Annotated in this window: 84 protein-coding genes and 1 tRNA gene; 71 read left to right on the top strand and 14 right to left on the bottom strand. The window is 28.4% G+C overall.

Annotated features, from left to right (window positions below; all coding sequences use genetic code 11):
* The first annotated feature begins 251 nt into the window (after window positions 1-251).
* The 12 genes from cls to AAT22_RS14540 all read left to right on the top strand — a co-directional run bounded on the left by cls (window position 252) and on the right by AAT22_RS14540 (window position 12,655).
* Window positions 252-1,679, top strand: coding sequence for a cardiolipin synthase (gene cls, locus AAT22_RS14595; RefSeq protein WP_047001760.1), 1,428 nt, complete (start codon window positions 252-254; stop codon window positions 1,677-1,679).
* Window positions 1,680-2,036: 357 nt separating this feature from the next.
* Complete coding sequence (aroF, locus tag AAT22_RS14590; protein WP_016205999.1) at window positions 2,037-3,050, top strand: 3-deoxy-7-phosphoheptulonate synthase; 1,014 nt, start codon at window positions 2,037-2,039, stop codon at window positions 3,048-3,050.
* Window positions 3,051-3,216: 166 nt separating this feature from the next.
* Window positions 3,217-4,266 carry a 3-dehydroquinate synthase gene (gene aroB, locus AAT22_RS14585; RefSeq protein ID WP_047001759.1) on the top strand — a complete coding sequence of 350 codons (1,050 nt, stop codon included), beginning with the start codon at window positions 3,217-3,219 and terminating at the stop codon, window positions 4,264-4,266.
* A 49-nt stretch (window positions 4,267-4,315) separates the two neighbouring features.
* Window positions 4,316-5,611 carry a 3-phosphoshikimate 1-carboxyvinyltransferase gene (aroA, locus tag AAT22_RS14580; RefSeq protein ID WP_047001758.1) on the top strand — a complete coding sequence of 432 codons (1,296 nt, stop codon included), beginning with the start codon at window positions 4,316-4,318 and terminating at the stop codon, window positions 5,609-5,611.
* On the top strand, window positions 5,589-6,671 hold the full coding sequence (gene aroC, locus AAT22_RS14575) for a chorismate synthase (RefSeq protein WP_047001757.1): 1,083 nt from the start codon (window positions 5,589-5,591) through the stop codon (window positions 6,669-6,671). Before aroA ends, aroC begins: the two co-directional genes overlap by 23 nt.
* Window positions 6,672-7,799 carry a prephenate dehydratase gene (gene pheA, locus AAT22_RS14570; protein ID WP_047001756.1) on the top strand — a complete coding sequence of 376 codons (1,128 nt, stop codon included), beginning with the start codon at window positions 6,672-6,674 and terminating at the stop codon, window positions 7,797-7,799. It begins immediately after the preceding gene.
* Between the two features lie 242 nt (window positions 7,800-8,041).
* A complete protein-coding gene (locus AAT22_RS14565; protein WP_016205995.1) occupies window positions 8,042-8,458 on the top strand; it encodes a GNAT family N-acetyltransferase in 417 nt (138 codons plus the stop codon).
* A 121-nt stretch (window positions 8,459-8,579) separates the two neighbouring features.
* A complete protein-coding gene (aroE, locus tag AAT22_RS14560) occupies window positions 8,580-9,389 on the top strand; it encodes a shikimate dehydrogenase (protein ID WP_016205994.1) in 810 nt (269 codons plus the stop codon).
* Window positions 9,390-9,407: 18 nt separating this feature from the next.
* Window positions 9,408-9,899, top strand: coding sequence for a shikimate kinase (locus tag AAT22_RS14555; protein WP_016205993.1), 492 nt, complete (start codon window positions 9,408-9,410; stop codon window positions 9,897-9,899).
* 198 nt (window positions 9,900-10,097) lie between these two features.
* Complete coding sequence (aroQ, locus tag AAT22_RS14550; RefSeq protein WP_016205992.1) at window positions 10,098-10,553, top strand: type II 3-dehydroquinate dehydratase; 456 nt, start codon at window positions 10,098-10,100, stop codon at window positions 10,551-10,553.
* Window positions 10,554-10,696: 143 nt separating this feature from the next.
* Window positions 10,697-11,713 carry a 3-deoxy-7-phosphoheptulonate synthase gene (gene aroF, locus AAT22_RS14545; protein WP_016205991.1) on the top strand — a complete coding sequence of 339 codons (1,017 nt, stop codon included), beginning with the start codon at window positions 10,697-10,699 and terminating at the stop codon, window positions 11,711-11,713.
* A gap of 108 nt (window positions 11,714-11,821) precedes the next feature.
* The gene (locus AAT22_RS14540) at window positions 11,822-12,655 is read left to right on the top strand and encodes a prephenate dehydrogenase (RefSeq protein WP_047001755.1); all 834 of its coding nucleotides are present in this window, start codon (window positions 11,822-11,824) and stop codon (window positions 12,653-12,655) included.
* A 304-nt stretch (window positions 12,656-12,959) separates the two neighbouring features.
* Here the strand turns inward: AAT22_RS14540 and AAT22_RS14535 are convergent, their stop codons facing one another.
* Window positions 12,960-14,006 (bottom strand): HD-GYP domain-containing protein, encoded by a 1,047-nt coding sequence (locus AAT22_RS14535; RefSeq protein WP_047001754.1) that lies wholly within the window; start codon window positions 14,004-14,006, stop codon window positions 12,960-12,962.
* A gap of 244 nt (window positions 14,007-14,250) precedes the next feature.
* On the opposite strand from AAT22_RS14535, the gene AAT22_RS14530 reads away from it, so the two are divergent.
* Window positions 14,251-14,811 (top strand): CYTH domain-containing protein, encoded by a 561-nt coding sequence (locus AAT22_RS14530; RefSeq protein WP_016205987.1) that lies wholly within the window; start codon window positions 14,251-14,253, stop codon window positions 14,809-14,811.
* A gap of 131 nt (window positions 14,812-14,942) precedes the next feature.
* Entirely contained in the window at window positions 14,943-15,758 is an 816-nt protein-coding gene (locus AAT22_RS14525; RefSeq protein ID WP_016205986.1) for a ZIP family metal transporter, read from the top strand.
* 128 nt (window positions 15,759-15,886) lie between these two features.
* On the opposite strand, the gene fba is transcribed toward AAT22_RS14525, so the two are convergent.
* The gene (gene fba / locus AAT22_RS14520) at window positions 15,887-16,750 is read right to left on the bottom strand and encodes a class II fructose-1,6-bisphosphate aldolase (protein ID WP_016205985.1); all 864 of its coding nucleotides are present in this window, start codon (window positions 16,748-16,750) and stop codon (window positions 15,887-15,889) included.
* A gap of 477 nt (window positions 16,751-17,227) precedes the next feature.
* Here fba and AAT22_RS14515 point away from each other — a divergent pair, with 477 nt between their 5' ends.
* The 24 genes from AAT22_RS14515 to AAT22_RS14395 all read left to right on the top strand — a co-directional run bounded on the left by AAT22_RS14515 (window position 17,228) and on the right by AAT22_RS14395 (window position 47,706).
* Window positions 17,228-18,082, top strand: coding sequence for a MurR/RpiR family transcriptional regulator (locus tag AAT22_RS14515; RefSeq protein ID WP_016205984.1), 855 nt, complete (start codon window positions 17,228-17,230; stop codon window positions 18,080-18,082).
* A gap of 36 nt (window positions 18,083-18,118) precedes the next feature.
* Window positions 18,119-19,015, top strand: a complete 897-nt coding sequence (gene murQ, locus AAT22_RS14510; RefSeq protein WP_016205983.1) for an N-acetylmuramic acid 6-phosphate etherase — start codon at window positions 18,119-18,121, stop codon at window positions 19,013-19,015.
* 22 nt (window positions 19,016-19,037) lie between these two features.
* Entirely contained in the window at window positions 19,038-20,462 is a 1,425-nt protein-coding gene (locus tag AAT22_RS14505) for a PTS transporter subunit EIIC (protein WP_016205982.1), read from the top strand.
* A 165-nt stretch (window positions 20,463-20,627) separates the two neighbouring features.
* Window positions 20,628-25,844, top strand: a complete 5,217-nt coding sequence (gene pbp4b, locus AAT22_RS18625) for a penicillin binding protein PBP4B (protein ID WP_156174340.1) — start codon at window positions 20,628-20,630, stop codon at window positions 25,842-25,844.
* Window positions 25,845-26,051: 207 nt separating this feature from the next.
* Window positions 26,052-26,717 (top strand): HAD family phosphatase, encoded by a 666-nt coding sequence (locus AAT22_RS14490; protein ID WP_016205978.1) that lies wholly within the window; start codon window positions 26,052-26,054, stop codon window positions 26,715-26,717.
* Between the two features lie 232 nt (window positions 26,718-26,949).
* A complete protein-coding gene (locus AAT22_RS14485; RefSeq protein WP_047001753.1) occupies window positions 26,950-27,990 on the top strand; it encodes a nucleoid-associated protein in 1,041 nt (346 codons plus the stop codon).
* Window positions 27,991-28,288: 298 nt separating this feature from the next.
* Window positions 28,289-29,179: an alpha/beta hydrolase gene (locus AAT22_RS14480; protein WP_047001752.1), complete on the top strand. Its 891-nt coding sequence runs from the start codon at window positions 28,289-28,291 to the stop codon at window positions 29,177-29,179.
* Between the two features lie 322 nt (window positions 29,180-29,501).
* Complete coding sequence (locus tag AAT22_RS14475) at window positions 29,502-30,338, top strand: PRD domain-containing protein (protein WP_016205975.1); 837 nt, start codon at window positions 29,502-29,504, stop codon at window positions 30,336-30,338.
* A gap of 310 nt (window positions 30,339-30,648) precedes the next feature.
* Complete coding sequence (locus tag AAT22_RS14470) at window positions 30,649-32,538, top strand: beta-glucoside-specific PTS transporter subunit IIABC (protein ID WP_016205974.1); 1,890 nt, start codon at window positions 30,649-30,651, stop codon at window positions 32,536-32,538.
* 84 nt (window positions 32,539-32,622) lie between these two features.
* On the top strand, window positions 32,623-34,062 hold the full coding sequence (ascB, locus tag AAT22_RS14465) for a 6-phospho-beta-glucosidase (protein WP_047001751.1): 1,440 nt from the start codon (window positions 32,623-32,625) through the stop codon (window positions 34,060-34,062).
* A 284-nt stretch (window positions 34,063-34,346) separates the two neighbouring features.
* On the top strand, window positions 34,347-35,366 hold the full coding sequence (locus AAT22_RS14460) for a 3-oxoacyl-ACP synthase (protein WP_047001750.1): 1,020 nt from the start codon (window positions 34,347-34,349) through the stop codon (window positions 35,364-35,366).
* A gap of 3 nt (window positions 35,367-35,369) precedes the next feature.
* A complete protein-coding gene (locus AAT22_RS14455) occupies window positions 35,370-36,245 on the top strand; it encodes a branched-chain amino acid ABC transporter permease (RefSeq protein WP_047001749.1) in 876 nt (291 codons plus the stop codon).
* A gap of 13 nt (window positions 36,246-36,258) precedes the next feature.
* On the top strand, window positions 36,259-37,269 hold the full coding sequence (locus tag AAT22_RS14450) for a branched-chain amino acid ABC transporter permease (RefSeq protein WP_047001748.1): 1,011 nt from the start codon (window positions 36,259-36,261) through the stop codon (window positions 37,267-37,269).
* Complete coding sequence (locus tag AAT22_RS14445; RefSeq protein ID WP_016205967.1) at window positions 37,247-38,035, top strand: ABC transporter ATP-binding protein; 789 nt, start codon at window positions 37,247-37,249, stop codon at window positions 38,033-38,035. The genes AAT22_RS14450 and AAT22_RS14445 overlap by 23 nt, the downstream gene beginning before the upstream one ends.
* Before the next feature lies 1 nt (window position 38,036).
* A complete protein-coding gene (locus AAT22_RS14440) occupies window positions 38,037-38,756 on the top strand; it encodes an ABC transporter ATP-binding protein (RefSeq protein WP_040436440.1) in 720 nt (239 codons plus the stop codon).
* A 62-nt stretch (window positions 38,757-38,818) separates the two neighbouring features.
* Complete coding sequence (locus AAT22_RS14435; protein WP_016205965.1) at window positions 38,819-40,033, top strand: ABC transporter substrate-binding protein; 1,215 nt, start codon at window positions 38,819-38,821, stop codon at window positions 40,031-40,033.
* An 84-nt stretch (window positions 40,034-40,117) separates the two neighbouring features.
* Complete coding sequence (locus tag AAT22_RS14430) at window positions 40,118-41,449, top strand: acetyl-CoA hydrolase/transferase C-terminal domain-containing protein (RefSeq protein WP_047001747.1); 1,332 nt, start codon at window positions 40,118-40,120, stop codon at window positions 41,447-41,449.
* Window positions 41,450-41,473: 24 nt separating this feature from the next.
* Window positions 41,474-42,289 carry an alpha/beta hydrolase gene (locus AAT22_RS14425; protein ID WP_047001746.1) on the top strand — a complete coding sequence of 272 codons (816 nt, stop codon included), beginning with the start codon at window positions 41,474-41,476 and terminating at the stop codon, window positions 42,287-42,289.
* Window positions 42,290-42,356: 67 nt separating this feature from the next.
* On the top strand, window positions 42,357-42,932 hold the full coding sequence (locus AAT22_RS14420) for a TetR/AcrR family transcriptional regulator (protein ID WP_047001745.1): 576 nt from the start codon (window positions 42,357-42,359) through the stop codon (window positions 42,930-42,932).
* Between the two features lie 140 nt (window positions 42,933-43,072).
* Window positions 43,073-43,795, top strand: a complete 723-nt coding sequence (locus AAT22_RS14415; protein ID WP_047001744.1) for a beta-ketoacyl-ACP reductase — start codon at window positions 43,073-43,075, stop codon at window positions 43,793-43,795.
* 10 nt (window positions 43,796-43,805) lie between these two features.
* Window positions 43,806-44,987 (top strand): acetyl-CoA C-acetyltransferase, encoded by a 1,182-nt coding sequence (locus AAT22_RS14410; protein WP_047001743.1) that lies wholly within the window; start codon window positions 43,806-43,808, stop codon window positions 44,985-44,987.
* An 18-nt stretch (window positions 44,988-45,005) separates the two neighbouring features.
* The gene (locus AAT22_RS14405) at window positions 45,006-45,422 is read left to right on the top strand and encodes a MaoC family dehydratase (protein ID WP_047001742.1); all 417 of its coding nucleotides are present in this window, start codon (window positions 45,006-45,008) and stop codon (window positions 45,420-45,422) included.
* Between the two features lie 58 nt (window positions 45,423-45,480).
* Window positions 45,481-46,488, top strand: a complete 1,008-nt coding sequence (gene pta, locus AAT22_RS14400) for a phosphate acetyltransferase (RefSeq protein ID WP_047001741.1) — start codon at window positions 45,481-45,483, stop codon at window positions 46,486-46,488.
* An 18-nt stretch (window positions 46,489-46,506) separates the two neighbouring features.
* The gene (locus tag AAT22_RS14395) at window positions 46,507-47,706 is read left to right on the top strand and encodes an acetate kinase (protein WP_016205957.1); all 1,200 of its coding nucleotides are present in this window, start codon (window positions 46,507-46,509) and stop codon (window positions 47,704-47,706) included.
* Window positions 47,707-47,863: 157 nt separating this feature from the next.
* Here AAT22_RS14395 and AAT22_RS19575 read toward each other — a convergent pair whose 3' ends face one another.
* The 10 genes from AAT22_RS19575 to AAT22_RS14345 all read right to left on the bottom strand — a co-directional run bounded on the left by AAT22_RS19575 (window position 47,864) and on the right by AAT22_RS14345 (window position 59,045).
* Window positions 47,864-49,045, bottom strand: a complete 1,182-nt coding sequence (locus AAT22_RS19575; protein WP_278245067.1) for a 3D domain-containing protein — start codon at window positions 49,043-49,045, stop codon at window positions 47,864-47,866.
* 222 nt (window positions 49,046-49,267) lie between these two features.
* Window positions 49,268-50,188: an ornithine carbamoyltransferase gene (gene argF, locus AAT22_RS14385; protein WP_047001740.1), complete on the bottom strand. Its 921-nt coding sequence runs from the start codon at window positions 50,186-50,188 to the stop codon at window positions 49,268-49,270.
* 454 nt (window positions 50,189-50,642) lie between these two features.
* Complete coding sequence (locus tag AAT22_RS14380; RefSeq protein WP_047001739.1) at window positions 50,643-51,800, bottom strand: aspartate aminotransferase family protein; 1,158 nt, start codon at window positions 51,798-51,800, stop codon at window positions 50,643-50,645.
* An 11-nt stretch (window positions 51,801-51,811) separates the two neighbouring features.
* A complete protein-coding gene (argB, locus tag AAT22_RS14375) occupies window positions 51,812-52,669 on the bottom strand; it encodes an acetylglutamate kinase (RefSeq protein ID WP_172655027.1) in 858 nt (285 codons plus the stop codon).
* 14 nt (window positions 52,670-52,683) lie between these two features.
* Window positions 52,684-53,904, bottom strand: a complete 1,221-nt coding sequence (gene argJ, locus AAT22_RS14370; RefSeq protein ID WP_047001738.1) for a bifunctional glutamate N-acetyltransferase/amino-acid acetyltransferase ArgJ — start codon at window positions 53,902-53,904, stop codon at window positions 52,684-52,686.
* Window positions 53,905-54,015: 111 nt separating this feature from the next.
* On the bottom strand, window positions 54,016-55,050 hold the full coding sequence (argC, locus tag AAT22_RS14365) for an N-acetyl-gamma-glutamyl-phosphate reductase (RefSeq protein ID WP_047001737.1): 1,035 nt from the start codon (window positions 55,048-55,050) through the stop codon (window positions 54,016-54,018).
* The gene (gene argH, locus AAT22_RS14360; protein WP_016205950.1) at window positions 55,038-56,438 is read right to left on the bottom strand and encodes an argininosuccinate lyase; all 1,401 of its coding nucleotides are present in this window, start codon (window positions 56,436-56,438) and stop codon (window positions 55,038-55,040) included. The genes argC and argH overlap by 13 nt, the downstream gene beginning before the upstream one ends.
* A gap of 1 nt (window position 56,439) precedes the next feature.
* Entirely contained in the window at window positions 56,440-57,663 is a 1,224-nt protein-coding gene (locus AAT22_RS14355) for an argininosuccinate synthase (RefSeq protein WP_047001736.1), read from the bottom strand.
* 306 nt (window positions 57,664-57,969) lie between these two features.
* Complete coding sequence (locus AAT22_RS14350) at window positions 57,970-58,350, bottom strand: DUF4363 family protein (protein ID WP_047001735.1); 381 nt, start codon at window positions 58,348-58,350, stop codon at window positions 57,970-57,972.
* Window positions 58,350-59,045 (bottom strand): DUF421 domain-containing protein, encoded by a 696-nt coding sequence (locus AAT22_RS14345; protein ID WP_047001734.1) that lies wholly within the window; start codon window positions 59,043-59,045, stop codon window positions 58,350-58,352. Before AAT22_RS14345 ends, AAT22_RS14350 begins: the two co-directional genes overlap by 1 nt.
* Window positions 59,046-59,216: 171 nt before the next feature.
* Here AAT22_RS14345 and AAT22_RS14340 point away from each other — a divergent pair, with 171 nt between their 5' ends.
* From AAT22_RS14340 to yedF, 16 genes are all read left to right on the top strand, one after another.
* Window positions 59,217-60,872, top strand: a complete 1,656-nt coding sequence (locus AAT22_RS14340; protein WP_047001733.1) for a nucleoside kinase — start codon at window positions 59,217-59,219, stop codon at window positions 60,870-60,872.
* Between the two features lie 115 nt (window positions 60,873-60,987).
* Complete coding sequence (locus tag AAT22_RS14335) at window positions 60,988-61,623, top strand: hypothetical protein (protein WP_047001732.1); 636 nt, start codon at window positions 60,988-60,990, stop codon at window positions 61,621-61,623.
* A 303-nt stretch (window positions 61,624-61,926) separates the two neighbouring features.
* Window positions 61,927-62,607: an L-serine ammonia-lyase, iron-sulfur-dependent subunit beta gene (sdaAB, locus tag AAT22_RS14330; protein WP_047001731.1), complete on the top strand. Its 681-nt coding sequence runs from the start codon at window positions 61,927-61,929 to the stop codon at window positions 62,605-62,607.
* Window position 62,608: 1 nt separating this feature from the next.
* Window positions 62,609-63,487 carry an L-serine ammonia-lyase, iron-sulfur-dependent, subunit alpha gene (gene sdaAA, locus AAT22_RS14325; protein WP_047001730.1) on the top strand — a complete coding sequence of 293 codons (879 nt, stop codon included), beginning with the start codon at window positions 62,609-62,611 and terminating at the stop codon, window positions 63,485-63,487.
* A 649-nt stretch (window positions 63,488-64,136) separates the two neighbouring features.
* A complete protein-coding gene (locus AAT22_RS14320) occupies window positions 64,137-71,828 on the top strand; it encodes a DNRLRE domain-containing protein (RefSeq protein ID WP_052953972.1) in 7,692 nt (2,563 codons plus the stop codon).
* A gap of 30 nt (window positions 71,829-71,858) precedes the next feature.
* Window positions 71,859-72,530 (top strand): DUF2625 domain-containing protein, encoded by a 672-nt coding sequence (locus tag AAT22_RS14315; protein ID WP_047001729.1) that lies wholly within the window; start codon window positions 71,859-71,861, stop codon window positions 72,528-72,530.
* 89 nt (window positions 72,531-72,619) lie between these two features.
* Window positions 72,620-72,742 (top strand): hypothetical protein, encoded by a 123-nt coding sequence (locus AAT22_RS19570; protein ID WP_278279876.1) that lies wholly within the window; start codon window positions 72,620-72,622, stop codon window positions 72,740-72,742.
* 401 nt (window positions 72,743-73,143) lie between these two features.
* Window positions 73,144-74,112 (top strand): RHS repeat-associated core domain-containing protein, encoded by a 969-nt coding sequence (locus AAT22_RS18620; protein ID WP_052953971.1) that lies wholly within the window; start codon window positions 73,144-73,146, stop codon window positions 74,110-74,112.
* Between the two features lies 1 nt (window position 74,113).
* Window positions 74,114-74,521 (top strand): hypothetical protein, encoded by a 408-nt coding sequence (locus tag AAT22_RS14305; protein ID WP_047001728.1) that lies wholly within the window; start codon window positions 74,114-74,116, stop codon window positions 74,519-74,521.
* 655 nt (window positions 74,522-75,176) lie between these two features.
* Window positions 75,177-75,782: an NAD(P)H-dependent oxidoreductase gene (locus tag AAT22_RS14300; RefSeq protein WP_047001727.1), complete on the top strand. Its 606-nt coding sequence runs from the start codon at window positions 75,177-75,179 to the stop codon at window positions 75,780-75,782.
* Window positions 75,783-75,910: 128 nt separating this feature from the next.
* Window positions 75,911-76,069: a DUF1540 domain-containing protein gene (locus AAT22_RS18870; RefSeq protein WP_084820779.1), complete on the top strand. Its 159-nt coding sequence runs from the start codon at window positions 75,911-75,913 to the stop codon at window positions 76,067-76,069.
* A gap of 223 nt (window positions 76,070-76,292) precedes the next feature.
* Window positions 76,293-77,432 carry a mechanosensitive ion channel family protein gene (locus AAT22_RS14295; RefSeq protein WP_047001726.1) on the top strand — a complete coding sequence of 380 codons (1,140 nt, stop codon included), beginning with the start codon at window positions 76,293-76,295 and terminating at the stop codon, window positions 77,430-77,432.
* Window positions 77,433-77,595: 163 nt separating this feature from the next.
* Complete coding sequence (gene selD / locus AAT22_RS14290; protein ID WP_084820778.1) at window positions 77,596-78,654, top strand: selenide, water dikinase SelD; 1,059 nt, start codon at window positions 77,596-77,598, stop codon at window positions 78,652-78,654.
* Between the two features lie 213 nt (window positions 78,655-78,867).
* A complete protein-coding gene (gene yqeC, locus AAT22_RS14285; RefSeq protein WP_016209005.1) occupies window positions 78,868-79,596 on the top strand; it encodes a selenium cofactor biosynthesis protein YqeC in 729 nt (242 codons plus the stop codon).
* 22 nt (window positions 79,597-79,618) lie between these two features.
* Window positions 79,619-80,428: a selenium-dependent molybdenum cofactor biosynthesis protein YqeB gene (gene yqeB / locus AAT22_RS14280; RefSeq protein WP_047001725.1), complete on the top strand. Its 810-nt coding sequence runs from the start codon at window positions 79,619-79,621 to the stop codon at window positions 80,426-80,428.
* Window positions 80,429-80,581: 153 nt separating this feature from the next.
* Complete coding sequence (gene yedF, locus AAT22_RS14275) at window positions 80,582-81,181, top strand: sulfurtransferase-like selenium metabolism protein YedF (RefSeq protein ID WP_016209003.1); 600 nt, start codon at window positions 80,582-80,584, stop codon at window positions 81,179-81,181.
* A gap of 149 nt (window positions 81,182-81,330) precedes the next feature.
* On the opposite strand, the gene AAT22_RS14270 is transcribed toward yedF, so the two are convergent.
* Window positions 81,331-81,891, bottom strand: a complete 561-nt coding sequence (locus tag AAT22_RS14270; protein ID WP_047001724.1) for an NUDIX hydrolase — start codon at window positions 81,889-81,891, stop codon at window positions 81,331-81,333.
* Between the two features lie 304 nt (window positions 81,892-82,195).
* Between AAT22_RS14270 and AAT22_RS14265 the strand changes: the two genes are divergently transcribed.
* From AAT22_RS14265 to AAT22_RS14250, 4 genes are all read left to right on the top strand, one after another.
* Window positions 82,196-83,137 (top strand): MoxR family ATPase, encoded by a 942-nt coding sequence (locus tag AAT22_RS14265; RefSeq protein WP_047001723.1) that lies wholly within the window; start codon window positions 82,196-82,198, stop codon window positions 83,135-83,137.
* Window positions 83,138-84,391, top strand: a complete 1,254-nt coding sequence (locus tag AAT22_RS14260; RefSeq protein WP_047001722.1) for a DUF58 domain-containing protein — start codon at window positions 83,138-83,140, stop codon at window positions 84,389-84,391.
* Window positions 84,392-86,770 carry a transglutaminase domain-containing protein gene (locus AAT22_RS14255; RefSeq protein ID WP_047001721.1) on the top strand — a complete coding sequence of 793 codons (2,379 nt, stop codon included), beginning with the start codon at window positions 84,392-84,394 and terminating at the stop codon, window positions 86,768-86,770.
* A 219-nt stretch (window positions 86,771-86,989) separates the two neighbouring features.
* Window positions 86,990-87,835 (top strand): hydroxyethylthiazole kinase, encoded by an 846-nt coding sequence (locus AAT22_RS14250; protein WP_047001720.1) that lies wholly within the window; start codon window positions 86,990-86,992, stop codon window positions 87,833-87,835.
* Between the two features lie 38 nt (window positions 87,836-87,873).
* Here the strand turns inward: AAT22_RS14250 and AAT22_RS14245 are convergent.
* Window positions 87,874-87,949, bottom strand: a tRNA-Met gene (locus AAT22_RS14245).
* Between the two features lie 189 nt (window positions 87,950-88,138).
* On the opposite strand from AAT22_RS14245, the gene rbsK reads away from it, so the two are divergent.
* The 13 genes from rbsK to AAT22_RS14185 all read left to right on the top strand — a co-directional run bounded on the left by rbsK (window position 88,139) and on the right by AAT22_RS14185 (window position 100,794).
* The gene (gene rbsK, locus AAT22_RS14240; RefSeq protein WP_047001719.1) at window positions 88,139-89,068 is read left to right on the top strand and encodes a ribokinase; all 930 of its coding nucleotides are present in this window, start codon (window positions 88,139-88,141) and stop codon (window positions 89,066-89,068) included.
* A gap of 5 nt (window positions 89,069-89,073) precedes the next feature.
* A complete protein-coding gene (gene rbsD / locus AAT22_RS14235; RefSeq protein WP_047001718.1) occupies window positions 89,074-89,469 on the top strand; it encodes a D-ribose pyranase in 396 nt (131 codons plus the stop codon).
* 17 nt (window positions 89,470-89,486) lie between these two features.
* Window positions 89,487-90,992 carry a sugar ABC transporter ATP-binding protein gene (locus tag AAT22_RS14230; RefSeq protein ID WP_047001717.1) on the top strand — a complete coding sequence of 502 codons (1,506 nt, stop codon included), beginning with the start codon at window positions 89,487-89,489 and terminating at the stop codon, window positions 90,990-90,992.
* Between the two features lie 16 nt (window positions 90,993-91,008).
* Window positions 91,009-91,947: a ribose ABC transporter permease gene (locus tag AAT22_RS14225; protein WP_047001716.1), complete on the top strand. Its 939-nt coding sequence runs from the start codon at window positions 91,009-91,011 to the stop codon at window positions 91,945-91,947.
* Between the two features lie 20 nt (window positions 91,948-91,967).
* A complete protein-coding gene (rbsB, locus tag AAT22_RS14220) occupies window positions 91,968-92,882 on the top strand; it encodes a ribose ABC transporter substrate-binding protein RbsB (protein ID WP_047001715.1) in 915 nt (304 codons plus the stop codon).
* A 73-nt stretch (window positions 92,883-92,955) separates the two neighbouring features.
* A complete protein-coding gene (locus tag AAT22_RS14215) occupies window positions 92,956-93,960 on the top strand; it encodes a LacI family DNA-binding transcriptional regulator (protein ID WP_047001714.1) in 1,005 nt (334 codons plus the stop codon).
* Window positions 93,961-93,977: 17 nt separating this feature from the next.
* On the top strand, window positions 93,978-94,790 hold the full coding sequence (locus tag AAT22_RS14210; protein WP_047001713.1) for a transketolase: 813 nt from the start codon (window positions 93,978-93,980) through the stop codon (window positions 94,788-94,790).
* A gap of 12 nt (window positions 94,791-94,802) precedes the next feature.
* The gene (locus AAT22_RS14205) at window positions 94,803-95,726 is read left to right on the top strand and encodes a transketolase family protein (protein ID WP_047001712.1); all 924 of its coding nucleotides are present in this window, start codon (window positions 94,803-94,805) and stop codon (window positions 95,724-95,726) included.
* Between the two features lie 217 nt (window positions 95,727-95,943).
* Entirely contained in the window at window positions 95,944-96,369 is a 426-nt protein-coding gene (locus AAT22_RS14200; RefSeq protein ID WP_016208993.1) for a hypothetical protein, read from the top strand.
* A gap of 338 nt (window positions 96,370-96,707) precedes the next feature.
* Window positions 96,708-98,465 carry a DNA helicase RecQ gene (gene recQ / locus AAT22_RS14195; RefSeq protein ID WP_047001711.1) on the top strand — a complete coding sequence of 586 codons (1,758 nt, stop codon included), beginning with the start codon at window positions 96,708-96,710 and terminating at the stop codon, window positions 98,463-98,465.
* Between the two features lie 220 nt (window positions 98,466-98,685).
* Window positions 98,686-99,252 (top strand): accessory gene regulator B family protein, encoded by a 567-nt coding sequence (locus AAT22_RS14190; RefSeq protein ID WP_047001710.1) that lies wholly within the window; start codon window positions 98,686-98,688, stop codon window positions 99,250-99,252.
* A 76-nt stretch (window positions 99,253-99,328) separates the two neighbouring features.
* Window positions 99,329-99,457 carry a hypothetical protein gene (locus tag AAT22_RS19565; RefSeq protein ID WP_278245141.1) on the top strand — a complete coding sequence of 43 codons (129 nt, stop codon included), beginning with the start codon at window positions 99,329-99,331 and terminating at the stop codon, window positions 99,455-99,457.
* Window positions 99,458-99,534: 77 nt separating this feature from the next.
* Window positions 99,535-100,794: an ATP-binding protein gene (locus tag AAT22_RS14185; protein WP_047001709.1), complete on the top strand. Its 1,260-nt coding sequence runs from the start codon at window positions 99,535-99,537 to the stop codon at window positions 100,792-100,794.
* Window positions 100,795-101,021 lie beyond the last annotated feature (227 nt).

Raw genomic sequence — 101,021 nt, 5'->3', positions numbered from 1 at the left:
AGATATTTTGGTCAAAACTAAAACCCTTCATAAATTATGAAAAGAAGCTGAATTAGATTAAGGAAAAGTTAATCTAATTACAGCTTCTTTTCTTATAAGAAAATATATATTTTCTTATAAGAAACTTTGATTACTTATAGAAAATGGATATAATTATAATGAGTAATAGATAATAGAAATGAGTAATGAATAATTGAGGAATAAACTTCTGCTGAATTATAAATTAAAATGTGTTCATGGGGGTGATATAAATGAGTACATATATTTTATTAATAGTAGCATATATTATTAATATTGTATCAGCAATTTCCCTTATATTTATAGAAAGAAAAGAGCCTACTACCACATGGGCGTGGTTAATTATTTTGTTAGTACTTCCAGGATTTGGATTTATACTGTATTTGATTCTTGGTCAAAATTTAAATAGGCAAAAGATATTTAGAGAAAAGAAATTTATAGATGAGGAAAAGTCAAATAAGTTATTAAAAAGTTTTGATGAAGAGAAGAAAGCAAGAAGAATTGCAGAAGAATATATAGATATTATAAAAATGAATTATAATCATTCTAAATCTCTATATACAACAGGAAATAGTGTTAAAAGTTACATAATAGGAGAGGAAAAATTTAATGATTTAATAAGGGATATAAGATTAGCAACTAAATTCATACATATTGAATATTATATATTTAGATTAGATGGATTAGGTAATAAAATTATAGATGAATTAAAAAAGAAAGTTAATGAAGGAGTAGAGGTAAGGTTATTAGTAGATGGAATGGGATCAAAAAATCTAAGGGGAAAATATATTAAATATATAAGAGGTCTTGGAATAAAGTTTCAATTATTTTTTCCAGGAATATTACCGTACATAAATCTTCGAATAAATTATAGAAATCATAGAAAAATAGTGGTCATAGATGGAAATATAGGATATGTTGGTGGATTTAATGTTGGTGATGAATACATAAACAAAGGTAAACAATTTGATTTTTGGAGAGATACCCATATAAGAATACAAGGGGAAGCTGTAAATGAGTTAAATAAGAGATTTATACTAGATTGGGATTATGCATCAGAAGGAGAACTTAAAGAATATGATGAGTATTTCTATAAACAAGAAGCTCAAGGAAATGTAGGAATGCAGATAGTATCTTCAGGCCCAGATCATAAAGAAGAATATATAAGGAATGCATATATAAAAATAATAAACAACGCTAAAAAAAATGTATATATTCAGACTCCATATTTAGTTCCAGATGAATCTACTAGAGAAGCACTAAAAATAGCAGCATTATCAGGCGTTGACGTAAGAATAATGGTTCCAGGAAAACCGGATCATTTTTTTATGGAATGGATATTGAGTGCAAACATAGGAGAACTTATGGAATGTGGGGTAAAAATATATAGATATCAAAAAGGCTTTATTCATTCAAAAACAATTGTATCAGATGGTAAAGCATGCAGTATTGGAACTGCCAACTTAGACATAAGAAGTTTTCAACTAAATTTTGAAATAAATGCTTTTATATTTGATGATAATTTTTCAAAGCAGCAAGAAGAGATTTTTTATAATGATATAAGAGATTGTAATATTGTTACAATGGATGAATACAACAACAGAGGAAGGGTAATGAGAATAAAGGAAGCATTAATAATGCTTATTGCTCCAATATTATAATAAAATAATAAGAAGAAGTGTTGACAAAATGATGTCCTTTGGTATAATTAGGTAAAGAATTTTTAGTTTATTTGGAGGAAAATATGAAAGGAATTATAAAGAAATCGGTAAAATTTAATAGCTTTTTTTACTTTATATTCTGGGGCTTTTTATTTAGCGCTGGCTATTTGTTTTACAAAAAAATAAATAATTCTTTTCAAATGAGTTTTATAATATAAACTATATATTTTTATATGAAAATATTTTGATTATTTAAGAGGGCTCATTAGAGGCCCTTTTTTTAATATAAAAATCTTAAAAAGCTGATAATAAAAGTCAGCAATATAAATTATCAATTACAACAAGGGGGCATATTTTATGATAATAATTTTAAAACCAAGAACAAAAGAAGAGGAAATAAGAAAACTTACTGAAGAAATTGAAAGAGAAGGGGTTAAGGTTAGTCCTGTTATAGGAGCAGAATTAATAATTCTAGGGCTTGTGGGAGATACAAGTAAGATAGATCCATTAAAAATTGAAGCAAATGACAATGTAGAAAAGGTTATGTATGTTCAAGAACCATTTAAAAAAGCTAATAGGTTGTTTCATCCATATAATACAATAGTTAATATTAATGGAAATGAAATAGGTGGAAATAAAATAGCTATGATAGCAGGACCTTGCTCAGTAGAAAGCGAAGAACAAATAAAGTTTATAGCAAAGGAAGTTAAGAAATTAGGGGCGAATTTCTTAAGAGGTGGTGCATTTAAACCTAGGACCTCACCATACAGTTTCCAAGGGTTGGAATATGATGGATTGGAGTTATTAAAAATAGCAAGAGAGACAACAGGATTACCGATAGTAACTGAAATAATGTCTCCATATGATGTTGAGATATTCCAAAGAGATGTGGATGTAATTCAGGTAGGGGCAAGAAACATGCAGAATTTTGATTTGCTAAAAGAATTAGGAAAAACAAATAAACCAATACTATTAAAAAGAGGGTTATCAGCAACAATAGAAGAATTTTTAATGAGTGCTGAGTATATAATGGCTGGCGGTAATGAAAATATTATTCTTTGTGAAAGAGGAATAAGAACATTTGAGACCTATACAAGGAATACTTTGGATTTAAGTGCAATCCCAGCAATAAAAAAGATAAGTCATCTTCCAATCATAGTAGATCCAAGCCATGCAACAGGAAAAAGATTTATGATAGCGCCATTAGCAAAGGCAGCAATTGCAGTAGGAGCAGATGGGCTTATAATAGAAGTTCACAACAACCCAGAAAAAGCACTATGTGATGGACCACAATCAATAAAGCCAGAAGATTATGAAACGTTAATGAAAGAATTAAAACCAATTGCAGCGGCAGTTGGAAGAGAAATATAGGATAGTTAAAAGTGAAAAAGTGAAAAGTTAAAGATGAAAGAAGAATTAAAGCATTAATGAAAGATTAAGTAATAATGACTTCTATTGTTTAGTTTTTTAATTCAGCCTAGTTGAATTATTACCATAACTTTTTCACTTTTCCCATTTTAAACAAGGTGGTGTTTTAATGAATTTATCAATAGATTTAATTCATAGTAGTTATGATATTGTTATACAAAAGGGAATAATAAATACATTAGTACATGAGATAAAAAATCTTTTTAAGGGTAAAAAGATTTTTATTATAACTGATAAAAATGTCGATAAATTTTATGGTAATTTAGTATTAAATAATTTAATTAATAGTGGATATGATGTGAAAAAGTTGGTACTTAAACCTGGTGAGGAAACTAAGAACTTTAGTACTTTACCTTTAGTTTATGATGAACTTTTAAATTTCAAGTTTACTAGAAGTGATTTAATAATAACTTTAGGTGGAGGAGTTATTGGAGATTTAGGAGGATTTGTTGCTTCTACTTATTTGAGGGGAGTAGCATTTGTACAATGTCCAACTACTTTATTAGCACAAGTAGATAGTAGTGTTGGGGGAAAGGTTGGAGTAGACCTAGATAAAGGCAAAAATCTAGTAGGTAGTTTTTATCACCCAAAGAAAGTTGTTATAGATCCAGAAGTTCTAAACACTCTAAGTGATAGAGTATTTAATGATGGAATGGCAGAAGTAATTAAATATGGTTGTATAAGGGATAAAGAGTTTTTTGGTAATCTTATAAATTATAGTAATAAAAAGGAAGTTATGCACAATATAGAATACATTATTCACAATTGTTGCAAAATTAAAAAAGAAATTGTGGAAAAAGATGAAAAAGATATGGGACAACGAATGCTTTTAAATTTTGGTCACACAATAGGCCATGCAATTGAACAATATTTCAATTATACTAAATATACCCATGGAGAAGCTGTTGCTATTGGCATGTATGAGATAACTAAATTAAGTGAAGAATTAGGGATAACAAAGATAGGTACAAAAGAGGTAATTAAAGATATACTAATTAAATATCAACTACCATATGAACTAACAATAGATATTAATGAACTAACTGAAACAATGAAACTAGATAAGAAAAACTTAGAAAATAATATAAATTTAATTTTCTTAAAAGAAATAGGAGAAAGCTTTATATACAAAACAACGAGCAAGATATTTTGCAGTTAACGATTAATAATAATTGTAAATTGTTAATTAAACCAAAGGGTGGTGTTTTATGAAAGTATTAAAACTAACAAAGTCTAAATTAAAAGGAAATGTAATGGTTCCTCCTTCAAAGAGTATTTCTCATAGAGCTATTATTTGTGCAGCTCTTGCAAGTGGAGTTTCTACAATCGAAAATATAGATTATTCAGATGATATTAATGCAACTATAGATGCAATGAGACAATTAGGGGCTATCATTGATAAGAACGAAGATAAGGTAGTTGTTAAAGGAATATATAGAGAAGATATTGTAACAAATTTAGTTAGAGTTATAGACTGCAATGAATCAGGTTCAACATTAAGATTTATGGTACCAATTTCTTTATTATTTGAAGGCATAACAAAGTTTATAGGAAGAGGAAATTTAGGAAAAAGGCCTTTGGAAACATATTTTGATATATTTAAGGAGCAGGGAATAAAGTATAATCATGTTGAAAATCAATTAAATATGATGGTAAAAGGAAAATTAAAACCAGGGGAATTTTCTCTGCCAGGGAATATAAGTTCACAATTTATAACAGGATTATTATTTACGCTTCCATTATTAGATGGAGACTCTAAAATAACCATTAGTACAGAGATAGAATCAAAATCATATATAGATTTAACGTTATCCTGTATGAGAAGCTTTGGAGTAGAAATTAAAAATAACTGCTATAAGGAATTTATAATTAAAGGAAATCAAAAATATGTATCAAGAGATTATAGAGTAGAAGGAGACTACTCACAAGCAGCTTTCTATTTTGCAGCAAATGCATTAGGTTGTGATATTGATATTAAGGATTTAAATATAAATTCTCTTCAAGGAGATAAAGAAGTAATAGATATACTAGGAAGGATGGGAGCTAAATTTTATACTTATAAAGATAGTATAAAATGCAGAGTAGAAGATGAATTGACTTCTACAATTATCGATGCATCACAATGCCCAGATATAATTCCAGTAGTAACATTGGTAGCGGCTGTATCTAAAGGGAAAACAGAAATTATTAATGCAGGAAGACTTAGAATAAAGGAATGTGATAGGTTAAGAGCTATAACTAATGAACTTAATAAAATAGGTGCTAAGATAGAAGAAAAAGAAGATGGACTTATAATTGAGGGAGTAGATGAGCTAAAAGGTGGTTTAGAAGTATGGAGTTGGAAGGATCATAGAATAGCAATGACTTTAGCAATAGCATCAACTATATGTAAAGAGCCTATAGTATTAGTTGATTATGATTGTGTAGCTAAATCTTATCCAAGATTTTTTGAAGATTTTAAAATGCTAGGAGGAAATATTGATGAGTGGGGTATGGGGGAGTAATATAAAAATTTCTATATTCGGAGAATCTCATGGAAATGCAATAGGAATAAACATAGATGGATTACCATCTGGATTTGAAATAGATATGGATAAAGTGCTTTTTGAAATGGATAGAAGGGCTCCAGGAAAAAACTCAATGTCAACTGCAAGGAAGGAAAGTGACTTCCCAGAAATATTAAGTGGATATTTTGAGGGGAAAACTACTGGAACTCCTCTTTGTGCAATAATAAAAAATGGAGATACTAGATCTAAGGATTATACTAAGACTAAAGATTATATGAGACCAGGGCATGCAGATTTTACAGGTTATGCTAGGTATGATGGTTTTAATGATTATAGAGGTGGAGGACACTTCTCAGGAAGAATAACGGCTCCTCTAGTATTTGCAGGAGCGATATGTAAACAGATACTGGAAAAAAGGGGGATATTAATAGGAGCACATATATCTTCCATAAAAAATATAACTGATAAAGAGTTTAATAATATTGATATATCAAAGGAAATATTAGAAAGCTTAAGAAATATGGAGTTACCATTAATAAATACATCCTTAGAAGAAAATATAAAGCATACTATATTACAAGCTAAATATAACGGGGATTCAGTTGGAGGTAGTATAGAGTGTGCTGTAATTGGTATAAATCCTGGAGTTGGAAATCCATTTTTTGATTCAGTAGAATCTACATTAGCTCATTTAATATTCTCAGTACCAGCTGTAAAAGGTATAGAATTTGGTAGGGGATTTCAGATGACTAATATGTTTGGTTCAGAATGTAATGATGAATATTACTATGATAAAGATAAAGTAAAAACAAAAACTAATAATAATGGTGGAGTATTGGGCGGTATTACAAATGGAATGCCAATATTATTTAAAGTTGCTATAAAACCTACAGCATCTATTGCCAAGGAACAAAATACAATAGATATAAAAAACAAAGAAAATGTTAAATTTAGAGTTGAAGGAAGACACGATCCATGTATAGTCCAAAGAGCATTACCTGTTATTGAAGCTGTAACGGCTATAGGAATACTTGATTTGATAAAGGGGAGATATTAATTGAGTGAGTTAGATGAGTATAGAAAACAAATAGATTCTATAGATAAAGAGTTAATAGAATTATTTGAGAAAAGGATGAATATTGCTATTAAGGTTGGAAAATATAAAAGAAAAAATAACTTGCCAATTTTTAATGGAAAAAGAGAAGAAGAAGTTATAGAAAAAAATGTAAGAAATCTTAATAATAGTAATTACAGTGATATTACAAGAAGATTTTTTGAAAATATTATGGAATTAAGTAGATCCTTGCAAAAAAATATAGCTAATGAAGATTCAGCAACTAGTAATAATATCATGAAAGAAAATAAGGGGGTAATAGTAGGCTATCAAGGGGTTAAGGGATCTTTTAGTGAAGAAGCTCTTTTAAAATATTTTGAAAGTTATAATAACACAAGGAATTATGAAACCTTTGAAGATGTTTTTAATGCGCTAGAAAAAAATGAAATAAATAAAGCTATATTACCTATAGAAAATTCATACACAGGGGCAATTGCTGAAATTTATGATCTTTTAGTTAAATATGGTTTTTATATTATAGGTGAGGAATGTATTAAAATAGATCAAAATTTAATTGGAATTAAGGGAACAAAAATAGATGAAATACAAGAAATATACTCTCATCCACAAGGATTTGAACAAAGTAAAAAATTTTTAAAAAACTATCAAAATATAAAGATTATTCCATATCATAACACAGCTATAAGTGCAAAATTAATTTCAGATCTAAAAGATAGTAGAAAAGCCGCTATAGCTAGCAAGAAAGCAGCTGAAATTTATGGACTGGAGATATTGAAAGAGAATATAAATGATAAAAAAGATAATTATACAAAATTTATAATTATAGGAAAGCAGTTAGAATATAACACTGAATGTAATAAAATTAGTGTAGTATTTTCTTTAGAAAATAAAGCAGGGATTCTTTATAGTCTTTTAAGATACTTTGCAGAAAATAACATAAATATGATTAAAATAGAATCAAGACCAAATAAACATGAATCTTGGAAGTATTTATTATATGTAGACTTTGAAGGAAGTTTACAAGACAGCAAGGTAAAAAATGCATTAGAACTTATAGAAAAAAATAGTGGATATTTCAAAATTATAGGGAGTTACAAAGGAAGCTGTTAATCTTAACATTTCTATAAATATAGTGGATTACTGTATATTCAGTAATCTTTTTTTGTTTATTAATATTAATAACATAAAATATAAAAAATAGTGGAAATAAAAGAGATTTAGATGTATAATTGAAATATAAATAATATTTTGAATTTTCAGAAAATAAAACTTGTATAAGAAAAGCAGATATAAAATTTGCTTTAAAAATTACTATTATTACAAACGTTTACAAAAAGATTGGAGGATTTTTTATGGTGGGTTTTGATGTTAGAGAGGTTAATTTAAAGGATTATGAGGATATTTATAAGCTTAATTCTAAGCTTAATTATTCAAACATAAAATCCATATCAGAGGATAATAAATCTTTAATGATAGTTGCTCAATTAAATGATGATGTTATAGGATATATTAATAGTAATTTTAATGAGGATAGTAATAACAATAAAACAATAAATATTAAAGATATAATTGTTGATGAAAAATATAGAGGACTTGGAGTTGGTCATCAGTTAATGTTAGAAGTAGAAAAAAATGCTAAGGATAATAGAGTAAATTATATTGTTTCTATTAATAAAGATTATCATAAAGAAGAAATTGAATTTTATAACAGACAAGGTTTTAAATTAGATAAAGATTTTAAATTTGTAAAGAAATCATATCTACAATAAATTATAAAAATAGGTAGTGAAAAGGTTTAAGCATCCGTTTCACTACCTATTTTTATAAGCAAATAATTAATCACTATGTTATAATATTTTTAAAATAAATATAAAATAAGGGGGCAGAGTTATGGAGTTTTATGGATTATTGGGTGAAAAACTTTCTCATAGTTTATCTCCGTTAATTCACAGTGAGATATTGAAATTAATAAACAAAGAAGGAGCTTATAAATTATTTGAAGTTAATAAAAATAATCTTGAAGACTTTACAAGGGCAGTAAAGTTACTAAAGATAAAAGGAACAAATGTAACAATACCGTATAAGGAAGATATAATAAAACATATTGATATTATATCAGAAGAGGCAAAAAGAATAGGGGCAATAAATACAGTTTTATTAGAAAATGAAGTTTTGTATGGATATAATACTGATTATTATGGTTTTGGATATATGATAAAAATTAATAATATAGAAGTGAAAGATAAAAAAGCAGTTATTCTAGGAAATGGAGGAGCCTGCAAAGGTGTATTATATTATTTATTAGACAATAATATAAAAAGTGTGTATATAGTAAGCAGAAATCCAAATAGAAATGAATTTAATTTAGAAAATGTTCATGTAATAAGCTATGAAGATTTAAAAGAAGTTAAAGGAGATATTATTATAAATTCAACACCTGTTGGAATGTATCCTAATGTAGGTAAAACACCAGTTTCAGAAGATATAATACAAAATTTTAATATAGTAATGGATTTAATATATAATCCTCTGGATACTATGTTTTTAAATACAGGAAAATTACTAGGGAAAAAAAGTATTGGTGGATTATATATGCTTATTGGTCAGGCTGTTAAGGCTCAAGAAATATGGAATAAAGTTGAAATAGAAGAAGAGATAATAAAAGAAATTTATGAAAATATAAAGTTGAAATTAAATTAGAATATAGGTGAATTTAATATGAATAAAGATATAATTTTACTTATTGGAATGCCAGGCTGTGGAAAAAGTACTATAGGTAAAGAACTTTCAAGAAAAATAAATTATGATTTCTATGATATGGATGAGTACATAGAGAAAATTTCTAATAAAACAATAAAAGAATTGTTTGAAATAAATGAAGATTACTTTAGAGATTATGAAACAAAAGCTTGCAAAGAATTAAGTAATAAGAAAAAGGTAGTAATATCAAGTGGTGGTGGAATAATTAAGAGAGAAGAAAATATAAACTTTTTTAAAGAAAAGACTATCATAATATTTATAGATAGATCAGTAGAAAATATAGCTAGTGATTTAGATATATCTTCAAGACCTTTGTTAAAAGAAGGGGTAAAGAAACTTTACAATCTATATATAGAAAGATATAATTTATATAATAAATATTGCGATATTAAACTAGTTAACGATAAAACAATAGAAAATATTATAAATGAAATTACACAATTTATATAGTTCACAGTACACAATTCACAGTCTTTTGGATAAAGTAACAGTGTCAGGGAATTAGAAATATATAGTGATTTTTTGAAAATAAAATAATGATTAAATATATAATTCTATACCTACAAAATGAGAACAATTGTGAACTGTGTTTTGTAAACAGTATACTAAAAATTTTGCTTCGCAAAATATTACGAAGGTGGATGTTTTATGAAAATATTAGTTATAAATGGTCCTAATATAAATATGCTAGGAGTAAGAGAAAAAGGAATTTATGGAACTAAAGACTTTGAATATATTTGTGGATATATTAAAGAAGAAGGAAAAAAAAGAAATATAGAAATTGAGTTATTTCAAAGTAATATAGAAGGTGAAATAATAAATAGAATTCATAAAGCATATTATGAAAAATATGGTGGGATAATAATGAATCCAGGGGCATATACCCATTATAGTTATGCTATATTCGATGCAGTAAAAGCAGTAAATATACCTACTATAGAAGTTCATTTATCAAATATACATGCAAGAGAAGAGTTTAGACATAAGTCAGTAATAGCCCCTGCATGTATAGGGCAAATTTGTGGCTTTAAAGAATTTGGGTATGTAATGGCAATAGAAGCAATAGAACAATGTATAGTTGATAATGAAAGCGTGAAAGAATGAAAAATAAAGGAATAGAAAAATTAGTGAATAAGCTCTAAAGGAGTTTATAAAATAAATTACATAATTCAGCTTGTCTGAATTATTTGAATAATTATCAATTGTTAATTATTAATTATCAATTGAAGTAGTATGGAGGGATAGAAATGATTATTGTAATGAATCCAAATTGTAGTGATGATGAAGTATTGAAGGTTAAGAGAGAATTAGAAAGTAGAGGATTAGGAATCCATTTGTCTCAAGGAGAAACTTTTTGTATTATAGGTGTAGTTGGAGAAACCCGATCTATAGATTCAGATAAGCTTCTTAGATTTTCTGGAGTAGACAAAGTTCTTAAGGTAGAAGAACCTTACAAAAAGGCTAATAGATTATTTAAGCCAGAAGACACAATAATTGATGTAAAGGGTAGTTTAATCGGAGGAAATAATTTAGCTGTTATTGCAGGTCCTTGTTCTGTTGAAAGTGAAGAACAAATAATAGAAATAGCTAAAAGTGTAAAAGAATCTGGGGCAACTTTTTTAAGGGGAGGGGCCTTTAAACCAAGGACTTCACCATATAGTTTTCAAGGGTTAGAAATGGAAGGCTTAGAATTATTAAAGAAAGCTAGAAAAGCTACAGGGTTACCTATAGTAACGGAAATAATGTCAACTGATTATATAGATATATTTGTTAGAGATGTAGATGTAATCCAAGTTGGTGCAAGAAATATGCAAAACTTTGATTTATTAAAACAACTAGGAAGAACTAATAAACCGATTTTATTGAAGAGAGGGCTTTCTGCAACGATAGAAGAATGGTTGATGTCAGCTGAATATATAATGGCTGAAGGAAATGAAAATGTAATTCTTTGTGAAAGAGGCATAAGGACTTTTGAAACTTATACAAGGAATACACTAGATTTAAGTGCAATTCCAGTTATAAAGAGAAAATCACATTTACCGGTAATTGTGGATCCAAGTCATGCTGCCGGATATTGGTATTTAGTAGAGCCGCTGGCAAAAGCAGCTGTAAGTGCAGGAGCAGATGGACTTATTATAGAAGTGCACAACAATCCACAATGCGCATTAAGTGATGGTCAACAGTCAATTAAACCAGAATCATTTAAAAATATGATGAATAAAGTTAAAGTATTGGCCGAAATGGAAGGCAAGAAAATAAAATAATTTATGATTTAAATAGATAATGCAATATAAATAATGGATAATTGACAATGTATAATAAATAATTGAGGAATAAATTATCAATTGTCCATTGATAAATTGGGGGTTTTTATGAGAATATTAATAGTAGGGCTTGGTGTTATTGGAGGGAGTTATGCAATGGCACTTAAAGCAGCAGGGTATGAAGATGTTTATGGAATTGATAACAATTTAGAAACTTTAAAAAAAGCTAAAGAATTAGAAATAATAAAAGAAGGTTATGTAGATGGTAGTGAAATTGTAGAAAAATCTGATTTAATAATTCTTTCTATATATCCAATGCTCATAAAGAGTTTTATAGAAGAAAATAAAAGGTTATTAAGAGCTGGAACAATAATTACAGATGCTACAGGTATAAAGAAACCTTTTATCGAAGATATATTAAAAATACTACCGAAAGAAGTAGATTTTATATTTGGTCATCCTATGGCAGGAAGAGAAAAAAGAGGTATTGATTATGCTTCAAAGGAAGTTTTTAAGGGAGCCAACTATCTAATTACTGTAACTGATAGAAATATAGAAAGTAATATAAAAGTTTTAGAAAAGATTATATATGAAATGGGATTTAGAAAAATTAAAAGGATAGATCCATTTTTCCATGATAAGATGATAGGCTTCACAAGTCAACTTCCACATGCAATAGCTGTTGCATTAATTAATAGCGATGAAGAAGGACGAGATACTGGAAGTTTTATTGGAGACAGTTATAGAGATTTAACTAGAATTGCTAATATAAATGAAGAGCTATGGAGTGAATTATTTATTGGTAATAAGGATAATTTAATAGAATCAATAGATAAGTTTCTTATAGAGATGAATAATATAAAATCTGCATTAATTAAAAATGATGATAATGAATTAAAAAAAATATTTATAAAATCAAGCAATAGAAGAGAAAAATTGTAATATTTTGCGAAGCATTTTTCAGTTAACAGTTCACAAGGCACAGTGCACAGTTGTTTTTATTTTTTTAGGTAACAGGGAACAGGTATCAGGTAACAAGTACTAGATGTAAACTATAATTAAAAATTAAGAAACATCTACTTCAAGGTAAGCTTAGGGACAGTAGTTAGTTTTGTGCAGCAAAATAACCTAAATTTTTTCATTCTTTCATTTATAAATTGCTTTGCAATTTATATCATAACCTGTTACCTGTTACTTTATTCCAAAAACTGTGAACTATATAAATTGCTTCGCAATTTAAATCTAATTATAGTATTTCTGTGACATATAAATCGTTGGATTTACTTAAATCTATAAACTCATCATCACACAAAACAAGAGGTGAAGAGATATTATTTAAATCCATTTGTATTACTTTACATTTCTTATTGTTATTTAACAGGACTGTTTGTCCAATATAGAAATTTGACATTCCATTTAAGAATTTAGAACACAATGTATAATCCAATTTACTTAAGCTATCTTCTTTTATAATCTTAAGAATTTCAAGAGGTTGTTTCTTATCTCTATAAGCTCTATTAGAATTGGTTGCATCAAATACATCTGCAATAGCTACAATTTTTGCAAACTCATGAATTTGATTTGATTTAAGGCCAAGAGGATATCCACTTCCATCACATCTTTCATGATGCATTAAAACTGCATAAAGTACTGATTTATTTATAAAGGGCACTTTTTTTATTTCATCATATGCTATTACTGGATGGGTTTTTATTATTTCAAATTCTTCCTCAGAAAATATACGATTTTTATCTATTAAATTTTTATCTATTTTTGTTTTACCAAAGTCATGCAATAAAGAGGCATAAACAAGATTATGAAGTTTATTACTATCAAACCCATGCCATTTTCCAATTAAATAACTTAATGAAGCTACGTTAACAGAATGCCTATATATACAATCTGAACCACTACCATTTAAAACTATATTTTTTAAAATATATTTATTTAGATTAAGTTCATTTAATAACTTTTTTGCATATTCATTTATTTCATTAGTATTTGAGCTTTCAAGGGTTTTAGCATTATCAAATATAAGTTTAACATCAATTGAAATATCCTTTAAAGTTTTATCAGCAGCCTTTAACTCTAAAATTTCATTAGAATTATCCTTTTCATCACTATATACTTCAATACTATCGAAAAGAAAAAATGTATTCAATTTCTCTAACATTTGCGCGTTAATAGTAATCCCCTCTCCAATTAGGATCATACCATTATAAACAACTTCGTTAGCAGTAATCATACCTATTTTTAAATCTCTTACAGGTATAAGTTTTTTATTATTACTCATAAAATATAACCTCACAAAATAATTGATAATTGAAATAAATTATTTCTCAATTTACTTATAATCTCGTATAAGATACATATTTTTTTATACCTTAATAGCAAAATTATTAAAAAATACTAAAATTTTCTTGTTAATAAACATAATGCAACAATGTGTACATATAGTCTTATCTTAAGGATTTATTAATTGATGTGCATAATTTTTATATGATATAATAATGTAAAAATAGAAATGGAGAATAAATATGAAAGAGTTAGAAACTAGAATAATTGATATAGATGTAGATTTTATTAGGAAAAGGCTTAAGGAATTGGGAGCTGAAAAAGTAAAGGAAGAATATCAAATAAATAATATTTATGATTTTGATGACAATAGATTATTAACTTCTAAGGGATATGCAAGAATAAGAATAACTGATAATAGAATAGACAATAAAGAAATTGTTTATATGACTACCAAAAAGATGTTGAGTCAAGAAACATTTAAAGTTATGGAAGAAAATGAAACTATTGTTGAAGATAAAGAAGCTGCAAGTAAGATTTTTACCTCTTTAGGACTAAAACTTAAGCAATCTATAAAAAAATATAGAGAAAGCTATAAATTAAAAAATTCTTTGATTGAAATTGATATAAATGATAAGGAGTTTTGTCCATTTCCATATATAGAAATTGAAACAGGCTCTGAAAATGAATTAGAAGAAATATTAAGCTTAATAGGATATACAATAAAGGATACTACTTCAAAAACTATCTATGAAATATTAGAAGAAAAAGGATTGAAGTTAGAGAATAGAAAAGGTTTATAAAAAAGACAAACTAAATTATAAACAAATAAATTATAAAAAAGTAATGTAAAAAAATGTATTTATTTGTAACCAAAACTCATTCTTCTTAGTAGATTATAATTAGGAAATTTAATTACTAAGGAGGATTTAAAATGTATTGGTTTAGTGAACTTAATCCTATAATTCAAGGACTTCTTGCAACTCTATTCACTTGGTTTATTACTGCATTAGGTGCGGCACTAGTATTTTTCTTTAAGAATGTTGATAAAAAAATTTTAAATACAATGCTAGGATTTGGTGCTGGAGTAATGGTTGCAGCAAGTTTCTGGTCTCTATTAAATCCAGCTATAGAACTTTGCAATGAACTCGGTTATAGTGGAGTTATTATTCCGGCAGCAGGATTTTTTTTAGGAGGATTATTTTTAATTTTTGCAGATAAATTAATGGATACTTATTCTTATGGGGTAATTACAGATAAGAATGAAGAAAAGTTACCTAAAACAACTAAATATAAAAAAAGTATATTACTAGTTCTAGCAGTAACACTTCATAATATACCAGAAGGGCTTGCGGTTGGAGTTGCATTTGGAGGGGTTGCAGCAGGAATACCTGGGACAAGTTTAATTGCAGCAATTACATTAGCATTAGGAATAGGACTTCAAAATTTCCCAGAGGGAGCGGCAGTATCATTACCATTAAGAAGGGAAGGAATATCTAGGTGGAGAAGCTTTCTTTATGGACAAGCATCAGGATTGGTGGAACCTATGGCAGGTGTAATTGGAGTAATAGCAGCTTTATCTGTAAGAAGTATTTTACCATTTTTATTATCTTTTTCAGCAGGAGCAATGATTGCAGTAGTAGGGGCCGAATTATTGCCAGAAGCGTCTATGGAAAACAAAAAATTAACAACTTTAGGATTAATTTTAGGATTCATAGTTATGATGGTATTAGATGTAACCTTAGGGTAGGTGTTTGAATAAAATAAATTTAAATAAATCTACCTTAAAATTTAGACTAGGTTAAAATTTTTAGATGTAATTAAAAGATATAAAATAAAAGGTAGAAAGAAAATCTTTCTACCTTTATATTAGTAAAATTATGCTTTATTTACTGAACCGAATAGTTCCATTTTTTCTTTAACTGTAGCTTTTATAGCTTCAAATCCTGGAGCTAATAACTTTCTTGGATCAAAGCCTTTTCCTTCTAAGTCTTTTCCAGCTTCAATATACTTTCTAGTACCTTCAGCAAATGCTAATTGACACTCAGTATTAACATTTATCTTAGAAACACCTAAAGAAATAGCTCTTTGTATCATATCTTCTGGAATTCCAGTACCACCGTGTAATACTAAAGGCATATCACCAGTAAGATTGCTTATAGCTTCTAGAGCTTCAAAGCTTAATCCCTTCCAGTTAGCAGGATATTTTCCGTGGATATTACCGATACCAGCAGCTAACATAGTAACGCCTAGGTCTGCTATAGCTTTGCACTCATTAGCATCAGCTATTTCACCAGCACCTACAACTCCATCTTCTTCTCCACCAATTGAACCAACTTCTGCTTCTAAAGAAAGACCTTTTTCAGAAGTTAATTTAACCATTTCTGTTGTTTTAGCTATATTTTCGTCTATTGGATAGTGAGATCCATCAAACATAATTGAAGAGAAGCCAGCTTCCATAGCCTTTAAAGCTCCTTCATAGCTACCGTGATCTAGATGTAATGCAACAGGAACAGTAATTTTTAACTCTTCCATTATGCCATTTACCATTCCAACTATAGTTTTATAACCACACATGTATTTAGCAGCACCTTCTGAAACTCCTAATATAACAGGTGAATTATTTTCTTGAGCAGTTAGTAAAACAGCTTTAGTCCATTCTAAATTATTAATATTGAATTGTCCTACAGCATATTTTCCCGCTTTAGCCTTGTTTAACATTTCTTTTGCTGAAACTAACATGGTATAAACCTCCATAACTTTAAATTTTATTACAATTAAGCTGTAAAGCTAAAATGTATCAAAAACATATGATTTACATATTTGTTCTTGTTAATAATATTATAACTCAAAATAAATTTATTTTAAACAAAAATGTAAGAAATTAATTACCAAGTAATAAAAATTATGAATATACATCCATAATTTCTTAAAATATGTTGAAATACAAAGAAATATAAAATTAAATTGTTAATATTTTATCTTTTAATTATTCAAATTAATAATTAAAATAATTCAAATAATATGAAATTAAATAGTTAATTAATTTATTTAAGTAATATAATAGAATTAAAAGTATATAATTTTCATTGTAATTCATAAAACATATATGAAGGTAATAAAATTTACCAAAAGATGAAACAAAATTCCAAAGGTATGGTAAAATGTTGAAAAGAAAAAATATAAGTTGTAAAATTAAAACATAGATGGAGGTATCTTATGAAAAGTGTAATTGTTAAATTACGAGATTATATCGATAAAGCTAGTGAAACTGAAAGGACGATAATCGAATATATACTGCGAAGTCCGGATTCAGCAGTAGAAAGTAATATATATAGGTTATCTGAAAATACTTTTGCTTCTCCGTCTACTATAATTCGCCTTTGTAAAAAAGTTGGCTTTAATGGATATAAAGAGTTAATACATGCATTATTGTATGAACTAGCAATTATAAGATCAGCTGATGAAGAGAAAGTAAAAAACATTGATAAGGAAGATAGTTTAGAAAAGATTGTTGAGAAAGTTACTTTGAAGAGTATTACCTCTTTAGAAAAAAGTCAAAAGTTAATTGATATAAATGTATTAAAAGATTGTGTGGATATTTTAGATAGTTCTAGAAACATTTGTTTATTTGGAGTAGGAGCATCACTATTAGTTGCTAAAGATGCTTATTTAAAATTTTTAAGAATAAACAAGAGCTGCCACTTAAATGATGATTTTCATGCTCAGCTATTAGAAGCTAAGAATATGGATAAAAATGATGTAGCTATTATTATTAGTTATTCTGGTTTTACAGAAGAAATGATTAAATGTGCTAATATAGTCAAAGAAATAGGAGCCCCTATTATTGCTATTACGAGGCTTGAGGAATCACCGATTTCAAATATAGCAGACTATAAGCTATTAGTAGCACCTACAGAACTTGTTTTTAGAGAAGGGGCAATATCTTCAAGAATAGCTCAGCTAAATATAATAGATATATTATATACAGCTTTTGTAAATAAGCATTATGACTCAAATGTGAAGCAATTTAATAGAACCCATATACAAAAACCAAATTTAAACTTAAAGTAAACGTTAACTTGATAAAATTATATTAGGAGGCCTGTTATGGTAGATTTAACCAAATTAACTACGGAAACCAGAAATAGAGATACTATTAATTTAGATAGAATGACTTCAATAGAAATTGCAACAATAATGAATAAAGAGGACGAGAAAGTAATAAAATCAGTTAGAGATGCTTTGCCTAAAATTGCAGAGGTTATAGATATGTGTACTGAAACTTTGGAGGGAGGTGGAAGAATAATTTATATGGGCGCAGGTACAAGTGGGAGACTTGGATTGTTAGATGCAGTTGAGTGTCCCCCTACATTTGGAGTATCTAGTGATTTAGTAGTTGGATTAATAGCAGGAGGTCAATCAGCATTTATAAAAGCTGTTGAAGGTGCAGAAGATAGTAAAACTTTAGGTGTTGATGAATTAAAAGAATTAAATTTAACTAACAAAGATATAGTAATTGGACTAGCAGCTAGTGGTAGAACTCCTTATGCAATTCATGGACTAAAATATGCTAGAGAAATTGGTTGCAAAACAGCGGTTGTTGTTTGTAATAAGAACTCCGAAATGGCAAAGTATTCAGATGTAGCTATAGAGCTTGTTGTAGGCCCAGAAGTACTTACAGGATCAACAAGATTGAAAGCTGGAACAGCACAAAAGATGGTATTGAATATGATATCTACTGGAAGTATGGTAGGTATAGGAAAAACTTATGAGAATCTTATGGTAGATGTTATGCAAACTAATGAAAAGTTAGTAACAAGATCAGAAAATATAATTATTGAAGCAACTGCAGCAGATAGAGATACAGCAAGAAGAGCCTTAAAGGATGCGAAAGGTAAAGTTAAAACTGCTATTATAATGATACTTCTTAAATGTAATTATGACGAAGCTGAAAAAAGGCTAAATATGGTTAATGGGCATGTACGATATGCTCTAGAAAATTAATTAAAAGAAAGAGGGAGATTATATGACAAACTTAGAATTAGCTAAGGTAATTGTTAATTTAGTTGGTGGAAAAGACAATGTTGTAAAGGCTGCAAATTGCATGACTAGACTTAGACTTACAATAAAAAATATTGATTTAGTTAAAATGGAAGAATTAAAAAATACAGAGGGCGTATTAGGTGTAGTTGAAGCTAATAATTATCTACAAGTAGTACTAGGTCCAGGTAAAGCAAAAAAAGTTACAGATATCTGTATAGAGGAATTAGGACTTCCAAGTGATGGAGTAGTAACAGAAAACTGGCAGGAAAATAAACAAGCAATAAAAGATAATCAAAAACAAAGTAAATTCAAGAAAGTAGTAAATACTATTGCTAATATTTTTATTCCTCTAATACCAGCAATTATTGCTGCAGGTATATTTAACGGATTAGCAAGTTTAGTTTCTACATTACAAGGACAAGGAACTTTACCAGCAGAAGGATTTTGGAAAGCTACTCAATTAATGTTTGCATTAATTGGTGGTGGATTCTTATCATACTTTGCAATTTATACAGGAATTAATTCAGCAAAACAATTTGGAGCAACTGAAGCATTAGGTGGTATGCTCGGAGCTATTTCAATAAGTGCAAATATAGTAGCATTATCAACTATGTTAGGATTATACGATGAAGCAGTTCCACTAAATTCTATTTTAACAACAGGAAAAGGCGGTATTATAGGTGTTATTTTTGGTGTATATATCCTTGCTAAAGTAGAAAAGGCAATTAGAAAGAGAATACCAGATGTTTTAGATTTAATTTTAACTCCACTATTAACATTACTTATAACAGGACTAGTTTTTGTGTTTGCAATAATGCCTTTAGCAGGTTTCTTATCAGATGGACTAGTTTCTGCATTAAGTGTAATTATTAATTCTTCAAATCCAGTTGTTAGCGTAATTAGTGGATTTGTATTATCAGCATTATTCTTACCAATGGTATTACTTGGATTACATCATGGATTAATTCCAATTTATGCAGTTCAACTAGAAGCAATGGGTGGAGTTTCATTATTCCCAGTACTTGCAATGGCTGGAGCTGGACAAGTTGGTGCTGCAATTGCTATATATTTAATAGCAAGAAAAGTTAAAAATACTAGATTACAAAAAGTTATTACAGGTGCACTTCCAGCAGGATTCTTAGGAGTTGGAGAACCTTTAATATATGGAGTTACACTTCCTATGTTTAAGCCATTTATCACTGCAGGATTAGGAGCAGGATTTGGTGGAGCATATGTAATGTTAACACATGTACTAGCTACAGCGTGGGGGCCATCAGGATTAGTAGCTATTCCAATAATGCAACCACAAAGTATGTTAAATTACTTCATAGGACTAGTTATATCTTATATAGCAGGATTTATTATAACTTACTTTGTAATTAAGGAATCCGACGTTAAAAATGCTTAAAAATAATTAATATATAAATATAAGTTGCAATAAATATTCTATGCTTAAATAAATTACCTTGAAATTAATACTATTTAAGTGAAAGTAGTATTTTTGCAACTTATATTATATAAAACAAGTTAAGGTAATAAATTATTAAAATTTTTAAGAGGTAAGGTGGTAAATTTGAAAACCAAGAAAAGATTATGTTGCATGGCTATAGCACTAACATTTATGGCATCAATTGTATCTACACCTACTAAGAAAATAAATGCATTAGAAAACAGTTATGGAACTATAAAAGAAACTGGTGAAAATATGAACATTTCAGGATTACAAGCAGATATAACATTTCCAGACTACATGAATTATGTAGACGATACTCTTATAGTAAACAACATGTTCACTTTCAAAGGATATGAAGGGCAAGGTAAACTATATATAAAATGTAGTGACGGATTAGAAAGTGTAAGAGTTTTTATTAATGGTAAAGAAATAAATGTTACAGAAGCCTGTAAAAATAATGGCAAGACTTATGAAGTGGATTTCTCAGATATTTCAGTAAATGATAGAAATACTATTCAAGTTACAAATTTTGTACCTGAAACAGGTAAGGTGAATATAAAGATACCATATCCAGAAGTTATAGAGGGAAATGCCGAATCAGTCGGAATGGATCAAAACACTTTAGATTTAATAGACACTTTAATAAATAATGATGTTAAATATGGTTTTACAAGTGCACAATTAGCTGTTATTAAAGATGGAGTTTTAGTTAAAAATAGTGCATACGGTACTGTAAACGCTTACAATAATGATGGCAGTTTAAAAACAGATTCACCAAAGGTTACAACAGATACTCTTTATGATTTAGCATCAAATACAAAGATGTATTCAACAAACTATGCTATACAAAAATTAGTAAGTGATGGACAAATAAATATATCAGATAAGATAACAAAATATTTTCCAGACTTTAAAGATGGAGAAAATGATCCAATAAAGGGTAAAGCAGGACTAACAATACAACATTTGTTAGAACATCAAGGAGGCTTCCCAGCTGATCCACAATATCATAATAATAAATTTAACCAAGCGACGCAAAAACCTGATCAAACTGTGGATAATCCATTATATTCACAAGATAAGGCAACAACCTTACAAATGATTTTAAAAACACCTTTGCAATATGCACCTGGAACAAAAACAGTTTACTCAGACGTAGACTATATGCTTTTAGGGCTTATTGTGGAAAAGGTAACAGGAAAGGCTTTAGATGAATATGTAGAAAATACATTTTATAAGCCATTAGGACTGAACAATATAGTTTATAATCCGTTACAAAAGGGCTTCGATAAAGATAACATAGCAGCAACAGAGCTAAACGGAAACACAAGAGATGGAGCTATAAGTTTTGAAAATATTCGTGATTATACACTTCAAGGAGAAGTACATGATGAAAAGGCTTATTACTCAATGGACGGAGTTTCAGGGCATGCAGGATTATTCTCAAATGCAGAAGATTTAGCCAAATTAGCTCAAGTTATGCTAAATGACGGCGGATACGGAAATAATAAATTCTTTTCAAAAAATACTGTAGAAGAATTTACAAAGAGAAAAGCATCTAGTCCAATTTGGGGATTAGGATGGTGGAGAGAAGGAGATAACGGAAGGTTATGGTACTTTGGAACTCAATCATCAAGCAATACCTTTGGACATCAAGGATGGACAGGAACCTTAACAGTTATAGATCCTGAAAGTGATTTAATAGTTGTTTTACTAACAAACAAAATTAACTCACCAGTTATAGATAATTCTATAAATGCAAATATGTTCTTAGGAAATAAATTTACTACCTCAACTCTTGGTACAATACCAACTCTTGTTTATGAATCTATAGAGCATAGTAATAAGAAAGCAATAGATGCTAACCTTTCTAATATGGTAACAGAAAAATTAAAGCTGTATAATCCATCAAATTATCAAGGCGAAGCAATATTAAAGGCTGCTTATGCTGTAGCTGATACAATGGTTACAAGAGCAGAAGAATGCAAAGTTAAGTCTACAGTTGACTATGCATATGCATCAATAGAAGAAATAAACAAATTAGACAGTAATAAAACTATTATTAATGAGTTAAAGAGTAGAGTAGATAATATACAGCTAGAAGAAGAAGCTTCAAGTGATTTATCTAAAATTACTTTATCAAAACTAAGCGAATCTCCAAATGCACAATGGCAAGCGGATATAGCTTTCCCAGATTACTTAAATTATGTAGATGATACTTTAATAGTAAATGGCATGTTCACTTTTAATGGGTATCAAAATCAAGGAAAATTATATATAAAAGCTGAGCCAGGAATAACATCTGCAAGGATATTTGTAAATGGTGTTGAAATGGATACAACTGAAATTTGTAGTAATACAGGAAAAACTTTTGAAATAGATTATTCTCAGGTAGCTAATAATGGAAGAAATACAATACAAGTTACGAATATAGAACCTAAGAATACAGCTATGAAAAAGGGAATATCAGTTAAAATACCATATCCAGAAGTTATAGAGGGAAATGCCGAATCAGTTGGAATGGAGCAAAACACTTTAGATTTAATAGACACTTTAATTAATAATGATGTTAAATATGGTTTTACAAGTGCACAACTAGCTGTTATTAAAGATGGAGTTTTAGTTAAAAATAGTGCATACGGTACTGTAAATGCTTATAACCAAGATGGCAGTTTAAAAACAGATTCACCAAAGGTTACAACAGATACTCTTTATGATTTAGCATCAAATACAAAGATGTATTCAACAAACTATGCTATACAAAAATTAGTAAGTGATGGACAAATAAATATATCAGATAAGATAACAAAATATTTTCCAGACTTTAAAGATGGAGAAAATGATCCAATAAAGGGTAAAGCAGGACTAACAATACAACATTTGTTAGAACATCAAGGAGGCTTCCCAGCTGATCCACAATATCATAATAATAAGTTTAACCAAGCAACTCAAAAACCTGATCAAACTGTAGATAATCCATTATATTCACAAGATAAGGCAACAACCTTACAAATGATTTTAAGAACACCTTTGCAATATGCACCTGGAACAAAAACAGTTTACTCAGACGTAGATTATATGCTTTTAGGGCTTATTGTGGAAAAAGTAACAGGAAAGGCTTTAGATGAATATGTAGAAAATACATTTTATAAGCCATTAGGATTAAATAATATAGTTTATAATCCGTTACAAAAGGGCTTCGATAAAGATAATATAGCAGCAACAGAGCTAAACGGAAACACAAGGGATGGAGCTATAAGTTTTGAAAATATTCGTGATTATACACTTCAAGGAGAAGTACATGATGAAAAGGCTTATTACTCAATGGACGGAGTTTCAGGACATGCAGGATTATTCTCAAATGCAGAAGATTTAGCGAAATTAGCTCAAGTTATGCTAAATGACGGCGGATACGGAAATAATAAATTCTTTTCAAAAAATACTGTAGAAGAATTTACAAAGAGAAAAGCATCTAGTCCAATTTGGGGATTAGGATGGTGGAGAGAGGGAGATAACGGAAGATTATGGTACTTTGGAACTCAATCATCAAGCAATACATTTGGACATCAAGGATGGACAGGAACTTTAACAGTTATAGATCCTGAAAGTGATTTAATAGTTGTTTTACTAACAAACAAAATTAACTCACCAGTTATAGATAATTCTATAAATGCAAATATGTTCTTAGGAAATAAATTTACAACATCAACATTAGGTACAATACCAACTCTTGTTTATGAATCTATGATTCATAATAATGATGATGCAATAGATGCAAATCTTGCTCAAATGGTATCAGAAAACTTAAAATTATACAATTCAAACAACTATACAGGAGAAGCTATATTGAAATCTGTTTATTCTAAGATTGATACTGTTATTACAAGAGCGGAAGAAAATAAGACTAGCTCTAATATTGCATATGCTGAAGAGGTTGTAGCAAAATTAAATGTTGAAGAGAATCGTAAGCAAATAATGAAATTCAATGAAAGAATTAAAAATGTTGGAGGTACCCCTATAGAACTTCCAAACTATAGTTCTGAAATTGAAGCATTAAATAAGCTTGCTGAAGAATCAAAGGTTATAGTTGATAAAGGACAAGATTTATCAGAACATGTTCATTATCAAACTAGCACTTGGGACAAATTTATTAAGTCTTATAATAGTTCAATGGATGTACTATCAAAAGGAATTGAAGCCAATAACAAGGAGTTAAATACAGCAATTGAAGAATTATCAATAGCAAAGAATGCTTTAGTTAAATTAGATAAAACTAACTTAAATAAAGCTATAGAAGCAGCTAACTCTAAAATTGCAGAGGGAATATTAGAAGAAGTAGACGAGGAGATTAAGATTTCATTTAATAATGCTTTAGAAGTAGCAAAGACTGTTTATAATAACAAAGATACAGGTGTTCAAGATATAGTAAAGGCATATAATGATATTTTAGTTGAATATAAAAAATTAGGTATTCCGGTAGGTGATAAGAATAATTTATCTGACTTAGTAAATATGGCAGAAGCTATTAATTTAGATAGATTCTTAAGTAAAGGTCAAGACGAATTTAAAAAAGCTTTACAAGGAGCAAAAGATATATTAAGTAAGGAGGAGATATCAGAAATAGATTCTTATACTTCTTACGAATCACTATATAAATCTATGATGCAACTAGTATTAAAGGCAGATAAATCTGAATTATGTAAGGCAATTGCCAATACTGAAGAAATTAACTTAAGCTTATATACTGAAAATAGTAAAACAAAACTATTGTCAGTACTTGAAGCAGTTAAATTAGTAAAGGAAAATCAAGAAGTTACTCAAGAAGAAGTTGAAGTTGCTTTAGAAAGTTTGAACAATGCAATAAAGGCTTTAGTAAAATCAGCTGACAAGAGTGAACTTGAGTCTTTGATAAGGAAAGCAGAAGGAATTGATACTAATAAATATAAATCTGAGGGTGTAGAAAGATTTATTAAGGCTTTAAATGAAGCTAAAATTGTCATGGAAGATAAGAATATCTCAGAAGACAATCAAGAACTTGTAAATATATCTTATAGCAATTTAAATAGTGCAATTGAAGCTCTTCAATTAAAAGAATCATCAAATGGAAATAGTGGAAATGGTTCAAATAATGGTGGTAAAGAAGACAATAAGGATCAAGAAGACTCAAATATAGATAATAAAAATAATGACAAAGGGACAAACAATAATGGTAAAGGAAATAGTGATTTACCAGGTACTGGAGGAACATCACCAATTATTTATGTAGTTATTGGAGCTTTAGCTATAGGATTTGGTGCATATATATTTAGGAAAAAAAGTACATTAGATAAAGTATAATAATTTTAAATAAATAATAGGATTTATATTTCAAATAAGGTTTGTACCTAAAAAGAAATATAAGTCCTATTTTTTTGTAAAAGTATAGTATAAAATATATATAAGCTGAAATAAATATTTTACACTTAACTAAATTAACATTGAAGTTTATAATATTTAAATAAAACCAGCATTTAATATAATAAACAAAAGACGGGAGAAGAAAACATGAAAAATGTAAAATTAGTTATATTTGATATGGATGGATTAATATTCGATACAGAAAGGCTTTCTTATGAAGCATGGAAAGAAGCAGCAGATAAATTTGATATATACTTTGATCTAAATTTACATTATAAATTACTTGGAACTAATCATGAAAGTGTTAGAAGAACTTTAGATAATGAATTTGGTAGTAAAGTAAATTTAGATGATTATATAATGGAAAGAAATAATATATATATGGCTAAAATATTAAATGGAGAAGTTAAAAAGAAAAAGGGAGTAGATAAGTTGTTAAAATATTTAACTGAAAAAAATATAAAAAGAGCAGTTGCTACATCTTCCAATAGAGAGCTGGCAACCAAGATTTTAAAAGAAGCTAATATATACGATTATTATGACTATGTATTATGTGGAGATGAAGTCACTAAATCAAAACCAAATCCAGAAGTATTTTTAAAAGTAGCAGAAAAATTAGATGTACCAAGTGAAGAATGTATAGTATTAGAAGATTCTGAAGCAGGGACTATAGCAGCTAGTAGAGCAAGAATGACTACTATAATTATTCCTGATTTAAAAGAACCTAACGAAGATATAGAAAGACTTGCATTTAAAAAAGTGAGAAACCTGGAAGAAGTGATAGATGTAGTTGAGAAATTACATAAGGCATAATAAAGGGTGATTTAGTGTACAGTGCGCAGTTTGCGATTATAAGAAGTGAAGGTAACAAGTAACAGGGAATTTAATTTTACAGTGCAAAAATTAAAAAATCCCTTAAGGATTTTTATCCATAATTTTTTAACTCCTTCATTTTTTCATTAAATAATATTAAATATTATGTAGATTATTGATTAAAATATATATTTTTAAATTATAGATAACTAGTAGTATAGGCGGTGTAATAATGGAATACATAAGTGATATAAATATACAAGAAGGAATAATTCATATAGTAGATTCAAATTCTGATGAACCAATTTTAAATGAATACAGCCTTGAATTAAATGAAGATATTTATAAGTTTCTTCATAAGCATATAGAAAAGTGTTTTAATGATGAAGAGCTAAAGTATGCTGTTTTTAATCCAGAAAGAAATATAGTAAAAGAATTAGTTCAAGATTATTTAAATGGAATAGAAAATGATCTAATAGGATTATCTCAAGAGTTAGCAAGACAATTATTTATAATAATGAAGGGAAACGTAAATATTCCTTCATGTGATTTAATAATAGTCTCTATAATAACAGATCAAGGTCCAATGATTGGTATACTTAAAATGGACTATGTAAAGAATTTTACTCATCAAGTTGAATTTAAAGAAAGTAAAATAGGTATAGATATAGTTCCACAATCAGCAGGTCTTCCAGCTAGTAGTCAAAGAATACAAAAAGCAGCATTTATAAAGCCTATAAGAGAAGAACAACGATATAACCTTATGGTAATAGACAAACAACGGAAAAGCAAAGATGAAGAGGAATATGGAGCAAATTATTTTATAAGCAACTTTTTAGGCTGTTCAATAATAAATAATGAAAGAGATATGACCAAGACCTTTTTAAAAGCTACAGAAAATTGGACTAGAAGTAATATAGTGGAAGATGCAGATAAAGCAGAAAGAATAAGAACAACAGTTAAAGCAAAATTAAAAGAAGAAGATACTATAAATATAGATGAGCTTTCAAATGAATTATTCAAGGAAAATCCACAAGTAAAAAATGATTTTTCAAGTTTCGTGAAAAGTCATGGATTAGAAGATGAAGTAGCTATAGATAAGCAATGGATAGAAAAGAAGTTGAAGAGAGTAAGGCTAAAGATTGATAGAGATATAGATTTATACATAAATGAAGAAGCTTATCACGATAATACTAGGTTTGAAATACAAAGAAATGGTGATGGAAGTATAAATATGATAATAAAGCACGTTATGAATTACTTAGAAAAATAATTATAAGTAATATTTTGTGAAGTAATTTTCTGGTGCGCAGTTCATAGTTTCATATTATAAGGGGTTAAGGTAATAAGCAACAAGTAATAGGTAACAGGTAAAAGGAAATTTAATTTTAAATTTATAAACTGTTCTTTGATACCTGTTATTTTATTTGAAAAAATGCAAACAGTGAATTGTACACTGGGAACTGAATTAATTTTGCTTTACAAAATTTCATTTACCTATTGTAACTTTATAAATATTGTAATATGATATAAATGTAAGCGATTACTTTCATATTTTAGGGGGGATTTATATGGTCAATATTATTGAATTAAAAAAAGTAACTTTATCAAATGGAGAAATTATAGCTTATAGGGAAGAAGGCTTAGGGGAAAAGAATTTATTACTTATTCATGGGAATATGTCATCATCAAAACACTGGGATATTCTTATAAATGAAATTAAGGATAAGTATAAAATAACGGCAGTGGATATGAGGGGCTTTGGTGAATCTAGCTATAATGCACCTATTAATTCATTAAATGATTTTGCTAAAGATATAGAAGAATTTTTAAATATTATAGGAATAAATTCTTGCTCAGTTATTGGATGGTCAACAGGAGGCGGAGTTGCTCTAGAACTAGCAGCTAATTGCCAAGAAAAAGTAGAAAATGTAGTGTTATTGGAGTCTGTAGGGGTTAAAGGATATCCTATATATAAAAAGGACCAAAATGGACAACCTATGAATGAATTATTAAGAACTAAAGAAGAAATTGCAAAAGATCCAGTACAAGTTAAACCGGTATTGGATGCCTTAGAAAATAAAAATAAAGAGTTCTATAGAACATTATGGAATATGGCTATTTATACACATAACAAACCAGAAGAAGAGAAATACAATGAGTATTTAGAGGATATGCTTACTCAAAGGAATTTAGTTGATGTGGATTATGCATTGGCACATTTTAATATGACAAATGAAAATAATGGAGTTATAGAAGGTAATAATAAATGTGAGCTAGTTAAAGCTCCAGTATTAATATTGCAAGGGGATAGAGATTATGTAGTTCCAATGTATATGGCAGAAGATATAAATAAATATATTAAAAATTCCAAATTAGTTATATTAAAGGATTCCGGACATTCACCTATGATAGACGCTTTAGATAAAGTAGTAGAAGAAATAAATAAATTTATACAATAATTATTATAAATATTATTTATACCAGGTAATATTTTTAGTAAAGTTACAACATAAAATATGTTGACAATGTTTACAAAAGATATTAAAATATATTTATATTAAATATGGATCCATTTATGGATTGTTACTGGAAAGCAGGCAAAACCTAAATTGATACCAAATTTGTTATAGTAATAAAACTATAGCTGTTTGATGTTGATTTAGGTTTATTTTTATATAAATGCAAAATAATACATATTAATATATGAAATATGTAATCAGGCTATTTTAGGTAAGGCTTAAATATTTCTAATAAAAAATTACTATAAAGGAGATTAGAGATATGATAATAAATAAGGTGTTAAATAATAATGTTATTACAATTATAAACGAAAATAATGAAGAATCAGTTGTTATGGGAAGAGGAATAGCCTTTCAAAAAAAGAAAGGTGATGAAATTGATCAGGAAAAAGTAGATAAGATATTTGTTTTAAAGAATAAAAGCATAAATGATAAGTTAATAGCATTAGTTAATGATATTTCTGTAGAGAATTTAGAAATAGCTGAAGAAGTAATTAAATATGCAGAAAAAAAGTTAGACACAAAACTAAATGAAAATATATATTTAACACTTACTGATCATATAAGCTTTTCTATAAACAGATATAAAAGTAATTTGGAAATGAAAAATGTGATGCTTTGGGATATTAAAAGATTACATAAGGCAGAATTTGAAGTTGGTTTAAAAGCATTAGAAATTATAAAAAATAGAATAAATATAGAATTACCAGAAGATGAGGCTGCTTCAATAGCAATGCATATTCTAAATGGAGAATTAAGTCAAGATATGCCTCAAATAGTTGATATTATAAATTTAATTAATGAAATTCTTAAGATTGTAAAATATCATTTCAATGTTGATTTTGATGAAGAATCAATAAATTACTATAGATTTATTACTCATTTAAAATTCTTTGCTCAAAGATTAGTTAATGGAAAATACTATGAAGATAATGATAATGATTTATTTGAAATGATTAAAAATAAGTACCCAAAATCATATGAATGTACAAGAAAAATAGAAGGATTTATAAAACAAAAGTTTAATAATGAATTAACAAAAGAAGAAAAATTATATCTTATAGTGCATACAGCAAGAGTTGTAAAAGAAAATTATTAAAACTTAATAAGTTCTAACATTTTTTAGGATTGTAACTGATTCGATCAGGCAAAACCTAAGTTAATTATTAAAATTTTACTAATAGATTTATACTATATTTAAGTATTGTTATATTTATAGTGATTAGTGGAATTCAAAGTTAATTTAGGTTTTTTATTATATAAACTGATAAATAAATACGTTAGGAGGAGATAATAGGAAAATTAATTTTTAACCGGAAGTTTCATAGGATTGTAACTGATTCGATCAGGCAAAACCTTAATTCTTCAAAACTTAAATATATTAAATTTTGAAAGTGAGGAATTAAGCTATGAATTATGAAAATTTAGCTAAGTCAATATTAAAAAAAGTAGGCGGAGAAAATAACATATCAAATTTAACACATTGTGCAACAAGATTAAGATTTAATTTAAAGGACAAATCTAAGGCAAATACAGAGGAACTAAAAACTACTCAAGGTGTTATGGGTGTTGTTGATAAGGGTGGACAATACCAAGTTATAATAGGAAATGATGTAAATAATGTTTATAAAGAAATTATTAAAATTAGTAATATAGAAAGTCAAAATAGTCATGTATCAAATGAAGCAGATGATCGTAAACCTATTGCCAAAATCATAGATACTATTACAGGGATATTTACACCTATATTACCAGCTATAACAGCAGCAGGTATGATGAAGGCAGTTCTTTCATTATTAAATGCATTCAAATTAGTAACACCACAATCACAAAGCTATCAAGTTATAAATTTTATGGCTGATGCTGCATTTTATTTCTTACCAATACTTCTTGCTAATTCAGCAGCAAAGAAGTTTAAAACTAATCAGTATTTAGCAATGATGCTTGGAGGAATGTTACTTCATCCAACATTTGTTACAATGGTAAGTACAGCAAAAGAAGCAGGAACATCTATAGGTGTATTTGGACTACCTATTTCTTTAGCATCATATAGTTCAAGTGTTTTACCAATAATACTTGGAGTTTGGTTTATGTCATATGTTGAACCAATTGCAGATAAAATATCACCAAAAGCAATTAAGTTTTTCACAAAACCATTAATTACAGCATTAGTTACAGGAATAGTTTTATTAGTAGTAATAGGACCTTTAGGATATATAATAAGTGATAAAATAGGATTAGCTATAAGAACTTTAGAATCTTATGCTAGTTGGGTAGTACCAACTATAGTAGGTGGATTAACACCATTATTAGTTATGACAGGTACTCATTATGGACTTATACCAATAGGAATAAATAATCGTATGACTATGGGATACGATACAATAATATATCCAGGAATGTTAGCATCAAATGTTTCTCAAGGGGGAGCAGCTTTAGCAGTAGCTCTTAAAACTAAAAATCAAGAAATAAGACAATTAGCATCTTCAGCTGGTATTACAGCAGTTTGTGGTATTACAGAGCCAGCTCTATATGGGGTTAACTTAAGATTTAAAACACCATTATATTCAGCAATGATAGGAGGAACAGTTGGAGGATTATTCCTAGGATTATTCCGTGTATCAAACTATTCAGGTGGTTCTCCGGGATTCTTAACCTTACCAAGTTATATTGGTGGAGATTCTATGATGAATTTTGCATATGCTTGCATAGGAGCGGCAATAAGTGTAGTTGTAGCATTTGTAGCTTGTTTAATATTATATAAGGATAAGGCTGAAGTTATTGATAATGTTGATAAAGAAGTTGCTGTTAATAAAGATGAAGATAATAAAAAGAAGCCTTTAGTTAATAAAATCACTATTGCTAGCCCGATGGATGGAGAAATTATGCCTTTAAAAGAAGTTAAAGATGAAACTTTTGCATCAGAAATGATGGGAAAGGGAGTAGCAATTAAGCCAATAGAAGGTAAGGTAGTATCACCAATAAATGGAACTGTTGAAACAATATTTAAAACTAAACATGCTATAGGATTAAGATCAAGTGACGGAGTAGAAGTTTTAATTCATATAGGTATAGATACAGTCCAATTGGAAGGAAAACATTTTACATCATATATTAATGATGGAGATGAGGTAAAGGTTGGAGATACTTTAATAGAATTTGATATGGAAGCTATAAAAAAGGAAGGTTATGAATTAGTTACACCTGTTATAGTTACTAATACAGTAGATTATTTAGAAGTTTTACCTATGAATTTAAAAAATGCTAAGGTTGGAGATACTATTATAAGTATTATTTAGTTATATAAACTTTAGTTAAAATATAAGGAAGTATCTTTAAGTTAATTTATAGATACTTCCTTAAAAAATAGTGGAGGAATTAATATGAACAAAGATTTTAATAGATTTCCAGAAAACTTTTTATGGGGAGGAGCTTTAGCGGCAAATCAATGTGAAGGTGGATACAAAGAAGGTGGTAAGGGGCTAACAACTGTAGATTTATGTCCAGCGGGTTTAAATCGTAGAAAAGTTATGGAAGGTAAAATAGATGTTTTAAAACCTTTAGAAAATGAGTATTATCCATCTCATGAAGCTATAGATTTTTATCATAGATATAAAGAAGATATTGCTTTATTTGCAGAAATGGGTTTTAAATGTTTAAGAGTTTCTATAGCGTGGTCAAGAATATTCCCTAATGGAGATGAAGAAATTCCAAATGAAGAAGGATTAAAATTTTATGATTCTATGTTTGATGAAATGATAAGATTTGGAATAGAGCCTGTTGTAACTATTTGTCACTTTGATACACCAATTGGAATTATAGAAAAGTTTGGTGGATGGAAAAACAGAAAGTTTATAAATTTCTATTTAAATTATTGTGAAGCTATCTTCAAAAGATATAAGAATAAAGTTAAGTATTGGATGACATTTAATGAAATAAATATGATATTGCATTTACCTTTCATGGGAGCTGGTGTTAGATTTGAAAAAGGAGATAATGAACTTCAAATTAAATATCAATCAGCTCATCATGAACTTATAGCAAGTGCACTAGCTACTAAGATGGCCCATGAAATAATACCAAATTCAAAGGTAGGATGTATGCTTGCAGCGGGAGAATTCTATCCATATTCATGTAATCCAGAAGATGTATTATTAGCAAAAGAAAAGGATAGAGAAAATTTGTTTTTTATAGATGTACAGTCAAGAGGAGAATATCCTGGATATGCCAAGAGATTTTTAAGAGAAAATGGAATAGAAATAGTCTTTAAAGAAGATGATGAAGAAATATTAAAAAATAATACAGTTGATTTTATAGGATTTAGCTATTATTCAAGTAGATGTGCAAGCTCAGATTCAGAAGTATTAAAGGGTCAAACTGCAGGAAATGTATTTAAGACTGTTAGGAATCCAAATTTAAAGGTTTCAGAATGGGGATGGCAAATAGATCCATTAGGGCTTAGAATAACATGTAATTCTTTATATGATAGATATCAAAAGCCATTATTTATAGTAGAAAATGGTCTTGGAGCTAATGATGTAATAGAAGAAGATGGCTCTATAAATGATGATTATAGAATTGAATATTTAAAAGAACACGTTAAGGCAATGAAAGAAGCAATAATTGATGGTGTGGATTTAATAGGGTACACACCATGGGGATGCATAGATATAGTGTCCGCATCTACAGGAGAAATGAAAAAACGTTATGGGTTTATATATGTTGATAAAGATAATAAAGGAAATGGAACATTAAAGAGAAGTAAAAAGAAGAGTTTTTATTGGTATAAGAAAGTTATAGAGAGTAATGGAGAAGAAATTTAGCAATAAACACTAAGACATTAAAACAGAAGTTAATTTAAACTTCTGTTTTAATGTCTTTTTTATTTTTAAGTTATTATGATCTTATAGTTAGTGTAAAATAACAAATTATAAAAGTATTAAATATAAAATTAGTAAATTATTAAAAATAATTCATAAAAAATATTTTATCAAGAATTATCAGAAAATTCATTAAAAGGATATTGACAGTTAAAAGGGAAAAGGTTTACAATAAAATTGAAAGTAAATACTTACATACTATAAAATTATTGAAATGGAGGATTAATATGATTAATGTAGGAATAGTAGGGTTAGGACTTTATATACCAGAAACTAAAATGACAGCAAAAGAGATTTCAGAAGCAACAAATGGTATTTGGAGTGAAGAAGCTGTAATAAAAAAATTAGGAATAGTAGAAAAGACTATACCAGGAGAAAGTGATGGAACTCAAGAGATGGGAGTAAAGGCAGCTTTAGATGCACTAAAAGATGCTAATATGTCTCCAGAAGAAATAGATGTAATTTTATGTATGGGAGAGGAGTGGAAGGAGTATCCACTTACAACATCAGCTCTTTATATACAAGGAAAAATAGGAGCAAAAAATGCATGGGGAATAGATGTTCAAAATAGATGTTGCACAACAGTATCTGCATTAAAAATAGCTAAAGATATGCTTTTAGCAGATGAATCAATAAATACCATTATGGTAGTTGGAGGATATAGAAACGGAGACTTTGTTGATTATTCTGATTCAAACATGTCAATGATGTACAACCTATCAGCTGGGGGAGGTGCAATAATATTAAAGAAAAATGCAGGCAAAAATATTTTACTAGGATCACATATAAAAGCAGATGGAACCTTTTCAAGGGATGCAGGGGTAGAAATAGGTGGAATAGCAAATCCATTCAATTCAAATAATGTTGAAGAAGGATATAAGTCATTAAGACTAATGGATCCAAAACATATGAAAGATGGATTAAATGCAGTTTCAATGCCAAATTGGTTTGAATGTATTGATAAAGCTTTAGAAAAATCAGGATTAAAAAGAGAAGATATAGATTATCTTGCAGTACTACATTTTAAAAAATCTATGCATGATTTTATGCTAAAAGAACTAGGGCTAAAAGATGAGCAATCAATTTATTTATCAGATTACGGACATATGGGACAAGTAGATCAAATATTATCATTAAAACTTGCATTAAAAGATGGAAAGGTAAAGAAGGGTTCGGTAGTATTGATGATAGCTGCTGGAATCGGCTATGTATGGTCGGCAAACGTAATAAAATGGGGAGAGTGTTAAAGCATGGATACATTTTTTCAAATATTATTTAGTAGTTTAGAAACTGGAAGCGTTTATGCCTTGGCTGCACTTGGAATAATAATAATTTTTAGAACAAGTAAAACTACTAATTTTGCACAAGGTTCAATAGGAATGTTCAATGCTTTTGCTGCAACATTTGCTTTAATTCATTTTGGATTACCGTCATGGGGAGCAGCTATAATTGGAATGATTGCAGCTTTTGTATCTGGGGTATTAGTAGATATCATAATTATTAGAAAAGCTAAAAAGACATCAGCAGTAGGAAAGCAAATTATAACTTTTGGAATAATAATGCTATTTTTAGGAATAGCACCAATGATATTTGGTTCAACACCACTAAATTTTCCTAAATTCATAGAAAGTGGAGCAGTTAATATATTCGGAGCATCTATATCTTATAATGCATTATTAAATATAATAGTTGGACTAATTATAATGGCAGTACTATTTTATTTTTTACAGAATACAAAATGGGGACTTGCTGTAAGAGTTACAGCATCTAATGAACAAACAGCTAGATTAATGGGAGTACCTACTTCATTAGTAACAATGGGAGCTTGGGCAATAGCTGCAGCATTAGGAACATTAGCAGCTTTAATGCTTGCACCAGCAATAACTGTAAATGTATCTATGATGGATAATGTTCAAACTAATGCACTTATAGCCTGTGTACTAGGTGGATTCCAAACCTTCTATGGCCCAGTACTTGGAGCATATATAATTGGACTTGGTAGAAATGTACTTATATATTATGTTTCATCAACCTGGGGGGAGCCTATATTATTTACTTTAATTTTACTATTTATAGTTCTAAGACCGAATGGAATAATAGGCAAGAAAATAATAAAGAAGGTATAGGAGGCGCAAAAGTATGAAAAAACTATTTGAAAATAGATATAGTAAATATATTCTGCTTGGAATTATATTAGCATCATTACCATTATTACAAGATATGGGAATTATAAAAAGTTCAACTATAACTACTTTTGGAACAATACTATTTTATGCAATAGTAGCTGTAGGATTAAATGTTCTTTTAGGATATTCAGGTTTAATATCATTAGGTACTGCAGGATTTATGGGGCTTGGTGCATATTTATCTGCATACTTAACTCAAGATCTAAAATTACCATTTCTGGTTTCATTAATAATATCAATAATAGTTCCTTTAATAATAGGACTTTTAATAGGACTTGTATCATTAAGGATTTCAGGAATGTATCTAGCGATAGCAACCTTAGCAGTATCAGAAATATTTAAAAAGATATTCATTGAATTTGATAATATAACAGGAGGATTTTCGGGGAAAACAGCTTCATATCCAGAAATTTTTGGATTTGGCTTAAATAGGGATACAACGTTCATATTGATTGTAGTTATATTAATCATAGTCATGATACTTACAGATAATTTTATACATTCATCAACAGGAAGAGCACTACTTACAATGAGAGTTAGTGAGCCAGCTGCTCAAGCTATGGGAATTAATTTATTAAAATACAAACTTACAGCATTCGCAATAGCAACAGTATATGCATCTTTAGGAGGAGTGTTATACGTTCATTTTATAAGATTTTCTTATCCAGCCACATGGAATTTACTTTTATCTCTACAAATACTAGCGGTAATAGTTATTGGAGGGTTAAGAACTATTACGGGCCCTATTATAGGTTCAATAATAGTATTTGGAGTGCCAGAATTAATATTAAAGCAGCTTCCGGTAATAGGTAGTATAGATGGACTTGCTTATATTTTTACAGGAATATTAATAATCATCGTAATACTATTTTATCCACACGGATTGATCTATATAGGAAAAGATATTAAAAAATATATTAATAAGAAGAAGGTGAAAGTAAATGAGCTTAATGCAAACACTTAAGGTTGAAAATTTATCAATAGCATTTGGAGGGTTAAAAGCTGTTGATGATTTAAGCTTTCATATAAATCAAGGAGAAATATATGGATTAATAGGACCAAATGGGGCAGGTAAAACTACTGTATTTAATTGCATAACTCAATTTTATAAGCCTAATAGTGGAAAAGTAATATTTAAAACAATAGAAGATAAAGATGTAAATTTAGTAGAAAAAAGTACTCATGACATTATAAGGCTTGGCTTAGTTAGAACATTCCAGAATGTTGAGGTTATTCAAGATTTAAGTTTATTAGAAAATCTACTTATAGGAGCACATATTGCTTATAAGTCAGGACTATTTTCTAATTCATTAAGAACTAGAAAGTCTAAAAAGGAAGAAGAAAAAAATATAGAAAAGGCAGAAAAAATTTTAGAATTCTTAGGAATCGAAAGTAAGAAAAATGAACTTGCAGGTGGACAACCTTATGGAATATTAAAAAAGATAGAACTAGGAAGAACTCTTATGAGCAACCCTAAATTAATAATTCTAGATGAACCTGCAGCCGGACTAAATGATACTGAAACTTTAGAATTAGCAAAATTAATTAGGAATATAAGAGATGAATACAAATGTAACATTTTATTAGTAGAACATGATATGAGACTTGTAATGGATATCTGTGATCGAATATGTGCAATATCTTTTGGAAAAAAATTAGCTGAAGGAACTCCAAAGGAAATTCAATGTAATAAAGATGTTCAAGAAGCTTATTTAGGAAAGGAGGAGTAAGATGGATAAAATAGTGTTAAAAATTAATAATCTTACTGTTTCTTATGGAAGTATAAAAGCCTTAAAAGGAATAGATATAGAGGTTCCAGAAGGCCAAATAGTTGCCTTACTTGGAGCAAATGGTGCTGGTAAAACAACTACTTTAAAGACTATATCTGGAATAGTAGAAGCAGAAAGTGGAAGTATAGAGTTTTGTGAAAAAAACATAACTAATTTATCAGCAGAAAAAATTACATCTTTAGGAATCGTTCAATCACCAGAAGGGAGACAAGTTTTTCCTGATATAACAGTTGAAGAAAATTTAAGAATAGGTGCATTTACAGTAAAGAAGAAAAAAGAAATAGAACGCAATTTTGAAAGAGTATATAGATATTTTCCAATATTAAAAGAAAGAAGAAAACAAATAGCAGGAACCTTAAGTGGAGGAGAACAACAAATGCTTGCAATAGCAAGAGCACTAATGGCAAGTCCAAAGCTACTACTTTTAGATGAGCCATCTTTAGGATTAGCTCCACTTATAGTAAAAAATATATTTGAAATTGTAAAAGAGATAAATCAAGAAGGAACAACGGTGCTAATAATTGAGCAAAATGCTCTTCAAACATTAAAGATAGCGGACTATGCTTATGTATTAGAGGTTGGAGAAATAAATATGAAAGGAAAAGCTGGTGAATTAATTCAAGATAAGAGATTATTAGAGGCTTATCTTGGAGGAGAGTAAAGTTTTTAGGGAGTAATCCTTAATATAATTAAAAATAAAAATAATGTATGGAGGGAATTTTTATGAGAAAAAAAATTGCATTGCTTTTAGCTTCGCTTACTTTAACAATGACTTTTGCTGGTTGTGGCAAAAAAGAGGAAGCAGCACAAGGTGTTACTGAAACATCAATAAAGGTAGGAAATAGTATAGCTACTTCAGGAGCATTTGCTCCAGTAGGAGTTCCATTTAAAGCTGGTATTGAAGCTTACTTTAAGATGGTAAATGAAGGGGGAGGAGTTAAAGGAAGAAAAATAGAATATGTTCATCAAGATGACGAGTTCAATCCAGAAAAAGGAAAAGCTATTTTAGATAAGCTTGTAAATGATGAGAAAGTATTTGCTATAGTAGGGCACTTTGGAACTCCAGTTGTAGGAGCAACACTAGATGACCTTAAAGAAATAGGCATCCCTTCAGTTTATTTTGCTACAGGTACAGGAATATTATATAACGAAAATGCTACAAAAGGTGAAGGTGATAATATATTTCCAGTACAACCTGTATATCCAATGGAAGGTCGTATAATGGCTGCTTGGGCAAAGGGAGAATTTAAGGCAGACAAAATAGGTGTAATCTACACTAATGACGATGCAGGTAAGGATTTAGTTAAGGGTGTTGAAACAGAAGCTAAAAACATGGGCGGAGTTGAAGTTATAAGTGAGCAAGTTGCGCCAGGAGCAGAAGATGTTTCAGCAGCAGTAACTAAAATTAAGAACTCAGATGTAGATGCAATAATAATAGCTGGGATTCAAGGAACTTTCCCTCAAATAGCTAAAGAACTAGCTAAGCAAGGAAATACAAAACCAGCTATAACTACTTACGTAAATGGCGATAAAACAATGGTTGAAGCAATAAAATCAGATGTAGCTGATAAATTTGAAATTTATAGTAATTGTTGGGTAGATGTAACAACTCCAGCAATGGCAGAATTTCAAAAATGGGTTAAACAAGCATCAACTGAAGATTTTTCAGCAAATGCGTATGCTATGACTGGTTGGATAGCGGCTGATTTCTTTGTAAAAGGCTTAGAAAAAGTCGATGGAGAAATAACTTGGGAAAATTATATAAAGGCTATGGAAAAAGAGCCAATAAAGAATCCTTTTGGAGGTAACATAGATTTTGCGGATGGCAAGAGACTTGGTACACAAGAAATGTCTTTAGTAAAAATGGATATAAAAAGTGCAATAGGTTGGTCTCCATATATTGGATTTAAGAGTATAAATGATATATTAGGAAAATAAATTATCTTTATGTTTTGTCTATCAGCCAAGAAACACATAAGAAATCTTGGCTGATAGTATAAAAAACTTATAGGAGGGTTTAATATGTTACAAACAGTTAAATCAAAAGACGTAATTAATGGGAAATATATAACTATTGAAGAGGCATTAGGCAAAATAAAAACTGGAGATATTATAGTTTCTGCTCTTGCAGCAGCAGAACCAAGAGAAATATTAAGAAATTTGCATAATATATCTGATAGAGTGAAAGATGTTACAGTAACAACATGCTTACCTATAGAAATGGCAGAATATTTTATAAATCCAAGCTATAAAGAATCATTTAAAATGGATGGATGGTTTTATACCGCAGCAATGAGAAAAGCACATGGGAATGGAAATATTTCATTTATACCCAACCATTTACATTTAGCCGCAATAAAAAGATTAGTTCATAAAAGGCCAAATATATTTATAGGAACTGCAACTATGCCAGATAAACATGGATATGTTTCTTTATCTTTAAGCAATGTATATGAAAAAAGAATGATAGAGGAAGCAGAGTTAGTAATTTTAGAGATAAATCCAAACTATCCAAGAACCTTTGGAGATGTAGAGGTTCATATAAATGATATAGATTATATGATAGAAACAAATTATGATGTTCCAGAACTTTTAGATGTTGAGCCAAATGAAAAAGATTTAAGGATAGGTAAGTTTATATCAGATAGGATTAATGATGGTGATTGTATTCAACTAGGAATTGGTGGAATACCTAATGCAGTTGCAGCTTCATTAGTTAACAAAAAGGACTTGGGAATTCATACGGAAATGTTTACAACAGGTATGATGAAACTTGTAAAATCAGGTGCAGTAAATGGCAAAAATAAAAATTTATATAAAGGAAAACATATAGCAGCTTTTGCTCTTGGAACAAAAGAATTGTATGACTTTATAAATGATAATCCATCAGTTATGATAATGGATGGACATTGGACAAATGATCCATATATAATTGGATTAAATGATAATCAAGTTTCTATAAATACAACAATAGAAATAGACTTAACAGGACAATGTGCGTCAGAATCAATAGGAACAATACAATTTAGCGGAACTGGCGGACAAGCAGATACAGCAATAGGAGCACAAAGATCAAAAAATGGACGTTCTTTTATAGCTTTGTATTCAACAGCTATGGTTAAAAATAAGGACACTGGTGAAAGAGAAGAAATATCGAAAATAGTTCCATTTTTAAAACCAGGGGCAGCTGTAAGTTTATCAAGAAATGATGTTGATATGGTTGTTACTGAATATGGAATAGCAGAATTAAGAGGAACTACTATTAGTGAGAGAGTTTATAGATTAATAAATATAGCTCATCCAAAATTTAAGGAAGAACTTTTAAATAGTGCAAAGAGGCTAGGTCTAATTTAGAAAAGTTTAATTGGGGGTGTTAATATGCCTTTTATAAAATATAATGAAAAAAACATTTATTATGAAGTTCATGGAGAAGGAGAAGTTATAGTAATTTTAAATGGTATAATGATGTCACATATGAGTTGGAAAGCTTTTATTCCAGAACTCAGTAGAAATAATAAAGTTGTACTTTTAGATTTTCTAGATCAAGGAAAATCAGACAAAATGGATAGCTTATACAAACAAGATTTACAAGTTGAAGTAGTCAAGGCAGTAATAGATAAACTAGAATTAAATAAAATTAATTTATTCGGAATATCCTATGGAGGAGAAGTAGCACTTCAATTTGCACTAAAGTACAAAAATTTATTAAATAAATTAATATTATTTAACACTACAAGTAACACAAATTCATGGCTCCAAGATATTGGAAGAGGATGGATTAATGCAGCGGAAACAAAAGATGCAGAAACATTTTATAATGTAACAATACCAATAATATATTCACCAAGTTTTTATAATAAAAATATAGATTGGATGAATAAAAGAAGAGAAATTTTATATAAAGTATTTAAAGAAGACTTTCTTATATCGATGATAAGACTTATAAAAAGTGCAGAAGGATATGATGTTAAAGAAAAGCTAAATAAAATTGATATAAGTACATTAATAGTAAGCAGTGAATATGATTTTATAACTCCAGTTGCAGAGCAGGAGGATATTTACAAAGGTATTCCTAATTCCCAATATATATTAATAAGAGAATGTGGGCATGCATCTATGTATGAAAAGCCTAATGAATTTATTAACATATTAAAAGGATATTTATTTGTTGAGAAAGAAATAAAAATAGTATAATATAGTAATATAAAGAATGTAAGAGAGTACTTACTATATAACTAAACTGCTGAAAGGGAGAAAAATAATGAAATACAACAATGATACAAGTAAAAAGATAATGAAAGTGGCATTAAAGTTATTTTCTGAGCAGGGATATTATCCGACTACAACAAAGCAAATAGCAGAGGAAGCAGGAGTAAATGAATTAACTATTTTTAGGCATTTTGGGTCAAAAAGTAACTTGTTTCAAGTAACTACGGAACATTATGTAGTAGATTCTCATGTTGATTATATATTAAATGATACAGAAGAATTAAATTTTGAAGATAGTATGATGTTAATTTCAAAGAGAATTTATGATTTACTTGTTCAAAATACTAAACTTTATAAAGTTCAAATGAAGCTTGCAGATAATGAAAAAGATTTTGTTAAACTTAAGCTTTCAAGAAAGTTAATAAGTGTTCTTATTGAATACTTTATAAAATTAAATGAAGAAAATATAACAAAGGGAAATCCGGAGATAATGGCTGTAACATTAATTAATAGCCTTTTAGGAGCATTTACAGTTGAGCTATTAAGTGATAACACCATAACAAAAATATCATGGGAAGATTTAGTTAAAGAACATACAAGACAATTTATTGCATTATATAAATTATAATCAATATTCTACAATTAGAAATTCATACAAAATTTAAAAAATATATTAATAAATAAAATTAATTAATCTTACTCCAAAAGGAAGGATTAATTTTTTTAAAACAATATGTAAGTAAGTACTTACAAATATGGAGGGTTAAAATGTTAAGATTAGAAAATAAAATTGCTATAGTTACAGGAGCATCTCAAGGAATTGGAAGATGTATTGCAGAGACCTTTGCTAGAGAAGGAGCTAAAGTAATAGCTGTTGATATGAATAAGTTACCTTATGAAAATAAGAATATATATGGATATGAAGTAAATGTTACAGATAGAAATGGAATAAAAGTATTTTTTGATACTATAATAGAGAAATTTGGACGAGTAGATATTTTAGTTAATAATGCAGGAATAACTAGAGATGCATTAATTCAAAAAATGACAGAAGAAATGTGGGATTTAGTTATAAATGTTAATTTAAAGGGATTATTTAATATTGCACAATTAGTAGGACCTCACATGATGGAACAAGGGATAGGTTCAATAATTAATATAGCATCTATAGTTGGTGAGTATGGTAATGTTGGACAAACTAATTATGCTGCAACAAAAGCAGGTGTAATAGGAATGACAAAGACTTGGGCTAAGGAATTTGCAAGAAAAGGGGCAAAGGTAAGAGTTAATTCAGTAGCACCCGGCTATATAAATACAGATATGATGAAAACTGTACCAGAAAAGGTATTAGAGAATATGAGAGGAAAAACTATGCTTGGAAGACTTGGAGAGCCAGAGGAAATTGCAAATGCAGTTTTATTCTTAGCTAGTGATGAATCATCATATATAACAGGACATAATTTATCAGTTAATGGTGGAATGAGATTGTAGGAGGATGAATATGAGAGATGTAGTTATAGTATCAGCAGTAAGAACTCCAATTGGAAGTTTTGGAGGAAGTTTATCTAAGTTTACTGCTGTAGATTTAGGAGTATTTGCAGCTAAGGAAGCTATAAAGAGAGCAAAGATAAACCCAGAAGAAATAAATGAAGTATTAATAGGAAATGTTCTTGGGAGTGGGCTTGGGCAAAATATAGCAAGACAAATATCAGTAAAGTCAGGAATTCCAGTTGAAGTACCAAGTATGACATTAAATAAACTTTGTGGATCAGGGCTCAGATCAATTACCTTAGCAGTACAAGAAATCATGCTAGGAGATGCTGATGTGATTTTATGCGGAGGAACTGAAAGTATGAGTAATGCCCCATATATAATTCCTTCAGCTAGGTTTGGACAAAGAATGGGACATGGGAAATTAGTAGATACGATGATAGAAGATGGATTAACAGATGCTTTTAATAAATATCACATGGGTATAACAGCAGAAAATATAGCAGAAAAATGGAACATATCAAGAGAAGAACAAGACAAATTTGCCGTAGAAAGCCAAAGAAAGGCAATAGAAGCTCAAGAGTTAGGAAAATTTAATGAGGAAATAGTTAAAATTGAAATTCCAAATAAAAAGGGAGAACCTAGTATATTTGATAAAGATGAGTATATAAAGCCAGGTGTAACTTTAGAGAAATTAAGTAAGTTAAAAACTGCTTTTAAGAAAGATGGTACTGTAACGGCAGGAAATGCATCAGGAATCAATGATGGAGCAGCTATTCTTATAGTAATGAGTAAAGAAAAAGCAGATAATTTAGGATTAAAATCATTAGCAACGATAAGAGGATATGGTTCAGCGGGAGTAGATCCATCAATAATGGGCTATGGACCTGTGCCAGCAACTAGAAATGCTTTAAAAAAGGCAAATTGGACAGTAAAGGATTTAGATTTAATTGAAGCTAATGAAGCCTTTGCAGCACAATCAATTTCAGTAGTCAATGATTTAGAATTAGATTTATCTAAAGTTAATGTAAATGGCGGAGCAATAGCATTAGGACATCCTATAGGTTGTTCAGGTGCCAGAATAGTGGTTACATTACTTCATGAAATGCAAAGAAGAGATGCTAAAAAAGGATTAGCCACACTTTGCATAGGCGGAGGAATGGGAACTGCAATATTGGTTGAAAGAGAGTAATAGGAGGATAGGATTAATATGAAAGGTAAAACTATAAATGAAATAAATTTAGGAGATAAATCTAGTTATAGCAGAACAGTATGTGAGGCTGATGTAATTTTATTTGGAGGTGTGAGTGGTGATTTAAATCCAGCACATTTCAATGAAGAATATTCTAAAGACACTATGTTTAAGGGAAGAATAGCTCATGGTATGTTATCAGCTGGATATATATCAACTGTTCTTGGAATGCAGCTTCCTGGTCCAGGAACTATATATCTTTCACAGGAATTAAAATTTACATCTCCAGTTAGATTTGGAGATACTATAACAGCAACAGTGGAAGTTATTGAAAAATTAGAAGAAAAAAATAGAATAACTCTTGAAACAATTTGTACAAACCAAAGAGGCGAAGTTGTAGTTAAAGGAAAGGCCGTAGTAATGCCTCCTAAATAATATTTTTACAACTTATATATAGTCTTTATAAAAATATCCTAACATTAGGGGGAAAGACATGGAACTTTTAAATAAATTATATGAACTTGCTAAAGAGAATATAAAGAAGATTGTTTTACCAGAAGGAGAAGAGGAAAGAACTATATTAGCTGCTAGTAAAATAAAAGATATAAATGTAGCACATCCTATATTAATTGGTAATTATGAAACTATTTTAAATAAGGCAAAAAAATTAAATGCAGATATTGATGAAATAGATATAATAGATCCAGAAAAATCAGATAAACTTCAATATTATATAGAGAAGTTTTACGAGTTAAGAAAAAATAAGGGAGTGACTATAGAAAAAGCTAAGAGCATAGTTAGGGATCCGCTATATTTTGGTACAATGATGGTAAAATGTAATGATGCAGATGGAATGGTATCGGGAGCAATTCATACAACAGGAGATTTATTAAGACCGGGGCTTCAAGTAATAAAAACTTTAAAAGGTGTTTCAGTAGTATCGAGTTTCTTTATAATGATGGTTCCTAATTCATGTTATGGAGAAGAAGGGATGTTATTATTTGCTGATTGTGCTGTAAATCCAAATCCAGATTATAAAGAACTTGCAGAAATAGCAATAGCAACAGCAGATACAGCAAGAAATGTTTGTAAAATAGAGCCAAGAGTTGCAATGTTAAGTTTTTCAACTATGGGATCAGCAGATCATGAAACAGTGGAAAAAGTAAGAATGGCAACAGAACTAGCTAAGAATATGAGACCAGATTTATTAATTGATGGAGAATTACAGCTAGATTCTGCAATAGTACAAAAAGTTGCAAAGCAAAAAGCACCAAATAGTAGTGTAGCTGGAAGAGCTAATGTTTTAATATTTCCAGATTTGCAATCAGGTAATATAGGATACAAACTTGTACAAAGATTTGCTAATGCTGAAGCTATAGGACCGATATGTCAAGGGTTTGCTAAACCTATAAATGATTTATCTAGAGGGTGCTCAGTAGAGGATATAGTAAATGTAGTAGTTTTGACTTCTGTACAATCCCAATCAAAAATTACATTGTAGTAGAGGTGAAGATAAAATATGAAAATACTAGTTATTAATTGTGGAAGTTCATCATTAAAATATCAACTAATAGAGATGAATACTGAGGAGGTTATGTGCCAAGGTTTAGTTGAAAGAATTGGCTTAGCTGACTCTGTATTAACTCATAAGAATCCTATTGGAAAAAAGTATGTTGTAAATGGAAAATTCACAAATCATAAAGAGGCTATTAATATAGTTCTGGAAACATTGCTGGATAAAAAATATGGTGTTATACAAGATATAAATGAAATTTATGCTGTAGGCCATAGAGTAGTTCATGGTGGAGAAAAATATTCTAATTCAGTTCTTATAGATGATGAAGTTTTATGTCATTTAGAGGAATGTATAAAATTAGCACCAATTCATAATCCACCTAATATAACAGGAATAAAAGCATGTAAAGAATTAATGCCAAATACTCCTATGATAGCAGTATTTGATACTGCATTCCATCAAACTATGCCACAGGAAGCTTATATATATCCTATAGAGTATAGTTTGTATGAGAAATATGGTATAAGAAAATATGGATTTCATGGAACTTCTCATAAATATGTTTCACAAAAGCTTGGAGAAGTATTAAACAGAGATATTAAAGATATGAAAATAATTAGTTGTCATTTAGGAAATGGAGCTAGTATATGTGCAATAAAAGATGGTAAATCTATAGATACTTCTATGGGCTTTACTCCTCTTGCTGGAATAGCTATGGGAACAAGATGCGGTAATATTGATCCATCAATATCCACATTCTTAATTGAGGAGTGTGGATATACGCCAGAAGAAGCAAGTGATTCTCTTAATAAAAAGTCAGGAGTATTAGGGATATCTGGAGTTAGTTCAGATTTTAGAGATTTAGAAAAATCTGCATTAGAGGGAAATAGAAGAGCAAAATTAGCTTTAGATATTTTTTATTACAGAATAAGAGGTCAAATAGCTGCTTATGCTGCACATATGGGTGGAGTAGATGCAATTATCTTCACAGCAGGTATAGGTGAAAATTCAAGTATAACAAGAAAATCTTGTTTAGAAGGAATGGATTTCTTAGGAATAAAAATTGATGATAAGTGGAATGACGTAAGAGGAGAGATAGTTGAAATAAGTACTGAAGATTCTCAAGTTAAAGTATTTGTTATTCCAACTAACGAAGAACTAATGATAGCAAATGAAACATTAGAAGTTCTAAATAATATTTAGCTCTCAATACTTATATATAAAAGGATGTAGATATATAGTTTTATTAGATAACTAATAAAAACCCCTTAAACTACATCCTTTATTTTTACTTATAAATTAAATTAGTATTCAAACTTAATATTTAGCTTTTAATGTCTGTATATTAAGTTTTAGATATTTACCATTGTCCAGGGTATGCAATAACATTGACTGTAACTGTTCTTCGACCAAAAGCAAAGCATTCTTCATTAGAATTCATATAAACATCTATTTTATTTCCTTTAATTGCGCCGCCTGTATCTGAAGCAATAGCATAGCCATAACCTTCAACATAAACTTTAGAACCTAAAGGAATAACACTTGGATCAATAGCAACTGTGCTTAATCCATTAGGATCACGGACAGGCTTAAGACCCATTGCAGTAATGCCATGTCCAGTATAAGCTGTTGCAATCATAGAATATGTAGATAAATACCCACTGGAATTTTCCACTGAATTGGAAGTTGCCTGATTACTTTCGCTTAAAGAAATTATATAATTACCAGAATCAATAGCAGCATTTACTAAATCTATGACATAATTACTGTTAAGTTGAGGCAACATATATTGTAGTGTATTAATAGCATTTTGAATTTCAGAAATTGATGAGGAATCTGAGTTTATAATTGACAATGGATAAGAAACTAAATTTTCTTCATTTACTTCAATTATAGCCATAATTTCATCTTTTCTTGAGTTTAATTCATCTAAAAGTTTTTGTTGAGTTTCTTTTTTATTATTTACTTCATTTAAATTAGTTTCAATAGATTTTTTTAATTGAAGCAAATTATCTTGTTTTTTTTGAATTTCATTTGCATTTTTATCAAGAGATTCTCTTTTCTCATTTACTTCTAAAATCATTTCTTTGTCTACTGAAATTATTTTACTCATGGTTTGGACTCTATCCAACATATCAAATATATTTTCAGAAGTTATTAAATAAACAATCATATCTGTAGCCATATTACTTTTATACATGGAACGAACACGTCCATCAATAGTTTTTTGCTTGTCCTCAATTTCTAGCTTTGCTTCTTCAATTTTATGGTTAATAGTTGTTATTTCATTTTCAGTATCTTGGATTTCAGAGTTATTTTCATCTAGCTTAGAATTAAGACCTTCTATTTCAATATTTAATTTAGCTATTTCAGTATCTAGCTCTAAAGTATCCTCATCTAATTGTTCATATTTAACTTTATTATCTTGGATAACTTGTGTTTCCGAAGAATTAGGTTCTGCAAATGCTATATTAGTATTATTTAAAAGTAACAATAATACCATGCTTGCAGATAATAAAGTTCTTTTTGCCAAAATATACACCTCCAATTAAAATCAAGCAAAGGCTACATTCAATTATATGATGGATTTCATATAATATTCTTTGATATTTTATATCCTACAATAAATATCAAAGATTGGCAAGTTTGTAATAGAAAAGTCACAAAGCAATTTATTAGCGAATAGTGAAAGAGTGAAAAGTTAATGATTTTTTCCTCAACTCTTTCACTCTTCACTTTTTCATTCTTTCATTTTCAGTGGGTTTTATTTCATAAGTCTAACTAATATTGCTTTTTGAACATGAAGTCTATTTTCAGCTTCTTCAAAAATCGTATCTGAATGTTTTTCAAGAATTTCTTCGGTTATTTCTTCTTCTCTATGAGCAGGTAAACAATGTAGTACAATAGCATCACTTTTTGCAAGAGACATAAGTTCAGAATTAACTTGATATCCTTTAAAAGCCATCATTCTTTCATTAACCTCTTTTTCTTTTCCCATACTTGCCCAAACATCAGTAATTACTACATCGGCATCTAGAACAGCTTCTCTTGGATTATTAACTATTTTGAAATTTAAATCATTATTTTTAGCGATTTCAGTACCTTTATTTATATAATAATTTGTTACCATATAGTCATCAGGTATTGCTAATGAAATATTCATTCCAACAGTCAAGCAGCCAATAATAAGAGATTGAGCCATATTATTTCCATCACCTATATAAGCAACTTTTAATCCATCTAAAATATTTTTCTTTTCTCGTATAGTCATTAAATCAGCTAAAACTTGACAAGGGTGTTCGTCATCTGTAAGCCCATTTATTATAGGAATATTTGAACATTCAGCTAAACTTTCTACTTCATTTTGAGAGAATGTTCTTATCATTATTCCATTTAAATACCTAGATAATACCCTAGCTGTATCTTGGATAGGTTCCCCACGTCCAATTTGCAAATCATTTGAACTTAAAAATAATGGGTAACCTCCAAGTTGATACATACCAACTTCAAAAGAAACTCTAGTTCTAGTCGAAGATTTCTCAAAAATCATTCCAAGTGTTTTTCCTTTAAGATGATGATGTGTAATATTATGCTTTAATTCATATTTTAATTGATCCCCAAGATTTAAAATATCAAGAATTTCATCCTTAGATAAATCCTCCAGTTTCAATAAGTCTTTATTCATTAAAAGCCCCCCTTTTTTTATTAACAATTGATATAAAATGCGAATATAAAGGCTACGATAAATAGATATGTTTCATAAGCTAAATAGCTACGAAAAGAAGTACTAGGATCGGAGAACTGCTATGCCAAGAGTTTTGGTTGAACTCGCTGCGCTCAGACAAACCAACAACACTAAGGCAGAGTAGTTCTTCCTTCACCAAGTACTTCTAATTTCTCGCTATATGCTTATTTCACATATTCTATTTACCTTCGCCAACTTATATTAAGAATTTAAATTAATAATAAATTAAGTTATTTGTAAAAATAATTGGTGAGTGACATTAAAATTTATTTAAGTGTAGCAAACTATAATTGAGCCTGTTACCTGACACCTGTTCCCTATAAAATCAAAACAACTGTGAACTGTGCGCTGTGAACTGTATAAATTGCTTCGCAATTTTTTTTACAGTTGTGAATTAAATAAAAATTGATTTTAGTATTTCCACTGCTTTCTTAATTTCATCTTTTGTTATTACAAGAGGTGGAAGTAGTCTAACTACGTTTTTACCAGCAGTTAGTAGTAGAAGCCCTTTTTCTAATGCTTTTTGTTGTATTTCTGATGATGGTATTTCTGTTTCTATTCCTATCATCAGTCCTTTGCCCCTTATATCTTTAATTAAATTAGAATTTATATTCTTTAGTGAATTCATAAGATATTCACCATTTTCGGTGATTTCATTTAATTTCTCTTGAGTACATATATTGTTTAAAACTACTAATGCACCAGCACAAGCTACTGGATTTCCACCAAAGGTTGTACCATGATCACCGGTTTTGAAAACATTTGACAAATTTTCATTACATAAAAATCCTCCAATAGGTAATCCAGCTCCAAGTCCTTTAGCTATAGTTACAATATCAGGCTTGATATTGTAATGTTCATATCCAAATAGCTTTCCAGTTCGTCCTATTCCACATTGAACTTCATCAAAAATCATAAGAATGTCCTGTTTGTTGCATATTTTATAAACTTCATTTACAAATTCATAGTCAAGGGGATAAACTCCACCTTCACCTTGAATTGATTCCATAATAACTGCACAAACATCATTAGAAAGCTTTTCTTTAAAATCTTCTATATCATTTGCACTAAAGTAGTCAAAACCTTCAACAAAAGGGAAGAAGTAGTTATGAAATTTATCTTGTCCAGTAGCAGTTAAGGTTGCTAATGTTCTTCCATGAAAGGACTGTTTTAATGTTAATATTTTATTTCTTTTATTTCCATACTTATCAAAGCTATATTTTCTAGCTAATTTAATAGCACCTTCATTTGCTTCAGCTCCAGAATTGCAAAAGAATACCTTACTCATATCAGATAGACTAGTTATTTTATCAGCCAGATTTAAAGTTGTTTTATTTAAAAATATATTTGATATATGTTGTAGAGTAGAAGCAGCATTACTAACGGCTTCAACCCATTTTGAATTATAATAACCAAGACTATTTACACCAATTCCACTTGTAAAATCTAAATATTCATTGTTTTTATCATCATAAAGAAAACATCCATTTCCTTTAATTAAATTTACAGGTAGATATGAGTAAGTAGACATTAAAGATAAATCAGTTGACATATAAAAACCTCCTAATATATCATTGTTCCTATACCTTCTTTTGAAAGAAGTTCTAATAGTATTGAGTGGGGAAGTGTGCCATCTATTATATGTGCCTTTTTCACTCCCATTCTTACAGCTTCTACACAGCAATCTATTTTAGGAATCATTCCATTTTTAATTATTCCATCCATTTGTAGTTTTTTCACTTCATGTGGTTTTAAGGATGATATTAATGTAGATTCATCACTTGGATCTATCATTAATCCAGGAACGTTTGTTAATAAAACTAATTTCTCAGCTTTTAGTGCCGAGGATATTTTTGAAGCACAAATATCAGCATTTATATTATATACTTGAGTACAATCTTCACCTATTGCAATTGATCCAATTACAGGAATATAGCCAGATTCAATAGCTGTATTTATAATATTTATGTCTATACTAGTTATTTCTCCAACATATCCAAGATCAACAGATTTTTCTATTTTTTTAGCTTTAATAAATGATCCATCCATACCACAAAGGCCAAGTGCTTTTCCCCCTGTGCTTTCTATTAAGCTAACTAAGTCTTTATTAACTTTCCCACCTAAAACCATTTTTACAATTTCTACAGTTTCATTGTCTGTATATCTAAGTCCATCAATAAACTTACTTTCTTTTCCTATTTTATTTAAAAATTCTGAAATATGTGGACCTCCACCATGAACTATAACTGGTTTTATACCAACACATTGAAGTAAAACAATATCAGTTGCTACACTTTTTCTAAGTTCATCACTTGTCATTGCATTTCCACCGTATTTTATTACAACTATTTTTCCAGATAAAGATTGAATATATGGTAGTGCTTGTGTTAATACTTTTGCATGTTCAATGTAGTTCAAAATATACACACCTTTCTTTAGCTTCTATAATCGCCATTGATTTTTACATAGTCATAGCTTAAATCACAGCCCCAAGCTGTAGAAGAATATTGACCAGTATTCATATTTATATAAATAGTTATTTCATCATTTAATAATATTTCTTTTGCTTTTACCTCATCAAAGGATAATCCCATGCCACCTTTGCAAACATCTATTATTCCTACTGAACTTTTAAATGATAAATCTACTTTATTAGGATCTATGTTTATACCAGAATATCCAAGAGCACATAAAATTCGCCCCCAATTAGCATCACTTCCAAAGATAGCTGTTTTTACTAATGGTGAATTAATAACACTTTTAGACAATACTTCAGCATCTTTAAGTGATTTAGTATTGTAAACTATACATTCAATTAGTTTACTAGCACCTTCACCATCTTTAGCTATCATTTTTGCTAAAGTTATATTAAGAGTATTTAAAACCTCTAAAAATAAGTAGTAATTAGAATCTTTTTCTTGAATTTTTTTATTATTGGCTAATCCGTTAGCCATTACTAATACCATATCATTTGTGCTAGTATCTCCATCAACACTTACCCTGTTATAGCTAATTTTAGTACTTTCTTTTAAAGCTTCTTGAAGCATTTCTCCGGAAATATTCAAATCAGTAGTTATAAATGAAAGCATTGTACCCATGTTTGGTTCTATCATTCCAGAACCTTTTGCCATTGCACCTATAGTTATTTTTTTATCATCAATAGTAAATTCAAAAGCTAGCTGCTTTTTGTATGTGTCTGTTGTCATTATTGCAGTTGCAGCATCTTCATAGCCATCCTTAGATAATCTTTCAGTAAGTAATGGTATGCCATTTTTTATAGCATCTATATTAAGTGGGATGCCTATAACCCCTGTAGATGCCACTAAAACATCATTAGCTTTTAATTTAAGAGCTTTAGCTTGAAGTTCAGTCATTTTTTTAGCTTTAGCTAATCCATCCTCACCATTACAGGTATTAGCATTTCCACTATTTATTATGATGGCTTGAGCCTTTTTATTTGATAGATGATCTTTAGTTATATATATAGGAGCCCCTTTAACTTTATTTTTAGTATAAATACCAGCAGCGGTAGCTGGAACATTTGAGTATATAAGGGCTAAATCTAACTTCAAATTATTTTTTTTAAGCCCACAATGGATTCCAGATGCAAGGAAACCTTGAGGAGCAGTAATACCTTTATTATTTATTAATTGCAATTGAAAAACCCCCTTTTTATTTAGTTGGCAGTTCACAATTCACAGTTCACAGTTGTAAAGAATCAACTAAAAAAATAACTGTGCACTGTGAATTGTGAACTGTGAACTGAATTAGTTGCATGTTGCAACTAATTTAAGTCCTTCTGTTTCTTTTAATCCTAAAATAATATTCATATTTTGAATTGCTTGTCCTGCAGCGCCTTTTATCATATTGTCTATAGTACTTACTATTATTAAGCCATCATCTCTATGGTTTAAGTGTAGTGATATATTACAATTGTTAGTATATTTAACATCTTTAATAGAAGCTATATCTCCAAGTTCAAGAACATTTATAAAGGATTCATTTTTATAAAAGTCACAGTATAATTTATGAATTTCTTTAATATTAACTTCTTTATTTGGAGTACAATAAATTGTTGATAAAATACCTCTATTTATTGGAAGTAGGTGAGGAGTAAAAGTTATTTTTACTTCTTCCTCAGCTATATCTGAAAGACATTGTTCTATTTCTGGGATATGTCTATGACTTCCTATTCCATATGGGGAAAAGTTTTCGTTTAATTCAGCATAGTGTGATTTTAAAGTAAGTCCTCTACCTGCTCCAGTAGCTCCAGATTTTGAATCACAGATTATATTATCTAGTTTAATTAATGAATTTTTTAATAATGGCATTAACCCAAGCTCTATTGATGTTGGATAGCATCCAGGATTAGCAATTATTTTATGTTCTTTAATTTTTTCTCTATTATGCTCTGGTAGGGCATAAATGCTACTTTTGTGAAGATTCTTATATAAAAACTTTTTTCCATACCATCTTTCATACTCATATTCATTGTTTAATCTAAAATCAGCTCCAAGATCTATAAGGATTTTATTGTTTTTATTAACAAGTTCTGCAATTTCTTCACTAAGCCCATGAGGCAAAGCAGCAAATATTACATCACATTTTTCTATAACTTCTTCTTGATTTTCACATATTAAGTTTGTAACTCCATAAAAGTTTTTATATATAGAAGAAATTTCTTCACCTTCATAAGAAATTGAACTTATAGCTTCAATAGTAACTTTAGAATGATTTAGTAAAAGTCTAATTAATTCAGCGCCTACATATCCAGTTGCACCAATTATTCCTACTTTAAGCATTGTAATGCCTCCTTAGTACTTTCTATTGATTTTAAAAGTAAATCTAGCTGTATTTTAACTGAAGAGGAGCTAGGTCCACCTAATACTTTTCTTTCTTCAACACAAGTTGTTAAACTAATTGCTTCATATATGTCTTCTTTAAAAACAAGAGAAAACTCCTTAAGCTTATCTAATGAAAGATCATCAATTGCAATATTTTCTTTTATACAATAAAGAACTATTTCACCAACTATTTCATGAGCAGTTCTAAAGGGTACATTATTTTTCACTAAATAATCAGCAACATCTGTAGCATTTGTAAATCCCATAGAAGCGCCTTTTTTCATAGTTTCTTTGTTAATTTTTAATGTGTCTAACATTCCATTAAAAGTCCTAAGAGATATAGTTACTGTATCTAAAGCATCAAATAATGCTTCTTTATCTTCTTGCATATCTTTGTTATAAGCTAGTGGAAGTCCCTTCATAACAGTAAGAAGAGTTATTAAGTCTCCATAAACTCTTCCTGTTTTACCTCTTACTAGTTCAGCAACATCTGGATTTTTCTTTTGAGGCATAATACTACTACCTGTACTATATTCATCAGATAATTCTATAAAATTAAATTCATTAGTGGCCCAAATAATAATTTCTTCAGAAAATCTTGATAGATGCATCATTATCATAGATAAATTTGATAATGACTCTATTGCATAATCTCTATCAGAAACAGAATCTAAGCTGTTTAGTGTAATAGAAGCAAAGCCTAAATCATTTGCTACTGAAAGCCTGTCTATATTATAAGTAGAAGTTGCAAGAGCTCCACTTCCTAAAGGCATTTCATCCAATCTTTTATAGCAATCAAGCAGCCTGCTTAAATCTCTTTTAAACATTTCACAATAGGCAAGAAGATGATGAGCAAATGTAATTGGTTGTGCTTTTTGCATATGTGTATATCCAGGCATTATAGTATAAATATTTTCTTTTGCCTTTTTATAAAGTGTTTCTTGAAGAGAAATAATATCATTTGCAATATCTATAAGATATTTTTTTAGATATAGCTTAGTGTCTAAAGTAACCTGATCATTTCTACTTCTTCCAGTGTGAAGTTTTTTACCTTCTTCACCTATATAATAAGTTAAAGTTTCCTCTATAAAGCTATGAATATCTTCAGATGCTTCATTAATTTTTATAACTCCATTTTCTAATCTTTTTAAAATTGTTTCTAAACCTTCTGCTATTTTTATACTATCTTCATTAGAAATAATATTTTGTCTTCCTAACATTTTTACATGGGCTAAGCTACCAAGAATATCTTCTTTATACATTCTTGAATCTGTTCTAATTGAAGAATTAAAGTCATTAACTAATGAATTAACTCCTTTTTCAAAACGTCCACCCCAAAGCTTCATTTTACTTACCAGCCTTTTTTAAAGCTTCATTCATTTTTGCTTTAACAGTTATAGGTAGACCAAATAAATTTATAAAACCAGCAGAATCTTTTTGATCATATACAGCATCTTCACCAAAGGTTGCATATTCTTCACTATATAATGAATAAGGAGATGTCATTCCAGCATTAATTATATTTCCCTTATATAATTTAAGTTTTACTTCACCAGTTACAGTTTCTTGAGTCTTACTTACAAAGGCTGAAAGTGCCTCTCTAAGTGGAGTAAACCATTGACCGTTGTAAACTAATTCTGCAAATTTTAAAGCAACTAACTCTTTATAATGAGAAGTTTCTTTATCAAGACAAATTTCTTCAAGATCTTTATGAGCTCTATATAGGATAGTTCCACCTGGAGTTTCATAAACACCTCTTGATTTCATACCAACTAATCTATTTTCAACCATATCAATTATTCCAATGGCATTTTCTCCACCAATTTTATTAAGTTTTTCTATTAATGTAACACCATCTACTTCTTCACCATTTAGTGCAACTGGAATACCTTTTTCAAATTTTAATGTAATATAAGTTGCTTTATCTGGAGCATTTTCTAAAGTATTAGATAATTCTAAGATTTTATCGTATTTAGGTTCGTTATTTGGATCTTCTAAATCTAAACCTTCATGACTTAAATGCCATAAGTTCTTATCCTTGCTATAATTAGTTTCATAACTTATTGAAATAGGAATCTTTCTATCTAAAGCATATTCTATTTCTTCTTCTCTTGATTTAATATCCCAAATTCTCCAAGGAGCTATAATATCCATATCTGGTGCAAAGGCTTTAACAGCAAGTTCAAATCTAACTTGATCATTTCCTTTACCAGTACAACCATGGCAAATTGCATCTGCACCTTCAGCAAGTGCAATTTCAACTAATCTTTTTCCTATAATAGGTCTTGCAAAAGAAGTCCCTAAAAGATACTTTCCTTCATATATTGCATTAGCTTGAATAGTTGGAAAAATATAATCATTAACAAATTCAGAAGTTAAATCTTCGATATAACATTTTGAAGCTCCAGTTTTAATCGCTTTTTCTTCTAAACCTACTAATTCATCTTTTTGTCCAACATTTCCAACAACAGCAATAACTTCGCAGCCATAATTTTCTTTAAGCCAAGAGATGATTATTGAGGTATCAAGTCCTCCAGAATAAGCTAGTACAACTTTGTTAAATTTTTTCATATAATTAAGCCCCCTTATATATTTATAACTTTTTTATTACCCAAAAATTAAGTACATTTAATAATTGCTTTTTAATCCAATAAAAGCTATGTTTATAATTATACGACTTAAGGTATAATTATGCAATAAATAATTTTATATTTATTCAATATTTATGTATAAAAATTTAAAAATGAAGGATTTTTATATACTTTAATGAATTTTTATAAGCATTAGTGAATATAAATAAAAAACTATAGCAACTTTATTCTTAGCTTTGCTATAGTTTAATTGAAATTATGTTAAATAAGTTAATTATATTAAAGTTTAAAATAAGTTTTTAATATCAGGTTTTTGTAAGTTTTTTAGATGTTCAGCATTATATCTTAGTACATGGAGAGTTGCTAAGGATTCAGCTTTATCATCTCCCTCTATATAAAGAGAGAGCTTTAAAGATTCATTCATAAGAAAATCATAATCTGCATGATTTAAGTATATAGCAGGAATTGAATCTCTTTCTTTTATAAATTCTAATAACTCAACTGAAGCTTCATATGCTAGTAATTCATTTTTATCATCTAATAAAACTTCAATTTCTTCGCATTTCATGATTATATCATCACAAAGAGATACAAATTCATTATTAAGAAATAGTAATGAAAAAACTAATACTATAAAAAGGAGTACAGAAATAACACTGTTTTTCATTATTTTACCTCCTTATTATTATGTAATTGATAAACAAATTTACCATTTGTATCTGTCATTGCAATTAAAACATTTTTAATTGAATTTATATTGTGTTTTTTTAATTCACTTTTAACCCAATCATCAGTTTTACCACAAGATGTTAAAGCATTTTTATTTATTTTACCATCTAGTATGTAGATGACTGGTAATTGAGGTTTAACTTCTTTAGTTTTATTATTAGAATTATTATTAGAAGAATCTTTTCTAGATTTATCAGAAGTTAAAAATGACATTTGACCATTGTTTTCTAATATTCCAAATTCTATTTCACTTAAATCAAAATATCCAGCAAGTCTTATTTCTTCCATGAGTTCATCTAAATTAATTTGTTGTTTTCTTAATGTTTCAAAATTTATTTTACCTCTAGTAATTAATATACAAGGTTCACCTTCTAAAATTTTTCTAGCTTTTTGGCTTTTTAATTGAATTATAGATAACACTGTTTTTATAAATAGTAAAGTAATAATAGGTATAATTCCTAATATTAAAGGTAATCTTGTATCTTGCATAGGTAAAGCAGCTAAGTCTGAAATCATTATAGTAATTACAAATTCATAAGGTTGTAATTCACCTATTTGTCTCTTTCCCATTAATCTAATCACAAGTATTACTAAGACATAAAGAAAAATGGTTCTTATTAGTACAATAAACATGTAAAATCACCTCATAAAACATAGTATTCGTATAAATTAACAAGTTTATTCTTATATTAATAAAGATTAATATAGTAGGAAATTTTATAGATTTTTTTCATATACAGTATATAATATTAAATAAAGATGTTTAGAAAATATTGACAAAGTTTATTTCAAGGAGGACGAGGAATGAATACTTTTAAAATAATTTATAAAAACAAAGAACATTTGGTTAACAAAGGAACTACTTATAAGGAATTTATAGAAAACTTTTTAAATATTGATTCAACTAAAATAGCATTATGCAGATTAGATAAAGATTATTATGAATTATTTCGCGAAATATATAGAGATGGAAAAATAGAATTAATAGAATTTGATAGCCCAATAGGATATAAAATTTACACTAGAACTCTACAATTCATTTTTATAAAAGCTACATTAGATCTTTATGATGATTCAATTATAACAATTGAGCATAGCATTGGAGAGGGTGTGTTTGGTGAACTTCATAAGGAAGAAGTATTGAATAAGGAAGATATAGATAAGATAAAGGTTCGTATGAAGGAGCTTATAGATGAAGATATTCCAATAAAAAGGATAAAAGTTAAAAGAGAAAAAGCCATTGAAATATTTACAGGATATGGCATGGAAGATAAGGTTTCATTGTTAAATCATGTGAATTTTGAAAATGTTAAGTTATATGAATTAGATGGAAGGTATGATTACTTTTATGGCCAGATGGCATATTCAACAGGAATTATAAAAGCTTTTGATTTAATGTATTATGAACCAGGCTTTGTATTAAGATATCCTAAAAAGAATGATTTAAATGTTGTAGCAGATTTTAAGGAAAATAGGAAGTTGTCTCAAATATTTATAGAAACAGAAAGATGGCTTAATATTTTAGAAGTTGGTGAAGTTGGTTCATTAAATGATAAAGTAGAAAATAAAGAATTCAGAGATTTAGTTATGGTTTCAGAAGCCCTTCATGAAAAGAAAATTGCTCAAATAGCAGATATGATAAATGAAAGAAAAGAAACAAAAGTTGTATTAATAGCAGGACCAAGTTCATCTGGTAAAACAACCTTTGCTAATAGATTATCAGTGCAACTTAGAGTAAATGGGTACGTGCCAATTCCTATATCGTTAGATGATTACTTTGTAGATAGAGATCATACTCCAAAGGATGAAAATGGAGAATATGATTTTGAAAGTGTATATTCATTAGATTTAGATTTATTTAATAAACATTTATGCAGTTTGTTAAAGGGAGAAGAAGTAGAAATTCCAAGGTATAATTTCAGAAAAGGGGAAAGAGAATGGATAGGTCATAAACTTATTCTTCCAAGTAATGGAGTTCTGTTAATAGAAGGAATTCATGGATTAAATCCTATTTTAACATCATCTATTTCAGATAAGCAGAAATTTAAAATATATATATCAGCATTAACACAATTAAATCTTGATAATCATAATAGAATTGCAACAACGGATATAAGAAGAGTAAGAAGAATAGTTAGAGATTACTTATCAAGAGGATATGGGGGAGAGGATACATTAAAGATGTGGCCATCTATTAGAAGAGGTGAGGAAAAAAATATTTTCGTTTTTCAAGAAGAAGCAGATGTAATGTTTAACTCTACCTTAGTTTATGAATTATGTGTATTAAAAAAATATGCTTTAGAAGAGTTAGATAAAATTAGTGAAGATAGTCCAGTGTATTTAGAAGCAAGCAGATTAAAATCTTTCTTAGGATTTTTTAAAGAAATAGATAAAGATTATGTTCCAACCAATAGTATCCTACGAGAATTCATTGGAGGAAGCGTGTTTTATAAATACTAATATTTAGATTAGGTCACAGTTCACAAGATACAGTGCACAGTTATTAATTAACAATTAGAGAAAACTGTGAATTGTGAACTGTAAACTGTGAACTGAAATAAACTTGGGGGTTTTTATGGTATTAAAAAGTGATTATGGGAAAATAATTTTAGAGGTAAATGATAGCAATGTTATTTATAAAAAGTTATTTAAGAAGTATATTATAAAAAAGAGTGATATTAGAAGTATATTTTATGATGAAAGTGTTTTAGGGATACTAACTTATAGTGGTAGAGTTTATTCTATTAGTATAAATTCGCTTTTATGGAGTGAAAGAAGTAAGCTTGATGAGTTAAGAAGAGAATTAAATAAAGAAAATATATTATTTAATTATACTAAAATTACAAACCAAAGTTTATCAATTTTTATCTGGTGGATACCGTATATGATAACAAATATTATGAGATTTAGATTAGAAATAATGTTATTAGTGATGATTCCTATTTTAGTTATAATAGCTTATTTTTATAGAAGCTCTAATAGGAATAATATTATTTATAATATTGATATAAATGAACTTGAAGTCATAAGAAAAAATAATATATTAAAGTATAAAAAACATGAAATAGATGAAATTAAGGTAAGAAAACAAAGTGATTATGTAACAGATATTCAATTTATAAAGAATAAGAAGAAATACGATATTTATTTTAAAGAAAGTCCATATTTAATAAAAATATATAGCGTAAGTTTAGTTAAGCTTTTCAATTAAACTGTACCTTACGTGAATTCATTGGAGGAAGCGTATTTTATAAATAATAGTTTTAATTAGTTCACCGTGAACAGATTACAAGGCACAGTGAATAGTTATTAATTAACAACTAGATAAGACTTTGAATTATGAAATACAAACTGAAGTAAATATACTAACTATTAGCATTATATTGTCTTAAATATGTAGATTATTAATTGAAACATATATATAATATTTCTGACAATAAAAAAAGATGAAGCCAGTGGATGGTGCTGATATGATTATTAATTATTAGCTTTCAACTGGAAAATGGAGGTAACAATGAGTAGCATGGGTGTTTTTGATATATTGGGACCTATAATGGTAGGCCCCTCTTCTTCACATACAGCAGGGGCAGCAAGATTAGGTAAAGTTGCACGTGCAATTGCAGGGGATGAAATTGTAGAAGTTACTTTTTTATTACATGGATCTTTTGGCAAAACCTATAAAGGCCATGGTACAGATAGAGCATTAGTTGCAGGAATAATGGAAATGGATCCATCAGATAAAAGGCTTAGGGATTCTCTTGAAATTGCAAAAGAAAAGGGAATAAAAATAACATTTAGGGATGAAGATTTAGGTGATTATCATCCTAATACTGTTAGATTTTTGATGAAGTGTCAAAATGGAAAAAGTTGCGATGTTATAGGAAGTTCAGTAGGTGGAGGAAATATCGAGATAGTCGAAATAAATGGAAATAAAGTTAAATTTACTGGAGCATATGCTACTATAATAACTTCACATAAAGATATACCTGGAACTGTAGCAAAAGTAACTAATATCTTATATAGTCATAAAATTAATATAGCCTTTTTAAATTTAGGAAGAAGTCAAAAAGGAAAAAATGCTACTATGACCTTTGAAGTAGATAGTAAAATTTCAAAGGATTTAATTGAAGAAATTAAAGCTGTTGAAGGAATAGAACAAGTAATACTTATAAATAAAGTGGAAGAAGGTGAGTAGTTTGGACATAGCAAAATCAGGAGAAGAACTTATACATATATGTGAAGAGCAGTCAATTTCATTAAGTGAGTATGCAATAATAAGAGAAATGGAAGATAATGATTTATCAAGAGAAGAAGTATTTTTGAAAATGAAAAAAACATTAGATGTCATGAAAGATGCAGCATCAGAAGCAAGAGAAAAAGAAATATTTTCAGTTAGTGGTTTAATAGGTGGAGATGCATATAAAATGCAGCAATACTTAAAATCAGGAAATTCCTTAACAGGAGACACTATGGTTTTAGCAATGTCCATGGCACTTTCATCCTCAGAAGTTAATGCATCTATGGGAAAAATAGTTGCTTGCCCTACAGCAGGCTCATGTGGAATTTTGCCTGCAGTAATATTGACAGCAGGAGAAAAACTTAATAAAAATGATGAAGAACTAATGAAAGCATTATTTGCAGCAGCAGCTGTTGGAATGATTATAGGAAGAAACGCTACATTTGCAGGAGCAGAAGGTGGATGCCAAGCAGAGTGTGGATCAGCCTCAGCAATGGCAGCAGCAGCTGTTGTAGAAATGATGGGTGGAACACCTAAAATGTCCTTAGATGCAGGAGCTATAGTTTTTAAAAATATACTAGGATTAGTTTGTGATCCAGTTGCAGGATTAGTTGAGATTCCATGTGCTAAAAGAAATGCTTCAGGAGCTATAAGTGCATTATGTACAGTTGACTTAGTTATGGCAGGGGTAGAATCAAAAATACCTTTTGATGACACTGTATCAGCAATGTATAAGGTAGGAAGAAGCTTACCAGCTGAATTAAGAGAAACAGCTCTTGGTGGAGTTGCAGTAACTAAGGCAGGACTGGCGTTGAAGAAAAAGGTTTATGGAGAATAGTAAAGGGATTGTGAAGCAATCTCTTTTAGTTCACAGTGCACAATTCACAGTTCACAGTTTTTTGGATAAGGTAACAGGTAACAAGTTATAAACTTAAAATTAAGGATGAAAAAGTTAAGTTATGGGGAAAATCCTTAAGGGATTTTAAAAAAGATATGTACATCTACTTCAGGCAAGCTTCGTTAGATGGGCTTTCATACTAAGTTCAGTTATCGTTACACCCAACTTTACTAAGTATTCAATGCCTCGCACATAGTTTAAGTTTTGCACAGCAAAGCACCTTAATTCTTTCATTTTTTAATTTTTTCATTCTTTCATTTATAAATTGCTTCGCAATTTAAATCAATTTGAGTTGGTTTTTCTAGCAATGAATTTTATTTAAATTAAAATCTAACCTATAGAGTAGACACGATAAAAAAGTCTATTCTATGGGTTTTTCTATTTATAATAAAATTATAAATGACGGTATTATATCCATAAAATGTTTAATGGATATAAATTTTACAATGAAAATTGCCGTATTATATGGTCGAAAAAGCAAGGAAAAAGGTGTATAAAATATATTTATTATGTAAAATATTCAAGTTATAATTGAATATGCAAATAAATGTTTGAAAATGTAAATTAAGGGTAAATAATAGGAGGAAATATGACAAAACATTATTTTAAGAAAATTGCAATATTTTTGGTAATAACTTTGGGGGTAACATTATTACCATCGATTGACAAAACTGTATTTGCAGATGATAAGTTAAATACTATGGTTAGTGAAGATAAGAGTGTAAAAGAAGAAGCAAGTATAGTAAAAGAAATTGAAGAACTTAGAGAAGAATATTCAAAACAATTTTTAAAAAGTGACGGTACTTATGAAGCTGTAGTGTATAACAAGCCAATTCACTATAAAGATGGTGATAAGTGGGTTGAAATCGATAACAGTTTAAAAGAAGAACTAGATAAGGAATTAAAAGAGTTAGATGAAAAAGAAGAAAATTTAAATACTAATAATAAAATAGAGCCTACAAAAAATGAAGATAAATTAAATGAAGAATCAGTTATTGATAATAAGGAACAAGAGAATTCAATAGAAGGTGAAAAAGAAGAACCAACTAACAATTACGCTAGTGAACAAAAGAAAAATAGCGAAGAAGATAGTAACTTAAATAGTCAAGATAAGAAGTTAAATAGTGAGGATAAGAGTTTAAATACTGAAGATAATAATTTAAATACAGGGGATAATAATTTAAATTCTGATGATAAAAATAAAATTAAGGAAATTGAAAAAAGCAAAAATGAAGAAAATTTAAATAAGGATAATAAAATTGAAGCAAAAAATAAAGATAAAATAGATGCTAGTAAAAAAATAAGGCAAAATGAAGTAAATAATATATTAACAAATAAAAATAATGATTTTACAGTAAGTATTTCAAAATACTCAGATTCTAAAAAGTTAATCAATATCTTTAAAGATGGCTATGAGATTTCTTGGGGAATTGAAAATGCAAACCCTGTTAAATATGAAAATGTTATAAAAGATAATAATAGCATTAATGAAGAAATTGAAGAAATAGTAGAAAGAAAAATAAATGAAAATAATAAAAATAAAAGTGGAAGCAAAGAAAAAATAGAAAAGGATAAAAAAGTAATAAGGGTAAATGAGGAAAAGAAAACATTAGAGAATATTTCAACGGGAGTTAACTACAAGAATATATTTAAGAATATTGATTTAAACTACACTGTAGATTCAAATATTGTAAAGGAAAATATAATAATAAATGATAAAGCAGATAGTGCTGAATTTGAATTTAGTATAAATACAAAGAATCTTATAGCAAAGCAAAATGAAAATGGGATTAAATTTTATGATGTTAAAAATCAAGAAAAAGAAGTATTTTCTATGGAAAAACCTTATATGTATGATAAAAAGGGTGACGATAGTAGAGATATTAAATTAGAATTTGAAGAAACAAAAGAAGGATATAAATTAAAATTAATTGCTGATATAGATTGGATCAATAGTAAAGATAGGACATACCCAGTAGTAATTGATCCTATTGTAAATACTAGCCAAGTTAGAACAGATATCTTTGATACCTTTGTCAGGCAAAATGATTCTGAAAACAAATATGATAATCAATTTTTAAGGGTTGGAAATAATTATGGAAGTATAACAAGAAGTTATTTAAAATTTAATATACCTACATTTGATACAGCAAATACAATAACAGGTGCATATATGAATTTAGTTTTATATAATGCTCCATCAGCTAATCAAGTTAATGTTCATAAAGTAACTAGCCAATATTCAACATCTGCATCTAATGGATATGTATATGGAAATTTATTATGGAGTAATATGCCTTCCTATAACAATAGAATAGAAGATTATGAAATAGTTAGTGGAGAAGATAAATGGGTTTCTTTTGACATTACAAGGATTGTAAAGGAATGGTACACTAGCGGAGTAAATAATGGATTGATGCTTAAGAGCAATGATGAGTCTATTTCAGATGCTATATTTTGGTCTTCAGATATGCATGATGCTTATAGAGATTATAGACCAGTTATACAATATAATTATATAAATAATTCAGGATTAGAAAGTTATTGGACATACCATTCACAAGATGTAGGAAGGCTTGGAACAGGATATATTAATGATTACAATGGTAACTTAGTATTTGAACAACCTTTGATATCAGACTCTGGCAATAGGATGCCTGTTAATATTTCTCTTATATATAATAGTAAACAAAAAAATAATACAGATACTAATGGCAGTGTATTAGGGTTTGGAAATGGGTGGAGATTAAATCTTAGTCAACGAATAGTTAAAGTAAATGTATCAGGAGAAGATTACTATAAATATATTGATTCAGATGGAACAGAGCATTACTTTAAATATGAATCATCCTCTGGTAAATACAAGGATGTATCAGGATTAGATTTGACTATAGAGCTAAATTATAATAATGGATATGATAAAGGGTATTTAATAAAGGATAAAAAAGATAATAAGTATATGTTTACGGCAAGCGGTTATCTTTATAAGATAGAAGATACTAATAAAAATACCATGACATTGCAGTACGAAGGTCCTAAATTAAAATATATAGTTGATGGGGTAGGTAGAAGAACAACCTTAGATTTATTAGATAATGGATATCTAGTTGGAATAACCGATTCAAGCGGAAGAAAAATAAGTTTTGGATATAAAGGTGTTCAGTTAAATTTAATAAGATATCCAGATAATAAGTTATCCGTTATAAATTATGATTCTAGTGATAGATTAATAGAAGCTCAAAACTATGATGGATATAAAGTTAAATATGAGTATACTTCAGGAATTGATTCAAAGGTTTCTAAATCTTATGAAGTTTTTAATGATGGAACTACAGGAAAATCATTAACAATAAATTATGGCTATAATACAACTACATTTAAAGATTTACAAGGAAGAAAAGAAGTATATCAATTTAATAATTGGGGGAATACTACATCTGTTATAGATGCAAATGGAAATGGAACATATTATAAGTATGGAGAAATTAGCAATGTAAATAAGTTACAAAGCAATTCCAAATTACAAAATACAGTTACAAACTATTTATTAAATCATAACTGTGAGGTAGTTAATACTCAATGGAATTATGATTATTGGGGAAACTCACAAGGAAAAGGTGAATTTACTACTGAAGAAAAATACTTAGGAAATAATTCATTAAAAGTAACTAAAAATAATATAGATTCAAGATCATTTTTTAACCAAACTACTATTTTAGAAAAAGGAAAAACTTATACTTTTTCTGCATATGTGAAATCAAAAAATATTTCATCTGCATTGAAAAAAGGTGCAGGAATATTTGTAAATTATCAAAATAAGGATGGAAGTTATAGTACTGTAGAAAGTGAATTTTTACAGGGTTCAAGTAATTGGGAAAGATTAAGTGTTACATTTACTTTGCCAAGTGATGCAGCTTCAAATTCTGTATATTTAAGAGCTGGAATTATAGAGGGAACAGGTACAGTTTATATAGATTCCTTGCAAGTTGAAAATGGTATAACACCTAATAGATATAATTTAGTAGAAAATCCTAGTTTTAAAGCTAACGGAAACCAAGGAAATTCAACCTATTGGTCAGCGAGTGGATATGATAATAGCAATGCTTTGGCTTATTCTACTGATTCAACATATCCAGTTAATGTAGATTCTTCAAAAACAGTTTATAAAATGGGCGGATTCAGTAATAAGGATAAAAATATATATCAATCAATACCTGTATCAGGTAAAAAAGGAGATGTTTTTGTAGCTGCAGCTTGGGCGAAAGGTGAATCTGTACCACTTAGAAATGATAGATGTTTTGCTATAGATCTAGGACTTCAAAGACTTGATGGAAGTTATCAGTGGTATGTAATACCATTTAATGAAGATACGGATGAATGGCAATATGCAGCAGATAAAGTGGTTGCAGATAGTGATTATACAAGAGTTGTTATTTATGGACTATACTATAGAAATGCTAATAATGTATACTTTGATAATTTTCAATTATATAAGGAAGAATTTAGTACAAGCTATCAATATGATAGTAAAGGTAATGTTGTATCAACTAAGGATTTAGCTGAAAAGAATAGTACTTTTGAATATAGTGGAACTAATGATTTAATAAAAACCACTGATCCAAAAGGAAATAATTATAATTATACTTATGATGATAAGCATAATATAAAAACAGCGAGAACAGCAGAGAATATAGTTTATTCCTTCGAATATGATTCTTATGGTAATCCAATAAAATCATATACAACAGGAGGAAGTTTTGAAACCCGTTCAGAAGCTTCATATACAGAAGATGGGAATTATATAAGATCAATTAAAGATGAAATAGGAAATAAAATAACCTATAGTTATGATGATGAAACTCCAGAAGTTTTTAATAATAAAACTATTTCTACAGGAAATGTTACATCAATAACAGATGCAAAAAATTCAAGCACTTTCTATAACTATGATAGAAATACAAATGCTTTAACAAAATCTTATAAAACCGTGGATGGAAAGGAAATAGCTAATTCTTATACTTACGAAGACGATAGAGTGAAAACAATAAATCATAATGGATTTAATTATACATTTAATTATGATAAGGCTGGAAATAACAGTGAAGTACTAGTTGGAAGTCAAAAGCTAATAACTAATAACTTTAATATTTCAACTGGAAACTTAGATTCAAGCACCTATGGAAATGGTCATAGTGTAACATATCAATATGATAAGTTAGATAGGATTATAGGAAAGAAATTTAATGGAGATACAGAAAATAGATATACTTATGATTATGATGGTAATGGAAACTTAGCATTACAAAAGGATAATATTAGCGGTATATCTACAAGATATTTATATGATTTTTCTAATAGATTATCTAAAATAACAGATTCCAATAATAATATATTTAAAATAAATTATGATTTAAATAATAATGTAAGTGATTTTGAAGAAAATTACAGCAACTTAAGTAATTTTAAAACATCATATGCCTATGATAAAGATAACAAAATAAAAAGCATAATGTATAATAATACATCTTTAAATTCTAATAACTTAGAGACATTCTCCTTAAATGGAAGTTTAGTAGGATCATTGGGAACAAATCCTTATTCAAGTTCACCAGTTTATGAGCGAGATAATGATGGAAGTTTTATGCTAGCTTCATTTAAAAAAGGAAACAATCTTATAGTAAATAATTCTTCATTTGAAAGTAATTCAGCAAATTGGGTGCTTGGTGACTGGACTGGTTTAGGTGGAAGCTGGAGAATTGTTAATGATGGTGAATTTGGAGGAAAAGCATTAGAAAGTTATTCAAATAATTTAGATAATTCAGTAAGTACTAATGCTGTTGCATATCAGGATATTACATTACCATCTGTATTAACAGCAAGCAAAAGCTATACAATAAGTGCTTATGCTAAAAAAATGGGTAATGCTACGCCAAAATTATCAATTCAATGTCTTGATTCAAGTAATAGGGAGATTTCTGGAGCATATTGGACTTATAATAAGGATGTACCTGAAAATCAATGGACAAAAATCTATGAAACTGCAACAATACCTAAAAATACAGCCAAGATAAGGGTGATAGTAAGAACAGCGGTTAGTGGTTTTGATAAAGTTAGGTTTGATGCAGTTCAACTTGAAGAATCTATATACTCAACACCATATCAAATGACGTTAACAGAGCCTTCGGCACAATTATATAACTTAGGAATAAGTAAAAATTCAGGTACTCAAGGATTATGGATGATAAGTAAGGATACTAGCAATGCTTTAATGATGTTAGGAAATGAAAATGCAAGTAATAGTAGTATATTAAACTTATATGTTGACTCAGATAGTAAGGTAAAAATATCTGCTAGAAATACTAGTAATGTTTTCTCAAATATAGTTCAAAGTAATGTAACAATTACAAGAAATAAATGGTACTATACAGCAATGACTTGGGAAACCAATGCAAGTGGAATAGTTACTGTAACATTGTATGTTTATGATAAGGAAGGAGATAAATTAGATAAAGTAAGTGGTACGTTAGCGAACTTTAAAGATATAGTAGGTGCTTCAACAGCTTTAGGAAGTAGTGTACCTAATAGATATAAATTAAATGGATATTTAAAAAATTTTATTTATAGTTCAGACAGGCTTTCAGATGAACAAATTGCTAATTTATATAAACAAAGAGAACGTTCAAGTATAAATTATAATTATGATGCAATAGGAAGATTAAGAACAAAAGCTATAAACACAGGAAGTACAACTTATAATACTGAACTTGCATATGTAAGGGCATATCCAGAAAGGGAAACAAATCTTGTTTCAAGCTATACAAATGGAAGTAAAGAAATTCAATATTCCTATGATGAGCTTAAGAATATAAAGAGTATAGTTGAAAATGGAAAAACAACAACCTTTACTTATAATGAATTAAATGAACTAGTTAGAGAAGATAATGGAACACTAAATAAAACAATAACCTATGAATACGATGCTGGAGGCAACATATTATCTAAAAAGGAATATGCTTATACAACAGGAACATTAGGAACAGCAGCTAAAACAATAAATTATTCATATGGTGATGCAAATTGGAAGGATAAGTTAACAGCTTATGATGGAAAAGCAGTAACATATGATGCAATAGGAAATCCACTAACTTATGATGGATACACCTACACTTGGGAAGGTGGAAGAAGACTTAAAGCAATAACAGGAAACAATAAAAATATAAGTTACAAATATAATGACAACGGAATAAGAACAGAAAAAACAGTAAATGGAGTAAAAACTAGTTATATACTAAGTGGAGATTCAGTATTATTAGAAACAACAAATGATGAAAAAATTCACTATACTTATGATTCATCAAATAACCTAGTAAGTATGAATATTTCAGGAAATAGTGATTCAAGTATAAATGGAGAATATTACTATATAAGAAATCTTCAAGGTGATATAATAGGATTAATAGATAAAAATGGTACTGAAGTAGTAAGTTATACTTATGATACCTGGGGTAAACTTATATCAATAGAAGGAAGTTTAAAAGATAGTATAGGAGTAAAGAATCCTTATAGATATAGGGGTTATAGGTATGATACCGAGACTGGATTATACTATTTAAATGCTAGATATTATAATCCTGAATGGGGAAGATTTATTAATGCTGATGAATATGTAGGTCAGGTTGGTACATTACTATCATCTAACATGTTTGCATATTGTTTGAATAATCCAGTGAATTTACATGATCCAAGTGGAAGTTGGTTTGCTTTAACATTTCCTTTATTGGGGCAGGTAGCGACAGGAATATTAAGTACCATAACGGCAGTTGTTTCTTCACCAGTAGTCATTGGAGTTGCTCTTGTAGCAGCAACAGGATTTTTAATATACTCAGGGTATAAATACTATACATCTACGGTTTCAAATAAGAATTCAGAAAAAGTTCAATCCAATTCAGATGATGTTGATGTGGAAATCGTAATACCTAGAAGTAAATATCCAGAGACTGCACAACATGTAGAAGATGCGATAAAAAGTGGCCATCCAGATGAATTAACAATTGAGAGAAGTAAGTCCAAATCTAATAGAAAAGAGTCATTGAAAGCTAAACCGAAGGTAAAAGATAAGGATTTAGATGAATACCCTCCTGCCATGTTTAAAGAAGGTGGAGCTGGAGCAAGTGTGAGACCTATTGCTCCTTCTGATAATAGGGGAGCAGGCGCGTGGATGGGACAAAAATTGAGAGCTTTTCCTGATGGAGCAAGGGTACGAATAAGAATTGGGGATTAAAATTTATATATTAAGGAGAGAGTGAAATAAATGAAGCAATTAAGTGAATTAATTAATAATGAAGAATCGGCTTGGAAACTAGTTGATAATTGGTTAAAGGAAGCTATCAATAAAGTAGAAATCTTACAACCGTCAATTGAGGATTCTGAAAGAGTATTGTATGATTTACAGGTTACCACAAAATCAGTTTTAGGTGCTATAGCATATAATTGTGGTGGAATACTGATACAAGATGGCTGGATAAGAATACTAGGCAGTGGATCAAGAAAGCTAAAGAGAGACATTTCGGTATGGAATAAGATAAATATTGAGAATGAAAATCCAAGAATAGGTGGTGCACTTTTAGTTGCAGATGATGTTTTAGGCGGATTCTATGCAATAAACGGTGGACAGCTTAGTGGTGTTGTTGGTAATGTATTTTATCTAGCTCCAGATACGTTAGAATGGGAGGATTTAGAACTAAGATTTTCAGAATTTATCTACTGGACGTTTGTAGGTAATATAAATAAATTTTATGAGTCTTTTAGGTGGTCGGGATGGCAAGATGAACTTCAACAGATTTCTGGAGATGAAGGATTTTCTATTTACCCTTTCTTATGGGCAGAGGGAGAGAAGATTGAGAAACGTTCTAGAAAAGCAATACCAATTGAAGAAATATGGGAATTAACAATTGAAAACAGAAAGAAGTTATGTATTGATTAATATATGACCTACAAATATAATTTTGAAAATCTTCTTAATATCAAATAGATCTAGCTAAATTTATAGTTCTTTATAATAAGAGGTCATAATTGGTTGATGTATCTACTGCTTGTATTAATTTAGATGTAGATAGTTACTTCATAATAATATTAATTTGTAGCAAGATTAATATTATCTCAGTAGAGTTAAAAGAAAAAATAAATGTATATTAATAATTACACTAAAATTAAGAGCTAATGTTCAGAACGTTGGCTCTTTTCCTTTAGAAAAACAAGTAAAAGGAGAACAATGATGACAATAGATTTTGTAGGGAAATTCAAAAGATACTTAAGGTTAAAGGGGAAAAGGTAACTTTTAATTGTAATGATTTATAGGCAGTATACTAACCTATGATGGATACACCTACACTTGGGAAGGTGGAAGAAGACTTAAAGCAATAACAGGAAACAATAAAAATATAAGTTACAAATATAATGACAATGGAATAAGAACAGAAAAAACAGTAAATGGAGTAAAAACTAGCTATATACTAAGTGGAGATTCAGTATTATTAGAAATAACAAATGATGAAAAAATACACTATACTTATGATTCATCAAATAACTTAGTAAGTATGAATATTTCAGGAAGTAGTGATTCAAGTATAAATGGAGAATACTACTATATAAGAAATCTTCAAGGTGATATAATAGGATTAATAGATAAAAGTGGTGCTGAAGTAGTAAGTTATAGCTATGATACATGGGGTAAACTTATATCAATAGAAGGAAGTTTAAAAGATACTGTAGGAGTAAAGAATCCTTATAGATACAGGGGATATAGGTATGATACAGAAACAGGACTATATTACTTAAATGCAAGATACTATAATCCTGAGTGGGGAAGATTTATTAATGCAGATTCATATACTGGAGATGGTGGATTGTTGTCACATAATTTATTCTCCTATTGTATGAATGATCCAGTAAATTTACAAGATCCAAGTGGAAATATAGCTATTTCAACATTAATAATGATAGGTGGATTAGTAGCTTGGGGAGCAGGGACAATATATAGTGCTGTTAAGCAAAAGCAAGCAACAGGTAAAGTTGATTGGCTTTATGCAGTTTCATATGGAGCAAGTTGGGGATATACAGCAATGACTTTAGGATTAGCTGCAGCTTCATTGGCATCTATGGCGTCATCAGTACCTTCTAATGCTACAGGTGGAAGTTCAGGCTCTACATCATTAACGGGATACAATCCTCAATTTGCAGCAAGGCAAACATTAAATGGTGGTAAAGTTTCAGAAAGTTCATTAAAAAGTTTAGTTCCAAAAGGAGTTCCAAATACATTTAAACCATCAAGTACAATTAGTGATGGATATAAATATAATTTCACAGCTAATGGAACTAAAATGGAAGTGAAATGGCATTCACCAGATTCATTTGCAGCTACAAAATTTGGTAATATGTCTAATTCAGGAAGTGGCTGGACTGCTCAAATAAGAGTGGGAGGTAAATTGTTAGGATTAGATGGAAACTTTTATCCAAGAAAAAATCCGAGTAATTTAACACATATTCCACTAATAGGAGGAAAATAGATTGGAAAAAAAGTTTTTAGATATACCAGCTTATATAACATCAGAAAAATTAGAATCATATTTTGAAGAATTTCTTAATTATTATGAAAATTGCTATTATAATATAGATGAGATTTTAGAAGAATTAGTTGAATTATCAGAAATACAATGGAATACACATGAGCTTATTTCAAAGCCTTTAAAAAATAAATTAGAGAATTATTTATTTAAAATAATTGATTTAGACTCATACCCAATAATGGATTTGATTTTTATAATAATTGGTAGATTAGGATTAGAGAATATCTATTTATGGATAATAGAAAATAAAAAATCTATTAAAAATATTGAGGTGATAAAGGATATAGAAGAAATTGAAAAAGAATATGGATACTCGTATGTAGATCCATATTCGAATTATTGGGGATAATTTCCGATATATATGACAACTTTTAATATATTTAATTTGTTTTTTTAGAATTATAGAATTACCATAATCTATTTAGTTTAAGTTCGACTGAAATAGCTTAAAAGTGATTAATTAAATTTAATATTTTAGAATCTGGCTTTAGTAATATATTAATTATTAGATTTAATATAATGTATATAAGTAAAATAAGTTAATAGATAAAATAGAGGAGCTTTATACAAACTCATATTATATTTTAACATAAAGTCTATTAATAAGAGGTTAATAATAGACTGATTATTTTTGTATAAAATATAAAAAATTCATTAATAATTTTCTCTATAAGTTTTTCATTTATAATTTTGCTTATCCAAATTAAATTATACACTACCTGCTACTTGTTCCCTGTTACCTGACACCTGTTCCTTGCTACATGTTACTTGTTACCTGACAGCTGTTCCCTGTTCCCTTTTAAAACTAGTGAATTATTATAATATTTTGCATATAGAAGGGAAACAATATATTTGTTAAGTATTGAATAAAAAACAAAATAAATAATTATTATTAATTGATAATTATTCTTGAAAAATATTCTGAAATACTTTAATATTTATATTATAAGATTATACAAAATTAAATGCAGATTATATGCGTTAATTGAAATTAGGAGGAAGACATGAGTAAAGTACTATATGTAAAAGCAAATATTAAACCAGAGGGACAATCAAGAACATTTAGAGTATCAGATAGTTTTATCGAAGAATATAAAAAGAATAATCCAAATGATGAAATTATAGTTTTAGATTTATATAATGAAAAAATAGATTTTTTAAGACTAGATGATTTGCAATCAGTATTTGGTGAAAAAACTGAAGAAAGTAAAAATCACCCAATATTAAAATATGCTTATCAAATGGCAGAAGCTGATAAAATTGTTATTGCAGCACCAATGTGGAATTTAGGTGTTCCAGCAATAGTAAAAGCTTATTTTGATTATACAAGTGTAACTGGAATAACTTTTAAATATACTGCAAATGGTCCAGTTGGAATATGTAAGGCTACTAAAGCTCTTATAGTTTCAGGAAGAGGTGGAGATTATACAAACCCAGTAACTTCACAATTTGAAATGGGAGAAAGATACTTAAGAACAATATTAGGCTTCTTTGGAGTAAAGGATATTAAGAGTGTTGCAGCAGAAAATCTTGATGTACAAGGAATGGATGTAGAAGCAATTGTTAATAAAGCAATTGAAGAAGCAAAGGAAATTGCAAAGGAATTCTAAATTTCATAAATTTAATGTGAAATAAAGGATTAGAAAGAATAATTGAATATCATCACTTTAAATCTATTATTTTCTATGAATAGTATCTATTTAAAAGTAAATAATAAGTTCGTAAGGTGGTGATTATAATGAATAAAAATCCAAATATAAAATGTACAGTTGAACAATGTAAGTACAATAATGCAAATGAAAGATATTGTACATTATCAATGATTGAAGTTGGAACTCATGAAAAAAATCCAACAGAACCAAAATGTACAGATTGTAATTCTTTTGAATTAAAATAATAGTATAAAAATATATTATTATTTTAATCGTAATGAAAAATTCCATAAAAATAGAGAAAGCAGATTTGCTTTCTCTATTTTTTATGTGAGAAAAATTATAAAAAATAAATAACAAATTTATTACTTGGATAAAATTAATACTTCTAGGTAAAAATAATATTTGATATAAAAATGTTATAAAAATAATATTTAACATTTTGTAGAAATCCTTTTAGGGGGAACTATGAAAGAATTAGAATATATTGTTTCAAAATTATTTAAAATAAGTATGAGTAAATACTTAATTGCAGTTATAGTTATGGCATTGTCTATAATTATAAACAAATATATAATAACCAAAATATTTGATTATATAATTAGAGCAGTAAAAAAGACCAAAACTTATGTTGATGATACTTTATTTAGAGCACTAGAAAAGCCTATTAAATTATATCTAACATTGTATTCTTTCTATATATCATTAAAAATTATAGATTTTGATGGATTAAACATTAATACAGTTACAAGTGATAGATTAAAAAAGATATTTTTAGTAATAGTGTTGTGCTATTTTTTATACAACTTAACTTTAGAAAATTCTTTTTTATATACAAGGATGCATAGAAATGGTGGAGGAAACACTATAGTATTTCCATTTATTTCTATAGTAATAAGATTAATTATTATAGTTATTGGAATAAGTATAATAGCTAGAGAATTTGGGTTTACTGGATTTATTACTGGGCTTGGTATTAGTGGAGTTGCCTTTGCTTTAATGGCACAAGATGCCTTTTCGAATTTATTTGGAGGGATGATAATAGTACTAGATAGACCCTTTGCAATTGGAGATTGGATACAAACATCTCAAGTTGAAGGAATAGTTGAAGATATAACATTTAGGAGTACAAAAATAAGAACATTTTCTATGGCTGTAGCAACTGTACCAAATTCTAAGTTAGCAAATGAAAATATTATTAATTGGACTCAAAGAAAATTAAGAAGAATACATTTTAAATTTACTATAAAGTTTGATACAGAAATAGATAAAATAAAAAGTTGCTTAAATAAAATTGAAGAGTTACTTAATAATCATGAAAAAATAGATAAAGATTTAATTATTGTAAGCTTTAATGAATTATCAAGTTATGGGTTTGGAATTTTTATTTATTTTTATACAAATGAGTTAAATTACACATGTTATGAAAAGCTAAAACAAGAAATAAATATAGAGATTTTAAGAATACTTAGAGAAGAAAATGTGGAACTAATGTTTTTAACATTTAATTTTACCAATGGATTAGAGCATAGAGGCGCTAATTGTGAAACTGAATGTACAGAGTTAGAATCTATAAGAAATATAACTGAAGAGGAAAGAGGAAAATAGATAGAAATACCTATCTATTTTTTTCTGTAAATTTAGTGGTATAATTTAATTATTAAGTAAACTATATTATCATTATTAAGTATTTTGCTTAAATGTTAAATTTTTATTGCAATTTATATAAAAGCTTAAAGAATAATATAAAAATAGTGTATGAGGTGAAGATATGAACATAAATAATAAAAAGCTTATGCAGGTATCAAAAAGATGTGGATGTGCTGGTAAGTTTACTCCAGAAGAATTGGCAGATGTATTATCCAATATAGAGGCTAAAAAAGAAGATAGAGATCCTAATTTAATTGTTGGATTTGATAAATCTGATGATGCAGGTGTTTATAAGATATCAGAAGATCTAGCTTTAGTTCAAACTGTAGATTTTTTCACACCAGTTGCAAATGATCCATATACATTTGGGCAAATTGCAGCAGCAAATGCTTTAAGTGATGTTTATGCCATGGGAGGAAAACCTTTAACTGCATTAAATTTAGCTTGTTTTTCAGCAACTATAGGAGCGGAAATATTGGCAGAAATATTGAAAGGTGGAGCTGCAAAAATAAGAGAGGCAGGAGCTACAATTGCTGGAGGGCATACAATCACAGATGAAGAAGTAAAGTATGGAGTATCAGTAACAGGTATAGTTCATCCAAAAAAGGTAGTAACAAATTCAGGCGCAAAAGAGGGAGATGTACTTATCTTAACTAAACCATTAGGTACAGGAGTTTTAACTACAGCTTTAAAAATAGATTTTATTGAGGAAGAAGAATTTTTAGAAGCATCAATCGTTATGTCAACCTTAAATAAAATAGCTTCAGAAGAAATGCAAAAAATAGGGGTTAATTCATGTACTGATATAACTGGATTTGGCTTTATTGGACATGCATATGAAATGGCAAATGGGAGTGAAATTGAATTAGAGATATATAGTAAAAAAATACCAATAATGAATAAAGTAATGGATTTGATAAAAGAATACTGCCTTCCAAGTGGAGCATATTCTAATGAAAAATATTTTGAAAAATGGGTTAACTTTAGTGAAGAGATTTCAGAACAGCTTAGATTAGCTTTATTTGATCCGCAAACATCAGGTGGACTATTAATTTCTGTTGAAGAAAGCAAAGCTAATGAATTATTAGAAAATATAAATAAGAGAAGTCAAATAAAAGCAGAGATAATAGGTAAGGTAGTTAAAAAGGGAAGCAATGGAAAAGCGATAACTGTCAAATAGTAATAAAATGCGAAGCATTTTTCTAGTGCACAGTTAACAAAGCACAATTCACAGTTATGGAAATAATTCAGCTCTGCTGAATTAAGAAATTCTTATATCAACAATCAAAGAGTTGATATAACTTAAACTTCAGAAACTACGAAGTAGTTTCATCATAAACTGTGAACTGTGAATTGTGCACTGTGAACTGAATAAATTAGGGAGTGGCTTGAATTGAAGTTGAATAGTATTTTAGAGATCGAAGAAAAGTCTATTATTTCTATAGTTGGTGCAGGTGGTAAAACTACATTAATGTACACTTTAGCAAAGGAACTTAAAAATGAAAATAAGGTTATGGTGTCAACTACTACTAAAATATACTGTCCATCTAAAGAAGAAGTAGATTTTATAGCTATAGGAGAAGAATATAATACAATAAAGAATAATAAAGCTAATGGTATATATGCTTATGGAAAATTCATTAATGATGAAAATAAACTTATAGGTATAGAAAAGGAGGAAGCTTCAAAATATGTAGATAATTTTGATTATATATTAATAGAAGCTGATGGATCTAAAGGAAAACAAATTAAGGGATGGAATAGCACTGAACCTGTGATTTGTAATGAAACCAATATAACAATAGGGGTTTTAAGTTTAGGGGCTTTAGGAATGAAAATAAATGATGAAAATGTTCACAGATTAAAAGAATTTCAAAAGCTTACTAATTGCAAAATAGGAAATGACATAGGTATTGAGGAATTTATAAATATCATATTTAATGAAAATGGATTATTTAAATATTCTAAAGGAGAGAAAGTGTTATTTTTAAATAAATTAGATAAAGTAAATGAAGAAGATTTAAGGCTACTTATTTCTGAAATAAATAAAAGAAATAATAAGTATATAAATAAAATTATAGTTGGAAGTTTAAAAGATAAATATTATAAAATTATAATTTGAAGAAAAGAAAGAGGGGAAAACTATGGATTTAGGGACTGTAGTAGTAAGAGGTGGAGGAGATATAGCATCAGGAACAATACAAAAGCTATATAGAAGTGGATTTAATGTATTAGTTTTAGAAATAGAAAAGCCTACAGCTATAAGAAGAAATGTATCATTTAGTGAAGCTATATATAGTGGAGAAAATATAGTTGAAGGAATAAAGGCTGTACATGTTCATAATTTAGAAGAAATAAATAGAGCCTTTGAAAATAAACTTGTTCCAGTAATTATAGATGAAAATGGAGAATTTATAAAAAAAGTTAATCCAATAGCAGTTATTGATGCAATATTAGCCAAAAAAAATTTAGGGACCAATAAATATATGGCGCCAATAACAATAGCACTTGGGCCAGGATTTAATGCTGGAGTTGATGTAGACATAGTAGTTGAAACAATGAGAGGTCATAATTTAGGAAGATTAATATTTAAAGGGTATGCAATGCCGGATACTGGAACTCCTGGTGAAATTGCTGGTTATTCTAAAGAAAGAGTAATATATAGCAAAGCAAATGGAAAAATAAAAAATTTAAAAGCAATAGGTGATATAGTGAAAAAGGGAGATATTTTAGCTTTAGTTGATGATATACAAATACTATCACCTATAGATGGATTATTAAGAGGACTTATAAAAGATGGTAGTTATGTTTATGAGGGATTAAAAATAGGTGATGTAGATCCAAGGTTAAAGGAAATAGAAAATTACACTACGATTTCAGATAAAGCAAGAAATATAGGCGGGGGCGTATTGGAGGCTTTATTAATTATGAAAAATATAAAATTAAATAATTAAAATATAAAATAAAAAGTTATTAAATAATTTTTTAATGAGAAGTGACTTTATAAAAGAAACTATGAATTGTTTATGGTTCACTAAATAAAGAAGTAGCTTTATTATTAACTTTCAATTAAAAAATATATTAAAATTATAAAAAGAGGTGTAAATATGAATATTATAGACTGTAAAGGCTTAGCGTGTCCTATGCCTGTTATAAAAACAAAAAAATATTTTGATTTAGATGATTCAAAGGAAACTTTAGTTATAGTAGATAATGAGGTAGCTAAAAATAATATACTAAGATTAGCTAAAGGATTAAAGTTAAATAGTAGCTTTGAAGAAGAAAATGGATTGTACAAAATACAATTATCAAGAGGCGAGTTTACAGAAATAAATGAAGAGGTTTATGAAGAATTAGTAGTTAATAAAGCTTCAGCTCCAACTATATTAGTTTCATCAAATTTACTTGGAAGTGGAGATGATAAACTAGGTGAAACCTTAATGAAAGTATATATTAATACTTTAGCAGAAGCAGAGGTATTACCAGAAAATTTAATGTTTATAAATGGTGGCGTAAAGTTAACTTGTACTGGTTCAGATGTTTTAGATAGCTTAAATTCAATGAAGGAAAAAGGAGTTAACATAATAAGCTGTGGTGCTTGCCTTGATTTTTACAACTTAAAGGAAGAACTTAAGGTTGGAGAAATAGGAAATATGTATCAAATTATAGACTTAATGAATAAAAGTGGAAACACTATAAAACTTTAAATTGCAAGGCAATTTTCTTAGGTGAAAGGTAACAAGTAACAGGTAGCAAGTGTTATATTTACGGATAAATGTGACACTTGCTACCTGTTATCTAAGTATTAAAATAGTATTAAAAAACTGAAAATTATGTACTGAACTGATTAAATTTATTAATATTTTTCTTTTATTTTCTTATTAAACTTTTCATAAAGTACAATCATATCAGCTTCCGTTGAATAAACTCCAACTTCATCGATTGGAATCCATTTTACTCCACTATTTTCATCTTCTTTGACAATAAGTTCATCATTTTCATCAGCTTCTAAAAGATAAGCCACTGATAAATGTAAATGAGAAGCTATATTTTTACCCCTTTTAATATGAGCAGGTACAGGTAAAACATCTAATGAGAAAATTTTATTATCTAAGGCCTTGATGTTTTTAATTCCTGTTTCTTCTTTTGCTTCTTTTATAGCAACATAAAGCAAATCACTATCTCCATCTGCATGCCCACCAGTCCAAGACCAAGAATTATAGATATTATGATAAATCATAAGGACTTTTGTTTTATCTTTATTTACTATATATCCAGAACTTGTTATATGAGCAAGGGGGTTTTCTCTGGTTAAAAGATTATCAAAATTATCTGTTGAAAATAAAATAGCTTCTTTATCAGCAGCTTCTTGCTCATTATATGGTTTATATTCTTTAATTTCTTCTATCCAATTCATAAAATAAATTCTCCTTAATTTTAATGTATAGTTATTAGTATTAATATTTTAGTTTTACTTATCAAAACATAGTAATGTTAGTTTACATAGTTCTGACAAAGGTGTTTATTTCTTATGGTTTAATTTTATCTTATGTAATATGGGGATGCAAGGTAATCCAATTTTATTAGAATGGAAATCAGAGAAATTACTTTTTTATATGATGAGCATAGGCAATATATGGATTTAATATGATATAATTGTAAGTATATTAAAAATATTTAGAATTTAATAATTTAATATAAAAACAACCATGGAGGATAAAATGGGGAATAATTCAGAAATTGTAAAAAAAATAATTGATAATATAGAAAAGGTTATAATCGGCAAAAGAGAAACTATTGAGTTAGTTGTTGTTTCTTTAGCTTGTAGTGGACATGTTCTTATTGAAGATATACCAGGAGTTGGAAAAACTAGTCTTGTTTCAGCTTTAGCTAAATCAATAAGTTCTACATTTAAGAGAATACAGTTTACTCCAGATATACTACCATCAGATGTTACCGGATTTACTATATATAATCAAAGATCAGGAGAATTTGAATATCGCCCTGGTTCAATAATGAGTCAAATAATACTTGCAGATGAAATAAATAGAACCTCTCCCAAAACTCAAGCAAGTCTTCTTGAAGTTATGGAGGAAAATCAAGTTACAATTGATGGAATAACATATAAAGTTCCACAACCTTTTATGGTTCTTGCAACTCAAAATCCAGTTGAATACTTAGGTACTTATCATCTTCCAGAAGCACAACTGGATAGGTTTTTTATGAAGGTATCAATAGGATATCCATCACCACATGAAGAAAGCAAGATATTATCAAATCTTAAATTTAAGAATCCAATAGATTTACTTGACCCTGTAGTTGATAGTGAAGAAATAATACTTGTTCAAAATGAAGTAAGAAATGTTCATGTAGATAAGCTTTTAAGAGATTATATAGTTAATATTATTGGAGAAACTCGTAATCATCCACAAATATTACTAGGATCAAGTCTTAGGGGTTCTATATCTTTATTTAAAGCTTCACAAGCATGGGCTTATTATAAAGGGAGAAATTATGTTATTCCAGATGACATTATGAAAATGGCAGTACCAGTACTTTCTCACAGAATAATATTAAAACAAGAAGCAAAGATTAAAAAAATATCTACTGAAGACATATTAAACTCAATAATTAACGATATTGATATTCCAATGGTGAAGTAAATGAAATTAAATAGAATTTTATATTTAAGTTTACTTATTATAACATTTACTTTTGTATATTATTATGGTGGAAAAGTACCAAATATGTTTTTTTATACAGTGTTAGTCCTTCCTATAGTTTCTTTTACATATATGTTAATAGGCTATTTTATGCTAAAGTATGAGCAAAGTCTTGATAATGATTTAATATTTAAGGGAGATAAAGTAACTTTTACAGTAAATATAACTAACAGAAGTTTTTTTATTCTTCCATATATAAGTATTAGCTTCTTAAATGATAAAGGTGGAGTTATACAAAAACATAAAATAAATAATATATCACTACAACCTTTTTCTAAGAGGGAAGTTTCTATTGATTATATATATAAATATAGAGGAGATTTTAAGCTAGGGGTAAGTACCATTGAAATACAAGATTTTCTTGGGATTTTTAAGTTCACTCTAAAAAATAAAACCCCACTTTATATAACAGTGTATCCGCAAATTATAGATATTGATGAGTTTTATTTAAGTTCAGGTTACCTTTCAGATAATGTGTCAAGTATTGGAGGGGGACAAGAGGATATATCCACAATTGAGGAGATAAATAAGTATAATTATGGTGATAGTTTAAGGAAAATACATTGGAAGTTAACAGCTAAGACAAATGAGTTAATGATAAGGGAATATGAAAAGGTTGGTTCTAGAAGTGCAATACTTATACTTGATTTACAAAGTAATAATTTTGAAGTAGAAAAGAATGCTGCTATTGAAGATAAGTTGCTTGAAACTACAATTGCCATATTAAGATATTGTATATACAATGATGCAGAGGTAAAGCTTATATATGATAGTAAAGGCATTAATGCTATTAATTACAGTAATTCTTTAGATTTTCAAAAAGCTTATGAAACCTTAGCGAAAATTGAATTTAATCAAAAGACAAGTTTTAAGGATATAATTGAAAGTGAAGTTAACTGCAATATAGGTAAGGCAGATATAATAATTGCTACTTTTAATATTAATTATATTCTTTATGAAGAATTAAATAAGGCAATATTATTGGGATGCAATATAACCTTAATTTATATATATGGTAACGAAAAGATAGAGAACAACAAAGATGAGAATAAAGAAAATCTAAGTAAAGCTCATGGGGATAATGAAGCAAAAACTATACTTGCTTCATTATCAGAATTAGGGATTAAATTATATGAAATTAATATAGAGGAGGATATACAAGCAGTATTTAAGCAAGGAGGTAAAAGAAATTAAATGGAGAGTTTTGTAAAGAAGGGATTAAGCTATACTATGGACTTAATACTAGCAATAACCTTAAGTTTTAGTTTAGTTTATGCTTTTACTTCCACTTTTAAATTGGCTTATAAAGCACAAAATGTATTTATAGCTGTTTGTATTGCTTCAATTATATATTCAATTTTATTTATTAATAAGTTATCTTTAAAGATTTTTGCTATTTGCGTATCTTTTATTTTAGTAGGTATGTTAGTTACTTTTTTTACAAATCCATTGGAGATTACTTTATTTATTAAGAATATAAGCTCACTAACGGCTTTAATTGATAAGCAAGTAAATGGTGAAATAGTTCTTAGCATAAGATATCAAAGGAATATATTTATAGCTTTAAGCGCTATTATTCCATTAATTGTGTATATATTTTCAGTAAAGAAATTTAATTTTTACATCCTATTAATTGGTGGGGCAAGCGTATTTGTGGGACAATGGATAGTTGAAAATTTTAGAATTTATTTTTCCTTTTATATATTTTTATTTATTATTTTAATATACTATTTAAAATATATTTACTTAAGAAATATTAAATTAAGTAAAGAAAATAATAAAGTTCCAATAAGCTTTTTAATCTCTTGTATTCCAATTTGTGCAATAGTATTGATTTCATCTTATTTCTTATCATCTAGAGATAATCCTATAGAACTTAGTTGGATAGATTCCAAAGCAAGACATGTTAGTAATAATACTAAAAAGGGATCTAATACTGGAAGTAATAATTATTTCAAAATAAGTTCTACTGGTTTTGGAGATGATAATTCAAGGCTAGGAGGGAATGTTTCTATAGATAATACACTCGTAATGAAAGTGGAGGCGCCTGAAAGTGGAATATATTTAAAAGGAGCAGTTAAAGAAATATATACAGGTTATTCATGGGAAAGCAAGAAGTTCGGATCAATTAAGTTAGGTAGTATGCTTGAACTTAATAATTTTGATGATGATTTATTTGAACTTCTTCAAGGGAGTAAGATTGTGTCAAATGAAACAAATATTTTAGAAGAAGGTTTTGATAAAAGCTTTATAGATATTACTTATGAAAATTTAGATATAAAAACAATATTTATACCATCAAAGGTAAGTAACTTAAGTTTTGAACCAGAGAATTCCTTATATGTTGTTAAGGATCTTTATGGAATACTATTTAGTGAAAGTATAATGCAAAAGGGATTCAAATATAATGCAGAATTATATAAGATAGATAAAAATAATGAAGATATTTATAATTTATTGAGAAGAAGCAAACAAGGTCTATATAGTGAATACATAGAACATAATTATATAGGCTCTGAAGGTAATGAAGGAAGTAGAGATTATGTTATAAGTTTAGAAGCAAAGTCAAAGGATATTTATAATGAATATCTTCAGTTACCTAATGAACTTCCTAAAAGGGTTTTTGATCTTGCTTTTGAAATAACTTCATCAGTAAACAATAATTATGATAAAGCAAAAGCTATAGAATCTTACCTTTCACAAAATTATAAATACACTTTAATGCCTGGAAGTGTACCAGAGGATAGAGATTTTATTGACTATTTTTTATTTGACTCAAAGGAAGGCTACTGTACTTATTATGCTTCAGCAATGACAATACTTGCTCGTTCAATAGGCATTCCAACTAGGTATGTTGAGGGATATGTTTTGCCAGAGAGATCTACAGATGGAATATATGAAGTTACAAATAAACAAGCACATGCTTGGGTTGAAGTATATTTTGAAGGATTTGGATGGATGACCTTTGAGCCTACTGCACCATTTTTAGAATCTTTAAATAATACAACTGAAGAACAGATTTTAAATACACAAAACAAAACAAAAAAGGAAGAAGAAATCGATGATGAGGTTGAAGATAGTAAACCAAAGAATAACAATGAGACCTTGAAGGAAGAGGTATCAAATAATGTAAATGATATAGAATCAAAATCAAAATTATTTATAAGAATTACTATACAACTATTGGTTGTTTCATTATTATGGATATTTATTGTTCCTTATTTTAAACGAAAGATTGTTATTTATAGATTGAAAAAGTATTCTTCAAAGCAAGAAATAATTAAAATATACAAGCGTCTTTTAAGAGGTCTTTCACTACAAGGACTTAAAATAAATATTGGAGAAACACCATTACAATATGCACAAAGGGTAGATGAAATATTAGATTCTAATGATTTATCCTTTAAAACTATAACAGATATTTTCAATAAGGCTTGTTATAGTAATGAACCTATTAGTAAAAAAGAAATTCAAAATATAATTGATTTTTATAATACAGTTCCTATTTATTGCAAGAAGAAACTAGGAAAGTTAAAATATTTTATATTTAGTAATATATTAGGAGTAATTTAAAATATAATATTAACTAAATCAAGGAAGGTTATTCTTAACCTTCCTTAAAATTTGCATATATTTTATATTAATCTAATTCCTTCATATTTTTATAATTATTAATTGGTAACTTAAATATATGTAACATATAAAAATATAGTCGAATAATATGTATAGATATAGTATAAGCATTACTATATTGCTAGAATTTAAGTTCAGGATGTAAGAGAGGATACAAAAATGCAAATTGGTATAAGGGCATTAGACGAGAGTTTAAACTTGCAGAAGCAAAAAAAACCTCTTATACACTGTATCTCCAATTCAATTTCGGTAAGAGATTTAGCGCAAGGAATTTTATGCTATGATGGTAATCCTATAATTGCAAATTTTGTTGAAGAAGCACCAGATATAACATTTAAATGTGATTGTCTATTGATTAATTTAGAAGATTTAAGTGGGGCTAAGGTAGAAACAATTGAAAAATCAATTAGGGTTGCAAGAAGAAAAGGTATTCCAGTTGTTTTAGATATAATGGGAGTAGATTTTTCATTTCTTAGAAAGGAAATAGCATTAAGATTCATAAATAGATACAATATAAGTGTTGTGAAAGGAAGAGTAGAGGAGTTTAAGATATTAACCAGTAGTGATGATAAATTAAAGAACAAAGATTTTAAGGATTTAAAATTAAAAGAAAATATAGAAGCTAGGGTTGATTTAAGAAGCTTTTCAAAAAGGCATAATATAATATTAGTTGTCCAATGTGAAGATTATTACTTAACTGATGGATTTAGTGAATTTTATGTTGAAGGCTATCAAAATGAGTTTAGTAATATATTGGGAACTGAATCTATATTATGTGGATTAATTTGTGTAGGAATTGCATCTGTAAGCAATAATGAACAAAGATTTAGAGCCGTCTTAGTTGCTATTATGACTATAGCAGTAAGTGAAAAAATAGCTATACAAAAGAACTTAGAGCCTAAAAAGAATAGAAGGCTAAAGGAATACTTATTAGATGAAATAATTAATATAAATGCAGAGAAATTAAATAGATTAGCAAAAGTAGAATATTCATTTGTAAGATAAAATAAATATAAAAAGCTTTGGAAAATCCAAAGCTTTTTTGGTTGCGGGAGCAGGACTTGAACCTACGACCTTCGGGTTATGAGCCCGACGAGCTGCCAACTGCTCCATCCCGCGATATTAAGTTGCTGACCTCAGCCAGTAGGTTAAGTATAGTCTTATTATATGATAAAGTAAAGCAAAATATAAAAGAAATTTTTAATTTTTTTTAATAAACTACTTGAAAAACGTTTACAAATGATTTATTATATAGTTAATCGATTTAGTAAACCGTTTTACTAAAAATAATAATTAGGAGAGAGATTTATGAATAAGATATGTGTACTTGGAAGCATGAATATGGATTTAGTTTTAAAGGTTAAAGATATCCCTCAAGTAGGAGAAACTATTTTATCAAAATCTTTTGAAAAGATATCAGGAGGAAAAGGTGCCAATCAAGCAGTAGCAGCTAAAAGGTGTGGCTCAGATGTAATAATGATATCTAAGATAGGTAAAGATGATAATGGGTTAATACTTAAAAACAAATTAAAAGAAGATAATATAGATGTAAATTTTATATATGAAGATGAAAAAGAAGCAACTGGAATGGCAATTATAATGGTTAATGAAAATGGAAATAATTCAATAATAGTTGTTCCAGGATCAAATATGACAATGAATGAAGAAGAAATTGATAAATCAGAAAAGGCTTTAAAAGAAAGTGATATATTAATATCTCAATTTGAAACACCAGAAGAAATTACTTTAGAAGCATTTAAAAGAGCAAAGAGGCTTGGAAAAATAACTATATTAAACCCTGCACCAGCTAAAAAAATAGATGAAGAACTTTTAAAAGTAACAGATATCATAATACCAAATGAAACAGAAGCAGAAGTTTTAACTGGTATAAAAGTAGAAAATTTAGAGGATGCCAAAAAAGCAGCACAAGTTTTCTTAAATAAAGGAGTTAAATTTGTAATTATAACTTTAGGTTCAAGAGGAGCTGCGGTAATAGGAGAAAACTTTAATGAAGTAGTTCCTGCATTTAAAGTAAATGCAATAGATACAACAGCTGCAGGAGATAGTTTTATAGGCGGATTAAGTTCAAAATTAGATGTTAAAAACATTAATAAAGAAAATCTTATAGAAGCAGTAACCTTTGGAAATAAAGTATCATCAATAGCAGTTCAAAGAAAAGGAGCACAACCTTCAATACCATATTTAAAAGAGGTAGAAGAGGCTTATGGAAGGAAGTAAATCAAATGAGAAAGACAGTATTATTAAATAGTAACTTAAGTTCAGTGATATCAAAGATGGGTCATACAGATATGTTAGCAATAGGAGATTGTGGATTACCAATACCTAATGAAAGTGAAAGAATAGATCTAGCATTAATAAAGGGAGTACCAACATTTATACAAACTTTAAAAGCAACATTAGAAGAACTACAAATTGAAGAGGTAATATTAGCTAAGGAAACTGAAAGTGTAAGTCCAAAACTTTTTGAAGAAATAAAAAAAGTTATAGGAGATGCAAAAATAACATTTGTATCTCATGAAGAACTAAAAAGAAATTTAAAGGAATGCATGGCAGTAATTAGAACGGGTGAACAAACACCTTATGCAAATATAATTTTAAAATCAGGAGTTGTATTTTAGTTAAGGAGGGTATTTATATGAGTAAAAAGATACCAATGCTAAGAATGGAAGGAGTATCTAAGATATTCCCAGGGGTTAAGGCTCTAGACAATGTTGATATAACAGCTTATGGTGGAGAAGTTACAGCTTTAATGGGTGAAAATGGAGCTGGTAAATCTACTCTAATGAAAATATTAAGTGGTGTATATCAAAAGGACCAAGGAAAAGTATTTATAGATGGAGAAGAAGCAAATATAAAAGGAATAAAGTCAGCAGAAGAATATGGTATTACTATTATCCATCAAGAAATGAGTGTTTTAAACAACTTAACAGTTGCAGAAAATATATTTTTAGGAAATGAAAAATATCAAAAGTTTACAGGGAAAATAAATAAAAAGGAACTTATTGAAAGAAGTAAATTATTTTTAGATCAAATAGGTGCAAATATAAATCCTAATACTCTTGTTGCTACCTTAAATGTTGGAGAAAAACAAATGGTAGAAATAGCAAAAGCATTAACTAAAAATGCAAGAGTAATAATAATGGATGAGCCAACTACTGCTTTAACAGAAGTAGAAACTAAGAATTTATTTAAAGTTATAGATAGTTTAAAGAAAAAGGGAATTGCAATAATTTATATATCTCATAGAATGGAAGAAATATTTGCTATATGTGACAGAGTTGAGGTTCTTAGAGATGGAAAGTATGCAGGAAATGCTTTAATAAAAGATATTGATAATGATAAATTGATATCAATGATGGTTGGAAGAAAAATAGAAGATCAATTTCCTTATAGAGAAATAAAAGTTGGAGAGGATATATTAGAAGTTAAAGATTTAAGTGCAAATGTTGGAATAAAGGATATAAGCTTTAATGTTAAAGAAGGAGAAATCCTAGGAATAGCTGGGCTTATGGGGTCTGGAAGAACAGAAGTTGCAAAAACAATATTTGGAGAATACAAGAAGACTTCAGGATCTATAAAAATAAAGGGAAAAGAAATAAATATAAAAAATATTCAAGAAGCCATAGATAATGGAGTTTGTTACTTATCAGAAGATAGAAAAAAAGAAGGCTGCGTTTTAAGTTTATCTGTAGCAGAAAATATGATTTTATCTAATTTAAAGAAATATGAAGGTAAAATGATGTCTATAGATAAAAATAAAGCAGTAAAAGATGTTGATTATTATATAGATAAAATTAAGATAAAGACGCCGAATAGAGATCAATTAATAAAGAATTTAAGTGGTGGAAATCAACAAAAAGTTATACTTGCAAAATGGCTTATGTTATCTCCAGAAGTACTAATAATAGATGAACCTACAAGAGGGATAGATGTAGGTGCAAAAAAAGAAATATATGAATTATTAAATGAACTTAAAGCTTCTGGAAAAGCAATAATAATGATATCTTCAGATTTACCAGAAGTTTTAGGAATAAGCGATAGAATAATTGTTATGAGTGAAGGAAGAATTTCAGGAGAGTTGAAAAGAGAAGAAGCTTCACAAGAAAGTATAATGAAATTAGCTGTTGGAATGAATAAATAGTTGGGAGGATAAAATTATGAATATTAATATAAAAGAAACTGTATCTAAATATAAATCACTTATAGGCTTAGTATTACTATGTGTAATAATCACATTTGTTACACCAGCATTTTTAACAATATCAAATATTACAAATGTTTTTACACAAGTTTCAGTTAATGCAATAATTGCAGTAGGTATGACTTTTGTAATTTTAACTGGTGGAATAGATTTGTCTGTTGGTTCAACTTTAGCAATTAGTGGAGCATTATCAGCATCAATAATAAAATCAACAGGAAGTGTTACACTTGCAGTAATAGTTGCAGCATTAGTTGGTATAGCAATAGGGTTAGTAAATGGGCTATTGATTTCAAAAGGTAAGTTACAAGCATTTATAGCAACGCTTGCAACAATGACAGTATTTAGAGGTGCAACTTTAGTCTTTACAAATGGAACTCCAATCTCAAAGTTAGCAGAGAAGTTTGTTAATATAGGTAATGGAAAATTAGGATTTATACCAATTCCAGTTATAATTACTGTAATAGTTTCCATAATAGCAATTTATGTATTATCACAAACAAGATTTGGAAGATATCTTTATGCTCTAGGTGGAAATGAGGACTCAGCTAGATTATCAGGCATAAATACAGATAAAATTAAGACTTTAGTATATGTAGTTTCAGGCTTTGCATCAGCAATTGCAGGTGTAATTATAACTAGCAGAATAGGATCAGCATCACCTAACGCAGGAACAGGATTTGAATTAGATGCAATAGCAGCAGTAGTTATTGGTGGTACATCACTTTCAGGTGGAGAAGGAAAAATAACAGGAACTCTAATAGGTGCTCTTATCATAGGAGTGCTAAATAATGGATTAAACTTAATGAATGTATCACCATTTTATCAATCAATAGTAAAAGGATTAGTTATTTTAATAGCTGTATTATTAGATAAAAAGAGCAGAAAGAAAGCATAATTGAAATAGGAGGAGATAACATGAAAGGTATAAAAAAGATATTAGCATTTTCTCTAGCAGCCATAATTTCAATGAGTTTCTTTATAGGATGCTCAAAAAGAAATAGTGACAAAAAAGTTGGAATAGTTTTATCAACTTTAAATAATCCTTTCTTTGTTAGTATGAAAGAAGGAGCAGAAAAGGAAGCAGAAAAGCTAGGATTTGAATTAATAGTTTTAGATTCACAAAATGATCCGGCAAAAGAAAGAGCAAATGTAGAAGATTTAATACAACTTGGTGTAGTAGCCTTGCTAATAAACCCAACAGATAGTGATGCAGTTGTTAAATCAGTAGAAGTTGCAAATGAAGCAAATATACCAGTAATAACATTAGATAGACAATCAAATGGCGGAGAAGTTACAAGTCATATTGCTTCAGATAATATAAAGGGCGGAGCCATGGCAGCAGAATTCGTTTTAGAAAAAATAGGTACTGAATCTACTATAAATGTAGTTGAACTTCAAGGCATTCCAGGTGCCTCAGCAACTAGAGATAGAGGAGCAGGATTTCATAGTATTTTAGATGATAAATCAAATATTAAATTTGTTTCAAGTCAAGCAGCGGATTTTGACAGACAAAAAGGTCTTTCAGTTATGGAAAATATAATACAGGGTAATGATGATATTCAAGTGGTGTTTGCACATAATGATGAAATGGCACTTGGAGCAGCAAAAGCAATAGGAACAAGTAATATAAATGCTATGGTCATTGGATTTGATGGGAATGATGATGCTTTAGATGCTGTTGAAAAGGGTGAAATGATTGCAACAGTTGCACAACAACCAGATCTAATTGGAGCATTAGGAGTAGAGCTTGCTTCTAAGATATATAATGGAGAATCAGTAGATAAAGAAATAGCAGCAGATTTAAAAATTATAAGTAATCAAAATTATTAGCAAAATTGTCAAATAAATATTAATAAATTATGATATAATTCTATATGTAAAATTGCAATAAGGAGTGGAATTTATGAGGAAGATAACACTTCTAGACATAGCAAAATATGCAAATGTATCTAGAACTACAGCATCAATGGTATTAAATAATAAAGATATAAGTGTTTCGGAAGAAACAAGAAATAGAATTTTAGAAGCAGCAAAGGAATTTAACTATATACCAAATTCATTTGCAAGAGGGTTAAGTACCAAAAAAAGTTATACCATAGGTTTTGTTATTCCAGATATAGAAAATCCATTCTTTGCAGAAATGGCAAAAGCTATAGAGATAGAAGCTGAAAAGGAAGGTTATAGCATTATCTTATGTAATACTTTTAATAGCGGAAAAAGAGAAGAGGAATACATAAGGTTATTAATAAGTAAGTTAGTAGATGGGGTAATACTTGTAGCAAGTAGTAAGCAAAATAATTCAATTAATATGTTAAAAGCTAATGAAGTTCCATTTGTAATTGTTGACAGGCATATAGATGATATAGAAGAAGATATCAATGGTGTTTTTTGTGACAATGAACAGGGGATAAAAATAGGTTTAGACTATTTAATAAAAAAGGAATGTAAAAATATAGCCTTCATTGGTTCTAATAAAAATGAAATTATATCTAATTCAAGGCTTGGTTACTTTTGTAAAATAGCTAGTAAATATAATATTTTTAATCAAGAGTTAATAGAGGAAGATGAAATTTCATTAGAAGGCGGAATCAAAGCAACAGAAAGATTAATAGATAGGAATCAAAAAATAGATGCAATATTTTATAGTAGTGATGTAATGGCTATAGGTGGAATTAAATTTCTAATAAGAAAAGGTTTTAATATACCAAAAGACATAAATATATTAGGATATGATAATATTGGGATTTGTTCCTTTATAGAACCAGAATTGACAAGTGTTGCACAACCTATTTATAATATGGGAAAAGAAGCTTTTGCTCTATTAATGGATATTGCAAAAAACAATAATAACACAAAAAAAGTTATAAATTTGAAACCTTATTTAGTTGAGAGAAAAACAGTAAAATAGATTGGGTGGTGTAAGTTATGAATAAAGAAAACTTAATTTCTGTATCAAAGAATGTTAGAAAAAATATAATTGAAATGCTTTATGAATCAAAGTCAGGGCATCCAGGAGGATCATTATCTTGTGCTGATATATTAACATATTTATATTATGAAAAAATGAATATAAATGTTAGTAGTCCTAAATGGGAGGAAAGAGATAGATTTGTTTTAAGTAAAGGTCATGCGGCTCCAGCGCTTTATTCAGTATTAACTGAAAAGGGATTTTTCCCTAAGGAAGAGTTAAAGACATTAAGAAAAACAGGTGGATTACTTCAAGGACATCCAGATTCAAAGCATGTTCCAGGAGTAGATGTATCAACAGGTTCACTTGGTCAAGGAATATCTAATGCTGTAGGAATGGCATTGGGATTAAAAGCTCAAAAAAGCAATTCAAAGGTATATGTAATACTAGGAGATGGAGAGCTTCAAGAAGGTTTAGTTTGGGAAGCTTCTATGGCAGCAGCTCATTATAAATTAGATAATTTAGTTGCAATAGTTGATTTTAATGGATTGCAAATTGATGGGAAAAATGAAGAAGTAATGGGAATAAATCCTTTAGATGAAAAGTTTAGTGGTTTTGGATTTAATGTAATTAAATGTGATGGACATGATTTTGATTCAATAGATGAAGCATTTAAGAAAGCTGAAGAAGTTAAAGGAAAGCCAAGTGTAATAATAGCTAAGACTGTAAAAGGTAAAGGTGTTAGCTTTATGGAAAATCAAGCAGGATGGCATGGACAAGCACCTAACAAAGAGCAAACAGAACAAGCTATAATGGAAATTACTAAATAGGAGGTATTTATAATGGGAAAAGCAACAAGAGAATCATATGGCATGGCATTAGTAGAATTAGGAAAAGAAAATGAAAAAGTTGTAGTACTTGATGCAGACCTTTCTAAGTCTACAAAAACATGTGATTTTAAGAATATGTTTAAGGATAGATTTTTCAATGCTGGTATTGCAGAACAAAATTTGATGGGAATGGCAGCAGGTTTTGCTAATGTTGGTAATATACCATTTGCTAGTACCTTTGCAGTATTTGCTACAGGTAGAGCATTTGAAGTTATAAGAAACTCAATATGTTATCCAAAGATGAATGTTAAAATAGCTGCAACTCATGCAGGAATAACAGTTGGGGAAGATGGTGGTTCACATCAATCTGTTGAAGATATTGCACTTATGAGTGCACTTCCAAATATGACTGTAATAGTACCAGCTGATCATAGAGAAGCTATGCAAGCTACAAAAGCAGCAGCTAACTTTGAAGGTCCAGTATATTTAAGATTCGGAAGATGTAATACAGAAGATATATTTGATGATAATTATAAATTTGAAATAGGAAAAGGTGTAACTCTTAGAGATGGAAATGATGTAGCTATAATTGCAACTGGAATGATGGTTCAAAAAGCAATCGAGGCATCTGATAAGCTAAAAGAAGAAGGAATAAATGCAAGAGTTATAAATATATCTACTATTAAACCAATAGATAGAGAATTAATAATTAAAGCTGCAAAAGAAACTAAAGGAATAGTTACAGCAGAAGAACATTCTATAATAGGTGGACTTGGAGCAACTGTTTCTCAAGTTGTAACAAGTAGTGAACCAACAAAAGTAAAATCTATAGGAATAAAAGATACTTTTGGTGAATCAGGAACTCCTGATGAATTAATGAAAAAATATGGTTTAACAAGCGATGAAATTATAAAGGCTGTAAAAGAAATATTATAAACAAAAAAATACCTATGGTTGCATAGGTATTTTTTTATATAGATTCTTATTATAAATATTATATCTTAAAAATCTGACTTAAAAATAATGTTATAGATATATGAACTTCTTTTAATTGTCAATAAAAATATATAATAAATTTTATATAATACAATTTCAAAATTTGCAATATTATGATAAATTATAATTATAGGAATTATTTAGGGGGACAATCGTAATGAATGTTATAATATATAGACTAGTTTTAAATTACTTAAATACGAAAGTAACAAATAATCTAAAAGATGAATTTATAAATGCATCTCTACATTTTAATATAAATAATGATATTTATAAAAAATATTCACCAGTACAAATTGAATATATGATTAGCAAAATATCATCAGATGAAATAATAGACTACGTTGAATTATGTTCTGTTTACGGCTATATATTATATAGAGCAATAGAGCAAAATGAACTTAATGACGAAGAAAGAATAGAAGGTCTTCAAATAGTTTTAGAAATAAGTAATTCCATAACTAGTTATTTAAGAAATTTGATAGGAGAAAATGAACTTTTCGATAAACTATTAAATGTAACAGAAAAACTTAATTTGACAAAAGATCAAAATGAAAAAATAATTAAAATGTTAAATCAATAAATGTAATATTTTGCGAAGTAAAATTTCTAGTTCGCAGTTCATATGGCACAGTTCACAGTTGTTCTCATTTTATAGGTAACAGGGAACAGGTATCAGGTAACAAACGTAAACATAATCAAAAATAAGATGGAATTTATTTTAAAATAAATTAAGATTATATATTTAGTCAGTATTTCGTTTAAAAATCTACCATCTTATACTTGTTACTTTATCCAAGAAATTGTGAATTGTAAATTGTTAACTGTGCACTGAATAAATTACTTCGCAATTTTTTTTATTGCTGTTTTAAGAAGTGAAAAATATGGTAGAATCTTAAGGAGAAAGGAGTGATTAACATTATGAATAAAGCAATGGAGATTTTAGAAAAATATTTTGGATATAACTCCTTTAGAGAAGGCCAAAATGAGATAATATCGAATATTTTAAGAGGAAGGGATAGCCTTTGCATTATGCCAACAGGTGGAGGTAAGTCAATTTGTTATCAGATTCCTGCTTTAATTTTTAATGGAATTACTTTAGTTATATCTCCTTTAATATCATTAATGAAGGATCAGGTTGATTCAATTAATGATATAGGAATAAAGGCTGAATATATAAATAGTACTCAAAGTTTAGATGAAATAAAGGAAATATTAAAGAAATGTTATGATGGAGACGTCAAACTTTTGTATATAGCCCCGGAAAGATTAGAAAATGAATATTTCAATAAAATGTTAAGAAAACTTTGGATAAGTCAAATTGCAATAGATGAAGCGCATTGTGTTTCAATGTGGGGACATGATTTTAGGAAAAGTTATAGGTATATAGCTCCTTTTATAAAAAGTTTAAATGTAAGACCAGTAGTTACTGCATTTACGGCAACGGCAACAAGTGAAGTCAGAAAAGATATTTTAGAACTTTTAGAATTTATTAATCCATATATATATTTAGGAAGCTTTGATAGAGAAAATTTATTAATATGTGTGCATAAAGAAGAAGATAAAGCAGAGTTTGTAAAAGATTATGTACGAGATCATGAAGAAAGCTCAGGAATAGTTTATTGTGCAACAAGAAAAGAAGTTGATGCTTTATATTATTATCTAAGGGAAAGAGGAATAGAAGCAGCAAAGTATCATGGTGGATTAAAAGATGAAGAAAAAAGTTATTATCAAGAAGAGTTTTTAAAAGATAATTTTAATGTAATGATTGCTACCAATGCATTTGGAATGGGGATTGATAAATCTAATGTAAGATATATAATACATTTTACATTATGCAAAAATCTTGAATCTTATTATCAAGAAATAGGTAGGGGTGGTAGAGATGGAGAAAAAACAGAGTGCCATCTTTTGTACAATAGAGAAGATATAAGAACATTAGAATATTTAATATATACCACAGCTGGAGATACAAGAAAAGAAATTGAAATAAGAAAACTTCAAAATATGGTTGATTTCTGTGAGTATGATAAATGTTATAGGAATTTAATTTTAAACTATTTTGGAGATAAAAAGGTAAGACCATACTGTAATAACTGCAGCAATTGTTTAAATAATGAAGAACTTAGAGATTTTACAGTAGAATCTCAAATGATTTTATCATGTGTCTATAGGACAAGAGAAATGTATGGAATTTCTGTATTAGTTGATATTTTAAGAGGATTTAAAGGCCCTAAAATTATTCAAAATAAGTTAGATAATTTAAGTACATATGGGATAATGAAAGAGTATAGTAGCAAATTTATAAGAGATTTAATTAAGACATTGTTGGATTTAGAATATGTAAATTTAAAGGAAGGTACATACTCAATGTTAAAATTAAATCCTAAATCGATAAGAGTACTAAAATCAAAAGAAAAAGTAATTTGTAAGTTAAGCGAAGATATTGAAGAAAAAATGGAAAATAAGGAATTGTTTAATAAGTTAAGATTATGGAGGAAAGAAAAGGCAAATACGCTAGGAATTAAACCATATATTATATTTTCAGATTCTACTCTTATTGAGCTTACTAATAAAATTCCGAAAAACAAGGAAGAATTACTTAATATTAGAGGCATGGGAGAAAAGAAATTTGAAAAATACGGGGAAGAAGTACTTAGAGTAATTCACAGTTTATAGAGTAAGGGCATAACAAAGTGACAGGTAACAGGTAGCATGTAACAGAAAAATTATAGATTAAGGTGATGTTATATAAAGAAGTTTATATAACATCTTATTTTTTGGAACTAATACAAAAATACCCACTAAATGCAGTGAAAAATGTAGAATCATAAACAAATAAGTGATATAATAAGAAATATAATATTAAATAAAATATAACAAATAAAAAAGGGGTTTTATGGTAGAAAAGCTAATATATAGGTTTGTAGATGATTTAGGAAAGTATAATAATTATAATAATGACCAAATAGAACAAGCTAAGTATGCTTTAAAGATTCTTGTATATGAAATTATAAAATTTTCACTAATAATTTTTATATTTTCTTTATTAGGATATTTTAAGGAAAGCTTACTTATAATATTTATAATGTCAATTACAAAGCCATTTATAGGTGGATATCATGAAGACACTCAAATAAAATGTTTTATTGCTACGTTAATAGTAGTTGCAATAATAATAGTTTTATTTGAAACTAATAAGTTAAATTTAATTGGTTGCATTATATTAAATTTAGTAAGTATATTTTCTATCTATAATAAGGCACCAATAATAGATAATAGAATGCCAATAACAAGAGAAGATCTTATTAAAAAGAATAGGAAGATAGGAATTATAAATTCTTTAGCATTAATTTTAGTATCAATTATTATTTTTAAAGTTACATGGGCTTCTCAAATAATAGTTTGGACAATTTTAGTACAAGCTATATTAATGTTTAATAAATATCAAGGGAAACCTATCTAGAATGGTGTACTATTAGTTTGGACAATAAAGAGATTTACAGTATTTAAAAATATGATAAAAATAAGGAGGTGGAACAATGAAAATAAAGAAGTATTTAGGATCATTTACATTATTATTAGCAGCAATGTTAATAAACATAGGTCCATCATCATTAGCAGGAATAGGGGCAGAAGAAATGCCGGAAGCAATTAAAAAATTAAGATAGGGGACGTTAATCTGTATAAGCAATATGCTATACGATATAAAGAGAAGCAACTAAAAAGTAGATAGGGGACCCTAGATATGTACACTGGTTTTTTTGATATTATTAATAGTATTATCCAATGTTCAATGTTTATAATAACAATAAATTATTGCATTGATCATAAATATAAAAAAAATAAAATACAAATTATTGCATTAATAGCAATAATATCATTAGTAATAATAATAATTACTTCAGCTATGGGAAACTATAGTTTATCAATAATAATATTGCATATAATATCGCTTATGTTAGCAATTTTACCTTATTATAAAGATAAACTAACAGCAACTATTGGATTTAGTATAATATATTTTATAATTTGCATAATTTCAATAGTAAGTTTTATTATATTTTCTTTATTTACAAGTATTATAAGTATAGATAATAAGTATATAAGCTTAGTAATGATATTAATTATGTATTTACCATCATATATTATTTCATATCTTATTATGAGGAATATGAAATTTATATATAAGGTGTATTTAATGATTAAATCAAGAACCTCATCAATAATTGCTTTTATAATAATAACAATAGTATGTGATTTTATAATATCTTTTTCATATATTGTGAATGGTACAGATAATCCTATTTTTATGGAAGTAATATTTGTATTACTAGGTATATTTATTATTTCAGTTACTTGGTATTTTGCAATTGTAAATAAAAAGTCAAATGAAATATATAATTTGAATAAAGAATTAGAAAAGAAGATTAATGAATTAAAAAAGATAAAGCATGATTATGGCTCTCAAATTTCATATTTATATGGAGCATACCTTATGAAAAATTATGATAAGTTAGGCGAGCTCTTTAAAAGTGTAATAGAAGGGAATAATATTTCAACACAAGTTAAGGTTTTAAGTTATGAAAATTCTCTCATATCTAGAATAGTTAATTCTATTGATTTAAATGATATAGATATTTTAATAGATGAAAAAGCTAAATTAGAAGATACAAAAATAAATGAAATTGATTTACAAAGAATAGTTTCTAATATATTAAGAAATTCTGTTGAAGCATTAAATGGAAAAGGATTGCTAATGATTAAAAGCTTCTATAACTATAATAATATAGTTGTGAGTATTCAAAATAATGGACCTAAAATTGATAAAAATAATATTGATAAAATTTTTGAACAAGGATTCTCAACTAAGGAAAACAAAGATAGAGAAAATGGTTTTGGTTTATACATAGTAAAAGAATTGATTGATAAATATAATGGTAATATATATGTAAAGAGTAATGAAGATTTAACTGAATTCATTATAAATTTACCTTTAAATCTTTAACTTATATATAAATTAAAATAATATAAGCCTATGGAGTGGATATAAAAATCTAATCTATAGGCTTATATTATTTTATATATCTAATAATTAATAAATTATAAAAAAATATCATTTAATATGATAAAAGTTAAATTAACCTAAACATAAGTAAAAAGGTTTTCAAAAATAAATTACTTATGATGACTTTTGATTAAAAATAAAATTAAATGTAAATGTCAACCTCAAAA

The sequence above is a fragment of the Clostridium sp. C8 genome (assembly GCF_001010885.1).
In the GTDB taxonomy this organism is placed as follows: domain Bacteria; phylum Bacillota; class Clostridia; order Clostridiales; family Clostridiaceae; genus Clostridium; species Clostridium sartagoforme.
The sequence above is the reverse complement of the archived record's forward strand: the minus strand, read 5'-3'. Positions and strand labels throughout refer to the sequence as shown.

Excerpts from the sequence above, each read along its gene's own strand:
- cls (WP_047001760.1), top strand. The coding sequence starts at position 252 with ATGAGTACATATATTTTATTAATAGTAGCATATATTATTAATATTGTA.
- aroF (WP_016205999.1), top strand. The coding sequence starts at position 2,037 with ATGATAATAATTTTAAAACCAAGAACAAAAGAAGAGGAAATAAGAAAA.
- aroB (WP_047001759.1), top strand. The coding sequence starts at position 3,217 with ATGAATTTATCAATAGATTTAATTCATAGTAGTTATGATATTGTTATA.
- aroA (WP_047001758.1), top strand. The coding sequence starts at position 4,316 with ATGAAAGTATTAAAACTAACAAAGTCTAAATTAAAAGGAAATGTAATG.
- aroC (WP_047001757.1), top strand. The coding sequence starts at position 5,589 with ATGAGTGGGGTATGGGGGAGTAATATAAAAATTTCTATATTCGGAGAA.
- AAT22_RS14565 (WP_016205995.1), top strand. The coding sequence starts at position 8,042 with ATGGTGGGTTTTGATGTTAGAGAGGTTAATTTAAAGGATTATGAGGAT.
- aroE (WP_016205994.1), top strand. The coding sequence starts at position 8,580 with ATGGAGTTTTATGGATTATTGGGTGAAAAACTTTCTCATAGTTTATCT.
- AAT22_RS14555 (WP_016205993.1), top strand. The coding sequence starts at position 9,408 with ATGAATAAAGATATAATTTTACTTATTGGAATGCCAGGCTGTGGAAAA.
- aroQ (WP_016205992.1), top strand. The coding sequence starts at position 10,098 with ATGAAAATATTAGTTATAAATGGTCCTAATATAAATATGCTAGGAGTA.
- aroF (WP_016205991.1), top strand. The coding sequence starts at position 10,697 with ATGATTATTGTAATGAATCCAAATTGTAGTGATGATGAAGTATTGAAG.
- AAT22_RS14540 (WP_047001755.1), top strand. The coding sequence starts at position 11,822 with ATGAGAATATTAATAGTAGGGCTTGGTGTTATTGGAGGGAGTTATGCA.
- AAT22_RS14535 (WP_047001754.1), bottom strand. The coding sequence starts at position 14,006 with ATGAGTAATAATAAAAAACTTATACCTGTAAGAGATTTAAAAATAGGT.
- AAT22_RS14530 (WP_016205987.1), top strand. The coding sequence starts at position 14,251 with ATGAAAGAGTTAGAAACTAGAATAATTGATATAGATGTAGATTTTATT.
- AAT22_RS14525 (WP_016205986.1), top strand. The coding sequence starts at position 14,943 with ATGTATTGGTTTAGTGAACTTAATCCTATAATTCAAGGACTTCTTGCA.
- fba (WP_016205985.1), bottom strand. The coding sequence starts at position 16,750 with ATGTTAGTTTCAGCAAAAGAAATGTTAAACAAGGCTAAAGCGGGAAAA.
- AAT22_RS14515 (WP_016205984.1), top strand. The coding sequence starts at position 17,228 with ATGAAAAGTGTAATTGTTAAATTACGAGATTATATCGATAAAGCTAGT.
- murQ (WP_016205983.1), top strand. The coding sequence starts at position 18,119 with ATGGTAGATTTAACCAAATTAACTACGGAAACCAGAAATAGAGATACT.
- AAT22_RS14505 (WP_016205982.1), top strand. The coding sequence starts at position 19,038 with ATGACAAACTTAGAATTAGCTAAGGTAATTGTTAATTTAGTTGGTGGA.
- AAT22_RS14490 (WP_016205978.1), top strand. The coding sequence starts at position 26,052 with ATGAAAAATGTAAAATTAGTTATATTTGATATGGATGGATTAATATTC.
- AAT22_RS14485 (WP_047001753.1), top strand. The coding sequence starts at position 26,950 with ATGGAATACATAAGTGATATAAATATACAAGAAGGAATAATTCATATA.
- AAT22_RS14480 (WP_047001752.1), top strand. The coding sequence starts at position 28,289 with ATGGTCAATATTATTGAATTAAAAAAAGTAACTTTATCAAATGGAGAA.
- AAT22_RS14475 (WP_016205975.1), top strand. The coding sequence starts at position 29,502 with ATGATAATAAATAAGGTGTTAAATAATAATGTTATTACAATTATAAAC.
- AAT22_RS14470 (WP_016205974.1), top strand. The coding sequence starts at position 30,649 with ATGAATTATGAAAATTTAGCTAAGTCAATATTAAAAAAAGTAGGCGGA.
- ascB (WP_047001751.1), top strand. The coding sequence starts at position 32,623 with ATGAACAAAGATTTTAATAGATTTCCAGAAAACTTTTTATGGGGAGGA.
- AAT22_RS14460 (WP_047001750.1), top strand. The coding sequence starts at position 34,347 with ATGATTAATGTAGGAATAGTAGGGTTAGGACTTTATATACCAGAAACT.
- AAT22_RS14455 (WP_047001749.1), top strand. The coding sequence starts at position 35,370 with ATGGATACATTTTTTCAAATATTATTTAGTAGTTTAGAAACTGGAAGC.
- AAT22_RS14450 (WP_047001748.1), top strand. The coding sequence starts at position 36,259 with ATGAAAAAACTATTTGAAAATAGATATAGTAAATATATTCTGCTTGGA.
- AAT22_RS14445 (WP_016205967.1), top strand. The coding sequence starts at position 37,247 with ATGAGCTTAATGCAAACACTTAAGGTTGAAAATTTATCAATAGCATTT.
- AAT22_RS14440 (WP_040436440.1), top strand. The coding sequence starts at position 38,037 with ATGGATAAAATAGTGTTAAAAATTAATAATCTTACTGTTTCTTATGGA.
- AAT22_RS14435 (WP_016205965.1), top strand. The coding sequence starts at position 38,819 with ATGAGAAAAAAAATTGCATTGCTTTTAGCTTCGCTTACTTTAACAATG.
- AAT22_RS14430 (WP_047001747.1), top strand. The coding sequence starts at position 40,118 with ATGTTACAAACAGTTAAATCAAAAGACGTAATTAATGGGAAATATATA.
- AAT22_RS14425 (WP_047001746.1), top strand. The coding sequence starts at position 41,474 with ATGCCTTTTATAAAATATAATGAAAAAAACATTTATTATGAAGTTCAT.
- AAT22_RS14420 (WP_047001745.1), top strand. The coding sequence starts at position 42,357 with ATGAAATACAACAATGATACAAGTAAAAAGATAATGAAAGTGGCATTA.
- AAT22_RS14415 (WP_047001744.1), top strand. The coding sequence starts at position 43,073 with ATGTTAAGATTAGAAAATAAAATTGCTATAGTTACAGGAGCATCTCAA.
- AAT22_RS14410 (WP_047001743.1), top strand. The coding sequence starts at position 43,806 with ATGAGAGATGTAGTTATAGTATCAGCAGTAAGAACTCCAATTGGAAGT.
- AAT22_RS14405 (WP_047001742.1), top strand. The coding sequence starts at position 45,006 with ATGAAAGGTAAAACTATAAATGAAATAAATTTAGGAGATAAATCTAGT.
- pta (WP_047001741.1), top strand. The coding sequence starts at position 45,481 with ATGGAACTTTTAAATAAATTATATGAACTTGCTAAAGAGAATATAAAG.
- AAT22_RS14395 (WP_016205957.1), top strand. The coding sequence starts at position 46,507 with ATGAAAATACTAGTTATTAATTGTGGAAGTTCATCATTAAAATATCAA.
- argF (WP_047001740.1), bottom strand. The coding sequence starts at position 50,188 with ATGAATAAAGACTTATTGAAACTGGAGGATTTATCTAAGGATGAAATT.
- AAT22_RS14380 (WP_047001739.1), bottom strand. The coding sequence starts at position 51,800 with ATGTCAACTGATTTATCTTTAATGTCTACTTACTCATATCTACCTGTA.
- argC (WP_047001737.1), bottom strand. The coding sequence starts at position 55,050 with ATGCTTAAAGTAGGAATAATTGGTGCAACTGGATATGTAGGCGCTGAA.
- argH (WP_016205950.1), bottom strand. The coding sequence starts at position 56,438 with ATGAAGCTTTGGGGTGGACGTTTTGAAAAAGGAGTTAATTCATTAGTT.
- AAT22_RS14355 (WP_047001736.1), bottom strand. The coding sequence starts at position 57,663 with ATGAAAAAATTTAACAAAGTTGTACTAGCTTATTCTGGAGGACTTGAT.
- AAT22_RS14350 (WP_047001735.1), bottom strand. The coding sequence starts at position 58,350 with ATGAAAAACAGTGTTATTTCTGTACTCCTTTTTATAGTATTAGTTTTT.
- AAT22_RS14345 (WP_047001734.1), bottom strand. The coding sequence starts at position 59,045 with ATGTTTATTGTACTAATAAGAACCATTTTTCTTTATGTCTTAGTAATA.
- AAT22_RS14340 (WP_047001733.1), top strand. The coding sequence starts at position 59,217 with ATGAATACTTTTAAAATAATTTATAAAAACAAAGAACATTTGGTTAAC.
- AAT22_RS14335 (WP_047001732.1), top strand. The coding sequence starts at position 60,988 with ATGGTATTAAAAAGTGATTATGGGAAAATAATTTTAGAGGTAAATGAT.
- sdaAB (WP_047001731.1), top strand. The coding sequence starts at position 61,927 with ATGAGTAGCATGGGTGTTTTTGATATATTGGGACCTATAATGGTAGGC.
- AAT22_RS14320 (WP_052953972.1), top strand. The coding sequence starts at position 64,137 with ATGACAAAACATTATTTTAAGAAAATTGCAATATTTTTGGTAATAACT.
- AAT22_RS14315 (WP_047001729.1), top strand. The coding sequence starts at position 71,859 with ATGAAGCAATTAAGTGAATTAATTAATAATGAAGAATCGGCTTGGAAA.
- AAT22_RS18620 (WP_052953971.1), top strand. The coding sequence starts at position 73,144 with ATGAATATTTCAGGAAGTAGTGATTCAAGTATAAATGGAGAATACTAC.
- AAT22_RS14300 (WP_047001727.1), top strand. The coding sequence starts at position 75,177 with ATGAGTAAAGTACTATATGTAAAAGCAAATATTAAACCAGAGGGACAA.
- AAT22_RS18870 (WP_084820779.1), top strand. The coding sequence starts at position 75,911 with ATGAATAAAAATCCAAATATAAAATGTACAGTTGAACAATGTAAGTAC.
- AAT22_RS14295 (WP_047001726.1), top strand. The coding sequence starts at position 76,293 with ATGAAAGAATTAGAATATATTGTTTCAAAATTATTTAAAATAAGTATG.
- selD (WP_084820778.1), top strand. The coding sequence starts at position 77,596 with ATGAACATAAATAATAAAAAGCTTATGCAGGTATCAAAAAGATGTGGA.
- yqeB (WP_047001725.1), top strand. The coding sequence starts at position 79,619 with ATGGATTTAGGGACTGTAGTAGTAAGAGGTGGAGGAGATATAGCATCA.
- yedF (WP_016209003.1), top strand. The coding sequence starts at position 80,582 with ATGAATATTATAGACTGTAAAGGCTTAGCGTGTCCTATGCCTGTTATA.
- AAT22_RS14270 (WP_047001724.1), bottom strand. The coding sequence starts at position 81,891 with ATGAATTGGATAGAAGAAATTAAAGAATATAAACCATATAATGAGCAA.
- AAT22_RS14265 (WP_047001723.1), top strand. The coding sequence starts at position 82,196 with ATGGGGAATAATTCAGAAATTGTAAAAAAAATAATTGATAATATAGAA.
- AAT22_RS14260 (WP_047001722.1), top strand. The coding sequence starts at position 83,138 with ATGAAATTAAATAGAATTTTATATTTAAGTTTACTTATTATAACATTT.
- AAT22_RS14255 (WP_047001721.1), top strand. The coding sequence starts at position 84,392 with ATGGAGAGTTTTGTAAAGAAGGGATTAAGCTATACTATGGACTTAATA.
- AAT22_RS14250 (WP_047001720.1), top strand. The coding sequence starts at position 86,990 with ATGCAAATTGGTATAAGGGCATTAGACGAGAGTTTAAACTTGCAGAAG.
- rbsK (WP_047001719.1), top strand. The coding sequence starts at position 88,139 with ATGAATAAGATATGTGTACTTGGAAGCATGAATATGGATTTAGTTTTA.
- rbsD (WP_047001718.1), top strand. The coding sequence starts at position 89,074 with ATGAGAAAGACAGTATTATTAAATAGTAACTTAAGTTCAGTGATATCA.
- AAT22_RS14230 (WP_047001717.1), top strand. The coding sequence starts at position 89,487 with ATGAGTAAAAAGATACCAATGCTAAGAATGGAAGGAGTATCTAAGATA.
- AAT22_RS14225 (WP_047001716.1), top strand. The coding sequence starts at position 91,009 with ATGAATATTAATATAAAAGAAACTGTATCTAAATATAAATCACTTATA.
- rbsB (WP_047001715.1), top strand. The coding sequence starts at position 91,968 with ATGAAAGGTATAAAAAAGATATTAGCATTTTCTCTAGCAGCCATAATT.
- AAT22_RS14215 (WP_047001714.1), top strand. The coding sequence starts at position 92,956 with ATGAGGAAGATAACACTTCTAGACATAGCAAAATATGCAAATGTATCT.
- AAT22_RS14210 (WP_047001713.1), top strand. The coding sequence starts at position 93,978 with ATGAATAAAGAAAACTTAATTTCTGTATCAAAGAATGTTAGAAAAAAT.
- AAT22_RS14205 (WP_047001712.1), top strand. The coding sequence starts at position 94,803 with ATGGGAAAAGCAACAAGAGAATCATATGGCATGGCATTAGTAGAATTA.
- AAT22_RS14200 (WP_016208993.1), top strand. The coding sequence starts at position 95,944 with ATGAATGTTATAATATATAGACTAGTTTTAAATTACTTAAATACGAAA.
- recQ (WP_047001711.1), top strand. The coding sequence starts at position 96,708 with ATGAATAAAGCAATGGAGATTTTAGAAAAATATTTTGGATATAACTCC.
- AAT22_RS14190 (WP_047001710.1), top strand. The coding sequence starts at position 98,686 with ATGGTAGAAAAGCTAATATATAGGTTTGTAGATGATTTAGGAAAGTAT.
- AAT22_RS19565 (WP_278245141.1), top strand. The coding sequence starts at position 99,329 with ATGAAAATAAAGAAGTATTTAGGATCATTTACATTATTATTAGCAGCA.
- AAT22_RS14185 (WP_047001709.1), top strand. The coding sequence starts at position 99,535 with ATGTACACTGGTTTTTTTGATATTATTAATAGTATTATCCAATGTTCA.